Genomic DNA, 86,891 nt, shown 5'->3' on the forward strand with positions numbered 1-86,891 from the left:
CAACGCGCCAGCAAGCAAGGCGCCTACAAGTAAATTTAACCATCACGCCAATTTTCGCCGTAGGCGTGAAGCTTGCTCACGCAAGAAATCGAAACATCGACACTTTTATATCAACGCGCCAGCAAGCTGCGCGTCTACAAAACCCTAACCTATAACGCAGGCGCTAAGCTCTTAACTTAATGTTTTTCAGCTAACACTAAACGGAAAAAACACAGGTACAAACACCAATACAACAAGTGCATATACCATACTAATAGGTAAGCCTATCTTCACAAAATCGTTTAACCTGTAATTACCAGCATTAAATACCATCAAGTTAGTTTGATACCCATAAGGGCTAATAAAACTTCCGCTTGCCGCAAAGGCTACCGCCATTACAAAAGGCAATACATCTACACCAAACCCTAAAGCCACGGTATAGCCTATAGGAAACATCAACGCCGCAGCAGCGTTATTCGTCACAAACTCGGTCATTAACCAAGTTACTACGTAAACTAATACAAATGCAGTGTACACATACTTAGGGTCATCAAATTGACCTATAAACCCACCTAGCGATTCAACCACGCCAGAGTTAACCAGCGCGTTCGAAAGTAAAATAGCTGACGAAACCACCAGCCATATATCAATGGGGAATCGCCTTACCAGCTCATTGGTGGTTAAGCTACGAGTAAATAAAAGGCCCCCGAGCAATAACACCAGACCCTCTAACAAATCTAACACGCCAACAGCCGCCAACGCTATTGTGGTTATAAAGCCACCTATAGAAAACCATGCTCGCCAGCCATTAATTCTACTTTCAGGCTCTACACCGGATAAGGTTAAAAAGTTTTTATTTATATTTGTTCTAGATTTATAGTCATCACCCACGGCTAATACTAAAAAGTCACCAGAGCGAATAACCACATCACCTAACTTACCCGAAACCTGCTCGCCGTCACGCCTTATTGCCACTACAGCAGCATCAAACAATGCCCTAAACCCCGTAGTTTTAAGCGTACGCCCTACTATTATACTTTCCTGCCTAACAACTACTTCTGTAAGGTTGCTATTTAAAGTGCCATTTTTTTCAGCAAAAATTTCTAATCCTGAAAACTGCCCAAGCTGCAATAATTTAGTTATGTCTCCGCAAAATATTAACCTATCAGCTGGATGTATTACCTCTGACGGAGAAACAGGGCTAATTAGCCTCCCCTCCCGGACTATTTCAACTAAAAATAAAGACTCTAAATGCCTAAGCCCATTAACCTCAACAGAGCGCCCTACAAGCTCAGAATCTGCAGATACCTTCGCGTCTATAAAGTAGCCTTCAGATGTCACTTTATTTTGTTCTATACTCGGTAACATTCGGGTACAAAAAAACATCGTCAAGCCGCAGCAAAGTACCAAAATAGCACCCACAGCTGTAAATGAGAAAAACGATAACGACTTACCCGACGCCTCAATATACATTGAGTTAACGATCAAATTAGTAGATGTACCTATTAGCGTAAGCGTTCCACCTAAAATAGAGGCATACGACAAAGGTAATAATAACTTACTGGCAAAATGATGGGGGTTATTACGAATAGGCGAAAGCAGTGTAGCTACAACCGCGGTATTATTTAAAATAGACGAAAAAAAGGTCGTTACACCAAACAACCTAAGCCATGTAGAATGATAACTATCTACAATTGTTTTAGACGCTATAACTCTTAATAAACGCGTTTTTTCAAGCGCTAACGAGCACAACACTAATAAAATTAACGTCACTAGTCCTGGGTTAGCAATGCTCGTTAAAAACTGCTCTTTACTCACTAAATCGCAAGCGATTAAAGCAATAAGTGTTGCACCAAAAACAGCAACAGGTCGCGTTTGTAAAACAATTAAACCTAAAATTGTTAGAGCAAAAATACAAAGCGTTAGATATGCATCTAATGGCATGATTTAAGTAGCCATCCTTAGTTAACCTGAACCCTGGATAATAAACCTATCTCTAGCAGCTATTTTCAGTGCTAACTGCGTTAAACTTACTTGCAATAGGCCAGCTATTGACGCGTAAATTCGCCTTGTTTTCATTGAAAATCTCTGGCTAGAGATAATAAATTTAAATATCACTATAATTCAATATGTTTGTAAGTCTCTTAAACAGAGTTCAGGTTAGTTAATAAAATGCGGGCTTATAAAAGCCCGCTATATCTTGAGTAATCTAACGGATTACTTTTGCATCCCAATGCGGAAAGTGCTTACGAACTAACGCATTAAACTCAACTTCAAACGCAGAGTGCTCGCTTTTAAGCTTGTTGCCTTTTCCATCTAATGGCTTACGTATCATACCCGCACCAACCGTAACGTTAGTTAATCGGTCAATCACAATAAACGCACCAGTATGTTTATTTACATCATACGCATCAAATTGAACAGGTGCTGTTAATGCAAATTGGCAATTACCAATTTCGTTTAGATTTAATTGTGATGCCTCTTGTTGCTCTAGCGTGTTTACATCAACCTTATAGTTAATAACCTCAGCGTATCCATACACCGATTTACTCCCTACTTTAATTTCGTACTCACGGTCTACATGTAAGGCTTCTTCGGTCATCCATACTACGTCTGCTTCAAAGTTATCAGCTGAGTGTGGCTTTTGATGCGGACGTACCAGCATATCACCACGGCTTACATCTATTTCATCTTCAAGCGTTAGTGTAATAGCCATACCTGCAGATGCTTTTTCAAGGTCGCCATCAAAAGTAACAATTGATTTAACCTTACTCTCTTTACCTGAAGGTAGTGAAGCAACCGTATCGCCAACTCTAATATCACCCGCAGCCACAGTACCGCTAAAGCCTCTAAAGTCTAAGTTAGGGCGATTAACATATTGAACTTGCAATCTAAACTCATCATTTTTTGCGTGTTTAACTTGCACAGTATTAAGTAGCTTCATTAACGTTGAACCAGGGTACCAGCTCATAGCTTCGCTTTCGTTTACCACATTATCGCCACGTAGCGCCGAAATTGGCACAAAACGTACATCATCAAACGAAAGATCCTGCGCAAACTCGCGGTAATCTTTTTTAATGTTTTGATAAACCGACTGCTCGTAACCTACCGCATCCATTTTATTAATAGCGACAACTACGTTTTTAATACCTAATAAAGAGCAAATATAGCTATGGCGACGTGTTTGCACCTGCACACCGTGGCGCGCATCAATTAAAATAATAGCTAAATCACACGTAGAAGCACCCGTTGCCATATTACGCGTGTACTGCTCATGCCCAGGCGTGTCGGCAATAATAAATTTACGCTGATCTGTTGCAAAATAACGGTACGCAACATCAATCGTAATACCTTGCTCGCGCTCAGATTGCAGGCCATCCACTAAAAGAGATAAGTCAAAATCGTTATCAGTGGTATTAAAGCGTTTTGAATCCTTTTCAATGGCAGCCATCTGATCTTCAAAAATCATTTTGCTATCATAAAGCAAGCGGCCAATTAATGTAGATTTACCATCATCCACGCTACCACATGTTAAAATACGTAGCATGTCTTTGTTTTCGTGTACTTTTAAATAAGCTTCAATATCTGTAGCAAGTAAGTTTGGTTGTGTTTGTTCGGTCATTTTAAGTCCTTTATAAGCTGTAAGCTGTAAGCTATAAGCTATAAGCTATAAGCTATAAGCATTATTCTGTTGCTATTGAGTTTTTTAGGCTATTGTTCATAGCGTGTAACTCTTTGGATTCTATAACCCATTCACGGCCAGTATCGTTATTTATATAACCAATTTCTATGCCGATATAAATCTGGGTTCGGGCTTCTGAAAGAGATGAACGTGCAATATCTAAAAAGCGGCGCTTTTCTTTATTACTGTCTCTTGTCATCCCTTCTGCTATATTGCTCGGTACAGATAGTCCTGCACGTGTGAGTTGATCTCTAAAGCCATAATCACGTAAGTCTGCTGTTATTTTATAAATTTGTGCGGATAACCTTGCTGAACGTTTCCATACTTCTAGCTTTTCAAAGTTCATAATAATCCTTTTAATAAAGTCATCAGATCTAAGATTTAAAATCTATATAGCACTTGTTTTACTTACAACTTACGGCTTTAAACTTATAGCTTTGTTTTAGAAGTAACCTTCCATCTTTTTCTTTTCCATAGAACCCGCAGAGTCATTATCAATTACTCGCCCTTGACGCTCAGAAGTAGTACAAAGCAGCATCTCTTGAATTATTTCAGGAAGGGTTTGTGCTACAGACTCAACAGCACCCGTTAGCGGGTAGCAACCAAGCGTTCTAAAACGAACCATTTTATTTTGTACTTGTTCGCCCTCTTCAAGCTCCATACGCTCATCATCAACCATAATAAGCGTGCCATCGCGCTCAACTACAGGGCGCTCTTTAGCAAAGTATAATGATGGAATTTCAATACCTTCAAGGTAAATGTACTGCCAAATGTCTAGCTCGGTCCAGTTACTAAGCGGGAACACACGAATGCTCTCACCTTTATCTACTTTACTGTTATAAACATTCCACAGCTCTGGACGTTGATTTTTAGGATCCCAGCGGTGATTTTTATCACGGAAAGAATAAACACGTTCTTTAGCACGCGATTTTTCTTCATCGCGGCGAGCACCACCAAATGCAGCATCAAAGTTATTCATATCAAGCGCCTGCTTAAGGCCTTGAGTTTTCATAACATCTGTATGCTTAGCACTGCCGTGTACAAATGGGCTCATGCCCATTGCTATACCTTCCGGGTTTTTATGAACAATTAGATCAAAGTCATACTTTTCGGCCATTTTGTCTCTAAACTGGATCATTTCTTTAAATTTCCAGTTAGTATCAACATGCATAAGCGGAAAAGGAATTTTACCCGGGTAAAATGCTTTGCGTGCTAAGTGCAATAAAACCGACGAATCTTTACCTACAGAGTAAAGCATTACTGGGTTATCAAACTCAGCAGCAACCTCACGCATAATATGAATAGATTCGGCTTCAAGCGCCTTTAAATGAGTTAACTTTTCTTCATTCATAATGTTTGTTTATATCCTAATTTGTCAAAATCCATTCTAGCCAATGCTACCGATTCTTTTATTGACCATTTTAAAACTGCGATGCGCTTATAGTCTAAGTTTAATTATCAACGCATGCAATGTGTATACATTTCACGTAACTCACAAGGGTAATGCTAACGCTACTTGCGTGTGTTACGCCAACAAATTTGCCGTGTACAAAAAATTTTACCACCGCGTTGCCCATTGCCCACCTCTATCACCCGTAGGCGTGAAGCTTGCTCACGCAAGAAATTAAAACATCAACACTTTTATACAACGCGCCAGCAAGCAAGGCGCCTACAAAAAACTTAACACCACGCCGCCCGCGGCCCATCGCTATCACCCGTAGGCGTGAAGCTTGCTCGCGCAAAAAATTAAAACATCAACACTTTTATACAACGCGCCAGCAAGCAAGGCGCCTACAAGTAATTTAACACCGTGCCGCCCGTTGCCCGCGGCCCATCGCTATCACCCGTAGGCGTGAAGCTTGCACACGCAAAAAATTAAAACATCAACACTTTTATACAACGCGCCAGCAAGCAAGGCGCCTACAAAAAACTTAACACCACGCCGCCCGCGGCCCATCGCTATCACCCGTAGGCGTGAAGCTTGCTCACGCAAGAAATTAAAACATCAACACTTTTATACCAACGCGCCAGCAAACAAGGCGCCTACAAGTAATTTAACACCGTGCCGCCCGTTGCCCATTGCCAGTTGCCCGCGGCCCATCGCTATCACCCGTAGGCGTGAAGTTTGCTCGCGCAAAAAATTAAAACATCTATACTTTTATACCAACGCGCCAGCAAGCAAGGCGCCTACAAGTAATTTAACACCGTGTTGCCCATTGCCCGTTGCCCATCTCTATCAACCGTATGCGTGAAGCTTGCTCGCGCAAAAAATTAAAACATCAACACTTTTATACAACGCGCCAGCAAGCAAGGCGCCTACAAGTAATTTAACACAGTGTTGCCCATTGCCAGTTGCCCGCGGCCCATCTCTATCACCCGTAGGCGTGAAGCTTGCTCACGCAAAAAATTAAAACATCTATACTTTTATACCAACGCGCCAGCAAGCAAGGCGCCTACAAAAAACTTAACACCACGCCGCCCGTTGCCCGCGGCCCATCGCTATCACCCGTAGGCGTGAAGCTTGCTCGCGCAAAAAATTAAAACATCTACACTTTTATACCAACGCGCCAGCAAGCTGCGCGTCTACAAATACAAATTCACTTGCTATCTAAACCTATAATCTTTCACTCACTTCCAATGTGACTTATACGGGCCTTTGCGGCCAAGCACGCCATCAACAATGCCTTGAAGCATAAACCCTAAGCGCTTAAGCCTGTTTTTTTGCATAACAGAATTTAAAAAAAGCCTTATAGGCATGAAAAACAAACACCTAACTTTCCAATAGGTTGGAACATATGGCCTGCGGCTTAAAAGTAAAATATTTCTAAATTGATAATAAAGCCTAATTGGTGCGCCTACTTTATAAGTAACGCCAATAAATTTACTACGTGAGTCGCCAAGCCTATGCACCATTTCTACATTTTTAGCTTTGGCTATATCAAACCCCATACTGCGAGCCCGCCAGCACCACTCATGGTCTACTCCATCAATAAACAACGACTCGTCTTTTAAACCTATTTGGTCAAGTGCACTTAAATCTATCATCATGCCGGAGGCTATAATTTGTGTAACTCCCACTAGGTCGTCGTACTCAAATACCTCTTTTTGTATTTTAGGGTTAACTTTTTTATCTGAAAAACTACACCTAATACGTGGGCCAATGGCTACAACGTTTTGTTTAATTTTGTTAGATGCTTTAAGCAAACTACTTAAATTAAACACCATATCGCTGGGGATTAAGCTGTCTTGGTCGAGTAAAATCGCATACTCGCACCCTGCTTTTAATAAATACAGTAAGCCTGCATTATGCGCATGCGCTATGCCAGAGTTATCAGCAAGGTGAATATAATGGTAATGCTTAATTACCTTAGTAAAATCATGCGGGGTTGGGCTATTGTCAACAATAACCACTTCTTCGGTTTGCCCGTATAAACGAGTGAGTAGGCGTTCTGTTAACGCTAAATCGGGCTTATAAACAACTAAAACTGCACCAATCATAATTAATTGTGTTTATTTAAGCCTAATATAAAACGGTCGGCTTTATATGCAACTTTTATAATCCATGAAGGCATCATTCGTAAAATTAATACAAACAACGCATAACAATAATTTTGTAAAGACTTTTGCTTAAGCGAATCCATAGCTAAAAGTCTCGCTTTAAATTCATTTACCGATTTCCCCCTACCCCGGCGCTTATAAAAACCGTTAATGCGCCTAAAGTGAAGTAATGGCTCTTTTACGTTAGCAAACTTACAGCCATCTTCAGCCAGTGCAATCCATAAAAAATAATCTTGTGTGTTACGCATGTTAGGCAAATACCTATGGCCACGTGCAAATACACTATACCTAATTGCCACCGTAGGATGATTAATAGGACAACGTCGCGAAAACGCATACAGCAATTTAGAATGAGTAAGGGGTAACCTGCGAATTCCCGCCCTATTACCTTGCTCATCTACCTCCCAAAGGGCAGAGCCAAGCACGTCAACATCATCATGCTTATCAAGTAACGTCGCTTGTTTTTCAAAACGGTGAGGCACACAAATGTCGTCGGCATCCATTCTAAAAAAGTACCGAGGATTTAATGGTAGGGTCGAGTCAATAATGTAGTTCATACACGCACTTAAACCCTTGTTTGTTGTGCCATGTACAAGCGCTAAGTTGGAGTTTTCTTTTTCTACTTGGGTTAAATAAATAGCTATATCGTCAGCTACTTCACCATCAAGTACAATCATAAATAAATCTGCTGGTAAGGTCTGATTTAAAACGCTTTCAACCGCTTGCTTTACCCATTCTAGTCGGTCGTTAATATAGACAGACATACCACATACTATGCTTACACTACTTGCAATAGGGTAAGTAGATTGCAATATAAACTGATTATTAGTTGCCGATATTGGGATCATACTCTCTCTATAAAAAGATAAAACAACCAAAAAACAGTTATCTACATAGTAAATACAGTGTAGCGTAATTTAATAATTGATTCAAAAAACGTATATTCAATAATAGCGTTGGTTTACACTTTTATTAACTACCTAAAAGACTTAATTGCAAAATTTTCTCTTTTTAGCGTTAAGTTAGGGTTATACGCAGGGTCGGCCGCTATTACATCCGCCCATGTAGTTTGCAAATAAGCAAGTTCAGCGTTAAAGCGCTTAACTTTTTCGGGGGTATCCTCATGCCCGCGTGAAACCGACTCATGATGATACAATACCGCCTCTGCGCAATATAAATTACGCTTACCCAGCTCTCTTACTTTTAAACATAAATCTACGTCATTAAACGCAATAGCCAGCTTTTTTGCGTTAAGGCCACCAACAGCCCAAAAATCTTTGGCTTTAATAAGCAAACAAGCTGCCGTAACCGCACTGTAATTTTGTGTAGCAATCAGGCGATTCATATAACCAAAGTGATCACTAGGAAAATACTTATGGCCATGCCCTGCACCGCCACCATAACCCATAACCACACCTGCATGCTGAATACGATTATCAGAATATAAAAGCTTAGCTCCTACGCAACCTATATCGTCTCGCATAACATGGCTAACCATATTTGTAAGCCAGTTAGGTTCAATGACCTCAATATCGTTATTTACAAGTGCCAGCACTTCGCCGGTGGCATTTTTAGCTGCAAAATTATTTATAGCTGAATAATTAAATTCGCCCGCGTAATTAAGCACCTTTATTTTTGAATGCTTGCTTAATTGATTAAAGTATTTAAGGCATTCAGGGTCATCAGAGCCATTATCAATGAGTAATATTTCATAGTTACTGTAAGTTGTTTTATTTAAAATAGATTCAATACAGCCTTTTACCAACGCCAAACCATTTCGGGTAGGAATAATAATTGAAACCAATGGCTGTGTATTTAAATGCCAACGTAAGTAAACACTAGGTAAAGCCGACTCCATAACACTAGCAAACGGGGCATATAAAGCGCTTAATTGCTTTTTAGCATTACTAAACTTGGGTAAGTTAGATGGGCGAGAAAGTAATACTTGAGATATATGCTCAACTCTTACCTTAGGGTTACTAATATAACGCGTACACATAAATACACTTAACATAAATGTGTTGAGAGGGAGCTTTGCAGCGCTAAAGTCACCTACGTTTTTAACCCAAATGCCTGAGCTAATATAGCCATTTGTTAGCTGCAAATCGGGGTTCCAACCAGGTTTAAAGTCGGCAAACTCTCTTTGTTGGCTTTTTTCGTTTAAAAAATCGGTATCAACATAGGCAAGCTTAGATGAGCTTGATAACTCAGTAGCTAACACAAACCCCAAATACGGATGCAATACATCACCAGCGAATACAAAAAAGCACGGGCTATTAACTACCTTAGGGGGTAAGCATTCTGTATTTAAGCTAGTAACTACCTTAAAACTTAAAGCACTGTGTAACGATAAAAATTCATTTATTTTAACTATATTGTTTGCCGAGCAATAAATAACTAAATTTGAAAAAGCAGTATGTTGCTCTTTAATACTTTTAAGCGTAGCCAGCAAACTATTAGCGTTGTAATCAGTAACGCACACAATTAACGAACAATCAGTTTTGCACGTCTCGCCAAAGTGTGTAATTTGCTCAGCAAGGTAGCCGTTATGCTCGTTAATATAATCAGCGTAAGAGCGCTTAAGCTCATCAAGCGTTTGTAGTTGATATAGCAAACCACTTTTATGCAAATTACGACTATACGCAGCAACCAGCCTAGGGTTTTGCTTTACTTTATCCACAAGGCTCTGAGGCAATATACTTAAAAGCGCTTTGACTATTTTTACTGATATTTTTCTAAAAAATTTCAATTACTTCACGCCTTTAAGCTAAGTAGTAACAAGCGTACCTTTAAATAAGCAACTAAGCTAAATCGCTTTCTAAGAAGCCTATTAACACTAACTCTAAATTTACGGTTGCCCTGCGTGTAATTTAAATCATCAAAGCTCTCTATTTTGTAACTATAGCTATTTACAAACGCACGCTTAGTGTATTGCAATAAGTTTGGCACTGCAGCTCTTGGGGGCACAAGCTGAAATAAAACATCCGTAAAAGGAGGTTTATCTTCAACGTTGGGCTGAGCATAAACGCAAAGCGCCAAATTAGTTAGCAAAGCAATATTCTCTTTAGCAATATACCTAAGTACAGAGTCGCATTGCTGCATACTTATTTCTTGTTTATAAAAATTTTGATGTGCTTGATCATGTACAGCTTTTATTAATTTATCGCCATTTGCAAAAGGAGCTTGTTCATTTAACTGCCTTAACCACTTTAAAGATTGTCGCTTATAATCATTAAACTGGTGCTTACCAACAAAAGTAAAACGCGTAACGCCATTACTATATGACTGCAAAATACGGTCTAAAAGGTTTGAATTACTCCCTAACTCATATCTATTAAACCAACGTTTAACCTCTAAAGCCTCAAGCGTATAGCTAGTATTAATACGTTTAGTACAGCTTATATTAGCCACTTCTTCTGCCGGCAAATTTATAGCCGTTAAAAAATCATTAACAATACTATTATTTAAAAATAAATCTTCATGATAAGCGCGTAAAATAAGCCTATCACCAAGTTTACTAGCATAATCACCTAGTACTTTTAAAGCGTTCATAGGTAACGAATCTGCTCGTCTTATGGTGGCCACATTACCATGTCTTTTAACGGACTGGTTATAATGAGATTCATGCAATTCTGCAGGGTTTCTTACATAAGCAATACAGCGCACATTGGGCAGATTATTTACTAAAGGCAATAATCGATGGAAAAAAAACTCCGAGCTCAATAATAATGTATGACAGTTATTTGCAGCCGTTTTATTTTTAAGCTCTTCTATACGCTTTAGGTTTAACTTGTAATCACCTTTAAGAGGGTCAAATACAGATAAAAAATTGCCAGAACTAATACCGTTGCTATCTTCTTTGTGCTGCGGGTAAAAAATTCCATGCGCTCTTAAAAAATCAGTATTATCTTTTAACCACTTTTGTATAGCCGATGTACCTGTTTTTGGCGGGCCAATATGTATAATTAAATTAACCGTGTTTATAAAGACCTCCAAACACATAGTTGCAAGAGTAGCGCAATATACGAAGCTTTTATATTTTAAGTCTATGACTTAACTTAAACCTATAAATTCATTACCGCAGCAGCCAACTCTAGCCAAATCTTAAATAACTAAGCCTAATGTACACCGCAATTTTAAAACTTAATGCACTTTAAAATGCGGTTTTTCAAGCCCCAAGGTTTAGCAGCGTGAATAGCTTTACTGACCTGACTTTGTTTGTAATGAACACTTAAAATTTTATTTATTTTTTCGTCTTTTAAGTTACCTAGCACTTTGGCCACAGCCTGTGGTTTTTTAGCAAGTAAATTAGGCAGCATTAACTTTAATTGCTCTGCTTTTTTTTCAACTGTATTCTGTGCGTCCAAAATATATTTATCAATATTACATTCTTTTAAAAACTGCTTTTTATTTTCAATATATTCTGCGTAAAGTTGCTGTTCAAAACTATAGCTTTGAAGATTTTCATTATTAATGTAGCCATACCCATTTCGGTTTAATTTAATAGGAAAATCCCCCTCAGGGTTACCACGATACAACGCAGCTAAGTACTCCACCTCAGATCTAAACATTCTATGAAAAATAAACGTATGCTTAAATGAATTAATATTAACCGCTACATGCTGAGGTAGATTTAGCTGGCACTTAAACGCCTCCCCATCTACTAACGTAACCTTACTTAACTCATTCATTATCGGCACATGTAAACGTATTTGTTTTATATTTTTAATCGCAGAAACGTTAATAATACTTTTACCTAAAGCATGTACCTTACCCGTTAATCTTTGTGGCAATGCTAAAAATGGTGTAGTTACAGCTCCTTCGTTAAGCCATTCAAATACAATTAAATCTTGGCCTTTATCGCAGCTAATTAAAAAGTCATTTATACAAGTGTAACGCTGCGACACCCAATACTCGTCAACATCTAAAAATAGTAAATGCGTTATATCAGGCTCAATAGAGCTAAGTGCTTGCATATAACATATATGCTGCAGGTTTTTTTTTGATGGCGGTGGGAGCTGATCAATCCAATCAGCATGGCTAAAAGTAACATTTTCATGTAATTGACTAATGCTATTTAAAACCTTAGCAGAGTCATCACTTGTTCGGTTTATATAAACATGTATTTCAGCAAAGCCAAAAAACAAGTGATGCTGAATCCAATCAGCTAAATATGCAGACTCATCTTTTGCTACCGCAACTAGCTTAACTTTATGGTGCATATTAATTTAAAAGCCCTAGTAAGCAGGAATATCTTTGTATACTTTATCAGTAAACAATTCATCTTGAGATAAAAATTCCCTTGCAACACGCTTGTTTGGCCCATTAAAGTTATTATCAATTGCCCTAAGCTCACCTGCAGTTAAAAACACTCGCTTTGGTTTATCATCAACCGCTTTATTGCCTATTTCACTTATAAGGTTATCGCGTATATGAGTATACTGAGGTACGTCGTTTACCTGTACAGTTCGTTCTTGCATTAGCATTAATGCGCTTGTTGGCAGTGAGGGATTAACAACAACGTTATCATGTGTACTTTTAAGGCTTAAATTAAATAGCGCTAAAAAGTCATCAACAACAGTATCGCTATAAGGCACAACTAAAATATTCTCCTTACCTACTTTAGGCACCCACCTGTTAAGTTGCTGAAAGTAATTTAACTTAGGAAAATTATTTAACGCCATTTGAAAAAAGCGCCCTTTAAACCTAACGTTAGGATCTTTTACTAGCTGGTTAAATAGTGAGAGTAGTAAATCAGACTGGCGCCTTACAGTGCCAATCACCACCACTTTTTTAAACTTTTTAACCCATTCCTGAAAACGCGGGTTATTAAAATAAAAAGGCGAAAGTTCGCTCGAAACCAGTGCAGAATGGCAACCTTCACTTAGCATTTCCTGTTCAAGCATATCAAGCACTTCTGGTATTTTGTATTTAGCAGGGTAACCGTGTATTGGCGCAAATGCTAACGCAAAATGATGATGCGCTTGGTCGTTCATTTGCAGTGTTTTAGAATATAAAACCCCTTGCGCTTTTAGTTCGCTTTGCTGTAAATCAAGCTGGTATTGAATTGCAGACGTACCCGTTTTAGACCAGCCAATATGCAAATATAAAGTTTCAAACATTAATACTACTCACCTAAAAATCCAAATCGGCCAAAGTCGCTTATCAGCGGGCCCCATTTTAATATTTGTGCCTCATTTAAACCTTGTTCACCTACAAATGGGTTAACAAAGCCACCGGCCTGCCATTTATCAAGCGGGTTTAAAATATGCAAATTCTGTAACCCAAAATCACCGGGTATTTGTGCATCAGCCACGGCGTTATCGCCAACATGTATAAAACTTTGCCCTTCGGGTAAGTTCTCTTTTATATGTTGCCATAGCGTGCCACTGTCTTTGCGTTTACCTAAATCGCTTGATACAAGTAAGTCAAACCCCACACTAATGCCCACTTTAGCCAGCATAAGCGTAACCTGATCTTTTGTGTAATAGGTATCTGATGCAACCGTTACTTGTTTACCGGCTAAAATAAGCTCGTTAAAAATATCGACCATTTCATCTTTTGGTAAAATCATTTGTAGGTCGTAAGCAAACTCTTGCTCTGCATAGTTATGAGCTTGCTCGTTGCTCCACCCCAGTTGCTTAGCTAAATAGTCGTAGGTTTCAAAAATAGTTACATCACCAACAAAGTTTTTAGCTTTACGTACCTCAAACTCAGCGGTGTTACGCATTTTAACAAATTCATGGGCATTACTTACCAGCCCTTTTTGCACTAATGATTTACCTAAAAGTAATTTAGCATAATCGGGCACATAGTATTCACGCCTTACTAAAGTATCAAACACGTCAAAACTTATATGCTCAAAATTATTAAGCTGATTTTTAAGCCCTTCGGCTGTATTAACATATTGCGCTAAAATATAGCTTGTATCGTGTGTAAATTGGCCTGTTTTAGGGTAGTAAAAAAACTGCTTGTAGCCATTTTTTTCAACAAGTAGCCCTAGCATACGCTCAAGTGCATGTAGCTCAGAGCCATCGTTAGGTAAAGGCTCACCGGGGAACTCATCGTAATTATATTCTTTATTTAAAAGCTGCTTTAGCGCCTCCGGCCTTGCCCAAAACATACCACCAGCAGGGTAAGCTAAAAAGTCATCAGTTAATTCTATATCCCACTCTTTAGCAAACCTTTGTGCCGCGGGTTTATTTTTAAGCCAATGGTTTACCCAATCTGGCATCATCCAAAACGAAGTGGGATAATACATACCGCTTTTGGGATTATCGTTAAAATGATTAAGTACTTGCTTAATAACGTGCTGGTCGTTTAAAAGGTATTCACCAAGGTAATCAGCCCATTGGGTTTGTGCGCGCCCCGAATAAAGCGATTTTTTAGAGTGCATATGGCAAAATAAATCATAGCTCTGCAAGTCACGTGCAAACTCAACAAGCATAGGGCCAAAGTTCCGACCATGATTAGGCACTACCTTTACTACAACCTTGTTTACCTTTGAACACGCTTTAAAATCGTGTATTGCTTTTTTAGCAAGCTCGTCACTAGCAACACTTACGAATACATCAACCGATTGCGAAAACTTAGCTAACGCATCACAGTAATAATCAATAAATTCGCCATAAAACACATGAAAACACATCGCTAATTTAAGTGATGTTGGCTCACCGTTGGCACTACTTGCTATCGCTTTTGGGTGCCACTTAGCTTTGGCTAGCAAAGCTAAACGTCCTTCATCTTTACCGTGCGCCAAATAATGCACTAATGCGTGTTCACCGCTTAAATAAATATCGGTGTTACATTTGTAGTAAAGTTCGGTATCAAAATTAGCGCTTGGGTTTACGCAGCTAAAAATACCTTTGTGTAAATAATCTTCAAATGCTTCTTGCTCACAGCTAAATGTTCGGCTCTGTTGTGCTGAGTAATATTTTGCATCAAACAGCTTCAACAACTTAGCTTTTCTAAGTAGCTTGCTCGCTTTTTTAGAAGAGTAAGCCGTTTTCTTTGAACGAAAAGCAAAATACCTAAGCTTAATTAGACGGTGCTCTAATGCTTTAGTAGCTCTAAATAAAATCGGGGTGTTTTTAAAAAAGCTAAATACCCTAGGAAATGTGCGCTTTATATATTTTTTTATTGTCACTTATTTAAACCAAAAAACTGTAATGCGTTAACCGTACCGTTGCCGGTTACATCGTCATCAATATCAAAAATATGTGCTAGGGAGTGCGGTATCATGTGGGGTTTGCTTAAATAGCTATTTAATAGCATTTCGAGCTCGCTTTTTGTAAACGTAATATTGTGCTTTGCTGCGTGCTCAACATAATCAAGGGCTCCTGCCATTACTTGCTCTAAAATATAAAAATACTTTTGGGATGCCACCTTACGCCCGTAATAAAAATCAAATTGCTTTAAATTATTACTACTCTTATTAAAGGTGTTAAAGCGTATATCTCTAAACTGGCCATTAGGCGCAGTTAACAGTGACTCTAAAAACATAGAGCGATCGAGCGGTAAGTAACCTTCGCCTATTTTTACCCCTTCTTTCAAATAGCCTTTCATTGTAGCTGTACAACCCTCAATGAAATGAACCCCAGGGTTAGACGCTATCAAATAATGCCCATACGTATTTTTATTAAGGAGTATACCTAGCAAACTTTGAATAGTACCTGAGTAACCTAAATCAACTATATGTAGGGTTTGTTGCTTAGTAACACCAAGCTGCTCCAAATACGCTAAGTAAGCTTTTTTAGTCGGTGCAAGTAATGTTTTTAGTTCAGCTTTGTGGGCATTAAATATATCAATTACACTTTGCTTATCGGTTTCTAAGTCAATAATTTTAGCTAAAAGTGCTGGCGAAAAAGTACGGGTTATTTCATCGTGGTTTAAAATAAAACGGCTTTGTAATAATTCGCTAAAAGTGCCTTTAAAGCCACTTTTAAGCGAATACGCAAAGCTACGTTCATCATCAAGTAAAAGCTTAAATAAAAAAGCGCGGGAGGCTAATAAATACTCACTTTGTGCTTTTATACTCCTGCCTTTACAAAAACGTTTAAAAGCTTGTTCAAGCCAATAACCTTCACGGGCCAAAAAGAAAAAAGCAATATTTTCAGGTTTATTATTTTGAATTTCACTACTAAAAAAAACAAGTGTAGAACCCAATAAATTTTTACTAATCCCATTAGCCATTATATTTCGAATCTCCATAAAGCCTTTAAATTTAGAAAGTCATATTATTAAGCCTAGTTTTTTTACGCCTCGAAATAATAAAACCATGGAATTATTATATTTTATATATTGATACTTTTTAATTGATAAAAGCAAAGCAATATTAAACAATCACCCCTGATTACTTCACAACATTCAGTAAATTATTTGACGGATTCAACCCAAGCATTTCGATATGTTCAATGTAAATTTTTGCTACTTCAGATCGAAAAGCATCTAAGTCATTTGCGTTTGAATCATAAACAACATCATAGGCAGCTATTAAATCACTTTTACTTCTTATGTCATCAAAATTTTCTGGTGTTATAAATGGTAGCCTCATAATTTGACAAAGCTCTTTAGTCCTTGAATCATGTGCTACAGGTAAACTTGGTACTGCCGATTGTATAGCTACCATATTACCGTGAATACGAGTACCACAAAACCCCGTCCTACTTCTGGCATAGTTTAACCAATTATCCACCCTACTAAAGCTTCTAGAATTGAGCAGTAATTTATTACTAAATTTGTCAAGGTCTGAATGAGGAGCTAAATACCTTCTTAAATTATTAAGGTTATTGCGTTCAACTTCCTCTTCTAGCCCAAAGCCGATCTTTAGAACTGATATTTGACACTGAGCAACATAATGAGCATCATTGTACAAAACTTGGTCGAATAAAAACCTTTCTGTATTATTTAAACTATCAGTCCTTTTAACTACAGGATATACTCCCTCAGTAACTGAAAGTTTTTTCAAAATATTACCTTGAGGCTTTGATAATATATTCTCCCATAATGTATTAGTTGGGTTTATCATAAAGGTTGGACAACCAATTGCTAGTACGTTATCGATCCCCATAGATTTAATAATTGATTTTGTGAATTCCCCCCGACAAAATATATTTGGTGTTCTCTTCGATACTTCTTTTAGAAAGCTAATAGTTCCTTCAGGGATTGGAGGAAACTCTTCAGCACCAACTATATCTTTAGCCTGAGCCCCCACCCCTAGTAAAAGAGTAGGCTTATCCAGTTTTGCGACAAAACTAGCCTGCTTAGCGTAATTGACACTTGGATTTATTAAATTAGCTTCAGGTAACACTAAAACATCAAATTTATCACGAATTAAATCTGGATCGTCACTATACTTTATATAAAAAACATCATTTTTAAATAAACGCCTAGCAGCATATTTGAACATCAAGTTACCAGTATTATTACTTGTGAGCTTTTTTATCTCCTCATAGTTTAAAAACGAACTATCAGCAGTCCCACAGTAATCTTGTTCACCTGAAGAATTAAATATTAAATAACCAACTTTCATTGCGCTTTCCTTTCAAAACTTTCTTTAAGCATTTTTACGACATGAGGAGCTCTTGGCCTAACAATTAAAGCTAGCCTTAAAAGCTTTCTTTCTAATTCTTTATTATTCTCATTTTTAAAAAACACAGATTTATGCTTCAAGAATGTTATTAGTGCAGATTCTATTTTTTTCATTTTTTCTGGGTAGTATATATAAATCGATATAATAAAGTCCTCAATAAAACTAGTAGAGAAAATAGATTCCCCTCCCCCATCGACTTTAGCAGAGTTGTTTTTGAATAAACGTTCTTTATTTAAATAACGTTGTGCTACATAGTTATTTATTTTGTTATGCTCATCAATTATCTCATTGCGTTCCTCTGTACTTAAAAAGAACTTAGAATTATCTTCAACTCCCTCAAAATAAGTAAATATAATATTTTTCTGTTCTTCACTGCAATAATCATACATTTCTAAACCTAAAACAATTTGATTAGGCTTCAAGCTTGGATTAGGATCTTTTTTAGGAAAATCAAATTTATCATCAATATTCAAACCAAGTGCATTAATAAAATCATCAAAGATATTGTTATTATAAAAAGAGTCTTTTTCATAAGGCCTTACTATAATTTCATTTTGGGCATTAACCTTCTCCCAGCAGCCTGTCAAATATTTATAATCAAATATTTTTTCATTTATAAGCCTATTCTTTAAAGAGTAAATATTCGAATTAACCTTGTATGCTTTAACAATTTGAGCATACCAAGATTCTAAAAATTCATCTTGTCTCCGCAAGTATACTATTGGCACAATCCTAGCTTCAATTATTGTGGCTAGCTCAGATATCTCGTCTGGTTGTAGACCAGGGAAGTACTCACTACTTATAAGAAATGTATTTAACTCGCTACCATTAATTTCTTGATTTAAGGCTTCTAAATTAGCCACTATATCTGACTGGATAGCCTCATCTTTACGCAAATAATTTCGACATAATAAATGATGATTATTTTTTACTAACCCGCTTTTAGCATACTTCACACCACTTTCTTCCAATTTATCACTATTTAGCAAGAAAAAATCTTGGAGTGCAGTGGTACCAGTTTTACCGGTGCCTATATGTATATATAAAGTTTTTTTCATTACAGATTTGCCTTATTAAAGCCTTTTAAACGAGCTACATTTGAAGATAAGCGCCTTTCAATCATACTTTCTGCTAGATTATGTTGCTCACCCCATTCTTTGTCGTAAGCATTTAGACGAACGATCTCATCGTCAACTTTATCTGAGGTAATCATTGTATAACCGAATACATCACGGAAAAACTCAGCTTCTTCAAAAGCACGCTTTTCTACGTTGCCTTCATCAAAATCGTGGGAGTGAAAAACTGCGCCTTGCTTACAATAAACCTTTTGGTAGCCTGCTTTTATTATTTCCCATGCCCAAGCTTGATCCTCACCAAAAGGAACCTCAGGGTAAGGCAGAGTTTCCCACACGCTTTTACGCATCATTGAATTATTATCACTATAAAAGTGTAAAAACTGCCGCCAGCCTAAATCTTTATTTTTCCATTTAGTACTGTCTGTACTTTGAGATACGCAATAAGGGAAGTTCTCGAAATTTTCAAAATGGCTCACTAAATCCCTTTTGGTATACGGATCTGCACCTGGCCAAGCAAAGTGTTTACCAAATACACCAGCCGCATCAGGGTAGTGCTCTAAAGCCGTAACCATATTATAAAGCCAGTACTCATCCACTGGTAAAGCATCCTGAGTAAGTACTGCTACATACTCACCTTTGGTCATGCTGATAGCTAAATTGCGTGTTCTACCATGTTGAAATTCAGAGTTAGGTATAACATGTAAGTTTATATCTGGGTTATTTTTTATAAACTCGACCGTATCATCTTTTGAGCCGCTATCAACAACTAGTACTTCGTACTCCCAAGGTGCTTTTTGTTCTTGTAGGCGTTTAATTACCTTTTTAAAAACATCCCCTGCATTCCAGGTAGGTATAATAACAGAGGCTTTAATACCTTTGTTTTTTTCAGTTTCTTTATATTCAAAACCTAGTTCAGGTAAGCGCTCAAATATAGCTTGCTCAATAGCTTTGGCAGCATCTTCCCAAGTAAACTGGCTTACCCACTCGTAAGCTATTTGCGCTTGGTGTTTTCTTTTTTCATCATTTTCTACCAACTCAGCTAACTGTTCCGCCATTTCTCTAGGCTCTGTAGATAAGTAAGATACTACGCCCTCAGGGAAAATAGCCCGAGTACTTTCTACATCTAGTTCAGCTACTGGAATTCCACACGCCATCATTTCTTGTGGAATTAAAGAGTAATTAGTCGCAGAAAAAACAACCCCTAAATCACACGTTTGGTAAAGTTTGGCTAATTGTTCAGTATCACATATACCGTGATCTATACATTTAAATGGCGCTGAATTAAATGGTAAAGGCGCACCAAAACTATGAACCTCAATATTTAAGCCCTTTTCAGCCAGAGCCTCTAATGCTAAAAAGCCAAGTTCTACTGCTCTTCTAGATGTAAAGTGACGCGCGTAAAACGCGATTTTTACAACATCGCCATTTTCTCTTTCGACTTCCGGTAAGCTGTAAGTATTAAAATCGACTGAAAGCCAAAACTCTCGCGCCCAACGACCATATTTATTTTCCATTAATTGCTTCAACCAAGGACTTGCACATACACAATCTAAATCGTGTTTATAGGTGTTCCTTGCTGAAATAGCATACGAGCCCTGAGCATAAAACTCTGGCTCATGATCTTGTACAAAGTAGAATCGACGTTTAAAAGCGGCCATTGAATTTACAAAACTTACACTTCCCCAGTCTGTTGCAAATACAGCATCTCCGCTTGCACTTATAAATGTGGGATCAGAGGTAAATTTAACTTCGGCTTTCACTAACTGAAAATGCTGGATTATATCTTGGTAAGCGGCATCCTCTGACTCGTGTAAAGTTGGGTTATAAATCCAAATTGTGTTTGTATGGCCAAACGTTTCAAGATACCTGATTGTTCTAAAAATAGTCATGTGGCCGCCTGCCCCAGGTGAAAAGTCAGGCATAACCCAATGTATATTTAAAACATTTGAGTAATAGTTACTAGCAGGGCTTAACTTTGTAGGTATGTTATCTATTAAGGCCCGCAATGGCGCATCTTTAGTTAAAACAGCTTCAGGGTCAAACCTTAATGCCCCTCCGCTAGAAACCTCTAGAGCATTCGCATCAAAGGCACGTAGACCTCGCTTTTTACCTTCAGTTAGAAAATGCGACAACGGCTCTTGGGTTATGTCTTTCAGGTATTCTTTACTATAGCGAGCAGCATCAAACTTTGGTGACGGAGAGTGCCCTAATTTCCAACCTTGATTTGCGTAAAACAAGAATGCACTTTCATTATCCCCAATCTCCTCAGCATATTTTTTTGTATACCATTTCAAATCAAAATACGGATTCGGGTTTCTGAACTCAAATTGCCCATACAAAGCAAAGTGTTCAATCGCATTTACACCTGAATCTCTAAGATCCTCATTTACCATTACATACCAATCAGGTAAGAATAAGTTAGTTTTTTCATACTCCGTATAAGCCTCATCAATATAGTCTATTAAAGATCTATATTGCCGCCCCTCATATACGCCATATTCTAAATAATGACTCAGAGGCTCTATACCTGCCTCTTTAATGTCTTTGTGATTTTCAATATAGTTAATTGAGTCAAACTTTGGCGAAGGTATTAACGCTTTTGCTTTCCAATTATCTATATAGTGCAATAACGGACACACATTACTTTCCAGCTGATATTCATTTATAAACCAATTCGTATCAAAGTACGCGTTTGGGTTACGACCTTCTTTCCAACCGAATAAAACATAATGTTCAATAGGGCAAACATCGCTGCCTGTGAGATCACTATAAAAGGTAAGGTACCAATCTTTATCTACTAATGAGCTTTCTGTAACTCTTTTAATTTGAATACTTGCTTGCTCTTTTTTCATTTTTTCAATGCGAGCAATTCTATTTTCTTCATCTAACAAATTGCTTTGTTGCTGGCTTTCTACACTTTCTTTAGAAGAAAAAATTTGCGAAAGCTTCATAGTGCTTTTAAATAAATTTAGCATAATTATTTATTGTCCATATTCATTAACTCAACCCACCACGTTTCGTTATCTAAATACCAGTTTAGTGTTTTAGCAAAGCCGGTTTCAAAGCTTTCTGCTGGTATATAGCCAAGCTCATTATTTGTTTTTGTAGCATCAATTGCATAGCGTCGGTCGTGCCCTGCACGGTCTTCAACATAGGTAATTAATTGCTCAACATTATTTTCTATAGCCGATTTTGCATTAGGGAAACGCTTTGCAAGTTCGGGGTTGTTTGCAAATTTTTCGCCCATTACTTTACATACCAATTTAACTATATCTATGTTGGCCCATTCGTTATTGCCACCAATGTTGTAGTTTTCACCAATACGGCCTTTTTTAAGTACTAGCTCTATACCACGGGCGTGATCTTCTACGTATAACCAGTCGCGTATTTGCTGGCCATCGCCATACACTGGCAGTGGTTTATCGTTTAAAATATTAGTAACGATTAAAGGAATTAACTTTTCAGGAAAGTGGTACGGCCCATAGTTGTTTGAGCAGTTTGAAGTAGTTACCTCAAGCCCATAAGTATGATGATACGCACGTACTAAATGATCGCTCGCCGCTTTTGATGCAGAATAGGGTGAGTTTGGCGCATAGGCGGTGTCTTCGGTAAAAGCGGGGTCTGTCGCACTAAGCGTGCCGTAAACCTCGTCGGTACTTACATGATGAAAACGATGAGCTAAAGGCTCGTTACCATTAGCTTTTGGCTCGTCTATCCACTTTTTTTTAGCTGCTTTTAATAAGCTGTAAGTGCCAAGTATATTTGTTTCTATAAAGGCATCTGGCCCTGTTATTGAGCGGTCAACATGTGACTCGGCAGCAAAGTGCACTATGGTATTTAAGTGGTGTGTCTCTATTAGCTGCTCTATTAATGCTGTGTCGCAAATATCGCCGTGCACAAAGGTCATGTTTGGGTTGTTTGCTACTAGGTCTAGGTTGGCTTTATTACCCGCGTAAGTAAGTGCGTCTAGCACGATTACTTTGTCTTGCGGGTTTTGCGCTAACCAATAATGTACAAAATTGGCACCTATAAACCCTGCGCCACCGGTTACTAATAGATTTTTTACTGACATTTTTTATTCCATTTACAAATTTTGTTAAAGCTACGAGCTGCGAGCTACGAGCTGCTAGTTATTAGGCAACTCTTTTAGCATTGTTTTTAATTGTGTGCGCCAATGTATTGTTTTAACGCCAGTTAGCTCTTCAGCCTGTGCTTTATTTAACACACTAAACGCAGGGCGTTTAGCTGGCGTTGGGTAACTCGCTGCCGGTATTGCACTAATAGGTATTGCTTTACTTAATAGGCCTTGTTCTATTGCTAGCTCTTGTATTGCTACTGCAAAGTCGTACCACGATGCCACCCCTGCGTCGGTCCAATTTAAAATGGTGGCTGTATTTGCATTAGTAACCTGTAGCTCATTATTATTTTTGTGTACTAATGCCCATAGCATATTGGCAAGGCCTGCGGCCCACGTAGGCGTGCCTACTTGGTCGCCTACTATACCTAATTGTTCTTTATCGTTCATTAGGCGCAACATAGTTTTTACAAAATTATTACCAAATACCGAGTACACCCAAGCGGTTCGTACTATGGTTGCATGCCCCCCTAATATATTGCTAATTTGCTGCTCGCCAGCAAGTTTTGATGCACCATAAACCCCTAATGGGTTAGTAGCATCGGTAGCGGTATAGGGCATGGTACTTGTGCCATCAAACACAAAGTCGGTCGATACATGTATTAATTTAGCGTTTATGTGCTTGCATACAGTAGCTAAATTAGCTGGGCCTTGCTCGTTTACAGCATAAGCTTGCTTAGTATCAGTTTCGGCTTTATCTACTGCGGTATACGCTGCTGCGTTAATAACTATATCGGGGGAGTGGCTAATTAAAAGCTCGTTTACTTGCTCTGCATTGGCTATATCAAGTTCTTGGCTACCAAAGCATATTAGCTCTATATTACTTGGGCAGCTTTTTTGTAGCTCAGAGCCTAACTGGCCGTTTTTACCTGTTATTAATACTTTCATAATGACTACTACTTAACTGATTAACTTAAAACGTTGGTGCATTTGTAAATGCAAGGCCAGCTTCGTCTTTTGCCGAAAGCTGCGGTAGTTTGCCCTCAACTAACGGCCACTCTATATTAAGTGTAGGGTCGTCCCACTTAATTGATACCTCAGCATTTGGGTTATATATATCGGTACATTTATAAACAAACTCGGCGCTATCGGTGGTTACATAAAACCCATGGGCAAACCCTTCTGGTACCCATAATTGGCGTTTGTTTTCGGCCGACAATAACACCCCAACCCATTGCCCGTAAGTAGGCGAGCTTTTACGCATATCTACGGCTACGTCAAACACTTCGCCTTGGGTAACCCGTACTAATTTACCTTGCGTATTTTGTGTTTGGTAATGTAAGCCTCGTAGTATGCCATGCGCCGACTTACTATGGTTTTCTTGTACAAAGGTGCGCTCGCCACAGTGCTTGTTAAATAGCTCTGTGCGAAAGGTTTCCATAAAAAAACCGCGCTCGTCGCCAAAAACTTGTGGCTCTATTATTTTTACATCAGGTATTTTTGTTTGTGTAAACTTCATTATTAATGCCTTTTAAAATACGGTTTGATCTAACAACGCAAGTAAGTATTTACCATAGCCTGACTTTTTAAGCGGTTTGGCTAATTGTTTAAGTTGCTCTGCGTTTATGTAACCCATACGGTAGGCTATTTCTTCTGGGCAGTTAATTTTTAAGCCTTGGCGTTTTTCTATTGCACGAATAAAATTAGCAGCATCAAGCAGGTCATCTAATGTGCCGGTATCTAACCATGCGGTACCGCGGCCCATTATTTCTACATTGAGCTCTTTATTAGCGAGATATTGGTCTATCACGTCGGTTATTTCTAGCTCGCCACGCGCTGATGGCTTAACATTTTTTGCAAATTCAACCACTCGGCTATCAAAAAAGTATAAACCTGGTACGGCGTAGTTAGATTTAGGTTTGTCGGGCTTTTCTTCTATTGATATGGCTTTGCCGTTTTGGTCAAACTCTACCACTCCGTAAGATTTAGGATTAGCAACGTGGTAGCCAAATACCGTTGCCCCTTGCTCGCATGTAGTTGCATTTTGTAGCGATATTGATAAGTCGTGGCCATAAAAAAGGTTATCGCCCAATACCAAGGCTGCACACTGCCCTTGTAAAAAGTCTTCTGCTAATAAAAAAGCTTGTGCCAGGCCGTCTGGGCTGGGTTGCTCTTTGTATTCAAAGCTAATGCCCCATGCGCTGCCATCGCCTAGTAACTCTTTAAAGCGCGGTAGCTCTGTTGGGGTAGATATAATTAAAATTTCGGTTATACCCGCCATCATTAACGTCGACACGGGGTAAAAAATCATGGGTTTGTCGTACACAGGCATTAATTGCTTACTTACCACTTTTGTAAGCGGGTATAAACGTGTACCCGAGCCGCCCGCTAATATAATGCCCTTACGGGCCGACTTGTGCTGTGGCTTTGTTAATGAATGCATATAGATTCCTGTCTATCTAATTATTTAATTATTATTTGCGCGCTAAGCACTGTGCTACCTTAGCTCTTTTACTGTTGCTAAAATTATTTTACCTATGCCAAATAGCATTAGCTGCAGCACTGCAAATAGCAAAATATTGTAAAGCGTGTTTGGGTATTGGTGGTCTTGCGGTAGCGTTGCCGTCTCCACCACTACTAAATATTTAAGCTGCCTATAGGCTTCTATTCTGGCTTTATCTAGCGATACCTCCGATGCGGTGTACCCTTTTAAGGCAAGCTCAAGCTCTATTTTTAAATCAGAAAACTGCGCTAACACTTGGCTTACCGCTCTGTTATTAGCTGTTGTATTGGTGGGCTCAGTACCTTGCTGCGAAAGCCTTTCGCGCTCAAGCTCTAGCTGAGTTTTTAATGCATTTAGCTCGGCCTCAAGCATTACTACTTGCGGTGCTCTGTCGGTCATGGTTGAGCGTAGACCTTTTAGCTGCGCACTTTTAGTGGCTATTTGCCCCTCTAACCCGTAAGTTATTTGCTGTAGCGCTAGGCCTTCGGCCTCTGGGTCTAGTAAGTTATTTTTTTGCTGAAAAGCAAGTATGTTTTTTTGCGCATCGCGCAGGCGCTGCTCCACCTTTGCGTGCTCTAAGCGTATAAATTGTAATTGCGCCTCAGCTAACTGATGGCCAATAGAATTTATATACCACTCTGCTCTGCCCACTATTATTTTGGTTAAGTTATTAGCAAACTCTGGGGTAAAACCTTGGGCTAATATTTTTAATACACCTGAGTCTTCGTCAATTTCAATAGTGGTATGGTCAATGTAGTAATTTAGCAGGTCTTCGCTGCTGGCATCGCTACTTAGCCCTGTAAAAATATCACCATGCTCTTGGTAATGTGCTTTTAAATTACTGTGCTGTTGCAGGTAGTTAAGCATGTCTTGCGAATGAATATAAGCTTTTGCTATTTCGCTATCGGCTGTTGAGCTACCGCCCACTCCTAAACCGCTTAAAAGCGCCATAGATGGGTCCATTGTGCTCATGCCATCGGGTTGCTGAATTATTAACTGTGCTCGACTTTCATACCTTGGGGCCGCTAAAACAAGTTGGTAAAAAGCAAATAATACAAAAGGCACAACCAACAGCACAAACCACGGCTTGGTTAATAAGTGAAGCCCACGTTTGTTGTTTAATTTAGCAATAGCAGATTGCTTTATATTTGGTTTTACATGTTGCTCGGTAGATGTACTTGTTTGAGTTTGCTTTGCTTTACTATTTACTTTATTAGTAAGCCTAGCTAGCTCTTTATTTATTTGCTCATTTTTAGGGTTTAAATTACGTGCACGTTGCATAACACGCCTTGCTAGGTATACATCGTTTTGCTCAACTTGTTGCGCAAGCCCAATAAGCTTTTCGCCATTATCCCAAATAGCTTTATCGGTTTTTAGCCCTAGCTCTGTAAAGCGTTGTTCTATTTTTTCTACCGCTTGTTGACTCATAGTTATAATGCCTGGTAATGAGCAATTCCTTGCTCTAAATCGTTGTAAAAAGTGAGTTCGCCTTTATGCAATACAATAGCACTATCGCAAAAATGGCGCAGTTCGTCCATTTCGTGGCTAACCATAATAACATTGGCATTTTTACTTTTTTGTGTAAGTGCTTGGCGGGTTTTTTTTCTAAAGTTTGCATCGCCCACCGAGGTAACCTCATCAATTAGGTATACGTCAAAGTCTATACCTATTGAGCACGCAAACGCTAGGCGGGGTTTCATACCGCTTGAGTAGGTTTTTACTGGCAAATCAAACTTTGGACCTAGCTCTGCAAATTGGCGAACACGGCGCACATATAAATCTAGGTCGGCTACGCCGTTTATCATGCCTATAAAGCGGGCGTTTTCGGCGCCACTCATTTGTGGGTGAATCCCCGTAGCCAGTGCTACAGGCCACGATAAATGCAGGTCGGTAATTATTTCCCCTTTGTTGGGGTACTCGCTGCCGGCCAGCATTTTAAATAAAGTAGATTTACCAGCCCCGTTTGAGCCTAAAATAGCAATATTGTGGCCACTGGGTATTTCAAAGCTTACATTTTTAAAAACGTACTGCTTACCTATTGCTGATGGATAATATTTAGTTATATTTTGCAGCTTAATCACGTAATTACTTCCTGCACCATAAATCACCTACTCACAGCTTGTTTCCACGATATGTGGTAAACACACAAAGCAAAAAACAAACTCACAAAAGCAGCTGAAAATAAGTAAAACTCACTTACTCCTTCGGCCCCATAAGTAGGATAAGCCGCGTATCGTGTTAACTCTATAGCATGCAAAATAGGGTTCCAATCGAGGTATGGCCAATATTCTTTTGGCACGTCTTGCAACGAAAAGAATACGCCTGATATAAAAAATAAAGGTCGGGTCAATATGCCTTGAACCTTCGAAAACTCAGGTATATAGCATTGTATGAGCGCAAAAAGTAAGCCAAACGACATTGAAAACACCCATAGCGCAAAAATATTTAATATCATAAAAAGAGGATCGTTTAGCTTTACCTCCATTCCAATAAAATACATAAATATAAATATAAATATAAACACGGCAATTTTTACTAAAAAATTAAAAAAGCCTGTAGCTAAAACACTACTAATAGGCTGCACCTGTCTAAAGGCAAACAGTGATTTATTCTTTTTGATGGAAGAGGAGCAACTAGAGAGCGTTCCTAAAAACAACTGAATTAGTAGTAAACCATACATCATAAAATCAAATGTCGGGACAGTGTGCGTTTCGCCACCATCCATCCGCCCACGTATATAAGAAAGCATAATAATAAAACTTAACGGCTGTACAACCGCCCAAGCAAGCCCTAATTTATCGTTAAAGCCTGTGCGGATTTCGCGTACAAATAGGGCAAATATAACGTCGCGCCATATTGCCCAGTTATTTCGTTTTAGTACGGTGGTCATTTAGGTGGCCACATTTGCCGCAATAGCAATTTGATAAATTATTTGCGTTATGTCTTTAACCGATTGCAAAAATTTGGTGTCTACTTTTGGGAGTACCAAAATTTGATCGCCTGGCTTTAAGGTGCCGTAAGCGTCAAGATCTATCATGCCGTTAGGGTGTATAACCATTATTTGGTCGTAATTGGCGCGCTCGCTATAGCCACCCGCCCATGCTATGTAGTCGTCTATTGTGGCATTGGGGTTGTAAACTAATGCCTGCGGCATGAGTACTTCGCCCCCAATGTGTATTAGGTCTGTTTTAGCGGGTATGTGTATTATGTCGCCTTGCTCTAACCTAATATTGGCAACTTGCCCTTGGTCGGCAATTACCACTTTACCTAACGGTATTATTTTACGTGCGCGCTCGGTAAATTCTAAAATCATTTTACCTTCTTCTGCGCGAATTTTTGCTTCGCCGTCTGATGAGGCTGGCGCAGTAAATACGCTTCGCTCTAAGCGCTCTAGCGATTGGTCTATCATTTCTTTTTGTTTTTTAGCTACGCTTTTACGTTGTATGTAAATAGATTGGTAGTCGGCTAACGATTTATCTATTTGAATATGCGCAAGTAGGTCGTGCAAACGCGTGTTTTTATTAACAGCAAAGTACGAAGGCCCTAAGTAGCTGCCATCTACTTGTATATCGATAACTTGGGCTCGCATGTCGTCGTTAAAAATTAGGCGGTCGCCATCTTTAAGCTCAAAGTTTTTAAATTCGTTATAGGGTAAGTAAACCGAAAATGGGCCGTCGGCTCTGTCACCAACTACGCCTACATGGCTTACTTTAGCCAGTGGTAATGCAAACTTGGCAAGCTGTTCGCCTGTTGCGTGGCTTTGTAAAAATTCGAACCTAAATGGCGCGCGTACACTCCCCGACACAACCACAGTGGCTTTTTGGCGCTCTACTAATATTACGTCGTTATCTTTAAAGTTAAACTTAGGTAGGTAACCCGTTAGTATAAAGTCGTAAAGGTCTATATTTTGAATTACTTTGTTATTACGCAACACTTTTATTGAACGATAGCTGCCTCGCTCTGAGTCTATTCCGCCCGCGCGTTTTAAGTAATATAAAATGCTGTCGGATGCGATACCAGCGTATTGCCCGGGACGAATTACGCTACCACTAATGTAAACGCTCACTGGTGTTGCTGTAAGCAGGTTTACATAAATTTGTACGCTTTTTTTGTATACCTCTTTTATTTTATTGCTTACGTAGGTATTTAACTGACTTGCTTTTACATCGGCTACATAAACAGGGCCAACATTGGTTATAAACAGGTTACCTTGGTTATCTACGGTTACCACTTCAGATTGGTTAATTGCGCCCCATAACCATATTGATACTTTGTCGCCTGGGGCTACTGTGTAGTCGTCGTTTAAACCATCTAGGCGCTCGCTTTCGTATCCGCCGGCAAATAAATTAGCACCATACGGAGGGGGTAAGCCTTGCTCTGAGCTAGGTAAAAGCTCTGCTGCTGACATTTCGCCTGGTAACAATGTGCCCGAACGCCCTTGCTTGCTAAATGTGCCATTTTGTAGCTCTGCATTAGGTAATTGCGTTTGCGTTGTGCCTGCGTTTTCGAGCTGTGTTAGCGACATTTGCTCAGCAGCGCTTAGATTTAGCGATACAATAATGCTGGCGCCAATAATTACATTAAAAATTAGCTTAAAGCTTTGGTTAAAGGTATTCATAAATTGGCTCAGGCTCCAAAACTTATAGTGTTATTTTTGTTTTTAATGACTTGTGGTGCCATTACCCACTGATCAGTTTGGCTGTTTTTACACATGGCTTGGCGAGTTTGAGCAGAGCTTTGCCCTTGCTGATTTAAAAATAACTCGCGGCATTGTTCGCCCAGTGCAGAGGTGTATTTTTTTCCTAGGGTAAACTCAATATTTTTATAGCTACCTTGGTAACCAACAGGTTTACTTTGAATTAGTTGTGTAAATGCTAATGGAACTACATTTTGATTAGTGTGCACTACAGGCTCGTTTATAAGTGCGCGGGTAGCATGAAGAACCGGGGGAGATGATGTACAACCAAGTAAAAATAAAATTGGCATTAGTGACGTAAGAGCTAAGTTTATTTTCATAATTTTTTTAGTCTGCTTTTATATAACACGTAAATATTCCTTTAATATTACTGGCTTTTAGCGCTAATTTTTTTCCATTCATGCTCTGTAAATGCAGCATAACTAAAAAATAAAACTAGAAAGACCAATAACATAAGCCATTCTGCTATTGAGTAAACCTCGGCTATGCAGCCTACCATTGCTAGTATACTTGCAGCAATTGAAATAACAATAAGTGCTTGCTTGGTACTATACCCCTTTACTTCTAAAAGGTGATGTAGGTGTTGCCTATCGGCTAAAAACGGGGATTTTTTTGCTTTAACCCTTCTAATTATAACGGCTGCCATATCAATTAATGGTACTGCTATTATGTAAAGGGCCGTAACTGGCTTTAATGCGGGTGTACTTAATTGCGTGCCAATAACCATAAGCCAAATAAGCGTTAAACCGATAAGCATGTTACCTGAGTCGCCCATAAATATTTTTGACACTGAGCTGTGTAGTTTTAAATTAAAGATTAAGTAGCCTAATAATGAGGCAATAAACAGTACGGGCAACAAGTACCATGCATTAGTTACTCTACTTAATAAAAAACCCAACGCTGTAAAAGCAATTAAACTAAGCAAACCGGCTAGTCCGTCCATCCCGTCAATCATATTTATTGCGTTGATCCCTGCAATTATGGCTATAACGGTTACAACTATGCCCAGCACACCTAACTTAAGCTCTATATTACCTAATAAAAAACCTAGGCTTGTTAGGTATATTTCGGTGCCAAATATAATTAGTGATGCAACCAGCACTTGCGCAACTAAGCGGACTCTAACAGATAACCTATAACGGTCATCAAGCGCCCCCAAAAATAGCACTAATGCTGAGGCAACTAGGTATAAATTAAGGTTTCTACTGTGGTCGATAAATAAAACAGAGGCGATTAAAACTGATAGGTAAATGGCTATGCCGCCTACAAGGGGGATATTTCCGTCGTGTACTTTGCGATCGCACGGAAAGTCGACTAATCCTGTTTTTATTGCTATTGGATTTATTACTTTTATTGCTACAAGCGAAACAATAAATGTAATAACCAACGGGAACCAAAAGTCCATTAATTACCTCTTGAATAAAGGTTATGGTTTGCACTCATAGATACTACTTCACTTATTAACTACATAAAAAGGCTAAACAATTTATAGACCATAAACTATGTAAAGTCATTTTAAGCATGCGTTTAGGCAGATTTATTTATAATTTAATTTGTTTTTACTGCTTAAACCACTGGTAGTTTAAGAGCTAATTAGCCCATACAATAATGTTTACATGAGTTAAGTTACCATTTTATGACTTTAGCAACAACAAACCGCTAAGTACTTTATAGCCAGCCATTTTAGTTCTACATTATTAATATGAGATTAACAAAATAATGAACCACTATGAAAATACTTCACCACGGAGCGGTAAATGGCGTGACTGGCTCGTGCCACGAATTAGTTATTAATAGTATAAACAGCGTGCTAATAGATTGCGGGCTTTTTCAGGGAGAAGACGCAAAAGATGATTTATCAATAGAGTTTGATATTGCGCACATTAGCGCGCTTATTGTTACCCATTGCCACATTGACCACGTGGGGCGCATTCCTTATTTATTAGCAGCCGGTTTTAAGGAGCCCATTTATACTACGCCTGCCTCGGCTAGCTTGCTGCCTCTAGTGATTGAAGATGCGTTAAAGGTAGGTGTTACTCGCGATATAAAAATTATAAATGCCTGCCTAAGCTTGCTAAATAAGCAGATAGTAGCGGTCAATTTTAATACTTGGTTTGAGCTGCCTTGCACCAACCAGCAAATAGCTAAAGCGCGGTTTCAGCGTGCTGGGCATATATTAGGTTCAGCCTATGTAGAAATAGATGTTGGCATTAATACAAAGAATAATAAAAGCCATAGAGTAGTGTTTTCGGGCGATTTAGGGGCGCCCTACACGCCGCTATTACCGGCTCCAAAACCTCCTTATAAGGCCGACACATTAGTTATAGAGTCAACCTACGGTAATAAAAATCATCAAGGGCGAAAAGAGCGCACCCAAACACTAAAAAATGTAATTGAACGCGCAGTAGCAGATAACGGCGTAGTGTTAGTGCCGGCATTTAGTATTGGCCGCACACAAGAGCTACTTTACGAGCTAGAGCAGCTAATACATCAATCAGCTAAAGGTTCGCCTTGGCGAAGTATTCATGTAATTTTAGACTCCCCCATGGCTGCCAATTTTACCGAGCAATATATTAAGTTTAAACACTTATGGGATGCAGAGGCTAAGCGCAAAGTAGCCAAAGGCCGCCACCCGCTAGACTTTGAAAACCTAACCACCGTTGATACCCATAGCGAGCATATCGCTATTATTAATTATTTAGCCTCGCGCCAAACTCCCGCCATTATTTTAGCTGCCAGCGGAATGTGCAGTGGCGGGCGAATAGTTAATTACCTTGAGCGCTTTTTACCTGACAAAACAACCGATGTATTGTTTGTTGGCTACCAAGGCCGCGGCACGTTGGGGCGCGATATACAAAAATATGGCCCCCGCAATGGGTATGTTTTTATAAACGATACACGCATTACAATTAACGCACAGGTGCATACCATTAGCGGTTACAGCGCACATGCCGATCAAAACGGATTAGTTAAATTTGTAACCGGCATGCGTAAAAAGCCAAGCCATATAAAAATTGTACACGGCGATGAAGACGCAAAGCGCGCATTAGCAAGAAAATATAAAGAGGTGTTGGAGGAAGGTGTTAAAATTGAGATAGGAACTTAGTAGCCGTGAAGCTTGCTCACGCAATTTTGGTAAATATGTTAAAGCGTTGCTTTTAATGCGCCAGCAAGCAAGACGCATATAACCCAATATACACCGAGTATAAAGTCCACGTGGGCGTGAAGCTTGCTCACGCAATTTTGGTAAATATGTTAAAGCGTTGCTTTTAATGCGCCAGCAAGCAAGACGCCTACAATACAATATACACCGAGTATAAGAACCCACGTAGGCGTGAAGCTTGCTCACGCAATTTGGTAAATACGTAAAAGCGTTGCTTTTAATGCGCCAGCAAGCAAGACGCCTACAATAAAATATGCAACGAACTTAAGAATCCATGTAGTCGTGAAGCTTGCTCACGCAATTTTGGTAAATATGTAAAAGCGTTGCTTTTAATGCGCCAGCAAGCAAGACGCCTACGTGGAGTTAAACCTTTATATTAGTGGTGGGTTTAGGATTTTGTTGTAGGCGTGAAGCTTGCTCACGCGAAAAGCACTTTAAAAGGAATAAAGCTATGGCTAACACACATAAACGATTAAAAGGTAGACGCCCTACAATTAATGCCTTTTACTCCATAACTTTATGTTGCGACTTCCGTAAGCCATTATTTGCTAATTATTTAAATGCACGGTTGATAGCTAGAGAGCTTACAGTGTTTTCCAAAAGTAATTCTCTTAACACTATTTGCTTTGTAATTATGCCTGATCATATACATTGGCTTTTACAACTAAATCGTAGCCCAGAACTATCAAACCTAGTTAGAAAGTTTAAGAACATTACAACTTATAGATTTAATAAATATAACGGTTCAGACGGAAAGATATGGCAATCAAATTATTATGACCACAAAATAAGAGATGATGAAGATTTAATAGCTCAAGCTAGGTATATAGTAGCAAACCCTTTACGTGCGGGATTAGTAAACAACATAAGCAAATATCCGTATTGGGATTGTATTTATTTGTAAAAGCGTTGCTTTTAATGCGCCAGCAAGCAAGACGCCTACAATACAATATACACCGAGTATAAGAACCCACGTAGGCGTGAAGCTTGCTCTCGTAATTTTGGTAAATATGTTAAAGCGTTGCTTTTAGTGCGCCAGCAAGTAAGGCGCCTGCAACCCAATATACTCCGAGTATAAAGTCCACGTAGGCGTGATGAATCTTACCTATACATACATTATTTTTTTAAAATACCTATAACCTTTTTGTTATCGCAAACTATTAGACTATTTATTTTGTTGTTTTGCATTTTCTCGTAAGCCATCGCTATTGAAGTATCAGGAGCGACTGCAACCGGATTACTATTAGCGATATGCTTAGCATTTAAATCAAACAAATCTTTACCGTACCTTTCAATAGCTCTACGTAGATCACCATCTGTTATTAATGCTTTGGCTTCATCATTTTTAACAACTAAGGTAAGGCCTAAAGAACCTTTTGACATCACATTTATAACATCGGTTAATGGAGTATTTTCATTTACTAAAGGTAGGTTTTGCGTCACCATTTCATCACTAACTTTACTAAGTAGCTTACGCCCCAAGCTGCCTCCGGGGTGAAAACGAGCAAAGTTTTCAGGCTGAAATGAGCGTGACTCCATTAGTGCGACAGTCAATGCATCGCCCATTACTAACGTAGCTGTTGTGGAAGATGTTGGTGCTAACTGTAATGGACATGCTTCCTCAGGCACAGCTATATTTAAATGATAGTGCGCATGACTTGCAAGAGTTGAGTTAGGGTTGCCGGTTATAGCTATAATTTTATTATTATTATCTTTTAGAAATGGTAGTAGTTTTAAAACTTCTAGTGTTTCACCAGAGTTGGATATTGCAATAAAAACATCTTCAGGTGTGACCATACCTAAATCACCATGAAACGCTTCACCAGGATGCATAAAAAAGCTAGGTGTACCTGTACTCGCAAAAGAAGCCGCTATTTTTTTTCCTATAATCCCCGATTTACCCATGCCACAAATAATTGTTCTGCCACTGGTATTTAATATAAGTTGTATCGCACTATTAAACTGTTCGTCTAATTGCTTCTCCAATGCTTTTAACGCTTCAATTTCAATATTAATTACGCGTTTAGCTACATCATAACTGCTCATATTCATTCCATTATAGCTTTTACGTTTAAATAATCTTTTTCAGTATCAATACCATGTGGAATATCGCCACCATAACTCATAACACCAATAGTTACACCGTTGCTCAAAGCTCTTAATTGCTCAAGCTTTTCAGCGCTTTCAAGTGCTGATTCACTTAATCCACATAGCTGTTGTAATATTTTGACACTGTATAAGTAAATACCAATATGACGGTTAGCATTCGTTAAATCATCTGGATTATCTCTATTTACGGGTGCTGCACTTCGGCTAAAGTAAAGGGCTTGATTGTTTTCTGTAACTATTGCTTTAACAACGTTAGGGTTAATGAAATCTTCATATTTTGATATGTTCACAGAAGCAGTAAACATATCAAAGTGAGCGTTATGCTGGCTAAAACTCATTAACTTTTTAATTAGTGCGGGGGGGATTAAAGGCTCGTCTCCTTGAACATTTAATACCAAAGTATTCTCATGCCAATTTAACTGGTTTGCAACTTCATTCACTCGATCAGTGCCACTTACGTGAGTGCTTTTAGTCATTGCCACAGGCAGTTTTAACTCAATGGCTTTTGCTTCTATGCGTTGATCATCTGTGGCTATGACGATATCACTTATATTTACACCCGCTTCTAATACCCGTTGAGCAACATGCCAAAATATAGGCTTGTTATTAATTTCAAGTAAAGGCTTTGCCGGTAACCTAGTTGAACCATATCTAGCGGGTATAACAACCTTAAAGCTATTGGGGGTACTCATTTTACTGTTCCATATTTTTTACGTCATCCGATATTATTTTATCTAATAATACGTCATATATAACATCTAAAGTTTCAAACCGTGCTAATAAAACTTTATCGGCGACTTCCCTAACTACACCGCCACCACCTGGGGCATTCGTTATATATTGCGCATAATTTAGCACTAATTCGTGCGCGTCACTTGGTGCAAAGCTAGCACCACACTTCTGCATAACAGGCAGGTCGAGTACGTCATCACCTACAAATGCAACTTTATCTAAACCTATATTTAGCTCTGTACAAATGTCATGAACGCGAGGGAGCTTGTTTTTGCAACCTGTGACGATAAAATCAAAGCCAAGCTTTTCGCTTCTAAGCGTTAAGGCTTTACTTGCTTTACCTGATACCACACCCGTTTTTATATTATGGCTACGTAAAAGCTCTATTGCTAAGCCATCTTTTACATTAAACTTTTTAAATGATTCGCCATTTTTATCAATATAAATACTGCCATCAGTCATAACACCATCAACGTCAAACAATATTAGCTCTATATTTTTCATAATTGTTATACTCGGTTTAGAGAAAGAATTTGTTGTTTAGGATGTAAAGTTATCACTTTAATTTTTTATATAGGTTGTATTTTTCGAACACGGCTTTGAACTGAGAGTCATTACCATGCTCAATCTGATTATTATGAAATAAGGCAATATCCTGTGAAGACTCAACCACTAAAAAGCGCTCCCAAAAGTTTCTTTCATCTGAAACCTTCTTATGTGGAGCATTAGTTAATAAAGACATAGCTTTAAACCAAATATCATCAGCATTAGGTGCTAAAAGTGTGAAGTTCTTTATATTTAAACACTCTTCACTTAATATACCTGAAGGATAAAAAATACCACCAATACCTATAGCCATAATCAAATTGCTCTTTGATTTATCCGTTGCCTCTTGCTCCCACTCGCTATATGGCAGTATATTTTTTTGCGCATCAAGTGTTATTTTATGTACCCTATGACCCACTACACAGTCTGGGTTTAGAAGATGTTCATTATAGAGAAGCTCAAGCATATCGTATGGGTATAAAATGTCGTCATCTATCGTAACAATATTTGCCTTTGGGCTAATTTTTAATGTAGGTATTAGTTTTTTGTATGATTTATAGTTAGGGCAAAATCTAACTTCTAAGCCTCGTGCTATCTGCTTCTTTAAAATTAGAGGAATTGTATTTAAGGTAAACTCCTCTTCATCTAGCCAAAGAATGATTCTATTAGGCTTTAAAGTTTGGTGTGCAATAGACTCTATGATTAGATGAACATCATGAATTCTTTTGCTGTAAGTTGTTAAGCTTACAATTAATTCCTTATTATTGACTTCACTCGAAATAATTGATTCATTTGAGGTAAGTGCTGAATTTAAAAGATAATTTGTTCTATTAGAGACCTCTAGTTTGCTCTCAAACGTTTCTGTAACTTTTTTAATATTTTTTAAAAAGTTTATAGTTTTCTTCAGCACTATTTTTCCTAAATTATTTTTTAATAGTATAGATAAGGTTTGGTTTTAATTACTTAAATTCTTTTTTAAAAAGTTAGATGCATAGGTTTGCTCTTTAGACAATAAATCATTTACTAAGCTATAGTTAATTACTTCATCTAAAATTGAATCATTTAAATCACTAGCATTTATTAATAAACGACTTTCAAGATCAAACTTTTTCAATATAGAAGTAAAACGCGCTATTCCACGACTTTTGTTACCGATTGCAATGAATTGCTTATTAAATAGAATTGAAAAAGCAACACCGTGGAAAGAGTCAGTAACAATGTATTCTGCGTCCATAAAGCCGCGTAACCATTTTGTTACAGGTGGATATATACCGGTTTCATCTGAAGGCATTACTGTAAAAGGAGTTAGATTTTTAGTTTTAGCAACCTTATCTATCATCTCCACTTTTTCTGGTGACTGGTCTAAAACATAGACCATCATATTACCGTCACTTTTAGCTATTTTATCTTTTTTCACCAATTCAATATAGTCCTCTTTTGCTAGTAGCATTGTAGGATCTAATACTTGTTCCACTGATACATCAAAATGTTTGTTACAAAGCTCCACTGCCGAGTCTTCTCTAACACTTATACCGTTAAATTTCTTAAGTAAACTACTAAATTCTATTAGCTCAGTTGGCGAATATTCATCACAGTTATCAGTACCAAAAGATGCGGCATAAGAAAGTCGTTTGGTTTTTTTATCATCTTTTAAAAAATCTAGGAAAAAAGCTGGTAAACCAGGTGAGTACCTTGGCCTCCAAACCTGATCACTACCAACAACATAAGCATCGAATTTATATGAGTCTAAATATTTTAATTGCTCTATTGATGTTAACTTTTGTGTTGTTCGAATATTTTCCGCAACAAAACGACTTGTTTCTTTACCAATATTTGCTTTGACCTCGTCAGATACAGGAAATATAGACTTTATATTTCGTCTTAGAATATATTTGCGAATATAATAGTAAATAATATTTTTCACTTCGCTTGTGCGCGATTTCTTATTTACAGTTGCACCAATATTGTCGGTAGTAAAATCTATAGTAAGTACATCATGACCTTGGTTTTTTAAATAGTACTGTAAAGCAAACGCCTGTAACAGGCCGCCATAATTATTGTGAAGGTGCTGAGTTAATATACCTATCTTCATTATTTTAATACCTTATTTACTTTTCGCATTACTAAAGCTTTTATAGCACCTGATTCAGAATATCTTTTTTGATATTGATTTAACTTCGTCAGTTTTTTTAATACATTTAAACTAAATTTCATTTCTTTATCAAACTGTTCTGCATTTTTGGTTCTTTTCCAAACTACTAGACTTTTTTTTCTAACTTTCATTCTCATTAGATGAATTAGCTTTAACAAAAAAGTTAGATTATCGTCTTCAAAACGCTTTGGAGGAACGCTTAAACCTTTCGAACGTCTTTTATTAATTCGAAAACCGAGGCCATTATGCCTGTGGTTAAACCCCCCTCTTTGAGATTCAATAAACCTATCGACAGGTAGCTCTTCGATAGTTAGCTTATTAGTCTCAATCCCTTTACATATAATATCTTCAGCCAACTGAGAACGAGTTACAATCACGTTAGTTCCCAGGCCTTCGGATCTATAAGGTTCAATCCATGCATCACCTAATGATATATCTGCTAGTTCGACAGACACATCATCACAAAAATCACAGGCATTTGATTTAAATAGTCCCGTGCCCCACATATCGCCAACCATCTTCATTTTTATTGTATTTTGTTGGCTATTTTTATCCAAACAACCAAATGAATAATCACTTGCGCTGCTGTTTTCATCCTTTATTCGAAATTCTGGCTTACTATATTCAGATACTGATACACCAGTTTTGCTAGCTAAGTATTCTGTAAAAAAAGTGCTTTTAACACCACCACATATAATACCTACTAAAAATTTGATTTTGCTTTTTAAAATAGGCTCTACCTTTTGCGCTAAACGAATACTCTTTATGAAGCATGGTACGCCTACAATTGCGAAATTCCCCTCAAGCTCTTTAACTTTATCAAACACGCCTGCGAGTGTTACTGGGTAATATCGAGTTTTTGCTCCTTGTAAAAGCTCCTGCTCAGTGCTGCTAATAGCATATTCATAATGAGCATTTTGCGAAGCCCCCTCTTTAACTGAGATAACGTAATCTATTTCTTTACGTTTAAGTAACTCGATTAATGTAAATGTTGCAATACCACCTGAGGAGGAATTAGCTCTGTGCTCGTTTGAAAAACCTGCATAAGTATTAATATATTTACCTATAGAGTCACTCTGCTTTTTGGAATCGTTTAAAAATGTGTTAGCGAGTTCTGTCTCAGTTCTAACATCATCATCCGGTTCGGGGTTAAATGGGCAAACAGATAGGCAATTCCCTTTACAGCTAGAACCGCATGAATTAACATGCCTGGGCTCCAAAAAGCCGTGATCGCTCAACTCCATTTTTAAAGTATCATTACCACATGCAGATACACATAGACCACAGCCAATACAAAGACCCTTATCAACTACTTGCTCTATTACTTTACACGAACTCATTCATCACCAATTTATTTAAAACATACACAATAACTTTCGAACAAAACACTATAGAACAAATAAATTAAGAGCTAGATTTACCCTTCAACTTACTATGAAAAGCGCTTAATTTATTTAAAATAAATTTGCGCTCCGCGTGCTCTAAACCTAAAAGCCAAATAGTACATATTACTACAAAAGCAGACGTAAAACTCTCCACAATTAGATATAAAAATGTACTTCCCATTAAGCTGTCCAAATACCACATAATCGAACAACTGAGCAGGGTCACTAAGAAAACTCTACTTAAAACTACTTTGCCATATACTCTGATAGATAAACCAATCATTCTACGAACAAATAACAAACGAATTGAAAGTGCTATTGTAGAAATTAATACCATTAATGCCATTGCTGCTTCTGGCTTTGCTCCATATAAAAACAATAAATAAGACAGGGGAAGATTGAGAAGCAATACACCTCCTGTAACAATTTGATAAACTTTAATATTGCCATTTGCCTGTGCACCAGCAATCAATGTTCCTGACAAACTAATTACTAGAGAGTCAACTAAAGCCAATTGACAAAAAATAATAATTTTGTCAGGTAACTGACCAAGCCACAGGCTTAAAATTTGTTCTGTCTGTAGTAAGACTGGTAAGGTAAGCAACAATAGAAGGAAGAAAGAGTACTTCGACCCCTTTAAAATTAAAGACTGCATATATTCATGCTCACCAGAAGCATATGACTTGGTGATCAGGGGATTCATGGACATTTGTAAATTTGATGAAAAACCCCGAATAGCCATATTGACTTGATTAGAAATGGCTCTAGATGCATTAATAGTGGGACCAAAAAATATATTTAGTAGTACATTTAAGCCTTGATTCATAGTCACAACAGCTATATTGCCTATTAGATTCCAACCTGTAAAACCTAGTAATTTTTTAAATAATTCAGTGTCCCAAAATAACGCATATTTTGTATCTTTTATTTTATATTTACAAAATAAGAAATATAAAGACCAAATAAAGACAGATGAGAACACTAATAATACTGAATATAAAATCAGGTCGTCGCCTAAGCTTAGATAAAGCATAAAAGCTACAATTAGCTTTAAAGAAACCTCTAAAACACCTATATAAGCGAAAGCCCCCATTTTTTCATTAGATACAATTGATGCAATGTACGGTATGCCCATAACCGAGAAGCCAAAAGAAATAAGCGCACACTGGTAGGCCCAATTAGCAGCATGAAGTCGCTCAGCAGGAATGTTTAGTTTATTATTTAAAAACCAAAGTCCGATAGTTTCCATCAAGACGACAACCAATATAAAAATGATTGCATGTATATTTACACTCATCTTGAATATATCTTTGACTCTATTTGTTACACTCCCATGCTCGTATGACAGGAATCGCTGTGTAGATGCAGACATTGCGCCCGTCATAAATGACATCATCGTCACTATACCTGCAACAACATTATAAATACCGTAATCTTCTATACCCAATGCATCAAGGACCAAGCGTGATGTATAAAGACTTATACCTAAAACCAATATCATTCTAATATACAAAAATAATGTATTTTTTATTACTCTTTTATTTTTTTCACTATTTTGCATTTAAGCTTATTCTCTTAATTTAATATTGAAGTAGTCTGCAGCTATAAGCTTAGGAAGGAGTTACTATTGAACTTTTTTATCTAGAATTTTATTTATTAAGAAGCTAATTCTATTGTCCCAGCAATTGTTCTCTGCATATTGTATTCTTTGAATATTTTTAGATGAGGTATTTTCAGCTAGCTGACTTTTTATTGACTCAATAAACTCATCATGAGTCTTTGCAATACCCATAAATTCTTTTGCCTTCTCATCAATATCACAATCAACAGAAACAACAGGTAAGCCGTAAGAGTAATATTCAGTAATTTTTAATGGATTTCTAAACTTATTAAAGGAATTATTCTTATATGGGCATATGCCTATAGAAAATTTTTTTATCTCTCCACCCAAAAGCTCATATTTCATGTAACCTAAAAGCTCAATATTCGCACACTCATTTAATGCTTCAAAAGCATCTTTGGAATAACCACCGATGAGTCTAATAGAATAGTCTTCAAAAGCTTTAGATATTTTTTTGACTAACTCAACATCAAAACTGTTATCTAATTGCCCAATAAACCCAATGACCTTACTGACATTTGGTTTCTTTAGTTTATCAACATCACTAGGAATTAATTGTCTTGAAATTGCATTGGGATAGTAATGAACACTATTTGGCTTAACGCATTTGTAAACTTCAAAAAGCCTGGAGCTGGACACCAAAGTTAAGAAACTGTTTTTAATGCAGTTATTTAATACCTCATCAAAGTGTTTGTTCGCACTGTATGTGTAACTTTTATCGTCTTTGTAATTATCATAATGTAAATAAATATAGGGGGCTAAATTTTTCAAATAGAGGTATTGGTTTGGCTTATAAAACCAGCTTAATACTTTTGAACTACCAAAATAACGACGCTGCGAAATACTCACCTGTAAACTTATAGGCAAAGTTACAAATAAGTACATGAGCAATTTAGACTTTAAAGCCCATTTCATTGGTATAAATATGTATAAATTAAGTATGTGAAGTTTGCTATTTACTGCTGTGCTGCTCCTTTTTCGAGAAAATAGCCTGCGAAACCCATTCAAAAAAGATTCTGGTGGCCTATAATATATAACACTTCCCTTTCCAGTATTTACTACTGATTCAATCTCTCTTCTTCTATGAAAAGATTCAAAATCACTTGCTATCGAAAAAATAATAAAATTAAAAATTTTTGTTCCACCCTAAAAACAGTTTTAAATAATAACACTATTACTAGTTACCATTTACACTTGGTAACACGCTCACATTATTACTACTGCCGCTTATAGCTCTCCAATTTAGATCACATATGCCATCTGTTGGACTAAACGCTGTAGGAGCTTGTAAGAGCAACTTACGAATTAATGGGTGGTCAGAGTCGTCACAAGCTATTTTAAGCTTTCCTAAAAACGGCTCAAGCTCTTGCCATGGCATTTTAATCTCATGAGCACTCAATATTCTTGGATGTTCTGTACCAGTTACATTATCCCCAATGAGTAACTCTTCAAACAGTTTTTCTCCTGGGCGAAGCCCTGTACACTTAATCTCAATATCCCCGTTAGGACGTTTCTTGTGTTTAACTTCTAGGCCTGAAAGATGAACCATTTTTATTGCTAAATCCTTTATTTTAACTGGTTCGCCCATGTCTAGTACAAATACGTCGCCTCCCACTCCCATAGCTCCTGCTTGTATTACTAGCTGTGCAGCTTCAGGAATAGTCATAAAATAACGCGTGATATCTTGGTGGGTTAACGTGATTGGTCCACCTGCTTTAATTTGCTTTCTAAAAAGTGGTACTACGGAGCCTGAAGAACCTAAAACATTACCAAAACGAACCATTGTAAAACGCGTACTGCTTTGCTCATCGGAAAGTGCTTGCAGTACTAATTCGGCCATTCGTTTTGTAGTGCCCATAATATTGGTTGGGCGCACTGCTTTATCGGTTGAGATAAGAACAAACGTGTCTACCTTTGCATTTATTGCTGCAGTAGCAACGTTGTAAGTACCGTAAATATTATTGCGAACACCTTCAACCACATTATGTTCTACTAACGGCACATGTTTATATGCTGCTGCATGATAAACGGTTTGAACGTTAAAGGTTGAGAATGTTGATTGAACCAACTTTTTATTTTGTATCGAGCCTAGAATAGGCAGTACTTCTATACTTAAGTTATTAGAATTACAGTACTCAGATAGCTCTTTTTCTATTGCATATAAAGCAAATTCGGATAGTTCAAAGAGCACTATTTTTGTAGGATTGTTTTTAATTATTTGCCTACATAGCTCCGATCCTATAGATCCCCCTGCCCCTGTAACCATAACAGCTTTATTAGTAATATTTGCTGACATCAGATCACCTCTAGGCATCACGGAATCACGTCCTAGCAAGTCATCAATTTCTACGTCTTTTACTTCGTCAAGGTTATTTGTACCCGATACAATGTCTGCCATACCCGGGATTGTCATAACTTGTAGTTTAAACTTTTCAATTGCATTTAATATTTCTTTTCGACGGCTACGAGAAACGCTGGGCAAAGCAAGTAGAATTTTATTAGCTGACTTTTGCTCTGCGATATCGGCAATTTGTGAAGGGGCATGCACACACACACCCTGAATTAATGCTAAATGCTTTTTAGGATCGTCATCAATAAACGCAACAGGTGAGTACTCAGGACCATTAGCTAAGGCAGTCGCAAGTTGGCGGCCAGCTGAACCCGCTCCATATATTATCACCCCTTCTTTACGACGCATTGTTATTTGCCCAACAACTGCACGAACAGTAAGTCTTGCTCCGCCTACAAATAAAATACAAAAGCTAGCGTATATAAAGGGAACTGTACGAGGAACAGGTGCACTCAAAAAGAAAGACAAAATGGTCAAGTAAACGGTAGAAAGTACAACACCAGCAATAATGGCCCACATAGCTTGAGTGTTCATGTAACGAAGCACAGCCCTATACAGTCCAAGTTTTACAAAGCTAAGTAAGCTTAGCGGTAGTACTGTTGCCAGCAGTATCCATGTGTGTGTATTTTTCAAAACAGCGGTGCTATCAAGCCTAAGTAAAAAGGCAAGCCAAAAAGCAACAATAATAAAAATGCTATCTACAACAAGTGATACAACTCTTTTCTGGGGGCGAGGCAAGTTAACTAAAAATTTTAAAAACACAATACATTTCCCTGAAGCTAGCAGCGGTACTGCTATTCTATTGGTTACAATTTTACTACAAGATGAACAGCTATTGCACTTAATAGTTAAAGACTATAAGTAAAATATTATATAGTCTTTATGTATTTGGTTACTTTTTGTAAATTTGTGTATGAGAGTTTAGCTATTTTACTCTATCGCCACTGCCGCTACCTGCGACGGTTTGTAGTATATAAGTAAAGTAACCTTTTAGGTTAAGTGTGGCGATCATTCTAGCATCGGTTTCAGCTAGCAGCTGTGGAGTAGACATGTCTATTTCATTGACTTGTGCCAACCCTGTGATACCAGGGCGAACATCGTAGATACCTTTAGCATCGCGAGCTTGAGTCAGCTCTTCTTGGTTAAATAACCCTGGGCGTGGACCAACTAAGCTCATTTCACCTTTGAGTACGTTCCAAAGCTGTGGTAGCTCATCTAATTTTGTTTTACGTAAAAAGCCACCAAATGGTGTGATAGATGCTGTACTTGCTAAATGGCTTGCTACCGAGGCTGTATCTACGCTCATTGTTCTGAACTTTACTAAGGTAAACGGTTTTTTATTTCGACCCACACGCTCTTGCATAAACAAAGGTGAGCCGGTATCAAAGAGCCCTATTAAATACAATATAATTAAAAAAGGCATTGTAATAATTAAGCCAAAAAGCGCTAAGAATAAGTCAAGTATCCTAATCATGTTTTTCTCTAGTTAATTGGCGCATTGCTGCATCCATTGTAAATACGGGCTCCCAACCTAGTAATTCATGCATATTACTCGAATCGACTTCTAGATTCTCAAACAACTGCTTATTTAAAGATTGTTTTCCTAATAGCTTAAATGCAAATTTCATTAAGAAAATAGGGATAGGTAACTGAAATATAGTTTTATTTAATCCAGCAGCAATAGAGTTTGTAAACTCTTTCGTTGAGACCTGCTGATTATCGGAAGCTAAAAATATTTGCCCTGGCGCATTTTCATGTTTTAAACATAAAAATATAAAGTCGACCAAGTTATGTACAGCTATAAAACTGCGTTTATTTTTTACTAATCCAAAAGGTAATATAGCAAATTTCATGATTGTTTTTAACAGTAACTTAAAGCTACCAGGGGCCTCTTTGCCATACACCATTACAGGTCTAATAATCACGACTTCCAAGCCTGTATTAGACGCTATTTTTTGCAATTCTATTTCAGCGTTATACTTCGATATAGCATAATCATTATGCGGGTTTACTTGATCATAAGGCTTGAAAGCCGCCTCACTAGAGGTAACACCATTAACACCTATAGTGCTAACAAAAATAAAACGTTTTATATTTGCTTTAACAGCTTCATTGGCTAGATAAGACACAAGTTTAGTATTGTATAAAGTATATGATTCTGGAGTTGTATCGCTTGAATGAGCTACACCAGCTAAATGAACAAACGACTCACACCCAACTAAGTCCTCAGCTTTAACGTTAAATAAGTCATCATATTTAATGTAATTACTTAATTTTATGCTTTTTCTGGTTAATGCCAACAGTTCAATGTCACTTGGGCATCCTGTAAGCAGTTCTTTACCAATAAAGCCAGTTGCGCCTGTAATTGCTACTTTCATATTAAATCTCTATTTTTAATAACTTTATTCGCTAGTTTGCTCTGCGAGAAAAAAGATATACTAAGTAAAGTAATTTTTGCGGTAATAAACGAGGTAATGATCTGACTATAAAATAAAAATACGATTTTAATGCATACTGGGGAAATAACCTCGCTTTCTGCTTAGCAAGCTTAGCCTCGTAGGTTATATATTTAAAGCCAGTGCGACGAGACATCATTTCCTTGCCTGCGCGTGCCTTTACTAGTGTCTGCTGTATGTTATAACCTTCGTAACCACTACTAAGTAGGCGTAGCCATAAGTACCAATCTTCCATTGACATCATATGTTTATAACTACCTACAGACATAACTGCACTTTTTTTAAACATCACACTTATATGGTTAAATGGGTTTCGTGAAATGCAGTTTTTAATAATATCATCATTGAACTCCTTTACATTACGAGTCGCTATATAGTTTGTGCTTTCACACTCAATTTCATCAATAAATGATCCACAAAATGTAATTGATGGCTTGTCTTTAAATATAGCTAGTTGCTTCTCAAAACGTTCTGGTAAACATAAGTCATCAGTGTCCATTCTGGCCACAAGTTCGTATGAGCATGCCTTCAATCCCTCGTTTAAAGCATTCCCAAGACCTACATTTACTTGCAGAGGCACTAATACCATATTAAGTAAAGGCTGCCATTTATTTATGACTTCCATTAAGCTTTCCTTAATAGGGCCATCGAGGACAAGTACTACCTCAGACGCCTTCATGGTTTGGCTATATAAGCTTTCAAAGCATGCATGTAAATATGTAGGGTTTTCTTTATCGTATATCGACATTAAAACCGAAAAATCATTCATTCATCTATCCTATAAACACACAGTTACCTAAATTCACAATGGCCTTTCTGAGGGTTTTACTTACTTGCTAATAAAAGCAGTTTATTAAATTCTTTTTCACTTATTAATTCATCTGAAAAATAGTCAAAATCTATCAAGTAGTTATGTATATAGCTAAGTACTCTCGAAAAATTGAAATCGCTATAAATTGCTCGTCCGTAAACTTTTAACTCTTTATTATAAATAAGTGCTTCTAGGCCAATGGTAGAGTTTATAGTCACAACTACTTTTGCATTTTTTATTAGCTCTGTCGTATTAGAGTTAACTATTAAAAAGTTATATTTATTCTTAAGCGATATATAATCTTTTAAGATTTCTGGATCTGTTTCCGCAGGATGAATTTTCACATATAGCTTACAGTCACGCTCTTTGGCTAATAACACTGCTTTTTCTATAGCTTGCTGATTATTTATATCGCTGTTTAGAATCAGCTGAGAGTCGTACCTCACTTGAGTAGGAAAGAATATATAATCGGCACTCAACTCTCCTGTGTCATAGACAAGATCAGCACTTGATTTAGATTTAAATAATTTCAGTACAGTCGAAATTTTTTTAAATAGCGAAACCTGATCTTCTTCTCTTATGCCTTTGCCAAGTAAACTACTAAAGTAGTCTAATACATAAGCCTTAATAAATTTAGGTTCTAACTTTCCTTGCGGAATAGGATTATTTTTGTACTCTTCATAAACATTTACCCATTGGCGGTGCTTATCAGGGTTGATTGGAGGAAACGCATCCAATTTTTCCGCATTAAAAAATAAGCTTGATTTCGCATTTACACCTAACCTATCAAATATAACTTTTCCTGGTAGATTACTAATTTCACAAAATAATGTTTTTACATTTTCTTTGGAAAAATGCTCTATAAATGCTTTTTGTGACGCTGAATTACCATTAAATACAATAGCCACTTCGATATCATTATAATTAAATTGAGTATGCTCCAGTTGAGCAGTAATCATTTGGTAAACAGATTTTGCATGCTCTAAAGATTGGCTGCCTCGATAAACAAAGGTCAGATTTGAGAAATCACTTTCATCTAATACATTAGGATCATTTAGGTATTTCGAGTGAGTATGAAATAATACAACTTCAAAGTCTCTCTTTAAAAATTGGTAAACCGAATATTTGGTAGTAAAAAAGAGAAAGCGTTTATTATTTACTCCCTTAGCTAACCGATAAAAAAAAGTAGCTCTGTCAAAGTTATCAATATAAACAACTATCATTTTAGATCCTATTATAACCTTCCAACTGGAGGTGGGGCTTTATCATATTCTTCATATAACAGTTCATACATATTGTTCGAAAGCGATTCTTGCGTTGTTGATTTAAGAGCAAGCACACCAAATACAATGATATTTTGTGGCAATAAAAATATTATAAAAACCATTGAATATATAAAAAAACGATTGATGAAGATTTTTAAATTTTCTGTAGCCAGTATCACTACTGGTAAAAAGAAAAACATACCAAAGTAAATATACCGTTCAGCTAATGTTCTAGAAAATATTGCTAAAAGTATAATTGGAAACATATACAGACTTACATTGTATAGCATTTTTATTGCATATTCTTTTTTATCATTCAGCTTAGCTGTACCATACACGAACTTAAATTTTTTGATATAAACCTGTCTAATTCTATAAATAGAAAAAGCGAATACGATTAATTTAATTAATGCAATTAAAATAAATTCGAAATCACGCCGTTCTATATACTCGCTCCATGGACCAGTAAGAAAGGTGATTAGCTTTCTTTGTATATGATCTAAAAAAGGTAAAACCCCAGCCAAAGGTATAAATAAGAAGCCAATAATCCCTAATAGAAGTAAAATAGTAAACATTGTTTTATATTTATAAAAGTGGTTTTTAAACAAAAACACTGGTATGTACATTATCGAGTAAAGCACTGCAGCAGGGTGTATTAAAGGAGCCATGATTACAAAAATAAAAGCAGCCTTATTTCTTTGAGTACACAATAAGTATAAAGCTATGTAAGAAAATGAAAAAGAGAGCATTGACTCAAAATTACCAATTGCGGTACTCGGTAAACTTATAAATGTAATTAAAAAAAAGAATAACAATTTCTTGCTGCTAGTAAATGAAAACAAAATAGCAAATTTCAAGCTAACAACAAGTGCTATAAAGTAGTTTAAACACAGTGAAAGCCCCGTATAAAATTGAGGTCCCATTTCGAAAAACTTCAATATATTAAATATACTATAACGATATAGCTTCCCTGTTGCGAGGATGTGTATATCGGGTTTATAAAATGATAAATAGTAACGTGAATAATCACCTATATATGAAACAGGATCCATCGCCATTCCAAAAAAGATAAAAAATAGTGAAAACAAAAAAACTATCAAAGTATAGTTTTTTTTATTTAAAAAAAACGGCACTACGCATGAAAGTAATATAAATGAAAATACTGGATAAAAAAAACTACTAACTAAAAAAAGTAGATATAATAAAAAGCTTTTAGTATTTAAATTTAACATATATGCCTGCAATGAAAAGCAAGATACTTTCGTACCACGTATATGAAATATTATTTTTGATTAAGTCCTTTTTTTTACACTTACTCAAAAGGTAAACTTTATTTTTCATTAAATATAAACACTCTGAATACGAAAGATTATATTTACTATTTATATACTCTTCTAACAAATAAAAAGCTTTTAACCCTTTAATATGTTGCTTTACACTTTTTAAATCTGTTATCTGTCCTTCTCCGTGATCTTTATTCCACAAAGCTACAGTATGCTCATAATATTTAGTTTTTTTAGTTTTTATAAGCTCCATATGTAGCTGAGTATCTTGATACTTAGGGAGAGTCTCTAAAAACATGATATCGTCGAAAGCTTTTTTCTGAATTAATGAGCCGTTGGTATGTAGTCCTCCAATAGCATGAAAACTTTCGATGTATGTATTGTCCACAAGGTGTTTAGGCTTATTACCACTACCTTCAACATGTCCAAACACAGCAACTAAATTAGGCTGTGCTAATAATTTAGCAAGTAAGAATTCGATTTTATCTGCAAGGTAGTGATCATCATCATCAAGAAATGCAATATATTGACCTTTAGCTAATTTAGCACCTTTATTCCGAGAAGCTCCTCCTCCTAATCTTTTTTCATTTCTGGAAATATGTATAGGGGTTTTGGAAGCTAGATTGTCTAATTTAACAGGGGCGTCTGAGCAGTCATCTATTACTATAATTTCAATGTTTTTATATGTTTGCTGACATACTGAATCGATAGCGCGTCTAAGCATTGTAGTCCTGTTTAACGTTGGGATTACTACACTTACTAATGGTTCATTGGTACTCATCATCATGCCTTTGAGTTACATATAAAAAGAGCTAGAACTTAAAAAAGCTCTAACTCGTATGAAGCTTAAAACTTTTTAGGCTTATTTTTGTTTGAGAAAAAAACGTATTATTAAAAAGAAAAAACTTAGGATAAACCCCAACAAAGTACCAGCGATACAAATTATTGCTCTTCTAGGTTTGAACTTTTCTTCAGGGATAACCGCAGGATCTATCGTTTTAAATGCATATTCATCACGTACGTTAGCAAACATAATTGTCTTTGTTTGTTCTTCTACTAACTTGTATAAAACACTTCGAATATCTGAAACTCTTGTTTTTTCTAATTGCTCTGTTAGAAATTCAGTACTTTTAACCGCTTCTGTAACATCTCGCTGTTTAACCTCAGAGTTTATATCTTCAACTAACCAATTGACCCACTGTTGAGCTACAAATGGGGAGATGTGCTCTACTGAGAGCGTAATAGTCCCACTCTCTGGATCTGAGTTTGTACTGACTATTTTAGAAAAAACTTTATAAGCTTCCTGCATCGAGGGCTCTGCATTTCTAGGGGCTTTAACTTTTCTTAACCACTTATTTTCGGAAACAGCATAAATTTCTTCATTATATGACAGCTCACCACTGTCAACACTCCAGCTTTTAGCCGCCATCAAATCGGGTAATATTGAATGCTTCTCTATAAAGCTACTTGTAAACTTTCGCGATTGTAGAATTTCAAGCGCGAGTTGAGTTTTATCAGCTCCGCCACTGCCAAGGTCAACACCTGCTATCCCAGCTAAACCACCAAACTGACTTGCTAAGCCAGCTAAACCATTTGACTGTTTAGACTCAGCAGGAATAAGTACAGCCTCTGCTTTATAAATATTTGGTAAATTAATAGCGTAAAAAACAGACAACACTGCAAAAATACTCGATACAATAATTATAAGTAACTTTCCACGCCATATGCTGGCGATTAAATCACGAATATCTAATTCATCATCTTGGTTATATGAAACTCCTGTTTCATATTCACCCTTTATATTATGTTTAGTCATTACTTAATTTTCACTTAAATTATTCAAATTAGATAAACAGATTTAAAACACCATTTCCTATATGCTGCTGATTGCGGCTACTGCTACACCTAATTGGTAAAGTATTTGAGTTGCAGTACTCCATAAAGTCAGCTTGTCCATATGATCTGCGTTCATAGGTATGACGATTGTATCACCAGCCTCTAACTGTTCTGAATTATTAGCAGCAAACCAGCCGCCTGTGTTTGGTATTTTTACTGAGCCATTTGCTTTAATTATGTAAATACTGTCTTCATCAGCGCGATCTTTAAGACCACCACTTAAATCAATGTATTCATCAACACTTATACCTGCTTTGTATAAATGAGAGGTAGAGTAATTAACTTCACCTATTACGCTAATCGAGTCACGCTTGCTTGGCACATATAAAACATCTCCGTCTTGAAGCACTAAGTTTTGTTTGTTTTCAACAATAAGTGGTAAGTCGATAACTAAACGCCCTACCGCTTCAACACTCGCTAAGTCATTTAATAACTTATTCATTTCATCATAAGAAAGTGAATTACTACTTACTGAGTTTTGAAAGCTCTTTGATGCAATATCACGACGTAACTCGGTTGATAAGCGAGCTAGCTGTTGTTGTTCTTGTTCTTTAATTGAGGCACGGGTGAATACAGCTGCTTTTTGTTCTGCAAACTCAGAGAAGCCGCCTGCACGCTCAAGTAACTCAGTTAGTGTTTCGCCGCGGCGAATTGTGTATGTACCAGGAAATCTTAGCTCACCTTTAAGCTCTACTTTTACGTTTTCTTGCCAATTTGGGATAGCGAATACGTTAATGCTGTCTTTACTTTGCAATGTAATGTTGCTTTGTAAATCACCACGCATTGCACTTTCAAGGTCTAAACGTAAGTGTTCTATTTTAGACGCGTCACTTGCAACAATACGCGTAATCTCAGCTTGTTTTACGTAGGCAGATTCTAGCAAGCCACCTGCTGCGGTTACTAAATCACGTACATCACCGCCTACCATTAACGGGTAAACACCTGGGAATGTAACGTTGCCGCTAATTTCTACTAGCTGCATAGCCTGCTCAACTGAGGCTTGCTGCTTAAATTTGGCAATAATGGGGGCTAAAAGGTTATGGCGGCTAAATAAAGCGTAATCTTCAGGCTTTAACTCAAGCTCGGCTTCTTCTTTTGCTTTACGTTTTGAAATTTCGGCTATTGTGAGGGCTTTATTTTCTTCAAAAATAAACTCTTCTACTTCTTGGTTTATACCGATGTATTTTTCAAACTCTTTTTGCTGATATGTATGCCATTGCTCAGCTTTAAGCTGTTGTTCTTGTTGCTCTTGGCTCAACGCCATATTAGCAAGTGCTGATTTTTCAGCTTCTTTTTCTTCAAAACGGCTAAATACTATGATTTTGTCATTAGCTTTTAATGCTAAATTGTTCTCAGGGTTTTTAATAATGGCTTGTGCTACATCAAATTGGTGCGCTTCTATATCACCATTTATGTTAATTTCGCGAATAACTAGGCCGTAGCTTAAATCTGCTTGTGGCAACAAATCGCCACGTACTGATTTTAAAACATCTGAAATACGTTTACCTTGATACCATTGATAATTCCCTGGTCGCGCTACAGCACCAATTAAGCTAATAGAGTTTTGGTATTGTGAGCTTACAGAATTAAAGCGTACACGGTCGCCATCTTGCGGGATGTAGTTAATTTGTGGCTTAGTAAAGTCTACTGATAGCACTTCTTTGCGATCAAAATTGAAACGCTCTACCACTGCATTTTTAGCATAAGCACCCGGTTTTAGGCCCCCTGCCATAGTGAGTAACTGCTTAGCTGTTTCGCCTTTTTTAAGTTCAAATATTGCAGGGCGTTTAACTAAGCCATCTACAGTAACTTGGGCACCTACTGGTGGTACAAAAACGACATCGCCAGGCTTTAGTACTATATCGTTGCTGCTATCGCCATTGATTAGTAAATCGTAAAGGTCGAAATTAGCTACTGTTTTACCAGCGCGTTTTACTTGTATGTTACGCAGTGAAGCAATTTCAGACACACCACCACTTACAAACAAAGCATGTGATACGGTTGTTAAAGACGATACGCTGTAGCTGCCTGGTTTGTAGGCCTCACCTAATACAAGTATGCGCATACTTCGCAGTTGGCCCAGTGAAACAAAGGCTTTTACACCGATTACTTCTTGCTCAACTTTTACTTTTATTAGCTCTTTAATTTCGGCAAATGTTAAGCCTGCTACTTCTACAGGGCTTAAATCGGGAATGCTAATACGCCCTTCACGGTCAACAGTTACATCAAAACTATCGCTTTCTTTACCGTAAAAGTTAATTTTTAGTTGATCCCCTGGACCTACTATATAAGTGTCAGGTACGGCTGCATTTTCACTTGGCATAAATGTGGTGGGTTCACCGGCAAAAAGCTCGTAGCCGTAAGGCTTTAATTCTTCTGTTTTTGGCTTAAAACGCTCTTCGTCAGTTAAGTCTTCTTGTTCTTTTTCTGGGCGTTCGCCGATAGTTGACTGCTGCTCATTAGAGTTTTCGTCATTTGATTGATTAGCGCCGGTGATCGTAGAAATATCTACACCGTATTGTTTTGCTAGGGCTTCTTGCTGGGCTTTTGGCAATTTTTTAAATTGCTCAATTTGTGAGGCCGTTGGCGTAAAAGCCATGGTACTAAAACTACAAAGTAGAATAAAAGCACTAAAAAATTGTGTAAAAACTTTCACGAGTAGGTATATCCCTAGGTCTACAACCAAAATTGGTGGCTATAATACATTAAATCTAAACAAATAAAAAAGGGACTTTCGTCCCTTTTGTCACTTAAATGTCATTAAATACGGTTTTTGGTTAAAAACTGTAAACTAACGTTAATGACGTTTCTGTATCTGTGCTTTCTTCGTCATCAGCAACATCTGAGTTGTTGGTAACATTAAAAGCGACTTTCATTTGCAGCGAGCCATTTATTTTTGCTAGCAATGCAGTTTCTGAACGCGTTTTGGTGTTTGAGTCACCGTACTCAACTGATACAAGTTGAGTAAAACGTGCACTGTCTGAAATCTGCCAGTTGTAATCAAGTTTACCTAAAGCAATTACTTCACTGTCGCTTTCGCCTGCAAGTAGGTTACCGTCGTCATCAACTTGCGTGCTGTCGTCAGAGTATTCAAAAAATTTGTAACCCGGACCAAACTCTGCATTTAACCACATATCTGGTTGGTCAATTAAACGTAAGCCGTAACCAGCAGAAATTACAGATTCAGTTCTATACGCGCCAAAGTAGTCTGAAACGTGTGAACCATAAATGAATAAATGAGAATTCTTTTCATTTAATTTGTAATTACCTTGCGCAGATGCAGAGTACTTTTCGTTCGTACGCTGCTTGTCTTTGTCGCCGTTGTCATCCTCTACTTCATCTTCTTTATAGATGCCGTCGATTTTGTACTCGTTATTCCAGTTTTCTAGGTGATGTAATACCTTTAAACCGCCTTTTAACGTTGTAGTTTCAGTGTTACCACTAGTGACAATAGCACCTAGCTCGCTTGTTACTTCCCACGTTTTTTTCTCTGCGTCTTCAGCGAATGCGTTAGTTGCAGCAGATGCTGCAACTAAAAGTGTTAAAAGCTTTAATTTCATTAAAAATAACCTATTTAATCCTAAAAATTATACTAATTCGCTTAATTAAGTAATCTATTTTGAGGTTGGAAAAACGTGTTGATAGCCAGGCACAAAAATTCGCTATTTAGTTGTTCTAAATGAGAATTTTTTAACGCAGCTAGCGACACGTTTAACCCCGCAAAATGATTAAGTATTATTGCGGATTTGTATTAGTCTTGCTTGTGTAAATGTACATCCATTTGTGGAAATGGGATTGTAATGTCTGCATCATCTAATGCAATTTTAATGTTCTCTAATAATGCCCAGTACGTTGGCCAGTAATCACCAGAGTTTACCCAAGGACGCACAATAAAGTTTACGCTTGAGTCTGCAAGTTCAGAAACTGCAACAGTGTATGCTGGATCTTTAAGTAAACGAGTCTCTGCGTCAAGTACTGACTGTAATACTTCTTTTGTTTTACGTAAGTCAGCATCGTAACCTACACCAATTACTAAATCGATACGGCGAGTAGACTCACGTGAGAAGTTAGTAATAGCACCAGACATAATTTGTGAATTTGGTACGATAATTACTTTGTTATCTGGAGTGCGAAGCTCTGTAGAGAATATTTCAATTTTTTTAACTGTGCCCATTTTACCGCCAGCTTCAACAAACTCACCTGATTTAAATGGGCGAAGTAATATAATAAGTACGCCAGATGCAAAGTTAGACAGCGAACCTTGCAGCGCTAAACCAACAGCTAGACCAGCCGCACCTAAAATAGCAATAAACGAGGTTGTTTCTATACCGATTTGCGAAAGTGCCATTAAAATAGTGGCAGCAAATACGATGGCATAAACTATACTCGATACAAATGAGCCTACAGCTTTATCAACTTTCTTTTTATCGAACGTTTTTTCTGTTAAACCTGCACAAAACTTGGCAATACGGCTACCAAGTAAAAAGATAACAAGCGCAATGACTGCTTGAATACCGTAGTGTAAAATTAGGCCTGAATTTTCGTTTAGCCAAGTAAGTATTGAATCCATAGTAACTCCAAATAGTTTTTATTAAGCAATTTCCCGCAAGTGAGTATACATTAATTTACATTTTATTCTCATTAAATAGTAAATTATCACTACAAAATAGTTTTTATTGTCAGCGCTAATACGCTACACACTCTTTATGAACCTTTACTGATAGTAGGCAATTTTATGAAATATTTATTTTTTTTGATTTTTTTTAATTTTAGGCTTCACAACATTTATAATATTATGTATTATGCGCGCCACACCAAACGAGGTGTGTAGTGGCGGTTGTAGCTCAGTTGGTAGAGCCCCGGATTGTGATTCCGGTTGTCGCGGGTTCAAGCCCCGTCAATCGCCCCATTCTTTTCCTTTTGTTCCTGTTTTATCCCCCGTTCGTTTTTTCAATCTAAATTTACTCATCTATCTAATTTACCGAATATCTTACTTGATCAGATACTAATTAGTTTGCTGTTTACAATCGCACAATAATGCACCAATATACTTTACATATAAACAGAAAGTGCTACCTTATTAACGTTTAACAGCATTTAGTATTAGCAAACCACCACTTCTTCTTGGGATATTCTAACGAGCATGATCAAACACGCTATTTTTATTTTATTACTTGGTTACCTTTCTTTTGCTAGTTTGAATGCAAAAGCTCAAAATAATATTTCCTATGTAAAGCTACTTGGTGAACTGCAATATTTAATTTCGCAAAAGCAATTTGATGAAGCATACAAAAGCAGTCAAAAACACTATAAATATTTGGGCGAACCTGATTTTGACTATTTGCTTGGGGTTTCAGCACTAAATTCTGGTCTTTCTGCTCCGGCGGTATTTGCTTTTGAGCGAGTAATAGAAGCAAAACCACAGTGGTATGAAGCACGTTTATATTTAGTAAAATCTTATATTGCTGCCAATAATTTACCTGCAGCTAACGCTCAAGCGACTTTATTAATTAATACTGATACTTCACCAGAGGGTGTAAAAAAAGCGGCTCGTTCTTTATTAGCAACATCACAGCACAAGCAGCGCTTAACAGAGCGTACATATGATCAGAGCATTGAGCTTGCATATGGTGTAGATGGTAACGTTAATGCAGGCACCTCTGAGGATACAATTTTAATCCCTAATTTGGGTGAGTTTTTACTATCACCAGAAAGTAAAAGCACCGACGATAATTATATAAAGCTAAATTATAAAGGGCGGTACTTTCACCCCATTGACCAGCGAAGCTCTTTTGCTTTAGGTGTAAATACCGATTGGTATAAATTTAATGAGCTATCTGAATATGACCGTATTAATACCAATATATCAGGTCGATACCAACAAAAGTTAAATGATAACACCCTGTGGTATTTGCAAGCTGGTATTACGCCTTTACTGTTAGATGGCGAGCTATACAGAACCGAGACATCATTAACAAGTGGAGCTAGTTACCAATTTGATAAACAATTAAGTGTATTTGGAGCGCTATCAATTGGCCTTATGAATAATACATTTGACGAGAAACTAGATAACTCCTTTTACACTCTTAATATAGGTGCAAGTTATCTGTCTCAAAAATGGTATCAAAGCGTTAGCGCAAACTTTAAAAATGAAAGCGCTAACATTGACGAAGGTGAGTTTAATGCAAGAAGCATTAGCGGAATTTATTACCAAATAAATGCATTACTTAGCCAACAATGGCAAGTCTCTGCACAAACAGGGTATCAATGGATTGAATATCAGGATGAGCACCCGCTATTTCTTCAAGAGCGAAGCGATAACCTATTGATACTTTCTAGCTCGTTACGCTACTTAGTTAATAAAAGTTTAGCGTTGCAATTAGCATTGAACTACCAAGACAAAACCAGTGATATTTCTTTGTTCGAATACGATCGCTTTGATACCAATATAAGCGCAAGTTACTCATTCTAATTAAGGTACTTATGAAACATTTAATTCCGGTATTAACCACCTTACTTTGTGTGAGTTTTTATTCTCAAGCGAGCACAACTGTTGCAGGAAAAACTATTTTAGCCCGGGGCGCTGTACTTGCTACAGATGCCGAATCCGCCCAACAACGAACACTTAAGCGACGCGACACGGTATATGGCGTTGATAAAATAACTACTGGCGAAAAAAGCAAAGCACAATTTTCAATGTCTGATGGCGGCTTAATAGCATTAAAAGAAAACTCTGAGCTAAATATTACTAACTATGAGTTTAATACAATGACTCAGCAAGGCTCTGCCTCTATTGAGCTAATAAAAGGCGGGCTGCGTTCTATTTCGGGTGTTATTAAAAAAAATGGTGGCGCGTACAGTGTTAAAACACCGGTTGGATCAATTGGTATTCGCGGTACCCATTTTGAACTACAGCTTATAGATGGTGATATGTATGTAGCTGTTTGGGATGGCGCAATAGATTTAACACTAGAAGATCAAAGCGTTGTATCCCTTGGCAATAATGAGCCTTTTTCTTTTGCGCAGGTTACCTCATTAGGGCGCGTGATTAAAACAACTCAGGCACCTGCTGTTTTTACCCAAACCATAGCGACTATTAGTGATGACATAAGTGCTGAGCAACCAACAGAGCAGCAATCAATAGTACAAAACAATACTTCAGAAAAAACGACAGATGCCGATATATCAATAACTGATGTTTATGCTCAGCAGCAATTTCAGGCGGTAAATGATGCAACCTTAATTGACCAAATCGCGCAGCGCCAAGGTGTTTTTAATTACCAAGCAACCAGTTTTGATGTGTCGTCGAGCCTAGGAGAAGTCAGTGATTTTTCTATGTCTATGTCGGTAGATTTTGATAACGGCACAGTTCCCGATGGTGAAATTAGCTTTAATGATGCTGGCGGCAACTGGTACGCAGCTTACAGCGGCTTAATTGATTTAACCAAACTAGATTTAGCCGTTACATTTGCTTCTCATAACAACAATAAAGCAACTGGCCAAATTGATGCTGTGTTTTTAAATGACATAGATACCATCACGGGTGATTTTAGCCTTAGTGAAATTAATAACCCTGCTGTAAATGCCGGTGGCGACTTTAGATTAGAACCTTAAGTAACCTGCACTGTGGGTAATAATTTTCTTAACTAGTATTCAGGTTAAGTAATTTGAATATAAAGCTTTTTATTGGAGTATGTAGAATGACAGCAAAGAACCTTTTTTTGCTCGGTTCAATGGTTTTTTTGCTTAGTGCGTGTGGAGGCTCCGATGAGACAGCTCAACAAGACTCAGAACAGCTACCTGTAGAACAAGTTACACCCACCCCTTCTGCTACACCGATAAACCTTACAGGTATAACGGGTGACTCTGTTGTTACTAAAACACAGGTGTCGGGTGCCGTGGCCTCTAGCAGAGGGGTTGTAGGCACAACGGTTGCAAACTCTCAGGCTACAATAACTCTTTCGCAAACTAATGAAGTGATACAAGGCAATATCACTTTTTTACTTAGCGTGTCTGATCCCGATGGCATTAGCGCAGTAAATTTAGTACTACCAAGTGTAAATAAAAGCCTAGCACTTTGCACACAAGCATGTGGAACAGATTTCGAGCAGTCGGTTATAGGGTTGAGCCCTTACTTTTATGGCGTTGACCCTGGTGATCTGCGTTTAGAGATATGGATCACCGATAGCCTTAACAACCAGGTACTTGCAGACGCAGTGACGGCTAATTGGCAACCCTACCCAATAGAAGGCACAACTGCACAGCGAGACGGCCAAACGATTAATTTAGCGTGGCAAGAAAACGAAAACTTAAACCGCTACAATATTTACTTAGCAACCGAAGCAGGCATTACCACCAGCAATATAAATACGCTAGAAAATGGCCAGCAGTTTTTGAGCGTATCTGGCTCTAGCTTTAGTGTAGACAACCTATTAGCTGATAAAAGCTATCAAGTTTTAATAACTGGTGTAGATGGCAGTGGTGAAAGTGGCTTTGCAAAATTAATTAACGTAGCACCGCAAGGAGGAGAGCTAAACTTTGCGCCAAAAGCGGTAAACGATCAATTTTTAGTTAATGAAGATCAAGCCTTGCAAGGCAACGTTTTAACTAACGACACTGATGAGTACCAAGGGGAGCTATATATAAACACAACCCCTTTAGTTACACCTCAGCATGGCAGTATTTCACTCAGCGAAAGCGGTGATTTTACTTATACCCCACGAGCTAACTTTAACGGCATTGATGCATTTAGTTACCAAGTAATTAATGAACTTGGGATGACAGATACCGGTATTGTAGAAATAACGATTAATGCTGTAAACGATGCCCCCATAGCCCTTAATAACACATACAATATAAGTGCTGCCGGAACGTTATTAGTTGGCGCCCCCGGCTTATTAAATAACGACAGCGATATAGACCAAGATCTACTCACTCTAGATACAACGCCTGTTAGCCTACCGAGTAAGGGTACTCTCACACTTGTTGCTGATGGCAGCTTTGAATATGTAGGTAGTGCAAATATGCAAGGCACTGATAGTTTTCAGTACCGTATTTTTGATGCTCAAGGTGCTGAGGCTATTGCAAGTGTTACAATTAATGCACTGGATCAAAATAGCCCGCCTACTGCTGCAAACGATAGCTATAGTGTAGATGAAGATACCACACTTGTAGTTGATGCAAGCCAGGGTTTACTTGCTAACGACACAGACCCTAATAATGATACTTTCATCATTGATGATACTTATATTGTTTCACCTGCCCATGGGCAATTGCAATTGGCTACCGATGGTAGTTTTTCATATATTCCTGATGCTAACTACTACGGTATCGATGAATTTCAATACCAAGTGATCGACACTTTCGGTGCCACGGCCACTGCAACGGCAACACTCACAATAAATAGCACGCCTGATACCCCTAATGCCCAAAATGATGAATACCAATTTCAGTATAATCAAACATTGGTTATTTCAGCTGAAAATGGCTTACTTAAAAACGATGTAAACATAGAGCCAGGTAATCTCACCGTTAACACCACTCCCGTAGTTAACGTACAAAGCGGTACTTTGGCACTTAACGTTGATGGGTCATTTTCCTATCAACCCGATTCAGATGCATTAGATGTTGATAGTTTTACTTATTCAGTTTCAAATGAACAAGGGCTAACATCCACAGCACAAGTTGTGTTAAGTAAAACAGGGTCTAACTCCCCTGCTGAAGCTAATGATGATGAATATACGATATTAGAAGACAGCCCAGCTACTTTGTTAAACGTATTAGAAAACGATACAGATGCCAACGGCGATACACTTACCCTTACTAATGTTACAAATACAATCGGCAGCGCACGCATTGTAAACAATAAAATTGAGTATACACCTGAGCCCAATTACTTTGGTGAAGTAACCCTAAACTATACGATTTCTGATGGCATTGCCGATGGCACGCCAGCTCAAAGTAGCGCAATAGCCACCCTCATTATTATACCGGTTAACGATGCCCCCATTGCGGTGGCTGATAGCGCCGCAATGCAAGAAGATGCATCGCCAATTTTAGTTGATGTGCTTGCCAACGATACTGATATAGACAGTAACAATTTAACTATAACAAGTGTTGGCACCGAATTTGGTTCAGCCAGCATTGTTGATAATAAAATTCAGTATAGCTCTGCACCTAATACCCATGGCGTGGCAATTGTATCGTACAGTGTATCCGATAATAACGGCGCAGAAGCAACGGCTAATTTACAAGTAACCATTTCGCCAGTTAATGATGCACCCATAGCAAATGCCGATAGCATTACCATTACAGAAGACGCTACTGCTACCTTAATAAATGTATTAAGTAACGACACAGACATAGATGGTGATACCTTAACTCTTAGCTCTGCTAGCAGTGATATTGGCAGTGTCTCAATTGTAAATTCTCAAATTCAATATACCCCTGCAGAAAACGATAATGGCACTGCAACAGTCGGCTATACAATAACCGACGGTACGCAAAGTGCTTCTGGGGTACTTACAGTAACAATTACCTCTGTTAATGATACGCCGGTAGCAAACCCTGATACCGCAACCATTTTAGAAGATGCTGCGCCAACGAGTATTAACGTAATAGCTAACGACACAGATGTAGACAACGACCCTCTTGCTATTAGCACAGCAAGTGCAAGCACCGGCTCAGTATCGGTGTCTGGCAGTAACCTAGTTTACACACCTGAGGCAAACTTTAACGGCCAAGCCGTTGTAAATTATACACTTACTGACGGCACGACTACCGCCACAGGTGTGCTTACGGTAACAGTAACAGCAGTTAACGATGCACCTGTTGCTAACCCCGACACAGCGACTATTTTAGAAGATGCTGCAGCAACAAATATTAACGTACTTGGCAATGATACAGATGAAGAAAACGACGCTCTTTCTATTAGTGCGCTAACGACCACATCAGGTGCAGTTACAAGTACAGGTAATGATGTAATCTTCACGTCTGAGGCTAATTTTAATGGCCAAGTAACGGTAAATTATACCCTAAGTGATGGTACTGATACGGCTATGGGCGTACTAACAATAACTGTAACGCCCGTTAACGATGCTCCAATTGCAAACCCTGATTCTGCCACAATTTTAGAAGATGCCGTAACAACAAACATTAATGTATTAAGTAACGACACAGACCCTGAAAATGACTCGCTCACGATAAGCGATGCAAGTACCAATACTGGTAGCGTTTCGTTAGCCGGTAGCAACCTTGCTTATACACCAGAAGCCGATTTTAACGGTCAAGCAGTTATAAATTACACCCTAAGTGATGGCACCGATACAGCCTCTGGGGTACTTAATATTACGGTTACACCGGTAAACGATGCGCCAGTTGCCAACCCTGATACAGCCACAATAAATGAAGACAGCTCGACTACTGTAAATGTAGTGGCTAATGATACTGACACTGAGGGCGACTCACTCACTATTACCACGGTTTCTGCTGACTCAGGAAGCGCAACCATTGTGGCTAATCAAATACAATATACACCGCAAGCTGATTATAACGGCACTGCAGTTGTTACCTATACAATTAGTGATGGCGAGGCGGCTACATCAGCTACACTTAATATCACAATCAATTCAGTGAACGATGCGCCGGTAGCAACCCCAGATACTGCCACTATTTTAGAAGATGCCGCAGCAACAAATATTAATGTGTTGGGCAACGACACTGATGTAGAAAACGATACACTTTCTATTAGTGCTGTAACTGCCACATCGGGCACAGTAACAAGCTCTGCAAGTGATGTAATTTATACTCCAGATGCAAACTTTAATGGTCAAGCCACTATAAATTACACCCTAACTGATGGCACTGATACAGCCAATGGCGTGTTAACTATTACGGTTACCCCAGTGAACGATGCGCCAGTTGCCAACCCTGATGCAGCTACTATTTTAGAAGATGCCGCAGCAACAAATATTAATGTGTTGGGCAACGACACCGATGTAGAAAACGATACACTTTCTATTAGTGCTGTAACTGCCACATCGGGCACAGTAACAAGCTCTGCAGGTGATGTAATTTATACTCCACAGGCAAACTTTAGCGGTCAAGCTACTATAAATTACACCCTAAGTGATGGCACAGATACAGCCAATGGCGTGTTAACTATTATGGTTACCCCAGTGAACGATGCGCCAGTTGCCAACCCAGATACTGCCACTATTTTAGAAGATGCCTCAGCAACTAGTATAAATGTATTGAGCAACGATACAGATGTAGAAAACGATACACTTTCTATTAGTGCTGTAACTGCCACATCGGGCACGGTGACAAGCTCTGCAGGTGATGTAATTTATACCCCAGATGCAAACTTTAGTGGTCAAGCTACTATAAATTACACCCTAAGTGATGGCACAGATACAGCCAATGGCGTGTTAACTATTACGGTAACCCCAGTGAACGATGCACCAGTTGCCAACCCTGATACTGCCACTATTTTAGAAGATGCCGCAGCAACAAATATAAATGTGCTGAGCAACGATACAGATATAGAAAGCGATACTCTTTCTATTACTTCTGTAAATGCTGATGTTGGCGCCATTTCTAGCTCTGGTGCTAACGTTGTTTACACGCCAGAAGCTAACTTTAATGGCCAAGTAATCGTAAATTATATCCTAAGCGATGGTACAGACACTGCCGCGGGAACATTAACCATTAATGTAACCCCTGTAAATGATGCGCCTGTAGCGCAACCTGATACAGCAACTATCAATGAAGATGCTCCCGAAACAACCATTGACGTTATAAGCAACGACACCGATGCAGATGCAACCGATACCCTAGCTATAACAGCCGTTACAGCAGATATTGGTACAGCGAGCGTTGAAAATAATGAGATTAAATATACCCCCGCCTTAAACAACGAAAGTACAGCAACACTCACCTACACGTTAAGTGATGGTACTGATGAGGTGCAAGGTAATTTAACTATTACAATTGTAGCAATTAACGATGCTCCAACGGCAGTAAATCAAACTTTTGCTATTGGTGAAAATGCCACTGATGGAGAAACAATTGGTACTATAACAGCGTCTGATATTGAAAATGACACCCTCACATTTAGCCTAAGCGGTGGCGAAACCTCATTATTTAATATTGATAGCAATAGCGGGTTGTTAACCGTAAATAGCAACAGTGCCTTTAATTTTGAAATAGCTACACAGCACACAGTTAATATAGATATTACCGATAACGGCTCTCCAAATGAAACCACTACAATAACCATTAATGTGAATATTACGGATGAAGAAGACCCGTTAATTCCTGTAGAAGATGATACATTTGGACGAGCGATTAGCGAACAGTTAGATCTTTCGAGCGTTTTTTCAAACGGTGAATTTAACGATAGCATTGAGCTTAACACTAACCTTTATTTTGTAGGTTACAATAACAACACAGATACAGATATCGTTGTTGTTTCTTATACCAATACGGGCGATTTAAACACTGCATTTAATAGCAGCGGCTTTAAAACGATAGATTTTGGTGAAGATGAAACAGGCACGGCTATTATCTCTGGTAATGGCGAGTTATTTATAGGTTATTCAAGCTTTAATGGCTCAGAAACTGAAGCATGCTTATTAAAAATGAGTGCTGCAGGCGTTATAAGTACTAACTCTGGCGACGCTAACAGCGGTACTAAATGTACAACACTGGCTAGTGAATCTGTAATAAACGACCTTGAGTTCACCGACAATAAAATACAAGGCGTTGGCTACTCGGTAAATGGTTCAGACAAAGACAGTTTATTCCTTAAATTTGATGTATCGACCCTCGCTTATGAATCAGGCAGCCCAGGTATAGTAGATGTAAGTGGCCAAAACCTGGATGATGAATCGCACGCTATTAAAAACTTTGGTAACTCTAATTTACTTGTAGTGGGAAGCAGCATAGGTGAAGAAGGTGATTTAGATGCAACCATCAGATACCTTATTCCTGATGGCAACAATAACGGAAGTTTTAACTCTGGCGATGCGCTTATATTAGATTTATCGGACGAAGAAGGTGACGATGAGCTACTTGCAGTTGGCGGAGTAGACGCAGTTAACTTTAATGCCTTTTTAGGGGGATATATTACTCGCTCTTCAGGTGAGAAAGAGGCTGTAATGATCTCAATTGATAACAATGGCAATATTGATGAAAATATAGGGGATGAAGGAATCGCCGTATACAATATTGATGAAAACTCGGGTTCTGCTAATGGCGGCGCACAAATAACGGGTGTGCAATACGCCCCTATGAGTAATCAACTAATCCTCTCAGGTACTACTGGTGTGGAAGCCTCTGATGATACTCAAAACGAGCAACTATTTTCGGCGCGAGTATCTATATCTGATGGCGCGCTTGACACTAGCTACGGCAATGCAGGCATAAACATCGTCTCTAACGTTATCAGTCATCAATCTGCTAATGCATCAACTATTGATGAAAATGACACTCTGTGGCTATCAGGCAGATTTAACGATTCATCTAATGAGCCTTTTGTAACGTCAATAACGAGTGATGCAAATTTAAACACCGACTTTGCAATAAATGGCTATACAAGTATAAATGACTTAAGTGTTAGCTCAGACGACTTATCGATGAATGTATTGCAGCTACAAAACGGCGTGCAAGCCAATAAGTTTTTAAGTGCCTCTATTGCACAACTTAATACTAATAATAAGCTAGTGCTCACTCGCTATAGCAGTGCAGGCATTATTGATACCAGCTTTAGCCTTGATGGTAGTAAAGCCCTAAATATTAATGTTGCCTTTAAAACCATTACTTTAAAAGAGCTTAGCGATGGCAGCATCATTATTGCGGGTACACTCATAAACGGTTTAAACGAAGAAGGCTTTATAGCAAAAGTAGACCAGGACGGTTACCTAGATGAAAGCTTTGCCAGCGAAGGGATTTATACCACTGTAGATATATTAAATATCAATATTAACTTTGCAGATGTTGCAGTAGATAGCAGCGGCTATATTGTTGCTGTAGGATCTTCGACTAATGCTTTAAGCGTAACAAGATCGTTTGCAACGATGTTAAAAAGCGATGGTAATTTAGAAAATAGCTTTGCTACAAGCGGTGCTTACTACGGCAGCGTAAATGAGTTTTTTGAAACACTCTATATAGATGCAAATAAAGATATATATATTGCAGGCAAGCAAGTATCTGGCAGTGACTCACAATTAATAATGTTGAAAATAGACGATGATGCTAACGCGCTATTTAGCTATACAGATAGCCGCTCTTCGACAGATATTAGTAATAGAGCAGCAAAAATATTCGCCGATAGCGCGGCAAATCTCTATTTAGTTGCTAATGAAGGCACCACGCCAAACCAAGCGGTGATTATCAAGTTACAACCAGATGGAACTGAAGATACAAGCTTTGCCACTAGTGGTGTTGGGCAATATCAATTAGCATCAAGTTCTGATACTAAAGTTACCGATGCGGCGATTGATACTACAGGTAATATAATTTTATCAGGCATGAGTGATTCTAAAGGGATGATTGCCCGCATATTAGCTAATGGTACTATCGACACCTTATTTGGAGAAAATACGCTTGGTTATTATCAGGCTAATCAATGCGATGGCACACATCAGTTTACATCAATGCTTTTACAAACAGATACCCAAGTGGTACTTAGCAGTACATGCTTTGATAATGCCTCTAATAATGTCAGTTTATCTAAGTTTAACTTTTACCCTGATGGAGTTAAGCCCTAAATTATGAAAGTTAAATTTTATGGCGTAAGAGGCTCAATGCCATCTCCGGGTGAACATACGCACCAATTTGGTGGTAACACCTCATGTGTGTATGTTGAGCAAACAAATGGCAAAGGCCTGATACTCGACTCAGGTACGGGCATTGCACAGTTAGGTGAAAAGCTCATAGAGCACACGACCCCCATTGCAATTTTATTAACGCATAATCATTGGGATCATATTCAAGGCTTTCCTTTTTTTAAGCCTATTTACCAAGCCGATCGCGATATAACCATTGTTGTAGGTGATGTTGAAGACGAGCAAACTAAAAATGCGATTTTAATGCAAATGTCTGGCTCTTTTTTTCCGGTTAGCTACCAACACTTACCTGCAAACATTACATTAAACACTCAGCTTGCTTCTCAAAAAAACTTTACTCTAAATAGTTTTAACGTATTTACCGCGCCGTTAAATCACCCAGGCGGGGGCACAGCGTATTGTGTACATGCTGAAGGCAAAAAAATTGCTTATATAACAGATAACGAATTGGCCCCACCCGGTGTTGTTAAAACCACAGTTACCCAGTGGGCTGAGTTTATTAAAGGTGCTGACTTATTAATTCATGATGCACAATTTACTACCGAAGAGCTCACGCTTAAGCACGGTTGGGGGCATAGTACATTTAAGCAAGTAGCTGAATTAGCAATGCAAGCGTGTATTAAAAATTTAGCGATTATAAGCCACGACCCAGCAAGAACCGATGACGAGCTACTCGCAATAGAAACACATTTACAGGCAAATTATGGCGAGCATATTAATATTGAATGTGCCAGAGAAGGCCGAACGTTTGAGTTTACGCCAAGTAAGGATTAATAGTTATTTCTCGCGTTTATATTCCTAAAATTTACCGCCACCTATTTGTAGGCTTAGCCATTACGCTGCTTATAGCTGCTGTAGAATTATTCTCTAGTGGCGCATTAGCCAAGCTGCTCAATAGGGTCGAAGGTATTATTTACGACTCTAGGCTATTGCTAACTTTACCCGATACTCCCCGTCAGCTCGACGAAACCGTTGTTATTATCGACATAGATGAAAAAACGATGCAAGAGCAAGGGCGTTTCCCGTGGAGCCGGGCAAAAATGGCAGACCTGGTAAATAAACTCACAGAGGCCGGTGTTGTAGTTATTGCATTTGATATATTTTTTTCTGAACCGGAAACAAACCCTGTTAACCAAATTCAATCTAGAGCCCCTGATTTATTAAGTGCATACAAAGTAGCGTTAAATGATATTAAACATCAGGTAGACGCTGATACCACCTTTGCTAAAGCACTCAATAGTAACGATACCGTATTGGGTTTTTTATTAAACAACGATACATACAAACAGCGTAACCCGTTGCCAGAGACAAGCGTACTATGGCCAAAGAGCGAGCAAAGTAACTCCCAAGTAACCCAGTTTTTAGGCGCTACTGTTAATATACCTATGCTGCAAAATAGTGCTACGGGCAACGGATTTATCAATGCTCACAGCGAAAACGACGGATTTATCCGTAAAGCGGCACTGGTTAATAGAGTAGGTGATAAGCTCTACCCTTCTTTAGCACTTGAGGCAGCACGTTTATATACCTTAGCGGACAGTGTTGAAACACGCGCGAGTGCCCAAGGCGACCTGACTTTTTTTGAAGGGGTTAAATTTCATGAGCATTGGATTCAAACAGATGAGTACGGCCAAATTTATATCCCGTACAAAGGCCGTGCTAAAAGTTTTCAGTATTACTCTGCCACAGATGTATTAACCAAAAAAGTTACCGAGCAGCAATTAGAAGGCAGCGTAGCATTTATTGGTACATCCGCAATTGGTTTAGCTGATTTAAGAGCAACACCAGTGGGTTTACAATACCCAGGGGTAGAAGTGCATGCCAATATTTTTGAAGGGCTACTCCATCCAGAAATTTTACCTTCTCAACCCACATGGGCTTTAGGGGCAACATTATTAATAATTACCTTTGTGGGCTGTTGCTTATCGTTTTTAAGTTTTCGTAAAAGCGCCCGCTTTATTGTCACACTTTCAGTGAGTATGGCTGGGCTAGTTATATTGCTTAATTTTTATTTATGGTCAGTACAAAAAATTAGTCTGCCGCTATTTATGCCGCTGTTACTTATTTCCCTATTAGCAGCCTACTTTGTTTTTATTGGCTCTATAGCAGAAATGAAGCACAGCCGAAAAATTAAATCGATGTTTAATCAGTATGTACCGCCTGACCATATTGAGCAGTTAATTCGCCAACGTAAACAGCTTACTCAGCAAAGTATAAAACGAAATATGACCGTATTATTTGCTGATATAAGAAGTTTTACTGCGCTGTCGGAAGGAATGAGCGCAAATCAATTAAGTGATTATTTAAATCTGTACTTATCGGCGACTACAAAAGTTATTTTTGATCACAGCGGCACAATAGACAAATACGTAGGCGATATGATTATGGCCTTTTGGAATGCCCCACTTGAAGATAGCGACCACGCAAAACACGGTGTTGAAGCAGCAATGGCAATGGTAGCAGGCCTTACAAGCCTTAATAAAGCATTTGCTGAGCAGCAGCTTCCTCCCATTAGCATTGGTGTGGGTATAAGCACTGGCGAAATGAATGTTGGCGATATGGGCTCGGTGTACAGAAAAGCCTATACAGTACTTGGAGATGCAGTTAATTTAGGCTCAAGAGTAGAAAGCTTGACCAAATTTTACGGGGTAGCTATTCTGGTTACAGAAGAGACAATGCTTGCTTGTCCACATATTGCATTTCGCTTAATTGATAAAGTACAGGTAGTGGGTAAAGTAAATGCAACTGAGCTATATGAGCCTGTCAACTTTATAGCTGATATAAGCGAAAGCCAGCTATTTGAAATTAAAAAGTCGTTCACTGCTATGCAGCATTACAATAATAAAAATTGGCAACTCGCTCTATCGTTATTTGAAGAGCTAAGTGAAACTAGCTTATTGACTGACCACGTTTACCACATTTTTATTAACCGAATTAAAAATACCGATTTGCAAACTTTAGCACAGGATTGGAATGGCGCCTTTATCCACAAAACAAAGTAGTAATAATATGTCTGAGTACATTAAAGATAGAACAAATCTTCATCACTTTATTGATATTAGTATTAGGCTAACAACAGAAAAGGATGCGAGTAAACTTCTTGAAGAAATTCTACAAGTTGTTATGTCTATTTCTAACTCTGACGCAGGGACTATTTACTCTATTACAGATGACAAGCAGCTAAAGTTTGAAACGGTTATTAATAAATCTTTAGACCTCTATTTAGGGGGAGCTTCAGGGAAGCCCGTTGACTTTCCTAATATAGATTTGTTTATAGATGGAAAAGAAAACGAAACAGCTATTGTCGCTCATGCGGTTAACTCTGGTGAGATTATTAACATTCCGGATGTATACGCGGCCCTACCCTTTGATATGAGCGCTGCGCGTAATATGGATGCGCGTACGGGGTATCGTACTCAATCTATGTTAACGATTCCGCTAAAAGATCATACCGATGATATTATTGGTGTGATCCAACTGATCAACGTAAAAGATCAACACGACAATATAATCACTTATAGTGACGAACTTGTCACATTGATACGATCATTTGCATCGTTAGGCGCTATATCACTGACAAACTCTACCCTTATTAAGGGAATGGAAGAGCTATTTTCTAAATTTGTAGAAACCATTGCTATGGCCATCGACGAAAAGTCCCCTCATACCGGCGGACACTGTAAGCGAGTTCCTGCGCTTACTTTAATGCTTGCTGATGCTGTGCATAAAATTGACCGTGGTCCCTTGGCTAACTTTTTAATGAGTGATGCAGACCGCCATGAGCTAGATATAGCAGGCTGGCTTCATGATTGTGGCAAAATAGCGACCCCCGATCACATCATGGAAAAGTCGACCAAGTTAGAGACTATTTTTGATCGTATTGAACACATTGAAGCTAAATTTGAAGTTATTAAACGTGATTTAGAAATAAGCTATCAAAAACAAATTATCTCTGCAATGAAGCTCAATAGGCCAATTGAGGTTTTACAATTTGAGCGCTTACTCGATACCGAATTAAAACAACTTTCTTTAGATCGCGCGTTTTTGCAAAGAGTTAATGTGGGTGGCGAATTTTTATCAGATGAAGATGTTGCGAATATTGACCGCATTGCATCTCACTATCATTTAACTATAAACGGCAAAGATACCCCGTTACTAAACGCAGATGAAGTAGAGAATTTACAAATACGCAGGGGCACACTAACGCTCGGCGAGCGCGACGTTATGAAGCGCCATATGGATGTGACTAAAAATATTTTAGACACACTGCCATTCCCTAAACATTTAAGTAATGTGTCTGAATATGCATTGGGCCACCACGAAAAACTAGATGGTACAGGCTACCCGCAAGGATTAACTAAAGAGCAAATGTCGATTCCGGCAAGGCTAATGGCCATTGCAGACATTTTTGAAGCCTTATCAGCAGTAGATAGGCCTTATAAAAAAGCAAAGCCTGTGAGTGAGTGTTTAGCTATTTTAGGAAAAATGGTAGAGAACAACCATTTAGACGCCGATATATTCGCGGTATTTGTAGAGAGTGAAGTGTATAAGCACTACATAAATGAGTACGCAATTGCAGAGCAATTAGACTTTGTTGATTTAACCACCCTACCGGGCTATTCACCTATAAAATAAGCCAGCTAAACTTACTCAAGCTATAAAAAATGCCACCTTGCGGTGGCATTTACACACGGGTTATTTCTACAAGTAGAAATTCTTTTTATTTTTGATTATTTTTAAACAAAAATTATGCCGTAAATGTAGCACTTAGGCCTATATCTAGCAATAAAAAGGTAACCTGTAGTTATAAACCTGTACCAATTCCGCAATAATATTTAATCATTTTATGGGGCTAAACGTGCCGCTACCGGCGTTAAAAAAAGCTCATTTACGACTGCATGGATGCACAAGGTAGAGCAATGCAGGCGCAATTGCCAAGAACAACTAAATAGCGAATTTTTTGCCTAGCTATCAACACGTTTTGCCATCCCCAAATTGATCACTTAATTAAGCAAATTGGTATTAATAACCTAAGCCGTGCTGGGTAACCAATTTTTCATAGTTTATGGTGTCATCATTTTTTAAACTTTGATACACACATATTTTTCTTCAAGGTATTCATCAAGTCCTTGATGGCCCCCTTCTCGGCCTAAGCCTGATTGCTTAACTCCACCAAACGGTGCCACAGGGTTAGATATAACCCCTTCGTTAACACCAACCATGCCAAACTCAAGCCCTTCGCTAATACGATAAATCTGCTTGATATTTTGACTGTAAAAATAAGCCGCTAAGCCATATGGAACATCGTTAGCAAGGGCTAGTACTTCGCTTTCCTCATCAAAAGGAATAACAGTTAATACCGGGCCAAATACTTCTTCGTGGTATATATCCATTTCGGTCGTTACGTTAGTAACAATAAGCGGATTTTGAAAGCTGCCACCTAAGTCGCCGTTATCCCCTATTAGGTCTGCGCCTTTATCAAGTGCATCTTGCACAAGCTGCTGCACTTTTTCTTTCGCTTTTGGGTAAATAAGGGGGCCAATGTCTACGTCCTCTTCAAACCCATTGGCTACTTTTAATGCGGCTACTTTAGGCGTAATTTTACTCAGCACTTCATCTAAAATACTGCGCTGAATAAAAATGCGGTTTGCGGCTACACATGCTTGGCCACTGTTTCTAAACTTAGCCGCCATGAGGCCGTCGATTGCTTCGTCTATATCGGCGTTATCAAAAATAATAAAGGGGGCGTTTCCGCCAAGTTCCATGGAGGTACGTTTAATCGTACCCGCACACTGAGAAAGTAACTGCTTGCCTACGCCTGTTGAACCTGTAAAAGTAAATTTGCGCACCACTTCTGAGTCTGTAAGTATTTGTCCGACTGTTTTTGCGTCTTGCGAAATCAGTACGTTAAAAGCCCCTTTTACAAACCCAGCTTGATCGGCAAGGTATGCCAATGCCAAAGCACATAAAGGCGTATATTCAGAAGGTTTTAGCACAAAGCTACAGCCTGCAGCGTATGCTGGCGCCACTTTACGTGTCACCATAGCAACCGGAAAGTTCCAAGGAGTAATGCCAGCCACAACGCCTACAGGTTGTTTAAAGCTCGTTAATCTATGTGTATCGTCGGTTGGGGGGATCACATCGCCGTAACTGCGTTTAGCTTCTTCTGCAAACCATTTTATAAACCCAGCGCCATAGTCTATTTCACCTAACGACTCTTTAAGCGGTTTACCTTGCTCTTTTGTCATTAGCTCAGCAAGCGTTTGCTTGTGTTTTATTATCAGCTCATACCAACGCATTAGCGTATTACTTCGCTCAGTGGCATTGGTTGATTTTAACTTAACAAACGCACCTTGCGCTGCCTTTATTGCGCTATTAACGCCTTGCTCGTCTATATCACTTACTTCAACAATACTTTTTTCGGTCGCGGGGTCGTCAACGCTAAAACGTTTATTGGTTTTATAAAATTCACCATTAATAAACGAGTCACAAAAAATTAGATTACTCAAAATAGACCTCCGAAATAGTTTTATGGGTTAGGTAAAACGCGTAGCAGCGGGTTTAGCCAAAAGCGATAATTCCTTGACTGTAATTCGACCTGTAAAACGTGATCACTTTAGATCTAGGCCTATTTTAAAAACGCGACATAAAGTCGCTGCTACGGTGTAAGATGTAGCAGCGGGTTTACCCCGCGATTATGATTACGTGATCATTCATTTAAAAACGCGACATAAAGTCGCTGCTACGTGCTTATACAATCTCTTAAACAAAAAAGCCGCTGTAAAAAACAGCGGCTTTTAAAAAATTCTCGTTAATTAAAAACTAGTGCTCTTCATTAACGATATTGAGATTGTACTTAGGTATTTCAACCACTAAGTCTTCATCTCTAATAACTGCTTGGCATCCTAAGCGAGATTCTGACTCTAAGCCCCAAGCTTTATCTAGCATGTCGTCTTCTAGCTCATCGCTTTCGTCTAGTGAGTCAAAGCCTTCGCGGATCACTAAATGGCATGTAGTACATGCACACGATTTTTCACATGCGTGTGGAATGCTAATGCCGTTTTTAAGGGCCACATCAAGGACTGTTTCGCCCGCAGGCGCTTCAAGTGCTGCACCGTCAGGACATAATTCCGGATGGGGAAGAAAAATAATTTGTGGCATTCTAACCTCTTTAAACGTTGTCTACTGACTGCCCTGTAAGGGCCTTTTTAATTGATGCATCCATTCTGCGCGAGGCAAAATCGCTGCTAGCGTTATCTACTTTTTCAATTGCGGCTTTAATTTCACCTGGTTGCTGTGCGGTCTCGCGCACTTTAGCAAGCTCGCTTATTTCAGCTTTTAAATTAGCAAGTTGAATATCGTCGAGCAAGTCACCGTCGCTAGCAAGTGACGCCTCTAGTGCTTCTATAACACGTAGCGCTTCTACTTGTTGCTCTTTAAGCATACGTGCTTGCATGTCACCTTTAGCGTTGCTCATTGACTCTTTGAGCATGTTAGCTACTTGGTCATCAGATAAGCCAAACGATGGTTTAACTTGGATTTCAGCTTGCACACCCGTTGATTTTTCCATTGCTGATACACTTAACAAGCCATCGGCATCCACTTTAAAGGTAACACGAATATGTGCAGCGCCTGCTGCCATAGCCGGTATGCCTTTTAAGCTAAATTTAGCCAGCGAGCGGCAATCGTCAACTAGTTCGCGTTCACCTTGTAGCACATGTAAAGACATTGCCGTTTGGCCGTCTTTAAAGGTAGTAAATTCTTGCGCACGAGCAACAGGAATAGTGGTATTACGCGGGATTATTTTTTCTACTAACCCACCCATCGTTTCAAGGCCAAGTGACAGTGGCAATACATCAAGTAATAGCATGTCAGAATCGGGCTTATTACCTACTAATACATCAGCTTGTAATGCAGCACCTAGTGCAACAACACGATCTGGGTCGATTGATGTTAGCGGCTCTTTTTCAAAAAAACCTTCAACTTGGCTGCGAACCAGTGGCATGCGAGTTGAACCACCTACCATTACAACTTGCAGCACTTCTTCGTTTTCGATGCCGGCATCTTTTACTGCACGACGACACGAACGAAGTGTTTTTTTAACAAGTGGCATAGCCAGCTCGTCAAAGGTTTCGCGTGTCACTTCTACGGTGTGTTTTTGCTCGTCAAATTCAAGCACTACATTTACTTTTGCGTACTGGCTTAGCGCTTCTTTACAGGCTTTTGCTTTATTAATAAATAAGCGAAGCACAGAAGGCGATAATGCCAAAATACCAGTTTGTTGCTTAAAGTAATCGACTAATAACGAATCGAAATCATCGCCACCTAAGCTTGAATCACCGCCAGTTGCCATTACTTCAAACACACCTTGGTGTAAGCGAAGTATAGAAATATCAAAGGTGCCGCCGCCTAAATCGTAAACAGCAATGATACCTTCTTGGCCCGAGTCTAACCCGTAAGCGACTGCCGCAGCGGTTGGCTCGTTTAATAAACGTAATACGTTAATGCCAGCAAGTTCGGCTGCATCTTTAGTGCTTTGGCGCTGTGCGTCATCAAAGTACGCAGGCACAGTAATTACTGCACCTAAAATCTCTTGATTACCAAAGCTTTGCTCTGCACGCGCTTTAAGTGCCGCTAAAATATGGCTAGAGGCTTTAACAGGGCTGATTTTTCCGGCATCGGTTTGAATGGCAAGTGAGCCGTTATCTTCACAAAACTGGTACGGTAATTGGCCGTAGCTTTGCTCTATTTCGGCTTGGGTTTTACCTAAAAAACGCTTAACTGAAATAAGGGTATTGGCTGGGTCTTGTGTTGCAGCTTGTGCAGCATCGGTGCCTACCGTGATGCCGCCAGCTTGGTAACGCACAACCGATGGCAACATGGCTGCACCAAGGTCATCTGTTAATGTGCGGGCTTCGCCACTTTGTACCGTTGCAACCAATGAATTAGTGGTACCTAGGTCAATACCTATTGCTAATTTGTGTTCATGTGGTGCCGCGCTCTGCCCCGGCTCAGCAATTTGCAATAATGCCATAATGCTCTTTAAACTCGTGTTGCTCGCTTTACAGCAAGTAATTAATCGTCAAATAAACTGTCTTCAATACGCTCAAGTTCGTCTTCTAATTTATATACAAACTTTAATTTGCGAATGTTGTCAGCAGCTTGTTGATATTGCGCCTCGTCGTTACTTGCAAGTTGCTCGGCAAGTTCATTACTGTATTGGATTTTTAATTGCTTTATTTGTGATTCAAAATTGGCGATAGCAGCCTCAGGATTATTTGCTGAAGCGAGCTCTTCTAGCTCTTCACGCAGTTCCATTTGCTGCATTAAGAACATTGGATCTTGCAGTGTTTGTTGCTCAGCTCGAATATCAACACCTAGTTCGCTGAGCATATATTCAGCTCGTTTTACTGGGTGTTTTAGCGTTTGTAGCGCATCGTTAATTTCAGCGGTACTTTGTACGGCCATTAACTTATCACGGCTGCTCGCATTAGCGTGGCGATCGGGATGCACTGCGCGCTGCAGCTCTAGGTAATGCTTATTTATTGTTGCCAAGTCAATGTTGTAATCAACTGGTATTGCAAATAACTCAAAGTAACGCATAGCTTCAACCAATAAAATTTAGAAATACAAATTTCACAAATAACAAAGCCCTACAATTACTGGCAGGGCTTAAAAATACTACAAAGGTAGCTGAGCTTAAACAGTAAAGCTTTCGCCACAACCACACTCGTCGGCTTGGTTAGGGTTATTAAATTTAAACCCTTCATTTAAGCCTTCTTTGGTGTAGTCAAGCTCAGTGCCGTCAATGTAAACCAAGCTTTTAGCGTCAACAATTAAAGTAACGCCTTTAGCTTGAAAGGTTTCATCGTCTTCGTTAAGCTCATCAACAAACTCGAGTACATAAGCAAGACCTGAACAGCCCGTCGTTTTAATGCCAACGCGCAGGCCTAAACCTTTACCGCGGTTTGCTAAAAATGATTGTACGCGGTTTGCTGCCGCATCTGTCAATGTCACTGCCATGAATTTCTCTTACTTCGCTTGTTTGCTTTTGTAATCAGCAATTGCTGCTTGAATTGCATCTTCAGCTAAAATTGAACAGTGAATTTTCACTGGTGGTAATTCAAGCTCTGCACTGATATCAGTGTTTTTAATAGTTGATGCTTCGTCTAGTGTTTTGCCTTTCACCCACTCTGTTACAAGTGATGATGAAGCAATTGCACTGCCGCAACCGTATGTTTTAAATTTTGCATCTTCAATAACGCCTTCAGACGATACTTTAATTTGCAATTTCATTACGTCACCACATGCTGGTGCGCCAACCATACCCGTTGCCACTGACGGATCATTTTTGTCTAAAACACCAACGTTACGTGGGTTTTCTACGTGGTCGATTACTTTATCACTATAAGCCATAATTCTATCCTCATTACCTGCTACGGTAGGTGCTCACTCGTATTAGTGGTGAGCCCATTCAACTGAATCTAAATCAACACCTTCTTGATGCATTTCCCATAAAGGAGACATCTCGCGTAGGCGACCGATAGAGTTTTTCATTAATTCAACGGTGTAATCAATTTCTTCTTCGGTAGTAAAACGGCCAATACTAAAACGAATTGAGCTGTGTGCTAGTTCGTCGTTACGGCCAAGTGCGCGTAGTACATATGAAGGCTCTAAGCTTGCTGATGTACACGCAGACCCTGATGATACCGCGATGTCTTTTACTGCCATAAGTAACGACTCACCTTCAACAAAGTTGAAGCTGATGTTTACAATACCTGGTACTGATTGGTCTTGTGCGCCGTTAAAGTATACTTCGTCCATATCAGCCATAATGCCGTCAATTAGGCGTTTACGTAATGCGCTGATGTGTGCGTGATCTTTTTCAAAATCTTGCTTAGCAATTCTAAATGCTGCACCCATACCTACTAGCTGATGAGTTGCAAGTGTACCTGAGCGCATACCACGTTCATGGCCGCCACCGTGCATTTGCGCTTCTAGGCGAGCACGTGGTTTACGACGAACGTAAAGTGCGCCAACACCTTTAGGGCCATATACTTTGTGGCCTGAGAACGACATAAAATCAACTTTAAGCTGTTGTACGTCGATTAATACTTTACCTGCGCTTTGTGCTGCATCTACGTGGAACATAATTTTACGTTCGCGACACATTTCGCCAATAGTATTGATATCTTGAATTACACCTAGCTCGTTATTAACGTGCATAATGCTGACAAGAATAGTGTCGTCACGCATAGTTTCTTCAAGCTTTTTAAGATCTAACAGGCCGTTTTCTTCAACGTCCATGTAGGTTACTTCAAAGCCTTGGCGCTCAAGTTCACGACACGTATCGATTACTGCTTTGTGCTCGGTTTTAGCGGTAATAACGTGCTTACCTTTCTTTTTGTAAAACTGCGCTGCACCTTTAATTGCAAGGTTATTTGATTCTGTTGCGCCCGATGTGAAAACAATTTCACGCGGATCAGCATTAATTAAATCGGCAATGTCTGTACGCGCTTGGTCAACTACTTCTTCAGCTTGCCAACCAAAACGGTGCGAACGTGACGCAGGATTACCAAAATTACCGTCCATTGTCAGGCATTGCATCATTTCTTTTGCAACACGCTCGTCAACAGGCGTGGTCGCTGCGTAATCTAAATAAATCGGTAACTTCATTTCTCTCTCCGCTGCAGGTCAACTTTTATAGTTGACAGCTTACTTGAATGTTTTCCAACTGCTTAATTGCATTATTGATGCTGTTATCTTGGCGAGATGCGATTTCTTTCACATCTGATTTTTCCACCAATTCAGCTAAGGTAATATTATTTAAAAACTCTTCGATACGTGCGCTTAAATCAGACCATAGGTTATGAGTTAAACAACGCATACCGCTTTGACACCCGGTATCGGCACCTTGGCAACGTGTTGCATCTACCGATTCGTCTACGGCGCTAATTACATCGCCAACAGAGATAACCGCGGCTTCTCGGCCTAGCAAATAACCGCCGCCAGGACCACGAACCGAGCTCACTAAGCCATTTTTACGTAAACGGGCAAATAATTGCTCAAGGTAAGACAAAGAAATTTCTTGTCTTTGTGAAATATCAGCAAGGGCAACAGGACCTACACTCGCATGTAGTGCAACATCCAGCATAGCTGTTACGGCATATCTGCCTTTTGATGTTAACTTCATAACGCCCCCCGCACAAAAGAGTGCAAATTTTAATTACCAGAGTAAAATAGTCAAGTATTATCACTTGATAAAAATTTGATTAAAGAACACTGTTCTATTAACAAATTTTTAATACCTGACCTTTTTGGTCAAGTATTAGGTGTATTGTAATTACTTGAGTGTTTTAGTCAAGTATTAGCTCGTTATTTACCCGCAGGTTTTTATAACCAATCGCTATACCTTACTTAGGAATAGATTTATTAATTGAGGTAAGAATGCCGCGCAGTATATTTAGCTCTGCCTCTTCAGGGCGTGCACGGTTAAACAAACGGCGTAGCTTGGTCATTACTAAACCTGGATGCTGCTTAATAATAAAACCGGTGTTATCGAGCGTCTCTTCTAAATGCTCGTAAAATAACTCTGTTTGTTTTGAGCTTGGGTAAGCAGTCTCATCGTCTGCTTGCTCAACCTTTGGCTGCTGATTTAAAAACGCCATACGCGTTTCGTAGCTTAGCGTTTGTACCGCCATAGCTAAATTAAGCGAGCTGTACTGTGGATTTGCAGGAATACATACATGGTAATTACACAGCTGTAGTTCTTCGTTAGTTAATCCGCTGTTTTCACGGCCAAATACAAGCGCTACAGGACCGTTTACAGCCTCAGCAACTAGCTTTTCACCGCATTCACGTGGCTCAACCATAGGCCAAGACAGCGTGCGTGAACGAGCACTCGTACCAATAGTTAATGCACAATCGGCAATCGCATCAGCCACGGTATCAACAATAACCGCATTACCTAAAACATCGGTTGCACCGGCTGCTAAGGCGCTTGCATGGCTGTCTACTTCACAAGCAGGGTCCACTAAATACAGTTTTGATAAACCCATGGTTTTCATGGCGCGAGCCGCCGAACCAATGTTGCCAGAGTGTGAGGTATTAACTAAAACGATGCGAATATCATCTAAGATCATTGCTGTGCTACTTTACTATGCCAAAAAATTGTGCGAATTCTAACATAAAAGCGCGCTAAGATCCTAGATCCTTAAAGCCGATCAACACGCTAAATGCCGTTAAACCATGGCCGCTTTTACATACACATCAAAACGGTTCTTTTTTGTTTTAATTTGCATGCTGGGGGTTTGGTTGTTTAAAAATGGGGCGTAATCGGGGCGTTTAACTACCACACGCTTACTGGCAAGTGGGTAGGCAAATTCAAGTAAGTCATCGGCGTCGGTATCTGCGCCTACTAATGCCTGAAATACGCGCATTTCTTTTTTAACTAACGCTGATTTTTCTCGGTGTGGAAACATAGGATCTAAATACACTACATCGGGCATGCTCTCGCACTGCTCTAACAACGTGTGGCTTGAGCCAAACACTAAGCTCATATTTTGCTGCATCCAAGAACCAATCTCTGCATCTTCGTAAGCGCGTTTTAAGCCATCAAATAATAAAGCTGCTACCACAGGGTGGCGCTCATGCAGTATAACCTTACAGCCAAGTGACGCTAGCACAAAGCCATCTCGGCCAAGCCCGGCGGTGGCATCAAGTACAACAGGGGTTGCGCCTTTATTTAACCCTACCGCTTTTGCGATTGATTGGCCTTTGCCGCCGCCAAACTTACGCCTATGAGCAACAGCACCTGTTACAAAGTCTACGTTTATTGCGCTAAGTTTAGGCTCGTCGCTTTTTAAAAGGCTAAGGCCCTTATCGTCGTAATGCAGAGTAAAACCGCTACAACTTTGCGCCCATTGGGCTAAGTTAAAACGCGTTTCTAGCTCATTTAAATATGGGCGACACTCTTTAAAAGCACACTGAATAACCACTACACACTCCGACGAAAAATTTCAGCTGCAGTATAACAAGCGTTAAAGCACTAAAATAGCTCTATATCGCTTTGATGCGCAAGACTATGTGAGCTGGCCTCCTCTACTTTAGAGCGTAAGCTGCACAATAATTCGTTGCGGCTCTCGGTCACTTGTTTAAGCTGGTACTTTATAAACGCTAAATCACTATTTGCGGTTACTAGCAGTTGCATAGTTTCGTCTAATTGCGACATGTATAAAGTTAAATCGGCAGGATTGGCGTGTGCTTGTGTTTGCTTAATTGCACAGTTAAGTTCATGAAGCTGCTCTATAAACTGCCTTGTGTAGTCGTTTTGTACAACATTTTGGCTGGTAAGCTGCTTTACTATATCTTGCAAAGCAGTGCTAATTTGGGTGGCTTGTTCAAAGCTATTTTCGTTTCTTTCCATAGCAACGACCTTTTCGTTTGTCACTTCGAGTATGTGCGGGAATAAGTCTTTATAACGGCCGTATAAAGCACGATTATCAGCCGGCATATTCTTAATTAATAAAGATATTTTGGGGTAGTTAATAATGGTGCTGTTACCAATATCCACAAATCGGTTGGCATTACGGTGCTGCTCTAAAAGCTCCTGCTCGAGCGGGCATACACCACTTTCTAAACTATAAAAATAGCTGCCCCCCTGATACCAAAACACAATAACCACGTCTAAATTAAACGGGCTAAAAAAGGCAAGTAAGTGCTCGCTTAACGACTGAAAGTTATGACAGTGATAGCTTTGCCCCACAAACCTAACAATACGCCCCATATCTCCCGACTCCGCCAAAGCCATTGCGGCGGTATCTTGCGCTTTAGCTACATCAAATTTTAGCTTTTCACACTGCTGCCGGTACTCATAAAGCACTTTAATGCGTGCCATTAGCTCTTCGGTGTTGAAGGGTTTTATTATGTAGTCAGACGCGCCTACGCTGTAGCCTTTTACTCTATCGTTAAGCTCCACCTTAGAGGACAAAAACATAACGGGTATATCGTGTGTTGACTCATCTTCTTTTAATGCTTGGCATACTTGGTAGCCGGACTTACCGGGCATTTCTATATCAAGTAAAATTATGTCGGGCGTGTGCTTTTTGGCTAGCTTAAGTCCTTGTTCGCCATCTTTAGCGTGAATAAGCTTACAAAAGCCCGCTAAAGCCTCTTCAATAATTCGATGAACATACAAATCGTCATCAATCGTTAGTACCAACTTTGCCATGCCCTAGTCCATTTTGCTGCGTATACACAAAGCATAGTACGGGAGGTTAAAATTACTAAAAACAATTGGCCAATATATTAAAAAACATAAAAAAAGCGCCATATAGGCGCTTTATAAGGTTAAGTAGTTGTTTATGCAGCTATACCACTGTGACGCAGTAGCGCATCAACATTTGGCTCGCGACCACGGAACTTTTTAAATAACTCCATAGGTTCTTCACTGCCGCCTTTTTCTAAAATATTTTCTAAGAAGGCTTTACCTGTTTCGGCGTTAAAAATACCGTCTTCTTCAAATTTAGAAAATGCATCGGCAGAGAGTACCTCAGCCCATTTGTACGAGTAGTAACCGGCGCTGTAGCCACCTGCAAAAATATGACTAAAGCCATGTTGAAAACGATTAAACTCAGGCGGGTTAACCACCGACGTGCGGCTACGTACATCGTTTAAAATCGCTTGAATTTGGCACTCTTGGTTTGCCTGGTAGTCGTGGTGGATTCTAAAATCGAACAACGAAAACTCAATCTGACGCAGCATTTGCATGCCAGAATTATAGTTTTTAGCAGCCAGTAGCTTATCAAGTAGCTCTTTTGGTAATGACTCACCACTTTCAAAGTGGCCTGAAATAAAGCTCAGCGCTTCTTCATCGTAACACCAGTTTTCTAAAAATTGGCTTGGTAGTTCTACGGCATCCCATGCAACGCCGTTAATACCAGCAACAGGAGCAGCATCAACTTGGGTAAGCATGTGGTGTATACCATGGCCAAATTCGTGGAAAAGCGTGGTTACTTCGTCATGTGTAAATAGCGCCGGTTTGTCGCCTACCGCTTTATTAAAGTTACACACTAAGTATGCCACGGGTGTTTGCAATTCGCCGCTGGCGCGCACTTTACGACCCATACAGTCATCCATCCACGCGCCGCCACGTTTGCGTTCGCGTGCATATAAATCAAGATAAAAACGACCGCGCAATGTGTTATTGCTATCAAAAATTTCAAAAAAGCGAACATCGCTGTGGTAGCTATCAAAGTCGCTTACTTCTTTTACCTTAATACCAAAAAGGCGGTTAACGGTTTCAAATAAACCGCTAAGTACTTTATCAGCAGGGAAATAAGGGCGCAGTACTTCATCTGAAATTGCGTATTTTTCTTGCTTGAGCTTTTCGCTGTAGTAACCAAAATCCCATGCTTGAAGCTCAGTAATACCATGGTGTTGCTCAGCATAGGCTTTTAGCTCTGCCACTTCTTGCTCTGCTTGAGGCTTAGACTTAGCGGCTAAATCTTCTAAAAATGAGAAAACTTGCGCTGACGACTCGGCCATTTTAGTTGCTAATGATTTTTCAGCGTAGTTATTAAACCCTAATAGCTGCGATAGCTCATGGCGTAGTGCAAGCTCTTCTTTCATAATGGCTGAGTTATCAAACTCACCCGCATTAGGGCCTTGATCTGAAGCGCGCGTACAAAATGCTGTGTAGGTTTCTTTGCGCAGTTCGCGGTTATCTGCATAGGTCATTACCGGTAAGTAAGACGGAAAATCAAGCGTAAATACCCAGCCGTCTAAACCTTTGCTTTTAGCTGTTTCGCTAGCAAGCGCTAATGCCGACTCTGGTAAGCCTGCCAATTGGCTTTCATCGGTAATGTGTTTATGCCATGCAAGCGTTGCATCCATTACGTTGTTGCCAAATTTAGAGGCAAGTTCAGATAAACGCGTGCTAATTTCGCCGTAGCGCTTTTGATCTTCTGCTGATAATGCAATGCCTGAAAGTTTAAAATCACGTAGGGCGTTGGTGATGGTTTTTTGCTGCGCAGTGCTGAGTGTTTTAAATTCATCGCTGTTATAAAGCGCATTATACGCTTCGTACAGGCCTTGATGCTGCCCGACAAATGTTGAGTACTCAGATATAAGTGGTAAACATTGCTCGTAGGCTTCACGCAGCTCGTCGTTATTCATGACTGAATTAAGGTGCGATACCGGTGAAAACATACGCGAGAGTTTATCGTCGGCTTCTTCAAGGGGTAATACTAAATCGTTCCATGTAAACGAGCCTTTTTCTAACACGTCATCTATGGCTTTACGACATTGCTCTATACCGTGCTTTAGTGCCGGTACTACGTACTCTGGCTTTATTTTTGAAAACGGGGGTAAGCCTTCTAGGCCAATGAGTGGATTTATTTGTGCTTCGCTCATGAATTTTCTCAATTTAATTGACTATGAATTTGAAGTTGGGGCAAAACGGTGAAATACAAGCCTCCATTAATGGGTCTAATATAGCTTAGGATGAAACTGATCGGCATAATAAACAATTTCGTTTGTTGTATTTATCAGCTTTTTAGCGCGCCGCGCTGGGTGACTTGCACTTAGCATATGCTATCATCGGCACATTATAGTTAAATATATTTTTTGAGGATAAAACATGGCTCAGCATTTTGATTACATTGCGATTGGTGGTGGTAGTGGCGGTATTGCCTCTGCTAACCGTGCGGCAATGCGTGGCGCTAAAGTAGCGCTTATCGAAGCAAAACACATGGGCGGCACCTGTGTTAATGTAGGCTGTGTGCCTAAAAAAGTAATGTGGCATGGCGCACAAGTTGCTGAAGCAATTAACTTATATGCACCTGATTACGGCTTTAACGTAGAAGTAAAAGACTTTAACTGGAGCAAACTCGTTGAGAGCCGCGAAGCGTACATTGGTCGCATTCACAAAGGATACGACAACGGTTTAGCTAACAATGGCGTAACCGTAATTAATGGTTTTGCTAAATTTGTTGATAGCAAAACCGTAGAAGTAAACGGCGAGCATTACACGGCTGACCATATTTTGATTGCAGTAGGTGGACGTCCGCATACTCCTAATATCCCAGGTGCTGAGTACGGTATAGACTCAAATGGCTTTTTTGAATTAACAGAGCAGCCAAAGCGAGTAGCGGTAATTGGCGCAGGCTACATTGCTGTAGAACTTGCCGGTGTACTGCATGGTTTAGGCACAGAAACTCATTTATTTGTACGCAGACACGCGCCGCTTCGTAATTTTGATACGCTACTGGTTGAAACCCTGGTAGAGATCATGAAAAAAGAAGGCCCAACACTGCATACCGAATGCTCGCCTAAAGAAATTGTTAAAGAAAGCGATGGTAGCTTAACCATTCATTTTGAAAATGGTTACAGCCAAAATGTTGACCAAGTAATTTGGGCTATTGGCCGCGAGCCAAGCACCGATGTAATTAACATTGCAGCAGCAGGGGTTGAACTAAATAGCTCTGGTTATGTAAAAGTAGATGAATATCAAAATACAAACGTACCTGGTATTTATGCTGTAGGCGATATTATTGAGCACGGTATAGAACTTACGCCTGTCGCTGTTAAAGCCGGCCGCACCCTATCAGAGCGTTTATTTAATAAAGACCTACCTGATGATTTAAAAATGGATTACAGTCTTGTACCTACCGTGGTATTTAGCCACCCACCTATTGGTACTATTGGTGAAACCGAGCAAGAAGCTATTGCTCGCCACGGTGAAGAAAACGTAAAAGTGTACAAGTCGGGCTTTGCCGCTATGTACACAGCCGTTACACAACACCGCCAACCGTGTGCAATGAAGCTTGTATGCGTAGGCCCTGAAGAAAAAGTAGTTGGCTTACACGGCATTGGTTTTGCCGTTGACGAAATGATTCAAGGCTTTGCGGTTGCTATGAAAATGGGCGCAACTAAAGCTGATTTTGATGCCGTTGTTGCTCTGCACCCTACAGGCTCAGAAGAGTTTGTTACTATGACAGGCTAGTGTAGAAAACATACCAATACACTTTTAAAAAATCTGGAATAATTCAAAAGCCAACTATACTTACCTTAAAGTTAGTTGGCTTTTTTATTTCAGAAAGGAGGAAAGTGTGGC

General features: G+C 38.8%; 65 protein-coding genes and 1 tRNA gene. 10 read left to right on the forward strand and 56 right to left on the reverse strand.

Annotation, left to right across the window (positions count from 1 at the left end):
* Nucleotides 1-186: 186 nt before the first annotated feature.
* The 25 genes from NQT65_RS18475 to wecA all read right to left on the reverse strand — a co-directional run bounded on the left by NQT65_RS18475 (nt 187) and on the right by wecA (nt 31,565).
* Nucleotides 187-1,923 (reverse strand): SLC13 family permease, encoded by a 1,737-nt coding sequence (locus NQT65_RS18475; RefSeq protein WP_256851735.1) that lies wholly within the window; start codon nt 1,921-1,923, stop codon nt 187-189.
* A 265-nt stretch (nt 1,924-2,188) separates the two neighbouring features.
* Complete coding sequence (gene cysN / locus NQT65_RS18480; protein WP_256851736.1) at nt 2,189-3,601, reverse strand: sulfate adenylyltransferase subunit CysN; 1,413 nt, start codon at nt 3,599-3,601, stop codon at nt 2,189-2,191.
* A gap of 61 nt (nt 3,602-3,662) precedes the next feature.
* Nucleotides 3,663-4,007, reverse strand: coding sequence for a four helix bundle protein (locus NQT65_RS18485; protein WP_256851737.1), 345 nt, complete (start codon nt 4,005-4,007; stop codon nt 3,663-3,665).
* Nucleotides 4,008-4,103: 96 nt separating this feature from the next.
* Nucleotides 4,104-5,012, reverse strand: coding sequence for a sulfate adenylyltransferase subunit CysD (cysD, locus tag NQT65_RS18490; RefSeq protein ID WP_256851738.1), 909 nt, complete (start codon nt 5,010-5,012; stop codon nt 4,104-4,106).
* A 1,277-nt stretch (nt 5,013-6,289) separates the two neighbouring features.
* The gene (locus tag NQT65_RS18495; protein ID WP_064386129.1) at nt 6,290-7,159 is read right to left on the reverse strand and encodes a glycosyltransferase family 2 protein; all 870 of its coding nucleotides are present in this window, start codon (nt 7,157-7,159) and stop codon (nt 6,290-6,292) included.
* A gap of 2 nt (nt 7,160-7,161) precedes the next feature.
* Entirely contained in the window at nt 7,162-8,067 is a 906-nt protein-coding gene (locus tag NQT65_RS18500; protein WP_064386131.1) for a glycosyltransferase, read from the reverse strand.
* Nucleotides 8,068-8,195: 128 nt separating this feature from the next.
* Nucleotides 8,196-9,968 carry a glycosyltransferase family 2 protein gene (locus NQT65_RS18505; RefSeq protein WP_276537905.1) on the reverse strand — a complete coding sequence of 591 codons (1,773 nt, stop codon included), beginning with the start codon at nt 9,966-9,968 and terminating at the stop codon, nt 8,196-8,198.
* Nucleotides 9,969-9,973: 5 nt separating this feature from the next.
* Nucleotides 9,974-11,221, reverse strand: a complete 1,248-nt coding sequence (locus NQT65_RS18510) for a hypothetical protein (protein WP_256851740.1) — start codon at nt 11,219-11,221, stop codon at nt 9,974-9,976.
* Nucleotides 11,222-11,355: 134 nt separating this feature from the next.
* Nucleotides 11,356-12,441: a glycosyltransferase family 92 protein gene (locus NQT65_RS18515; protein ID WP_256851741.1), complete on the reverse strand. Its 1,086-nt coding sequence runs from the start codon at nt 12,439-12,441 to the stop codon at nt 11,356-11,358.
* A 15-nt stretch (nt 12,442-12,456) separates the two neighbouring features.
* Nucleotides 12,457-13,341, reverse strand: coding sequence for a hypothetical protein (locus tag NQT65_RS18520; RefSeq protein WP_256851742.1), 885 nt, complete (start codon nt 13,339-13,341; stop codon nt 12,457-12,459).
* Nucleotides 13,342-13,346: 5 nt separating this feature from the next.
* A complete protein-coding gene (locus tag NQT65_RS18525; protein ID WP_256851743.1) occupies nt 13,347-15,365 on the reverse strand; it encodes a rhamnan synthesis F family protein in 2,019 nt (672 codons plus the stop codon).
* Entirely contained in the window at nt 15,362-16,411 is a 1,050-nt protein-coding gene (locus NQT65_RS18530) for an HAD family hydrolase (RefSeq protein ID WP_256851744.1), read from the reverse strand. The genes NQT65_RS18525 and NQT65_RS18530 overlap by 4 nt, the downstream gene beginning before the upstream one ends.
* 160 nt (nt 16,412-16,571) lie before the next feature.
* Nucleotides 16,572-17,750 (reverse strand): polysaccharide pyruvyl transferase family protein, encoded by a 1,179-nt coding sequence (locus tag NQT65_RS18535; RefSeq protein ID WP_256851745.1) that lies wholly within the window; start codon nt 17,748-17,750, stop codon nt 16,572-16,574.
* The gene (locus tag NQT65_RS18540; protein ID WP_256851746.1) at nt 17,747-18,868 is read right to left on the reverse strand and encodes a hypothetical protein; all 1,122 of its coding nucleotides are present in this window, start codon (nt 18,866-18,868) and stop codon (nt 17,747-17,749) included. Before NQT65_RS18540 ends, NQT65_RS18535 begins: the two co-directional genes overlap by 4 nt.
* Nucleotides 18,868-21,837, reverse strand: a complete 2,970-nt coding sequence (locus tag NQT65_RS18545; protein WP_256851747.1) for a rhamnosyltransferase WsaF family glycosyltransferase — start codon at nt 21,835-21,837, stop codon at nt 18,868-18,870. The genes NQT65_RS18540 and NQT65_RS18545 overlap by 1 nt, the downstream gene beginning before the upstream one ends.
* A gap of 26 nt (nt 21,838-21,863) precedes the next feature.
* Nucleotides 21,864-22,958: a dTDP-glucose 4,6-dehydratase gene (gene rfbB, locus NQT65_RS18550; protein WP_256851748.1), complete on the reverse strand. Its 1,095-nt coding sequence runs from the start codon at nt 22,956-22,958 to the stop codon at nt 21,864-21,866.
* A 54-nt stretch (nt 22,959-23,012) separates the two neighbouring features.
* Nucleotides 23,013-23,909 (reverse strand): dTDP-4-dehydrorhamnose reductase, encoded by an 897-nt coding sequence (gene rfbD / locus NQT65_RS18555; protein ID WP_256851749.1) that lies wholly within the window; start codon nt 23,907-23,909, stop codon nt 23,013-23,015.
* A 25-nt stretch (nt 23,910-23,934) separates the two neighbouring features.
* Nucleotides 23,935-24,480 carry a dTDP-4-dehydrorhamnose 3,5-epimerase gene (gene rfbC, locus NQT65_RS18560; protein WP_256851750.1) on the reverse strand — a complete coding sequence of 182 codons (546 nt, stop codon included), beginning with the start codon at nt 24,478-24,480 and terminating at the stop codon, nt 23,935-23,937.
* A gap of 12 nt (nt 24,481-24,492) precedes the next feature.
* Nucleotides 24,493-25,404 (reverse strand): glucose-1-phosphate thymidylyltransferase RfbA, encoded by a 912-nt coding sequence (gene rfbA, locus NQT65_RS18565; protein ID WP_126005791.1) that lies wholly within the window; start codon nt 25,402-25,404, stop codon nt 24,493-24,495.
* Nucleotides 25,405-25,458: 54 nt separating this feature from the next.
* Complete coding sequence (locus NQT65_RS18570; RefSeq protein WP_256851751.1) at nt 25,459-26,892, reverse strand: KpsE/RkpR family capsule polysaccharide export protein; 1,434 nt, start codon at nt 26,890-26,892, stop codon at nt 25,459-25,461.
* Nucleotides 26,893-26,894: 2 nt separating this feature from the next.
* Nucleotides 26,895-27,545: an ABC transporter ATP-binding protein gene (locus NQT65_RS18575; protein WP_256851752.1), complete on the reverse strand. Its 651-nt coding sequence runs from the start codon at nt 27,543-27,545 to the stop codon at nt 26,895-26,897.
* A 23-nt stretch (nt 27,546-27,568) separates the two neighbouring features.
* Entirely contained in the window at nt 27,569-28,354 is a 786-nt protein-coding gene (locus NQT65_RS18580; protein ID WP_256851753.1) for an ABC transporter permease, read from the reverse strand.
* Nucleotides 28,355-30,082, reverse strand: coding sequence for a polysaccharide biosynthesis/export family protein (locus NQT65_RS18585; RefSeq protein WP_256851754.1), 1,728 nt, complete (start codon nt 30,080-30,082; stop codon nt 28,355-28,357).
* An 8-nt stretch (nt 30,083-30,090) separates the two neighbouring features.
* Complete coding sequence (locus NQT65_RS18590; protein WP_256851755.1) at nt 30,091-30,480, reverse strand: DVU3141 family protein; 390 nt, start codon at nt 30,478-30,480, stop codon at nt 30,091-30,093.
* Between the two features lie 47 nt (nt 30,481-30,527).
* Nucleotides 30,528-31,565 (reverse strand): UDP-N-acetylglucosamine--undecaprenyl-phosphate N-acetylglucosaminephosphotransferase, encoded by a 1,038-nt coding sequence (wecA, locus tag NQT65_RS18595; protein WP_126005779.1) that lies wholly within the window; start codon nt 31,563-31,565, stop codon nt 30,528-30,530.
* Between the two features lie 324 nt (nt 31,566-31,889).
* Between wecA and NQT65_RS18600 the strand changes: the two genes are divergently transcribed.
* Both NQT65_RS18600 and NQT65_RS18605 read left to right on the forward strand, forming a co-directional pair.
* Nucleotides 31,890-33,266 (forward strand): MBL fold metallo-hydrolase RNA specificity domain-containing protein, encoded by a 1,377-nt coding sequence (locus NQT65_RS18600; protein WP_256851756.1) that lies wholly within the window; start codon nt 31,890-31,892, stop codon nt 33,264-33,266.
* Between the two features lie 508 nt (nt 33,267-33,774).
* The gene (locus NQT65_RS18605) at nt 33,775-34,227 is read left to right on the forward strand and encodes an REP-associated tyrosine transposase (RefSeq protein ID WP_256851757.1); all 453 of its coding nucleotides are present in this window, start codon (nt 33,775-33,777) and stop codon (nt 34,225-34,227) included.
* Between the two features lie 212 nt (nt 34,228-34,439).
* On the opposite strand, the gene NQT65_RS18610 is transcribed toward NQT65_RS18605, so the two are convergent.
* The 19 genes from NQT65_RS18610 to NQT65_RS18700 form a co-directional block, all read right to left on the reverse strand.
* Nucleotides 34,440-35,369 carry a KpsF/GutQ family sugar-phosphate isomerase gene (locus NQT65_RS18610; protein WP_256851758.1) on the reverse strand — a complete coding sequence of 310 codons (930 nt, stop codon included), beginning with the start codon at nt 35,367-35,369 and terminating at the stop codon, nt 34,440-34,442.
* A 2-nt stretch (nt 35,370-35,371) separates the two neighbouring features.
* The gene (gene kdsB / locus NQT65_RS18615) at nt 35,372-36,124 is read right to left on the reverse strand and encodes a 3-deoxy-manno-octulosonate cytidylyltransferase (RefSeq protein ID WP_256851759.1); all 753 of its coding nucleotides are present in this window, start codon (nt 36,122-36,124) and stop codon (nt 35,372-35,374) included.
* A gap of 1 nt (nt 36,125) precedes the next feature.
* Complete coding sequence (locus tag NQT65_RS18620) at nt 36,126-36,668, reverse strand: KdsC family phosphatase (protein ID WP_126005769.1); 543 nt, start codon at nt 36,666-36,668, stop codon at nt 36,126-36,128.
* A gap of 52 nt (nt 36,669-36,720) precedes the next feature.
* Nucleotides 36,721-37,620, reverse strand: a complete 900-nt coding sequence (locus NQT65_RS18625) for a glycosyl transferase (protein ID WP_256851760.1) — start codon at nt 37,618-37,620, stop codon at nt 36,721-36,723.
* A 45-nt stretch (nt 37,621-37,665) separates the two neighbouring features.
* Complete coding sequence (locus NQT65_RS18630) at nt 37,666-38,802, reverse strand: polysaccharide pyruvyl transferase family protein (protein ID WP_126005765.1); 1,137 nt, start codon at nt 38,800-38,802, stop codon at nt 37,666-37,668.
* Nucleotides 38,802-40,202 carry a Coenzyme F420 hydrogenase/dehydrogenase, beta subunit C-terminal domain gene (locus NQT65_RS18635; RefSeq protein ID WP_256851761.1) on the reverse strand — a complete coding sequence of 467 codons (1,401 nt, stop codon included), beginning with the start codon at nt 40,200-40,202 and terminating at the stop codon, nt 38,802-38,804. Before NQT65_RS18635 ends, NQT65_RS18630 begins: the two co-directional genes overlap by 1 nt.
* Nucleotides 40,203-40,266: 64 nt before the next feature.
* Nucleotides 40,267-41,808, reverse strand: coding sequence for an MATE family efflux transporter (locus NQT65_RS18640; protein WP_256851762.1), 1,542 nt, complete (start codon nt 41,806-41,808; stop codon nt 40,267-40,269).
* A gap of 63 nt (nt 41,809-41,871) precedes the next feature.
* Nucleotides 41,872-42,717 carry a glycosyltransferase gene (locus tag NQT65_RS18645; RefSeq protein ID WP_164521606.1) on the reverse strand — a complete coding sequence of 282 codons (846 nt, stop codon included), beginning with the start codon at nt 42,715-42,717 and terminating at the stop codon, nt 41,872-41,874.
* Between the two features lie 328 nt (nt 42,718-43,045).
* Nucleotides 43,046-44,980, reverse strand: coding sequence for a polysaccharide biosynthesis protein (locus NQT65_RS18650; protein WP_126005757.1), 1,935 nt, complete (start codon nt 44,978-44,980; stop codon nt 43,046-43,048).
* Between the two features lie 163 nt (nt 44,981-45,143).
* Nucleotides 45,144-45,692, reverse strand: a complete 549-nt coding sequence (locus tag NQT65_RS18655) for a sugar transferase (RefSeq protein WP_126005755.1) — start codon at nt 45,690-45,692, stop codon at nt 45,144-45,146.
* Nucleotides 45,685-46,596: an NAD-dependent epimerase/dehydratase family protein gene (locus NQT65_RS18660; RefSeq protein ID WP_256851763.1), complete on the reverse strand. Its 912-nt coding sequence runs from the start codon at nt 46,594-46,596 to the stop codon at nt 45,685-45,687. The genes NQT65_RS18655 and NQT65_RS18660 overlap by 8 nt, the downstream gene beginning before the upstream one ends.
* Before the next feature lie 31 nt (nt 46,597-46,627).
* Complete coding sequence (locus NQT65_RS18665) at nt 46,628-47,443, reverse strand: glycosyltransferase (protein WP_126005751.1); 816 nt, start codon at nt 47,441-47,443, stop codon at nt 46,628-46,630.
* 56 nt (nt 47,444-47,499) lie between these two features.
* Nucleotides 47,500-48,708, reverse strand: coding sequence for a capsular polysaccharide export protein, LipB/KpsS family (locus tag NQT65_RS18670; protein WP_256851764.1), 1,209 nt, complete (start codon nt 48,706-48,708; stop codon nt 47,500-47,502).
* Nucleotides 48,709-48,719: 11 nt separating this feature from the next.
* On the reverse strand, nt 48,720-49,802 hold the full coding sequence (locus tag NQT65_RS18675) for a hypothetical protein (RefSeq protein ID WP_256851765.1): 1,083 nt from the start codon (nt 49,800-49,802) through the stop codon (nt 48,720-48,722).
* A gap of 160 nt (nt 49,803-49,962) precedes the next feature.
* Nucleotides 49,963-50,814, reverse strand: coding sequence for a glycosyltransferase family 2 protein (locus NQT65_RS18680; protein ID WP_256851766.1), 852 nt, complete (start codon nt 50,812-50,814; stop codon nt 49,963-49,965).
* Nucleotides 50,815-50,895: 81 nt separating this feature from the next.
* The gene (locus tag NQT65_RS18685) at nt 50,896-51,849 is read right to left on the reverse strand and encodes a Wzz/FepE/Etk N-terminal domain-containing protein (protein WP_126005743.1); all 954 of its coding nucleotides are present in this window, start codon (nt 51,847-51,849) and stop codon (nt 50,896-50,898) included.
* A gap of 57 nt (nt 51,850-51,906) precedes the next feature.
* On the reverse strand, nt 51,907-54,585 hold the full coding sequence (locus NQT65_RS18690) for an SLBB domain-containing protein (protein WP_420875628.1): 2,679 nt from the start codon (nt 54,583-54,585) through the stop codon (nt 51,907-51,909).
* Between the two features lie 121 nt (nt 54,586-54,706).
* Nucleotides 54,707-55,489, reverse strand: a complete 783-nt coding sequence (locus NQT65_RS18695; protein ID WP_029773724.1) for a DUF481 domain-containing protein — start codon at nt 55,487-55,489, stop codon at nt 54,707-54,709.
* Between the two features lie 191 nt (nt 55,490-55,680).
* Entirely contained in the window at nt 55,681-56,499 is an 819-nt protein-coding gene (locus tag NQT65_RS18700; protein WP_024032471.1) for a mechanosensitive ion channel family protein, read from the reverse strand.
* Between the two features lie 263 nt (nt 56,500-56,762).
* Here NQT65_RS18700 and NQT65_RS18705 point away from each other — a divergent pair.
* From NQT65_RS18705 to NQT65_RS18735, 7 genes are all read left to right on the forward strand, one after another.
* A tRNA-His gene (locus NQT65_RS18705) sits at nt 56,763-56,838 on the forward strand.
* Nucleotides 56,839-57,072: 234 nt separating this feature from the next.
* Nucleotides 57,073-58,401, forward strand: coding sequence for a porin family protein (locus tag NQT65_RS18710; RefSeq protein ID WP_256851768.1), 1,329 nt, complete (start codon nt 57,073-57,075; stop codon nt 58,399-58,401).
* 11 nt (nt 58,402-58,412) lie between these two features.
* Nucleotides 58,413-59,543, forward strand: coding sequence for a FecR family protein (locus NQT65_RS18715; RefSeq protein WP_256851769.1), 1,131 nt, complete (start codon nt 58,413-58,415; stop codon nt 59,541-59,543).
* Between the two features lie 86 nt (nt 59,544-59,629).
* On the forward strand, nt 59,630-67,699 hold the full coding sequence (locus NQT65_RS18720) for an Ig-like domain-containing protein (protein WP_256851770.1): 8,070 nt from the start codon (nt 59,630-59,632) through the stop codon (nt 67,697-67,699).
* A gap of 3 nt (nt 67,700-67,702) precedes the next feature.
* Nucleotides 67,703-68,551 (forward strand): MBL fold metallo-hydrolase, encoded by an 849-nt coding sequence (locus NQT65_RS18725; protein ID WP_256851771.1) that lies wholly within the window; start codon nt 67,703-67,705, stop codon nt 68,549-68,551.
* Between the two features lie 5 nt (nt 68,552-68,556).
* Nucleotides 68,557-70,779 (forward strand): CHASE2 domain-containing protein, encoded by a 2,223-nt coding sequence (locus tag NQT65_RS18730; RefSeq protein WP_420875630.1) that lies wholly within the window; start codon nt 68,557-68,559, stop codon nt 70,777-70,779.
* 7 nt (nt 70,780-70,786) lie between these two features.
* The gene (locus tag NQT65_RS18735) at nt 70,787-72,412 is read left to right on the forward strand and encodes an HD domain-containing phosphohydrolase (protein WP_420875629.1); all 1,626 of its coding nucleotides are present in this window, start codon (nt 70,787-70,789) and stop codon (nt 72,410-72,412) included.
* 446 nt (nt 72,413-72,858) lie between these two features.
* Here the strand turns inward: NQT65_RS18735 and NQT65_RS18740 are convergent, their stop codons facing one another.
* The 12 genes from NQT65_RS18740 to prlC form a co-directional block, all read right to left on the reverse strand.
* The gene (locus NQT65_RS18740) at nt 72,859-74,286 is read right to left on the reverse strand and encodes an NAD-dependent succinate-semialdehyde dehydrogenase (protein ID WP_138685391.1); all 1,428 of its coding nucleotides are present in this window, start codon (nt 74,284-74,286) and stop codon (nt 72,859-72,861) included.
* Between the two features lie 313 nt (nt 74,287-74,599).
* Nucleotides 74,600-74,938, reverse strand: coding sequence for an ISC system 2Fe-2S type ferredoxin (gene fdx / locus NQT65_RS18745; RefSeq protein WP_004585776.1), 339 nt, complete (start codon nt 74,936-74,938; stop codon nt 74,600-74,602).
* 10 nt (nt 74,939-74,948) lie between these two features.
* A complete protein-coding gene (hscA, locus tag NQT65_RS18750) occupies nt 74,949-76,811 on the reverse strand; it encodes a Fe-S protein assembly chaperone HscA (protein ID WP_256851772.1) in 1,863 nt (620 codons plus the stop codon).
* A 41-nt stretch (nt 76,812-76,852) separates the two neighbouring features.
* Complete coding sequence (gene hscB / locus NQT65_RS18755) at nt 76,853-77,380, reverse strand: co-chaperone HscB (RefSeq protein WP_256846195.1); 528 nt, start codon at nt 77,378-77,380, stop codon at nt 76,853-76,855.
* A gap of 96 nt (nt 77,381-77,476) precedes the next feature.
* On the reverse strand, nt 77,477-77,800 hold the full coding sequence (gene iscA, locus NQT65_RS18760) for an iron-sulfur cluster assembly protein IscA (RefSeq protein ID WP_138685389.1): 324 nt from the start codon (nt 77,798-77,800) through the stop codon (nt 77,477-77,479).
* A gap of 9 nt (nt 77,801-77,809) precedes the next feature.
* Nucleotides 77,810-78,193, reverse strand: coding sequence for a Fe-S cluster assembly scaffold IscU (gene iscU / locus NQT65_RS18765; RefSeq protein WP_004585772.1), 384 nt, complete (start codon nt 78,191-78,193; stop codon nt 77,810-77,812).
* 42 nt (nt 78,194-78,235) lie between these two features.
* Entirely contained in the window at nt 78,236-79,453 is a 1,218-nt protein-coding gene (locus NQT65_RS18770; RefSeq protein WP_004585771.1) for an IscS subfamily cysteine desulfurase, read from the reverse strand.
* 25 nt (nt 79,454-79,478) lie between these two features.
* A complete protein-coding gene (gene iscR, locus NQT65_RS18775; protein WP_004585770.1) occupies nt 79,479-79,970 on the reverse strand; it encodes a Fe-S cluster assembly transcriptional regulator IscR in 492 nt (163 codons plus the stop codon).
* A 220-nt stretch (nt 79,971-80,190) separates the two neighbouring features.
* Nucleotides 80,191-80,919, reverse strand: coding sequence for a tRNA (cytosine(32)/uridine(32)-2'-O)-methyltransferase TrmJ (gene trmJ, locus NQT65_RS18780; RefSeq protein ID WP_248443219.1), 729 nt, complete (start codon nt 80,917-80,919; stop codon nt 80,191-80,193).
* Between the two features lie 99 nt (nt 80,920-81,018).
* Nucleotides 81,019-81,774 carry a class I SAM-dependent methyltransferase gene (locus NQT65_RS18785; RefSeq protein WP_256851773.1) on the reverse strand — a complete coding sequence of 252 codons (756 nt, stop codon included), beginning with the start codon at nt 81,772-81,774 and terminating at the stop codon, nt 81,019-81,021.
* 50 nt (nt 81,775-81,824) lie between these two features.
* A complete protein-coding gene (locus tag NQT65_RS18790) occupies nt 81,825-83,006 on the reverse strand; it encodes a response regulator (protein WP_256851774.1) in 1,182 nt (393 codons plus the stop codon).
* Nucleotides 83,007-83,137: 131 nt separating this feature from the next.
* Nucleotides 83,138-85,189 (reverse strand): oligopeptidase A, encoded by a 2,052-nt coding sequence (gene prlC / locus NQT65_RS18795; protein WP_256851775.1) that lies wholly within the window; start codon nt 85,187-85,189, stop codon nt 83,138-83,140.
* Between the two features lie 226 nt (nt 85,190-85,415).
* Here prlC and gorA point away from each other — a divergent pair, with 226 nt between their 5' ends.
* Nucleotides 85,416-86,780, forward strand: a complete 1,365-nt coding sequence (gene gorA, locus NQT65_RS18800; RefSeq protein ID WP_054982879.1) for a glutathione-disulfide reductase — start codon at nt 85,416-85,418, stop codon at nt 86,778-86,780.
* The last annotated feature ends 111 nt before the right edge of the window (nt 86,781-86,891 follow it).

Origin of the sequence: Pseudoalteromonas agarivorans (assembly GCF_024518735.1) — a bacterium.
GTDB classification, from domain to species: domain Bacteria; phylum Pseudomonadota; class Gammaproteobacteria; order Enterobacterales; family Alteromonadaceae; genus Pseudoalteromonas; species Pseudoalteromonas atlantica.

Bases quoted from the DNA above. Each gene is read 5' to 3' on its own strand.
- NQT65_RS18475 (WP_256851735.1), bottom strand. From the start codon at position 1,923: ATGCCATTAGATGCATATCTAACGCTTTGTATTTTTGCTCTAACAATT.
- cysN (WP_256851736.1), bottom strand. From the start codon at position 3,601: ATGACCGAACAAACACAACCAAACTTACTTGCTACAGATATTGAAGCT.
- NQT65_RS18485 (WP_256851737.1), bottom strand. From the start codon at position 4,007: ATGAACTTTGAAAAGCTAGAAGTATGGAAACGTTCAGCAAGGTTATCC.
- cysD (WP_256851738.1), bottom strand. From the start codon at position 5,012: ATGAATGAAGAAAAGTTAACTCATTTAAAGGCGCTTGAAGCCGAATCT.
- NQT65_RS18495 (WP_064386129.1), bottom strand. From the start codon at position 7,159: ATGATTGGTGCAGTTTTAGTTGTTTATAAGCCCGATTTAGCGTTAACA.
- NQT65_RS18500 (WP_064386131.1), bottom strand. From the start codon at position 8,067: ATGATCCCAATATCGGCAACTAATAATCAGTTTATATTGCAATCTACT.
- NQT65_RS18510 (WP_256851740.1), bottom strand. From the start codon at position 11,221: ATGTGTTTGGAGGTCTTTATAAACACGGTTAATTTAATTATACATATT.
- NQT65_RS18515 (WP_256851741.1), bottom strand. From the start codon at position 12,441: ATGCACCATAAAGTTAAGCTAGTTGCGGTAGCAAAAGATGAGTCTGCA.
- NQT65_RS18520 (WP_256851742.1), bottom strand. From the start codon at position 13,341: ATGTTTGAAACTTTATATTTGCATATTGGCTGGTCTAAAACGGGTACG.
- NQT65_RS18530 (WP_256851744.1), bottom strand. From the start codon at position 16,411: ATGGCTAATGGGATTAGTAAAAATTTATTGGGTTCTACACTTGTTTTT.
- NQT65_RS18535 (WP_256851745.1), bottom strand. From the start codon at position 17,750: ATGAAAGTTGGTTATTTAATATTTAATTCTTCAGGTGAACAAGATTAC.
- NQT65_RS18540 (WP_256851746.1), bottom strand. From the start codon at position 18,868: ATGAAAAAAACTTTATATATACATATAGGCACCGGTAAAACTGGTACC.
- NQT65_RS18545 (WP_256851747.1), bottom strand. From the start codon at position 21,837: ATGAAGCTTTCGCAAATTTTTTCTTCTAAAGAAAGTGTAGAAAGCCAG.
- rfbB (WP_256851748.1), bottom strand. From the start codon at position 22,958: ATGTCAGTAAAAAATCTATTAGTAACCGGTGGCGCAGGGTTTATAGGT.
- rfbD (WP_256851749.1), bottom strand. From the start codon at position 23,909: ATGAAAGTATTAATAACAGGTAAAAACGGCCAGTTAGGCTCTGAGCTA.
- rfbC (WP_256851750.1), bottom strand. From the start codon at position 24,480: ATGAAGTTTACACAAACAAAAATACCTGATGTAAAAATAATAGAGCCA.
- rfbA (WP_126005791.1), bottom strand. From the start codon at position 25,404: ATGCATTCATTAACAAAGCCACAGCACAAGTCGGCCCGTAAGGGCATT.
- NQT65_RS18570 (WP_256851751.1), bottom strand. From the start codon at position 26,892: ATGAGTCAACAAGCGGTAGAAAAAATAGAACAACGCTTTACAGAGCTA.
- NQT65_RS18580 (WP_256851753.1), bottom strand. From the start codon at position 28,354: ATGACCACCGTACTAAAACGAAATAACTGGGCAATATGGCGCGACGTT.
- NQT65_RS18585 (WP_256851754.1), bottom strand. From the start codon at position 30,082: ATGAATACCTTTAACCAAAGCTTTAAGCTAATTTTTAATGTAATTATT.
- NQT65_RS18590 (WP_256851755.1), bottom strand. From the start codon at position 30,480: ATGAAAATAAACTTAGCTCTTACGTCACTAATGCCAATTTTATTTTTA.
- wecA (WP_126005779.1), bottom strand. From the start codon at position 31,565: ATGGACTTTTGGTTCCCGTTGGTTATTACATTTATTGTTTCGCTTGTA.
- NQT65_RS18600 (WP_256851756.1), top strand. From the start codon at position 31,890: ATGAAAATACTTCACCACGGAGCGGTAAATGGCGTGACTGGCTCGTGC.
- NQT65_RS18605 (WP_256851757.1), top strand. From the start codon at position 33,775: ATGGCTAACACACATAAACGATTAAAAGGTAGACGCCCTACAATTAAT.
- NQT65_RS18610 (WP_256851758.1), bottom strand. From the start codon at position 35,369: ATGAGCAGTTATGATGTAGCTAAACGCGTAATTAATATTGAAATTGAA.
- kdsB (WP_256851759.1), bottom strand. From the start codon at position 36,124: ATGAGTACCCCCAATAGCTTTAAGGTTGTTATACCCGCTAGATATGGT.
- NQT65_RS18620 (WP_126005769.1), bottom strand. From the start codon at position 36,668: ATGAAAAATATAGAGCTAATATTGTTTGACGTTGATGGTGTTATGACT.
- NQT65_RS18630 (WP_126005765.1), bottom strand. From the start codon at position 38,802: ATGAAGATAGGTATATTAACTCAGCACCTTCACAATAATTATGGCGGC.
- NQT65_RS18635 (WP_256851761.1), bottom strand. From the start codon at position 40,202: ATGAGTTCGTGTAAAGTAATAGAGCAAGTAGTTGATAAGGGTCTTTGT.
- NQT65_RS18640 (WP_256851762.1), bottom strand. From the start codon at position 41,808: ATGCAAAATAGTGAAAAAAATAAAAGAGTAATAAAAAATACATTATTT.
- NQT65_RS18655 (WP_126005755.1), bottom strand. From the start codon at position 45,692: ATGATTAGGATACTTGACTTATTCTTAGCGCTTTTTGGCTTAATTATT.
- NQT65_RS18660 (WP_256851763.1), bottom strand. From the start codon at position 46,596: ATGAAAGTAGCAATTACAGGCGCAACTGGCTTTATTGGTAAAGAACTG.
- NQT65_RS18665 (WP_126005751.1), bottom strand. From the start codon at position 47,443: ATGAATGATTTTTCGGTTTTAATGTCGATATACGATAAAGAAAACCCT.
- NQT65_RS18670 (WP_256851764.1), bottom strand. From the start codon at position 48,708: ATGATAGTTGTTTATATTGATAACTTTGACAGAGCTACTTTTTTTTAT.
- NQT65_RS18675 (WP_256851765.1), bottom strand. From the start codon at position 49,802: ATGGATCCTGTTTCATATATAGGTGATTATTCACGTTACTATTTATCA.
- NQT65_RS18680 (WP_256851766.1), bottom strand. From the start codon at position 50,814: ATGAGTACCAATGAACCATTAGTAAGTGTAGTAATCCCAACGTTAAAC.
- NQT65_RS18685 (WP_126005743.1), bottom strand. From the start codon at position 51,849: ATGACTAAACATAATATAAAGGGTGAATATGAAACAGGAGTTTCATAT.
- NQT65_RS18695 (WP_029773724.1), bottom strand. From the start codon at position 55,489: ATGAAATTAAAGCTTTTAACACTTTTAGTTGCAGCATCTGCTGCAACT.
- NQT65_RS18700 (WP_024032471.1), bottom strand. From the start codon at position 56,499: ATGGATTCAATACTTACTTGGCTAAACGAAAATTCAGGCCTAATTTTA.
- NQT65_RS18710 (WP_256851768.1), top strand. From the start codon at position 57,073: ATGATCAAACACGCTATTTTTATTTTATTACTTGGTTACCTTTCTTTT.
- NQT65_RS18715 (WP_256851769.1), top strand. From the start codon at position 58,413: ATGAAACATTTAATTCCGGTATTAACCACCTTACTTTGTGTGAGTTTT.
- NQT65_RS18720 (WP_256851770.1), top strand. From the start codon at position 59,630: ATGACAGCAAAGAACCTTTTTTTGCTCGGTTCAATGGTTTTTTTGCTT.
- NQT65_RS18725 (WP_256851771.1), top strand. From the start codon at position 67,703: ATGAAAGTTAAATTTTATGGCGTAAGAGGCTCAATGCCATCTCCGGGT.
- NQT65_RS18735 (WP_420875629.1), top strand. From the start codon at position 70,787: ATGTCTGAGTACATTAAAGATAGAACAAATCTTCATCACTTTATTGAT.
- fdx (WP_004585776.1), bottom strand. From the start codon at position 74,938: ATGCCACAAATTATTTTTCTTCCCCATCCGGAATTATGTCCTGACGGT.
- hscA (WP_256851772.1), bottom strand. From the start codon at position 76,811: ATGGCATTATTGCAAATTGCTGAGCCGGGGCAGAGCGCGGCACCACAT.
- hscB (WP_256846195.1), bottom strand. From the start codon at position 77,380: ATGCGTTACTTTGAGTTATTTGCAATACCAGTTGATTACAACATTGAC.
- iscA (WP_138685389.1), bottom strand. From the start codon at position 77,800: ATGGCAGTGACATTGACAGATGCGGCAGCAAACCGCGTACAATCATTT.
- iscU (WP_004585772.1), bottom strand. From the start codon at position 78,193: ATGGCTTATAGTGATAAAGTAATCGACCACGTAGAAAACCCACGTAAC.
- NQT65_RS18770 (WP_004585771.1), bottom strand. From the start codon at position 79,453: ATGAAGTTACCGATTTATTTAGATTACGCAGCGACCACGCCTGTTGAC.
- iscR (WP_004585770.1), bottom strand. From the start codon at position 79,970: ATGAAGTTAACATCAAAAGGCAGATATGCCGTAACAGCTATGCTGGAT.
- trmJ (WP_248443219.1), bottom strand. From the start codon at position 80,919: ATGATCTTAGATGATATTCGCATCGTTTTAGTTAATACCTCACACTCT.
- NQT65_RS18790 (WP_256851774.1), bottom strand. From the start codon at position 83,006: ATGGCAAAGTTGGTACTAACGATTGATGACGATTTGTATGTTCATCGA.
- prlC (WP_256851775.1), bottom strand. From the start codon at position 85,189: ATGAGCGAAGCACAAATAAATCCACTCATTGGCCTAGAAGGCTTACCC.
- gorA (WP_054982879.1), top strand. From the start codon at position 85,416: ATGGCTCAGCATTTTGATTACATTGCGATTGGTGGTGGTAGTGGCGGT.